Annotated in this window: 105 protein-coding genes, 1 tRNA gene and 1 riboswitch (2 of these 107 cut by a window edge); of the genes, 61 read left to right on the plus strand and 45 right to left on the minus strand. The window is 67.4% G+C overall.

Going from position 1 to position 112,678, the window contains the following annotated elements; genetic code table 11:
* From M2282_RS06230 to M2282_RS06250, 5 genes are all read left to right on the plus strand, one after another.
* Positions 1-949: the 3' portion of a cytochrome c oxidase subunit II gene (locus M2282_RS06230; RefSeq protein ID WP_280807908.1), read on the plus strand. It extends 110 nt beyond the left edge of the window; only the last 949 of its 1,059 coding nucleotides appear in the window; its start codon lies beyond the left edge, outside the window; it ends in the stop codon at positions 947-949.
* Positions 946-2,871: a cytochrome c oxidase subunit I gene (gene ctaD, locus M2282_RS06235; RefSeq protein ID WP_280807909.1), complete on the plus strand. Its 1,926-nt coding sequence runs from the start codon at positions 946-948 to the stop codon at positions 2,869-2,871. Before M2282_RS06230 ends, ctaD begins: the two co-directional genes overlap by 4 nt.
* The gene (locus M2282_RS06240) at positions 2,868-3,482 is read left to right on the plus strand and encodes a cytochrome c oxidase subunit 3 (protein WP_280807910.1); all 615 of its coding nucleotides are present in this window, start codon (positions 2,868-2,870) and stop codon (positions 3,480-3,482) included. Before ctaD ends, M2282_RS06240 begins: the two co-directional genes overlap by 4 nt.
* Before the next feature lie 93 nt (positions 3,483-3,575).
* Positions 3,576-4,463, plus strand: a complete 888-nt coding sequence (locus M2282_RS06245; protein WP_280807911.1) for a cytochrome c oxidase assembly protein — start codon at positions 3,576-3,578, stop codon at positions 4,461-4,463.
* Complete coding sequence (locus M2282_RS06250) at positions 4,460-5,749, plus strand: cytochrome c (protein WP_280807912.1); 1,290 nt, start codon at positions 4,460-4,462, stop codon at positions 5,747-5,749. The genes M2282_RS06245 and M2282_RS06250 overlap by 4 nt, the downstream gene beginning before the upstream one ends.
* 154 nt (positions 5,750-5,903) lie before the next feature.
* On the opposite strand, the gene M2282_RS06255 is transcribed toward M2282_RS06250, so the two are convergent.
* The 7 genes from M2282_RS06255 to M2282_RS06285 form a co-directional block, all read right to left on the minus strand.
* Positions 5,904-6,809 (minus strand): dihydrodipicolinate synthase family protein, encoded by a 906-nt coding sequence (locus M2282_RS06255; RefSeq protein WP_280807913.1) that lies wholly within the window; start codon positions 6,807-6,809, stop codon positions 5,904-5,906.
* The gene (locus M2282_RS06260; protein ID WP_280807914.1) at positions 6,802-7,776 is read right to left on the minus strand and encodes an aldose 1-epimerase; all 975 of its coding nucleotides are present in this window, start codon (positions 7,774-7,776) and stop codon (positions 6,802-6,804) included. Before M2282_RS06260 ends, M2282_RS06255 begins: the two co-directional genes overlap by 8 nt.
* Positions 7,777-7,786: 10 nt before the next feature.
* Positions 7,787-8,989, minus strand: a complete 1,203-nt coding sequence (locus M2282_RS06265) for a mandelate racemase/muconate lactonizing enzyme family protein (protein ID WP_280807915.1) — start codon at positions 8,987-8,989, stop codon at positions 7,787-7,789.
* Between the two features lie 10 nt (positions 8,990-8,999).
* Complete coding sequence (locus M2282_RS06270) at positions 9,000-9,842, minus strand: ABC transporter permease (RefSeq protein WP_280807916.1); 843 nt, start codon at positions 9,840-9,842, stop codon at positions 9,000-9,002.
* Between the two features lie 2 nt (positions 9,843-9,844).
* Entirely contained in the window at positions 9,845-10,708 is an 864-nt protein-coding gene (locus tag M2282_RS06275; protein WP_280807917.1) for an ABC transporter permease, read from the minus strand.
* The gene (locus tag M2282_RS06280) at positions 10,705-11,805 is read right to left on the minus strand and encodes an ABC transporter ATP-binding protein (RefSeq protein WP_280807918.1); all 1,101 of its coding nucleotides are present in this window, start codon (positions 11,803-11,805) and stop codon (positions 10,705-10,707) included. Before M2282_RS06280 ends, M2282_RS06275 begins: the two co-directional genes overlap by 4 nt.
* Positions 11,806-11,892: 87 nt before the next feature.
* Complete coding sequence (locus M2282_RS06285) at positions 11,893-13,083, minus strand: extracellular solute-binding protein (RefSeq protein WP_280807919.1); 1,191 nt, start codon at positions 13,081-13,083, stop codon at positions 11,893-11,895.
* Positions 13,084-13,296: 213 nt separating this feature from the next.
* On the opposite strand from M2282_RS06285, the gene M2282_RS06290 reads away from it, so the two are divergent.
* From M2282_RS06290 to M2282_RS06310, 5 genes are all read left to right on the plus strand, one after another.
* Complete coding sequence (locus tag M2282_RS06290; protein ID WP_280807920.1) at positions 13,297-13,998, plus strand: FadR/GntR family transcriptional regulator; 702 nt, start codon at positions 13,297-13,299, stop codon at positions 13,996-13,998.
* Positions 13,999-14,173: 175 nt separating this feature from the next.
* Positions 14,174-14,464, plus strand: a complete 291-nt coding sequence (locus tag M2282_RS06295) for a DUF1330 domain-containing protein (protein ID WP_280807921.1) — start codon at positions 14,174-14,176, stop codon at positions 14,462-14,464.
* Positions 14,465-14,573: 109 nt separating this feature from the next.
* Positions 14,574-14,909: a hypothetical protein gene (locus tag M2282_RS06300; protein WP_280807922.1), complete on the plus strand. Its 336-nt coding sequence runs from the start codon at positions 14,574-14,576 to the stop codon at positions 14,907-14,909.
* A 133-nt stretch (positions 14,910-15,042) separates the two neighbouring features.
* Positions 15,043-16,185, plus strand: a complete 1,143-nt coding sequence (locus M2282_RS06305; protein ID WP_280807923.1) for a DSD1 family PLP-dependent enzyme — start codon at positions 15,043-15,045, stop codon at positions 16,183-16,185.
* An 85-nt stretch (positions 16,186-16,270) separates the two neighbouring features.
* Complete coding sequence (locus M2282_RS06310) at positions 16,271-17,539, plus strand: acyl-CoA dehydrogenase family protein (protein WP_280807924.1); 1,269 nt, start codon at positions 16,271-16,273, stop codon at positions 17,537-17,539.
* Between the two features lie 21 nt (positions 17,540-17,560).
* Here M2282_RS06310 and M2282_RS06315 read toward each other — a convergent pair whose 3' ends face one another.
* Together M2282_RS06315 and M2282_RS06320 are read right to left on the minus strand one after the other, a co-directional pair.
* Complete coding sequence (locus tag M2282_RS06315) at positions 17,561-17,875, minus strand: hypothetical protein (protein ID WP_013542063.1); 315 nt, start codon at positions 17,873-17,875, stop codon at positions 17,561-17,563.
* A gap of 292 nt (positions 17,876-18,167) precedes the next feature.
* A complete protein-coding gene (locus tag M2282_RS06320; protein ID WP_280807925.1) occupies positions 18,168-18,995 on the minus strand; it encodes a crotonase/enoyl-CoA hydratase family protein in 828 nt (275 codons plus the stop codon).
* 86 nt (positions 18,996-19,081) lie between these two features.
* Here M2282_RS06320 and M2282_RS06325 point away from each other — a divergent pair, with 86 nt between their 5' ends.
* Together M2282_RS06325 and M2282_RS06330 are read left to right on the plus strand one after the other, a co-directional pair.
* On the plus strand, positions 19,082-20,953 hold the full coding sequence (locus M2282_RS06325; RefSeq protein ID WP_280807926.1) for a PhoX family protein: 1,872 nt from the start codon (positions 19,082-19,084) through the stop codon (positions 20,951-20,953).
* A gap of 21 nt (positions 20,954-20,974) precedes the next feature.
* Positions 20,975-21,373: a DUF488 domain-containing protein gene (locus M2282_RS06330; protein WP_280807927.1), complete on the plus strand. Its 399-nt coding sequence runs from the start codon at positions 20,975-20,977 to the stop codon at positions 21,371-21,373.
* Between the two features lies 1 nt (position 21,374).
* Here the strand turns inward: M2282_RS06330 and M2282_RS06335 are convergent, their stop codons facing one another.
* Positions 21,375-21,983 carry a glutathione S-transferase gene (locus M2282_RS06335; RefSeq protein WP_280807928.1) on the minus strand — a complete coding sequence of 203 codons (609 nt, stop codon included), beginning with the start codon at positions 21,981-21,983 and terminating at the stop codon, positions 21,375-21,377.
* A gap of 111 nt (positions 21,984-22,094) precedes the next feature.
* On the opposite strand from M2282_RS06335, the gene M2282_RS06340 reads away from it, so the two are divergent.
* The gene (locus M2282_RS06340) at positions 22,095-22,553 is read left to right on the plus strand and encodes an Lrp/AsnC family transcriptional regulator (RefSeq protein ID WP_280808229.1); all 459 of its coding nucleotides are present in this window, start codon (positions 22,095-22,097) and stop codon (positions 22,551-22,553) included.
* A gap of 12 nt (positions 22,554-22,565) precedes the next feature.
* Here the strand turns inward: M2282_RS06340 and M2282_RS06345 are convergent, their stop codons facing one another.
* Both M2282_RS06345 and M2282_RS06350 read right to left on the minus strand, forming a co-directional pair.
* The gene (locus tag M2282_RS06345; protein ID WP_280807929.1) at positions 22,566-23,468 is read right to left on the minus strand and encodes an SDR family oxidoreductase; all 903 of its coding nucleotides are present in this window, start codon (positions 23,466-23,468) and stop codon (positions 22,566-22,568) included.
* Between the two features lie 117 nt (positions 23,469-23,585).
* Entirely contained in the window at positions 23,586-24,629 is a 1,044-nt protein-coding gene (locus M2282_RS06350) for an OmpA family protein (protein ID WP_280807930.1), read from the minus strand.
* 158 nt (positions 24,630-24,787) lie between these two features.
* Here M2282_RS06350 and M2282_RS06355 point away from each other — a divergent pair, with 158 nt between their 5' ends.
* The gene (locus M2282_RS06355; RefSeq protein ID WP_280807931.1) at positions 24,788-25,666 is read left to right on the plus strand and encodes a CoA transferase; all 879 of its coding nucleotides are present in this window, start codon (positions 24,788-24,790) and stop codon (positions 25,664-25,666) included.
* A gap of 5 nt (positions 25,667-25,671) precedes the next feature.
* Here the strand turns inward: M2282_RS06355 and M2282_RS06360 are convergent, their stop codons facing one another.
* Together M2282_RS06360 and M2282_RS06365 are read right to left on the minus strand one after the other, a co-directional pair.
* Positions 25,672-26,577: a hypothetical protein gene (locus M2282_RS06360; RefSeq protein ID WP_280807932.1), complete on the minus strand. Its 906-nt coding sequence runs from the start codon at positions 26,575-26,577 to the stop codon at positions 25,672-25,674.
* Between the two features lie 37 nt (positions 26,578-26,614).
* The gene (locus M2282_RS06365) at positions 26,615-27,541 is read right to left on the minus strand and encodes a DMT family transporter (protein WP_280807933.1); all 927 of its coding nucleotides are present in this window, start codon (positions 27,539-27,541) and stop codon (positions 26,615-26,617) included.
* 255 nt (positions 27,542-27,796) lie between these two features.
* Here M2282_RS06365 and M2282_RS06370 point away from each other — a divergent pair, with 255 nt between their 5' ends.
* Together M2282_RS06370 and M2282_RS06375 are read left to right on the plus strand one after the other, a co-directional pair.
* Entirely contained in the window at positions 27,797-28,495 is a 699-nt protein-coding gene (locus M2282_RS06370; protein ID WP_348541728.1) for a cold shock and DUF1294 domain-containing protein, read from the plus strand.
* Between the two features lie 26 nt (positions 28,496-28,521).
* Positions 28,522-28,902 (plus strand): tautomerase family protein, encoded by a 381-nt coding sequence (locus M2282_RS06375; protein WP_280807934.1) that lies wholly within the window; start codon positions 28,522-28,524, stop codon positions 28,900-28,902.
* A gap of 21 nt (positions 28,903-28,923) precedes the next feature.
* On the opposite strand, the gene M2282_RS06380 is transcribed toward M2282_RS06375, so the two are convergent.
* Positions 28,924-31,326 (minus strand): YgiQ family radical SAM protein, encoded by a 2,403-nt coding sequence (locus M2282_RS06380; protein WP_280807935.1) that lies wholly within the window; start codon positions 31,324-31,326, stop codon positions 28,924-28,926.
* Positions 31,327-31,481: 155 nt separating this feature from the next.
* Here M2282_RS06380 and M2282_RS06385 point away from each other — a divergent pair, with 155 nt between their 5' ends.
* Entirely contained in the window at positions 31,482-32,423 is a 942-nt protein-coding gene (locus M2282_RS06385; RefSeq protein ID WP_432422870.1) for a bifunctional helix-turn-helix transcriptional regulator/GNAT family N-acetyltransferase, read from the plus strand.
* Between the two features lie 3 nt (positions 32,424-32,426).
* Here the strand turns inward: M2282_RS06385 and M2282_RS06390 are convergent, their stop codons facing one another.
* The 4 genes from M2282_RS06390 to M2282_RS06405 form a co-directional block, all read right to left on the minus strand.
* On the minus strand, positions 32,427-33,209 hold the full coding sequence (locus M2282_RS06390; RefSeq protein WP_013542077.1) for a 3-hydroxybutyrate dehydrogenase: 783 nt from the start codon (positions 33,207-33,209) through the stop codon (positions 32,427-32,429).
* Between the two features lie 46 nt (positions 33,210-33,255).
* Positions 33,256-34,005, minus strand: a complete 750-nt coding sequence (locus M2282_RS06395; RefSeq protein WP_280807936.1) for an acetoacetate decarboxylase — start codon at positions 34,003-34,005, stop codon at positions 33,256-33,258.
* A gap of 74 nt (positions 34,006-34,079) precedes the next feature.
* A complete protein-coding gene (locus tag M2282_RS06400; RefSeq protein WP_280807937.1) occupies positions 34,080-35,288 on the minus strand; it encodes a patatin-like phospholipase family protein in 1,209 nt (402 codons plus the stop codon).
* A 64-nt stretch (positions 35,289-35,352) separates the two neighbouring features.
* Positions 35,353-35,802 carry a CHRD domain-containing protein gene (locus M2282_RS06405; RefSeq protein ID WP_013542080.1) on the minus strand — a complete coding sequence of 150 codons (450 nt, stop codon included), beginning with the start codon at positions 35,800-35,802 and terminating at the stop codon, positions 35,353-35,355.
* A gap of 115 nt (positions 35,803-35,917) precedes the next feature.
* Here M2282_RS06405 and M2282_RS06410 point away from each other — a divergent pair, with 115 nt between their 5' ends.
* On the plus strand, positions 35,918-36,469 hold the full coding sequence (locus M2282_RS06410; protein WP_280807938.1) for a DUF924 family protein: 552 nt from the start codon (positions 35,918-35,920) through the stop codon (positions 36,467-36,469).
* 20 nt (positions 36,470-36,489) lie between these two features.
* Here M2282_RS06410 and M2282_RS06415 read toward each other — a convergent pair whose 3' ends face one another.
* Positions 36,490-37,419 (minus strand): YihY/virulence factor BrkB family protein, encoded by a 930-nt coding sequence (locus M2282_RS06415; RefSeq protein WP_280807939.1) that lies wholly within the window; start codon positions 37,417-37,419, stop codon positions 36,490-36,492.
* Positions 37,420-37,502: 83 nt separating this feature from the next.
* Between M2282_RS06415 and M2282_RS06420 the strand changes: the two genes are divergently transcribed.
* From M2282_RS06420 to M2282_RS06435, 4 genes are read left to right on the plus strand one after another with little or no spacing between them, the layout of a single operon-like run.
* Positions 37,503-38,105 (plus strand): chromate transporter, encoded by a 603-nt coding sequence (locus M2282_RS06420; RefSeq protein ID WP_280807940.1) that lies wholly within the window; start codon positions 37,503-37,505, stop codon positions 38,103-38,105.
* Positions 38,106-38,163: 58 nt separating this feature from the next.
* The gene (locus tag M2282_RS06425; RefSeq protein ID WP_280807941.1) at positions 38,164-38,763 is read left to right on the plus strand and encodes a chromate transporter; all 600 of its coding nucleotides are present in this window, start codon (positions 38,164-38,166) and stop codon (positions 38,761-38,763) included.
* 39 nt (positions 38,764-38,802) lie between these two features.
* A complete protein-coding gene (locus M2282_RS06430; RefSeq protein WP_280807942.1) occupies positions 38,803-39,771 on the plus strand; it encodes an aldo/keto reductase in 969 nt (322 codons plus the stop codon).
* Between the two features lie 14 nt (positions 39,772-39,785).
* On the plus strand, positions 39,786-40,265 hold the full coding sequence (locus M2282_RS06435) for a DUF3237 domain-containing protein (RefSeq protein WP_280807943.1): 480 nt from the start codon (positions 39,786-39,788) through the stop codon (positions 40,263-40,265).
* On the opposite strand, the gene M2282_RS06440 is transcribed toward M2282_RS06435, so the two are convergent.
* Positions 40,262-40,783, minus strand: a complete 522-nt coding sequence (locus M2282_RS06440; protein WP_280807944.1) for a GNAT family N-acetyltransferase — start codon at positions 40,781-40,783, stop codon at positions 40,262-40,264. The two genes, M2282_RS06435 and M2282_RS06440, sit on opposite strands and share 4 nt — an antisense overlap.
* 40 nt (positions 40,784-40,823) lie before the next feature.
* Between M2282_RS06440 and M2282_RS06445 the strand changes: the two genes are divergently transcribed.
* A complete protein-coding gene (locus M2282_RS06445; protein WP_280807945.1) occupies positions 40,824-41,414 on the plus strand; it encodes a helix-turn-helix domain-containing protein in 591 nt (196 codons plus the stop codon).
* Between the two features lie 13 nt (positions 41,415-41,427).
* On the opposite strand, the gene M2282_RS06450 is transcribed toward M2282_RS06445, so the two are convergent.
* From M2282_RS06450 to cysS, 7 genes are all read right to left on the minus strand, one after another.
* Complete coding sequence (locus tag M2282_RS06450) at positions 41,428-44,220, minus strand: GAF domain-containing protein (protein ID WP_280807946.1); 2,793 nt, start codon at positions 44,218-44,220, stop codon at positions 41,428-41,430.
* A 224-nt stretch (positions 44,221-44,444) separates the two neighbouring features.
* Positions 44,445-44,537 (minus strand) — tRNA-Ser (locus M2282_RS06455).
* 26 nt (positions 44,538-44,563) lie between these two features.
* Complete coding sequence (locus M2282_RS06460; protein ID WP_280807947.1) at positions 44,564-45,832, minus strand: aspartate kinase; 1,269 nt, start codon at positions 45,830-45,832, stop codon at positions 44,564-44,566.
* A 61-nt stretch (positions 45,833-45,893) separates the two neighbouring features.
* The gene (gene tilS, locus M2282_RS06465; protein WP_280807948.1) at positions 45,894-46,865 is read right to left on the minus strand and encodes a tRNA lysidine(34) synthetase TilS; all 972 of its coding nucleotides are present in this window, start codon (positions 46,863-46,865) and stop codon (positions 45,894-45,896) included.
* A gap of 5 nt (positions 46,866-46,870) precedes the next feature.
* The gene (locus M2282_RS06470; protein ID WP_280807949.1) at positions 46,871-47,851 is read right to left on the minus strand and encodes an acetyl-CoA carboxylase carboxyltransferase subunit alpha; all 981 of its coding nucleotides are present in this window, start codon (positions 47,849-47,851) and stop codon (positions 46,871-46,873) included.
* 19 nt (positions 47,852-47,870) lie between these two features.
* On the minus strand, positions 47,871-48,521 hold the full coding sequence (locus tag M2282_RS06475; RefSeq protein ID WP_280807950.1) for a DNA-3-methyladenine glycosylase family protein: 651 nt from the start codon (positions 48,519-48,521) through the stop codon (positions 47,871-47,873).
* A gap of 17 nt (positions 48,522-48,538) precedes the next feature.
* A complete protein-coding gene (gene cysS, locus M2282_RS06480) occupies positions 48,539-49,915 on the minus strand; it encodes a cysteine--tRNA ligase (RefSeq protein WP_280807951.1) in 1,377 nt (458 codons plus the stop codon).
* A 204-nt stretch (positions 49,916-50,119) separates the two neighbouring features.
* Here cysS and M2282_RS06485 point away from each other — a divergent pair, with 204 nt between their 5' ends.
* From M2282_RS06485 to M2282_RS06505, 5 genes are all read left to right on the plus strand, one after another.
* Positions 50,120-50,710, plus strand: a complete 591-nt coding sequence (locus tag M2282_RS06485) for a tetratricopeptide repeat protein (protein WP_280807952.1) — start codon at positions 50,120-50,122, stop codon at positions 50,708-50,710.
* Between the two features lie 83 nt (positions 50,711-50,793).
* Positions 50,794-51,393 (plus strand): peptidylprolyl isomerase, encoded by a 600-nt coding sequence (locus M2282_RS06490; protein ID WP_432422871.1) that lies wholly within the window; start codon positions 50,794-50,796, stop codon positions 51,391-51,393.
* A gap of 44 nt (positions 51,394-51,437) precedes the next feature.
* Positions 51,438-51,950, plus strand: a complete 513-nt coding sequence (locus M2282_RS06495; protein WP_176657993.1) for a peptidylprolyl isomerase — start codon at positions 51,438-51,440, stop codon at positions 51,948-51,950.
* 22 nt (positions 51,951-51,972) lie between these two features.
* Complete coding sequence (locus tag M2282_RS06500) at positions 51,973-52,749, plus strand: UDP-2,3-diacylglucosamine diphosphatase (RefSeq protein WP_280807955.1); 777 nt, start codon at positions 51,973-51,975, stop codon at positions 52,747-52,749.
* A 25-nt stretch (positions 52,750-52,774) separates the two neighbouring features.
* Complete coding sequence (locus M2282_RS06505) at positions 52,775-53,566, plus strand: zinc-dependent peptidase (protein ID WP_280807956.1); 792 nt, start codon at positions 52,775-52,777, stop codon at positions 53,564-53,566.
* 59 nt (positions 53,567-53,625) lie between these two features.
* On the opposite strand, the gene M2282_RS06510 is transcribed toward M2282_RS06505, so the two are convergent.
* Positions 53,626-56,502: a DUF349 domain-containing protein gene (locus M2282_RS06510; RefSeq protein ID WP_280807957.1), complete on the minus strand. Its 2,877-nt coding sequence runs from the start codon at positions 56,500-56,502 to the stop codon at positions 53,626-53,628.
* Positions 56,503-56,692: 190 nt separating this feature from the next.
* On the minus strand, positions 56,693-60,520 hold the full coding sequence (locus M2282_RS06515) for a DUF748 domain-containing protein (protein ID WP_280807958.1): 3,828 nt from the start codon (positions 60,518-60,520) through the stop codon (positions 56,693-56,695).
* A 600-nt stretch (positions 60,521-61,120) separates the two neighbouring features.
* On the opposite strand from M2282_RS06515, the gene M2282_RS06520 reads away from it, so the two are divergent.
* The 3 genes from M2282_RS06520 (at position 61,121) to nrdR (ending at position 63,875) form a co-directional block, all read left to right on the plus strand.
* Complete coding sequence (locus tag M2282_RS06520) at positions 61,121-61,972, plus strand: lytic transglycosylase domain-containing protein (protein ID WP_280807959.1); 852 nt, start codon at positions 61,121-61,123, stop codon at positions 61,970-61,972.
* A gap of 30 nt (positions 61,973-62,002) precedes the next feature.
* Positions 62,003-62,127, plus strand: a riboswitch (ZMP/ZTP riboswitch).
* Between the two features lie 41 nt (positions 62,128-62,168).
* Positions 62,169-63,413, plus strand: coding sequence for a serine hydroxymethyltransferase (glyA, locus tag M2282_RS06525; RefSeq protein WP_280807960.1), 1,245 nt, complete (start codon positions 62,169-62,171; stop codon positions 63,411-63,413).
* 18 nt (positions 63,414-63,431) lie between these two features.
* Complete coding sequence (nrdR, locus tag M2282_RS06530) at positions 63,432-63,875, plus strand: transcriptional regulator NrdR (RefSeq protein ID WP_013541926.1); 444 nt, start codon at positions 63,432-63,434, stop codon at positions 63,873-63,875.
* Positions 63,876-63,895: 20 nt separating this feature from the next.
* On the opposite strand, the gene M2282_RS06535 is transcribed toward nrdR, so the two are convergent.
* From M2282_RS06535 to pilV, 6 genes are read right to left on the minus strand one after another with little or no spacing between them, the layout of a single operon-like run.
* On the minus strand, positions 63,896-64,468 hold the full coding sequence (locus M2282_RS06535; protein WP_280807961.1) for a GspH/FimT family pseudopilin: 573 nt from the start codon (positions 64,466-64,468) through the stop codon (positions 63,896-63,898).
* Positions 64,456-64,866, minus strand: coding sequence for a type IV pilin protein (locus tag M2282_RS06540; RefSeq protein ID WP_280807962.1), 411 nt, complete (start codon positions 64,864-64,866; stop codon positions 64,456-64,458). Before M2282_RS06540 ends, M2282_RS06535 begins: the two co-directional genes overlap by 13 nt.
* On the minus strand, positions 64,863-68,705 hold the full coding sequence (locus M2282_RS06545) for a pilus assembly protein (protein ID WP_280807963.1): 3,843 nt from the start codon (positions 68,703-68,705) through the stop codon (positions 64,863-64,865). The genes M2282_RS06540 and M2282_RS06545 overlap by 4 nt, the downstream gene beginning before the upstream one ends.
* 13 nt (positions 68,706-68,718) lie before the next feature.
* Entirely contained in the window at positions 68,719-69,372 is a 654-nt protein-coding gene (locus tag M2282_RS06550; protein WP_280807964.1) for a pilus assembly PilX family protein, read from the minus strand.
* Positions 69,369-70,349, minus strand: coding sequence for a PilW family protein (locus M2282_RS06555; protein ID WP_280807965.1), 981 nt, complete (start codon positions 70,347-70,349; stop codon positions 69,369-69,371). The genes M2282_RS06550 and M2282_RS06555 overlap by 4 nt, the downstream gene beginning before the upstream one ends.
* The gene (gene pilV / locus M2282_RS06560; RefSeq protein ID WP_280807966.1) at positions 70,330-70,923 is read right to left on the minus strand and encodes a type IV pilus modification protein PilV; all 594 of its coding nucleotides are present in this window, start codon (positions 70,921-70,923) and stop codon (positions 70,330-70,332) included. The genes M2282_RS06555 and pilV overlap by 20 nt, the downstream gene beginning before the upstream one ends.
* 187 nt (positions 70,924-71,110) lie before the next feature.
* Here pilV and ribD point away from each other — a divergent pair, with 187 nt between their 5' ends.
* From ribD to M2282_RS06625, 13 genes are all read left to right on the plus strand, one after another.
* Positions 71,111-72,238: a bifunctional diaminohydroxyphosphoribosylaminopyrimidine deaminase/5-amino-6-(5-phosphoribosylamino)uracil reductase RibD gene (ribD, locus tag M2282_RS06565; protein WP_432422872.1), complete on the plus strand. Its 1,128-nt coding sequence runs from the start codon at positions 71,111-71,113 to the stop codon at positions 72,236-72,238.
* 42 nt (positions 72,239-72,280) lie between these two features.
* Positions 72,281-72,946 carry a riboflavin synthase gene (locus tag M2282_RS06570; RefSeq protein ID WP_280807967.1) on the plus strand — a complete coding sequence of 222 codons (666 nt, stop codon included), beginning with the start codon at positions 72,281-72,283 and terminating at the stop codon, positions 72,944-72,946.
* Positions 72,943-74,100 carry a bifunctional 3,4-dihydroxy-2-butanone-4-phosphate synthase/GTP cyclohydrolase II gene (gene ribBA / locus M2282_RS06575; RefSeq protein ID WP_280807968.1) on the plus strand — a complete coding sequence of 386 codons (1,158 nt, stop codon included), beginning with the start codon at positions 72,943-72,945 and terminating at the stop codon, positions 74,098-74,100. Before M2282_RS06570 ends, ribBA begins: the two co-directional genes overlap by 4 nt.
* Before the next feature lie 6 nt (positions 74,101-74,106).
* Positions 74,107-74,568, plus strand: a complete 462-nt coding sequence (ribH, locus tag M2282_RS06580) for a 6,7-dimethyl-8-ribityllumazine synthase (RefSeq protein WP_280807969.1) — start codon at positions 74,107-74,109, stop codon at positions 74,566-74,568.
* Positions 74,565-75,101 carry a transcription antitermination factor NusB gene (gene nusB / locus M2282_RS06585; RefSeq protein ID WP_280807970.1) on the plus strand — a complete coding sequence of 179 codons (537 nt, stop codon included), beginning with the start codon at positions 74,565-74,567 and terminating at the stop codon, positions 75,099-75,101. The genes ribH and nusB overlap by 4 nt, the downstream gene beginning before the upstream one ends.
* The gene (locus M2282_RS06590) at positions 75,098-76,294 is read left to right on the plus strand and encodes a pyridoxal phosphate-dependent aminotransferase (protein WP_280807971.1); all 1,197 of its coding nucleotides are present in this window, start codon (positions 75,098-75,100) and stop codon (positions 76,292-76,294) included. Before nusB ends, M2282_RS06590 begins: the two co-directional genes overlap by 4 nt.
* A gap of 61 nt (positions 76,295-76,355) precedes the next feature.
* Positions 76,356-76,814 (plus strand): tol-pal system-associated acyl-CoA thioesterase, encoded by a 459-nt coding sequence (ybgC, locus tag M2282_RS06595; RefSeq protein ID WP_280807972.1) that lies wholly within the window; start codon positions 76,356-76,358, stop codon positions 76,812-76,814.
* On the plus strand, positions 76,811-77,533 hold the full coding sequence (gene tolQ, locus M2282_RS06600; RefSeq protein ID WP_280807973.1) for a protein TolQ: 723 nt from the start codon (positions 76,811-76,813) through the stop codon (positions 77,531-77,533). The genes ybgC and tolQ overlap by 4 nt, the downstream gene beginning before the upstream one ends.
* Before the next feature lie 14 nt (positions 77,534-77,547).
* A complete protein-coding gene (locus M2282_RS06605; RefSeq protein ID WP_280807974.1) occupies positions 77,548-77,985 on the plus strand; it encodes an ExbD/TolR family protein in 438 nt (145 codons plus the stop codon).
* Between the two features lie 3 nt (positions 77,986-77,988).
* Positions 77,989-78,906: a cell envelope integrity protein TolA gene (tolA, locus tag M2282_RS06610; protein WP_280807975.1), complete on the plus strand. Its 918-nt coding sequence runs from the start codon at positions 77,989-77,991 to the stop codon at positions 78,904-78,906.
* Between the two features lie 106 nt (positions 78,907-79,012).
* Positions 79,013-80,743, plus strand: coding sequence for a peptidoglycan D,D-transpeptidase FtsI family protein (locus M2282_RS06615; RefSeq protein WP_280807976.1), 1,731 nt, complete (start codon positions 79,013-79,015; stop codon positions 80,741-80,743).
* Between the two features lie 63 nt (positions 80,744-80,806).
* Positions 80,807-82,027 carry a SprT-like domain-containing protein gene (locus M2282_RS06620; protein ID WP_280807977.1) on the plus strand — a complete coding sequence of 407 codons (1,221 nt, stop codon included), beginning with the start codon at positions 80,807-80,809 and terminating at the stop codon, positions 82,025-82,027.
* Positions 82,024-87,270, plus strand: coding sequence for an AAA domain-containing protein (locus M2282_RS06625; protein WP_280807978.1), 5,247 nt, complete (start codon positions 82,024-82,026; stop codon positions 87,268-87,270). The genes M2282_RS06620 and M2282_RS06625 overlap by 4 nt, the downstream gene beginning before the upstream one ends.
* On the opposite strand, the gene M2282_RS06630 is transcribed toward M2282_RS06625, so the two are convergent.
* Both M2282_RS06630 and dnaE read right to left on the minus strand, forming a co-directional pair.
* The gene (locus M2282_RS06630) at positions 87,245-87,634 is read right to left on the minus strand and encodes a YgiW/YdeI family stress tolerance OB fold protein (protein ID WP_280807979.1); all 390 of its coding nucleotides are present in this window, start codon (positions 87,632-87,634) and stop codon (positions 87,245-87,247) included. The genes M2282_RS06625 and M2282_RS06630 overlap by 26 nt on opposite strands.
* A gap of 95 nt (positions 87,635-87,729) precedes the next feature.
* Positions 87,730-91,248, minus strand: coding sequence for a DNA polymerase III subunit alpha (gene dnaE, locus M2282_RS06635; protein WP_280807980.1), 3,519 nt, complete (start codon positions 91,246-91,248; stop codon positions 87,730-87,732).
* A gap of 148 nt (positions 91,249-91,396) precedes the next feature.
* On the opposite strand from dnaE, the gene M2282_RS06640 reads away from it, so the two are divergent.
* The 5 genes from M2282_RS06640 to M2282_RS06660 all read left to right on the plus strand — a co-directional run bounded on the left by M2282_RS06640 (position 91,397) and on the right by M2282_RS06660 (position 96,589).
* A complete protein-coding gene (locus M2282_RS06640; protein ID WP_280807981.1) occupies positions 91,397-92,188 on the plus strand; it encodes a sulfurtransferase in 792 nt (263 codons plus the stop codon).
* 13 nt (positions 92,189-92,201) lie between these two features.
* Positions 92,202-92,903, plus strand: a complete 702-nt coding sequence (locus M2282_RS06645) for a response regulator (RefSeq protein ID WP_280807982.1) — start codon at positions 92,202-92,204, stop codon at positions 92,901-92,903.
* Complete coding sequence (locus M2282_RS06650; protein WP_280807983.1) at positions 92,869-94,395, plus strand: sensor histidine kinase; 1,527 nt, start codon at positions 92,869-92,871, stop codon at positions 94,393-94,395. Before M2282_RS06645 ends, M2282_RS06650 begins: the two co-directional genes overlap by 35 nt.
* Positions 94,396-94,524: 129 nt before the next feature.
* Positions 94,525-95,016 (plus strand): tripartite tricarboxylate transporter TctB family protein, encoded by a 492-nt coding sequence (locus M2282_RS06655; RefSeq protein ID WP_280807984.1) that lies wholly within the window; start codon positions 94,525-94,527, stop codon positions 95,014-95,016.
* Between the two features lie 4 nt (positions 95,017-95,020).
* Complete coding sequence (locus M2282_RS06660) at positions 95,021-96,589, plus strand: tripartite tricarboxylate transporter permease (RefSeq protein ID WP_280807985.1); 1,569 nt, start codon at positions 95,021-95,023, stop codon at positions 96,587-96,589.
* Positions 96,590-96,649: 60 nt separating this feature from the next.
* Here the strand turns inward: M2282_RS06660 and M2282_RS06665 are convergent, their stop codons facing one another.
* The 5 genes from M2282_RS06665 to M2282_RS06685 all read right to left on the minus strand — a co-directional run bounded on the left by M2282_RS06665 (position 96,650) and on the right by M2282_RS06685 (position 99,892).
* Positions 96,650-97,066: a hypothetical protein gene (locus tag M2282_RS06665; protein WP_280807986.1), complete on the minus strand. Its 417-nt coding sequence runs from the start codon at positions 97,064-97,066 to the stop codon at positions 96,650-96,652.
* 95 nt (positions 97,067-97,161) lie between these two features.
* Positions 97,162-98,094 (minus strand): pirin family protein, encoded by a 933-nt coding sequence (locus M2282_RS06670; protein ID WP_280807987.1) that lies wholly within the window; start codon positions 98,092-98,094, stop codon positions 97,162-97,164.
* A gap of 25 nt (positions 98,095-98,119) precedes the next feature.
* Positions 98,120-98,671 (minus strand): flavodoxin family protein, encoded by a 552-nt coding sequence (locus M2282_RS06675; protein ID WP_280807988.1) that lies wholly within the window; start codon positions 98,669-98,671, stop codon positions 98,120-98,122.
* Positions 98,672-98,702: 31 nt separating this feature from the next.
* The gene (locus tag M2282_RS06680) at positions 98,703-99,113 is read right to left on the minus strand and encodes a DoxX family protein (protein WP_280807989.1); all 411 of its coding nucleotides are present in this window, start codon (positions 99,111-99,113) and stop codon (positions 98,703-98,705) included.
* A 77-nt stretch (positions 99,114-99,190) separates the two neighbouring features.
* The gene (locus tag M2282_RS06685; protein WP_280807990.1) at positions 99,191-99,892 is read right to left on the minus strand and encodes a pirin family protein; all 702 of its coding nucleotides are present in this window, start codon (positions 99,890-99,892) and stop codon (positions 99,191-99,193) included.
* A 161-nt stretch (positions 99,893-100,053) separates the two neighbouring features.
* On the opposite strand from M2282_RS06685, the gene M2282_RS06690 reads away from it, so the two are divergent.
* From M2282_RS06690 to trmB, 4 genes are all read left to right on the plus strand, one after another.
* Entirely contained in the window at positions 100,054-101,007 is a 954-nt protein-coding gene (locus M2282_RS06690) for a LysR substrate-binding domain-containing protein (protein WP_280807991.1), read from the plus strand.
* Positions 101,008-101,104: 97 nt separating this feature from the next.
* On the plus strand, positions 101,105-102,187 hold the full coding sequence (locus M2282_RS06695) for an NAD(P)/FAD-dependent oxidoreductase (RefSeq protein ID WP_280807992.1): 1,083 nt from the start codon (positions 101,105-101,107) through the stop codon (positions 102,185-102,187).
* A 12-nt stretch (positions 102,188-102,199) separates the two neighbouring features.
* A complete protein-coding gene (gene gluQRS / locus M2282_RS06700) occupies positions 102,200-103,114 on the plus strand; it encodes a tRNA glutamyl-Q(34) synthetase GluQRS (RefSeq protein WP_280807993.1) in 915 nt (304 codons plus the stop codon).
* Positions 103,111-103,866, plus strand: a complete 756-nt coding sequence (gene trmB / locus M2282_RS06705; protein ID WP_280807994.1) for a tRNA (guanosine(46)-N7)-methyltransferase TrmB — start codon at positions 103,111-103,113, stop codon at positions 103,864-103,866. The genes gluQRS and trmB overlap by 4 nt, the downstream gene beginning before the upstream one ends.
* A gap of 10 nt (positions 103,867-103,876) precedes the next feature.
* Here trmB and M2282_RS06710 read toward each other — a convergent pair whose 3' ends face one another.
* Positions 103,877-104,356: an energy transducer TonB gene (locus tag M2282_RS06710; protein WP_280807995.1), complete on the minus strand. Its 480-nt coding sequence runs from the start codon at positions 104,354-104,356 to the stop codon at positions 103,877-103,879.
* An 83-nt stretch (positions 104,357-104,439) separates the two neighbouring features.
* Between M2282_RS06710 and M2282_RS06715 the strand changes: the two genes are divergently transcribed.
* Complete coding sequence (locus M2282_RS06715) at positions 104,440-105,603, plus strand: ABC transporter substrate-binding protein (protein ID WP_280807996.1); 1,164 nt, start codon at positions 104,440-104,442, stop codon at positions 105,601-105,603.
* Between the two features lie 6 nt (positions 105,604-105,609).
* Here M2282_RS06715 and M2282_RS06720 read toward each other — a convergent pair whose 3' ends face one another.
* The gene (locus M2282_RS06720) at positions 105,610-106,332 is read right to left on the minus strand and encodes a Crp/Fnr family transcriptional regulator (RefSeq protein WP_280807997.1); all 723 of its coding nucleotides are present in this window, start codon (positions 106,330-106,332) and stop codon (positions 105,610-105,612) included.
* A gap of 130 nt (positions 106,333-106,462) precedes the next feature.
* Here M2282_RS06720 and M2282_RS06725 point away from each other — a divergent pair, with 130 nt between their 5' ends.
* From M2282_RS06725 to M2282_RS06755, 7 genes are all read left to right on the plus strand, one after another.
* Positions 106,463-107,053: an HD domain-containing protein gene (locus M2282_RS06725; protein WP_280807998.1), complete on the plus strand. Its 591-nt coding sequence runs from the start codon at positions 106,463-106,465 to the stop codon at positions 107,051-107,053.
* A 22-nt stretch (positions 107,054-107,075) separates the two neighbouring features.
* Positions 107,076-107,843 (plus strand): class II aldolase/adducin family protein, encoded by a 768-nt coding sequence (locus M2282_RS06730; RefSeq protein WP_280807999.1) that lies wholly within the window; start codon positions 107,076-107,078, stop codon positions 107,841-107,843.
* A gap of 97 nt (positions 107,844-107,940) precedes the next feature.
* Positions 107,941-108,819 (plus strand): bile acid:sodium symporter family protein, encoded by an 879-nt coding sequence (locus M2282_RS06735; RefSeq protein WP_280808000.1) that lies wholly within the window; start codon positions 107,941-107,943, stop codon positions 108,817-108,819.
* 7 nt (positions 108,820-108,826) lie between these two features.
* Positions 108,827-109,753, plus strand: a complete 927-nt coding sequence (locus tag M2282_RS06740) for a LysR family transcriptional regulator (RefSeq protein ID WP_280808001.1) — start codon at positions 108,827-108,829, stop codon at positions 109,751-109,753.
* 89 nt (positions 109,754-109,842) lie between these two features.
* Positions 109,843-111,270 carry an FAD-dependent tricarballylate dehydrogenase TcuA gene (gene tcuA, locus M2282_RS06745; RefSeq protein WP_280808234.1) on the plus strand — a complete coding sequence of 476 codons (1,428 nt, stop codon included), beginning with the start codon at positions 109,843-109,845 and terminating at the stop codon, positions 111,268-111,270.
* Complete coding sequence (gene tcuB, locus M2282_RS06750; protein WP_280808002.1) at positions 111,254-112,489, plus strand: tricarballylate utilization 4Fe-4S protein TcuB; 1,236 nt, start codon at positions 111,254-111,256, stop codon at positions 112,487-112,489. The genes tcuA and tcuB overlap by 17 nt, the downstream gene beginning before the upstream one ends.
* A 28-nt stretch (positions 112,490-112,517) precedes the next feature.
* Positions 112,518-112,678 carry the beginning of a class II aldolase/adducin family protein gene (locus tag M2282_RS06755; RefSeq protein ID WP_280808003.1) on the plus strand. The gene runs 628 nt beyond the window's last position, so 161 of the gene's 789 nt are visible here — the first part of the coding sequence; it begins with the start codon at positions 112,518-112,520; its stop codon lies beyond the right edge, outside the window.

Genomic DNA, 112,678 nt, shown 5'->3' on the forward strand with positions numbered 1-112,678 from the left:
TGCGCTGCGTCCCGCCGGCGCGCAGGCCGCGCGCATCCACGACCTGTGGCAGCTGACCCTTTGGATCTGCATGGGCGTCTTCGCCGCGATCCTGGTGGCGCTTCTCGTCGCCTTGGTCCGCGCTCCCCGGGCCTCGGCGAGTGCCCCACCCCAGGCATCGCACGCACTCGGCCCCGAGCGCACCGCGCGGCGCTGGACCACCTGGGCCACCGTCGGCTCCACCGGGCTGCTCGTCGCGCTGCTGGTCGCGGACATGTGGACCGATCGCGCGCTCTCGCGCCTGCCCGTGGCGGACGCGTTGCACATCGAGATGACGGCCCAGCAGTGGTGGTGGGAGGCGCGATACCTCGACGCGCAAGGCAGGCCGGAGTTCGCGGTCTCCAGCGAACTGCACGTGCCGGTCGGCAAGCCGGTGATCGTGACGCTCAAGAGCACCGACGTGATCCACACCTTCTGGGTACCGAGCCTGCACGGCAAGAAGGACATGCTGCCCGGGCGCAGCACGCAACTGATGCTGCGCGCCGACAAGACCGGCACCTACCGCGGCGAGTGCGCGGAGTTCTGCGGACTGCAGCATGCGCTGATGGCTTTCAGCGTGAGCGCCGACGCGCCCGAGGCCTATGCGCAGTGGCGCGCGGGACAGCAGTTGCCGGCGGCCGAGCCGTCGGGGCAGGACGCCATCCGCGGCCGGCAGCTTTTTCTCTCGTCCAACTGCGCACAGTGCCACAGCGTGCGCGGCACCGGGGCCATGGGCACGCTGGGCCCCGACCTCACGCATGTGGGAAGCCGTTCGCTGCTTGCGGCAGGAACGGTGGCGAACGAGCCGGCGAAACTCGCCGCCTGGATCGTCGATCCCCAGTCCCTGAAAGCGGGAAGCACCATGCCGTCGAGCAAGCTGCCGCCGGACGACGTTCGCGCGCTGGTCGCCTACCTCCGGGGCCTGCGATGAGCGCCGCCCCGCCGCTTCTGGACGGACCGCAGGCCGATGCCCAGGTGCTCCAGGCCCTGCGCGCCACCTGGAGCGATCCGCCGGGATGGCTCGGCAGCCTGCGCGCCATCGACCACAAGACCATTGCGCGGCGCTTCATCGCCGCGACCTTCGTGTTCTTCCTTCTGGGCGGCGTCCTTGCGCTGGCGATGCGGCTGCAACTCGCGCGCCCCGGCCTGCGGCTGGTGAGCCCCGAGCTCTACAACCAGCTGTTCACCATGCACGGCACCACCATGATGTTTCTCTTCGCGGTGCCGGTGATGCAGGCCGTGGCGATGTACCTGGTGCCGCTGATGATCGGTGCGCGCAGCGTGGCATTTCCACGCATGAACGCGTTCGCCTTCTGGGTGTTCGTGATGGGCGGGGCGTTTCTCTATGCGGGCTTCGCGGTCGGGTCGGGGCCGAACACGGGCTGGTTCAGCTACGTGCCGCTGGCGTCTTCCGACTACGCGCCGGGCAAGGGCGTGGACATCTGGGCCCAGATGATCACCTTCACCGAACTGTCCGCGCTGCTGGTGGCCATCGTGCTGATCACCACGATCTTCAAGATGCGCGCGCCCGGCATGACGCTGGGCCGGATGCCGCTGTTCGTGTGGGCGACGCTGGTCACGCAATTCATGGTGCTGTTCGCCATGCCGTCGGTCATGCTGGGCAGCACGGCGCTGATCCTCGACCGCCTGGTGGGCACGCATTTCTACAACCCCGCGCGCGGTGGCGACGTGCTGCTGTGGCAGCACCTGTTCTGGTTCTTCGGGCACCCGGAGGTGTACCTGATCTTCATTCCGCCGCTGGGCTTCATTTCGTCGATCATCGCGACCTTCACGCGGCGGCCCGTGTTTGGCTACACGGCCATGGTGCTGGCGTTGATCGCCACCGCGTTCCTCGCCTTCGGCCTGTGGGTGCACCACATGTTCGCCACCAACCTGCCCGAGGTGGGCAAGGCCTTCTTCACCGCCGCGAGCCTTGCCATCGCGGTGCCTTCGGCGGTGCAGATCTTCTGCTGGATCGCCACGCTGTGGAGCGGGCGCCTGGACTTCAAGACGCCGCTGTATTTCGTGCTGGCGTTCTTCGTCATCCTGATCGCGGGCGGCATGACGGGGCTGATGCTGGCCTCGGTCTCGCTCGACCTGCAGGTGCACGACACCTACTTCGTGGTGGCGCACCTGCACTATGTGCTGCTGGGCGGCGCAGTGTTCCCGCTGTTCGGCGCCCTCTACTACTGGTTTCCCAAATTCACCGGCCGCATGCTGGGCGAGACGCTCGGGCGTTGGCATTTCTGGCTGTTCTTCGTCGGCTTCAACATGGCCTTCTTTCCGATGCACCTGCTGGGACTGCACGGCATGCCCAGGCGTGTGTGGAGCTATTCGCCCGGGCTCGGCTGGGACGGCATGAACATGACTGCCACCGTGGGTGCATTCGCCATCGCGGCGAGCGTGGCGGTGTTTCTGGTGAACGTGGCAATGAGCCTGCGTCACGGGCGCGGCGCACCCGACGATCCCTGGGGCGCGGGCACGCTGGAGTGGCGCACGTCTTCCCCGCCGCCGCCGCACAACTTCGATGCGCTGCCGGTGGTTCATGGTCGCGAGCCGCTGTGGCTGCAGCCGGCGCAGCCCTCGCACGTGGCGGGTCTCGCGGCCGATGCCAGGGAGGTGCTGGTCACGAGCGCGCTGGCCGCGCAACCCGAGAGCCGTCCACTGTTTCCGAAGCCCACCGCCTGGCCGTTCCTGGGTGCGCTGGCCACCACCGTGCTGTTCATCGGCTCGATGTACACGCCATGGGCCGTCGTATGGGGCGCGTTGCCGGTCACGATCGCGCTCATCGGCTGGTTCTGGCCCGGCCGCAAGGAGACGGAGCAGGCGCTGGCCCTGGAGAAGTCCCCATGACGGCAGGCGGCGAACACCGGGGCGATGTGGTCGACGTGCGCGGCCTGCCGAGCTATGCCTTCGGCCAGGGCAGCCTGATGTGGTGGAGCACCATGGGTCTGATGCTGATCGAGGGCACGGTGTTCGCGATCGGCGTGATGATGTACTTCTACCTGCGCGGCGTCGCTTCCGCATGGCCCCTCGATGCGGCACCGCCGGCGCTGCGCTGGGGCACGCTCAACACGGCCATCCTGCTGCTGAGCCTGTGGCCCAACCAGATGGCAAAGCGCGCCGCCGAGCGGCAGGACCGTGTCCGCACACGGCGCTGGCTGGCGGTGTGCGTCGTCTTCGCGGTCGTCTTCCTGGCCGTGCGCGCGCTCGAGTTCACGACGCTCAATGTCAGTTGGCACCTCAACGCCTACGGCTCGGTGGTATGGCTGCTGTTGGGGTTGCACACCACGCACCTGATCACCGACACCATCGACACCGCGGTGCTGGCGGTGCTGCTTTTCACCGGCCCCTTCGAAGGCAAGCGCTTCGTCGACGTGTGCGAGAACGCGCTGTACTGGTACTTCGTGGTGGGAAGCTGGCTGCCGATCTATGCGGTCATCTACCTGGCGCCGCTGGCTTGAGGCTCGACGACGATGCACGCCCCCGCCTTCGCTCCCTCACGCCAACGCCTTGGCGGGTCGCCGCGCTGCGTTGCATACGCGATACGGCTGGCCATGGCGTGGGCCGCGTCGGCGTGGCCCGGCATCGCGTGCGCGCACGTGATCGATCCATCGGCACCGCCGCCCTCCTGGCTCTCGTGGAGCTTCGATCCGCTCGTGCTCTCCGCCCTGGCCGCGAGCCTGGCGCTCTACGCGCTCGGCTACCGCCAGCTTCGATGGCGCTCCCGTGCCGGCGCGCGCGTGCCGCGCGACCGCCAGGCCGCGGCCTTCCTGGGCGGTTGGGCGCTGCTGGTGGTGGCCCTGGTCTCGCCGCTGGACGCGCTGGGCGGCGCGCTGTTCTCGGCGCACATGATCCAGCATGAATTGCTGATGATCGTGGCGGCGCCGCTGCTCGTGCTGGGGCGACCGCTGGGGGCGTGGATGTGGGCGCTGCCGCCGCGCTGGCGCAAGGCAATCGGCACCGCCGTGCGCTGGCGACCCTTGAAGGCCGCCTGGCGCGGCATCACCGCGCCCGCGGGCGCGTGGCTGTTGCATGCGGCGGCGCTGTGGCTCTGGCACGTGCCTGCGTTGTTCCAGCTCGCGCTGCTGCACCCGAGCGTGCACACCTTGCAGCACACCAGTTTCCTGGCCAGCGCGCTGCTCTTCTGGTGGACCATCTTCCGCCACCCCGGCGGCGCGGCGATGTTGTCGCTGTTCACCACCATGGTCCACACCGGCGCCCTGGGTGCGCTGCTCACGCTGGCGCCGGGCCTCTGGTATCCGCTGTACGTCGAGCCCTCGGCGGCGCTCGGCTTCGACGCGCTGCAGGACCAGCAGATGGGCGGCCTGGTGATGTGGGTGCCGGGCGGCATCGCCTACCTGGTGAGTGCGCTGGCCATGGCGGCGCGCTGGCTCGACGAACGAAATGCGGCCACCGCCACACCGTCGACGGGGGCACCATGACGATGCTTCGCACCCGCTCCTGGATGGCAGCGCTTGCCGCCTGCATCCTCACCGTGCCGGCATGGGCCCTGACCGATGCCGGGCTGGTCACCGGCTCGCTCGCGCGCGGCGAATACCTGGCCCGCATCGGCGGATGCGCGAGCTGCCACACCATGCCGCGCAACGGCATTCCGTTTGCGGGTGGACGGCCGATGTCCACGCCGCTGGGCTCCATCGTCAGCACCAACATCACACCCGATCCGGTGCATGGCATCGGGCGCTACAGCTTCGACGACTTCAGGCGCGTCATGCACGAGGGCACCGCGCCGGGGTCAAAGCACCTGTATCCGGCCATGCCCTACTCCGCGTACACCAAGGCCACCGACGAAGACCTGCGGGCGTTGTTCGACTACCTGATGCGCGGCGTGGCGCCGTCCGACTACGCACCGCCGCCGACCCGGCTTGCGTTCCCGTTCGACCAACGTTGGGCGCTGCGCTTCTGGAAGGCCGCCTTCCTGCCGTCGGGCCGCTACGTCGACAAGCCGGACAAGGACGCCGAGTGGAACCGCGGTGCCTACCTGGTGCAGTCCTTCGGCCATTGCGGCTCGTGCCACACGCCCCGCGGCCTGGCCTACCAGGAGCGCGGCCAGGACGAGTCCGCACGGCACTTTCTCACCGGCATGGTCAACGACAACTGGTACGCGACGAACCTCACGGGCGCGCAGGGGGCCGGCCTCGGGCGCTCGGACGCGGCATCGATCGCCCGATTCCTTCGCACCGGCCACGCCGATGGGAAGACCGCCTTCGGATCGATGGCCGAGGAAGTGGAGCAAAGCACCCAGTACCTCACCGAGGCCGACGTGCGCGCGATCGCGAAGTACCTGAAGACCTTGCCGGCGCGACGCGCCGAAGGCGCCTACTCGCCCGACCGTCCGGCTGCGCCGGGACCGCTGCAGGGCGACCGCACCGGCGACGTGGAATCGGTGGGTGCCCGCGTCTACCGGTCTTTCTGCGCGCAGTGTCATCAGCCGGATGGCAACGGCATCGCCGGCACCTTCCCTCGCCTGGCCGGCAATGCATCGGTGCTCAGCGACGACGCCACATCGCTCATCCGCCTTGCCGTGCAAGGGGGGCGCGGTCCTCGAACGGCAACCGGACCCGCGCCGCAAATGATGCCGGGGTTCGACAACACGCTGACGGATGTGCAGATCGCGCAGGTCCTCACCTATGTGCGCCAGTCCTGGGGCAACACCGCGCGGCCGGTCACGACCAACGATGTCACCAAGCTCAAGAGCAAGCTGAAATGACTCGCGCTCGGCGGACGGGCATGGCCTGTGGCGCGGCGGAGCCGGGTTTGCGGACCTGCCTGCGAAACCATGCGCTCCGCGTCCCGAACCCGTGCCTTGGGTCCGGGCAGCGGGGGCGACGCTTCGTCGACCGGCGAGGAAGCGGCGTCACATGCTATTTCCAGCCGTCGACCAGCCGCTTGAGCTGCGTCAGGTCCGCTTCGGGCAGCGGCCAGGTGCTGGGCGGCCGGGCCGCACCGCAGTCGCGCCCGGCGTATTGCAGCGCCGCTTTCACCACGCTCACGTTCGAGCCGTTGCGCTCGTGCGTGCGCAATTCCTCGAAGGCCGCGATGCCGCCGATCAACTCCATCGCCAGCTGGTGATCCCCCTTCGCCAGCGCGGCGTGAATGCGCACGGACAGGTCGGGCCGCACGTTGATCAGCCCCGAGGTAAAGCCGCGGGCGCCCACCGCATACATCGGCGGGGCCCAGGGCTCGGCCAGTCCGCACACCCAGGCCAGGCCGCGATCGGCCACCTGCGCCATGGCCTGCACCAGGCGCAAGGGCGTAGGCGATGCCCATTTCACGCCGATGACCTGCGGAATGCGGCACAGGGCCTCGATCGCCGGCAGGCCGATCGCGTCGTCACGCAGGTAGAGCACGACAGGCAGGCCGTCCGCCGCGTCGGCAACCCGGCGCACATAAGTGACCACACCGCTGGGCGCGACGAAGGGGTCCGTCAGCTGATGCACCATCAGGGCCGCGGCGCCGGCCCTGCGTGAGGCGCGCGCCAGGGCGCAGGCATCGTGGACGCTGCGCCCCACGCCACCCAGCAAGGGCACGCGGCCACCGACATGTTCCGCCGCGGCATGCACCATGCGCTCGGCCTCGGCCATGGTCAGGGCGAAGAACTCGCTGGTGTTGCCGTTGGCCACCAGCACATGGACGCCGGCCTCGATGGCGCGGTCGACCACGGGTCCCAGGCGATCGGGCGCGATCTGGTCCGCATCGTCGAAGGGCGTCACCAGGATGCCTGAGATGCCGTCCAGGGCGGTCCTGAGCAGAGTTGTCGGTTCAGTCATGTCGTCGGTCTCGTGGAGTTGCGCGGGTGTTGTCGTCGGCCTGCCGCGACGGAGAAGAGACGGAGACGCGCAGGCTGCATGTCATCGCCTCGCCGGGCGCGAGCACCCGCCAGCCCGTGTCGGCGCGCGCCGCGGCCAGGTTGGCAGCGTCCGCGACGTGCGAGACCGGTTCCACGCAGAAGTACGTTCCCGGACCCGGTCGATGCAACACCAGATGCTGCAGCGCGGAGCTGGCGAGCAGTTCGATGGCGAGGCCATCGGCCGCCGCCATCCGCGCCTGTCCGTCCCACCCGCCGTAGTAGCGGGTGCATTCGACATCGGGCAAGGCGTTCGCCGACGCGTAGTCGTCCGCCGGGCCGGTAGGCACCGGCGTGCTTGCGAGGAATTCGGCGTCCGCCGGCCAGACGGCGCGCGCATCGAACTGCAGGCTGTGCGCGAAGCGGGCCGGCAAATAAGGATGGAAGCCGCAACCGCCTGGCATCGGCTCCCGGTCGTCGTTGGTGACCCGCAGGCTCAGCGTGAGGCCTGCAGCGTCGAGCGCCACCCCCTGCTCGGCCCGAAAAGCCCATGGCCAGCCGTGATCGCCCGGCACATGGACATAGGTCATGGTGGCGCGGTCCGTTGCATGTTGCTCGAGGTGCCATGGACGCTGCTGGCCGACGCCGTGCAGCGCGTGCCTTTCCCCCGGATGAAGCGGCAGCTGCACCCTGCCCTGCGTGCCGGCGATGCGGCCATCGCGGATGCGGTTCGAGAACGGAACCAGGGGATAGCAGCCGGCCTTGGGCCACTGGGTGGATTCGAAACCGCCGGCGCGGACGGCCTCCTCGAGCGGCACCAACCAGTCGATTCGTTCGCTCCCGGTTGCGCGGGAGCTGAAGCCGGTGACGCGTCCGCCGGCAGCCGGCGCCAGCGTGGCCGTCAGCGCCCCGTTGCGCAGCGTAGTTTCGGGCGTCACGTTCAGATGCATCGCGATCCGCTCACGATTTCGAACTGCGGATGGTGACGTCCGGCCGCTGCAGCAGCGCCGGCGACAGCGCCAGGCCCAGGCCCGCGCCGGGCGGAACCGTCGCGTAACCGGCACGGACATCGGGCAACTGCGTCACGAGCTCGCGATACCAGCCCCCCAGGTAGGCGCGCACCACTTCCTGCAGCACCACGTTGGTCGTGCTCATCGCCAGGTGGAGCGACGCCGCGAGCACGACGGGGCCGGTGCAGTCATGCGGCGCGACCGGCTTGTGAAAGGCCTTCGCCAGGGCCGCGATCTTTCTGGCTTCGGACAGCCCCCCGACCCAGCCCAGGTCCAGCATCACATAGTCCACCGCATTGTTCTTGAGCAGTTGGACGAATGGCTGGACGGTGGCCAGCGTCTCGCTGCCGCAGACCGGAATGCGGGTGCGCGAGCGGAATTCGGCGATCGTGTCCAGGTTGGACATCTGGATCGGGTCCTCGACCCAGTAGGGCTTGAACTCCTCGAGCGCCTGCGCGATCCGCACGGCCATGGGCAGGTTCCACATCGAATGGAGCTCCACCATGATGTCCATCTCGTAGCCGACGGCGCGCCGGATTTCGCGGAACGGCTCGAGCGCGGTGTCCAGGTCGCGCGCCGAAATCGACTGCCCGCCGCTGGCCTGGGCAAAGGGATCGAAGGGCCAGATCTTCATCGCCTTGTAGCCCTCGGACAGCAGGCTTTCGGCCAACGCCGCGGGGCGCTTGACGAAGGCAACCTGATCCTCGTAAGGCCCTTCCGGCGCGACGTCGGCGCTGGCCTGCGTCACCGAGCGGCGCTGTGAGGCCTTGTTGTAGGTGTAGCCCGCGCAGGTGTTGTAGACCGGGACGCGTTCGCGCACGGCGCCGCCGAGCAACTGGTAGAGCGGCTGTTGCGTGACCTGGCCGAACAGATCCCACAGCGCGATGTCGACCGCCGAAGCGGCGCGCGTTTCGGCGCCGCTGCTGGCAAAGCCGACGTAGCCGTACAGCAGGTGCTGGCTGTGGGCTTCGATGGCGAGCGGATCCTTTCCCAGCAGGTAGGGCGCGACCAGTTCATGGATCTGCGCCTGCACGGCCTGGGCGCCACGAAAGGTTTCCCCCAGGCCCACAAGGCCGGTGTCGGTATGGATCTGGACCCACAGGATGTTGGGGTACGCGGCCGCGTGGACCGTATCGACTTGCGTGATCTTCATGAGGTCGGCCTCAGGCAGTTTTTGGGTGTTCCTTGACGCGGCTGACCAGCTGCGTCGGGTTGACGAATTGCAGCGCGATCAGCAGCCATGCCAGCGTGACCGCCATGTAGACCATCGCCATGGCATCGACCGACTGCGGCGCACGAACGCCCGCCGCGAAGACCGCGTAGTACAGGGCCACCACCAGCGTCTGCGAATCCGGGCCCGCCGTCAGGAAGGTCAGCTCGAACATGCCGATGGTGCGCACCAGCACCAGCAGGGAGGCCGCCAGGATGCCCGGTGCCAGCAGCGGCAACAGCACGTGCCAGAACAGCTTGAAGGTGCTGGCGCCGAACACGCGGGCCGCCGATTCGAGGTTCGCATCGATCTGCTCGATGAACGGCGTCATCACCAGGATCATGAACGGCACGGCCGGGATCATGTTCGCCAGGATCACGCCGAAGATGGTGCCCGCGATGTGCGCCTGGTACATCACGGTCGCCAGCGGGATGCCGTAGGTGATCGGCGGGATCATCAGCGGCAGCAGGAACAGCCCCATCAGCAGGTTCTTGCCGCGGAAGTTGCGGCGCGCCAGCGCGTAGGCCGCCGGCACGCCGATCAGGATCGACAGGAACACGACGGCGGCGACGACCTCGATCGTGACCCACAGCACGCTGCCCAGCTGGAACTCCTTCCAGGCGGTCTGGTACCAGTTGAACGTGTAGCCATCGGGCAGCCAGGTGCCGAGCCAGCGGCGGGCCACCGAACTGGTGCCGACCGCGGCCACCATGAGTGCGACGTTGACGATGAAGAAGCCCATCACCAGTGCGACCAGCGACTTCCAGAGTTTCATGAGCAGGCGATGCGTGTCCATGGTCAACCTTTGCCGCCGGAGATGGGGCCCCGATAGAACATCCCGCGCGCGCCCAGGACCGCGGCAACGACGACCAGCTGCACCACGCCCATCAGCATCGCGACGGCAGAGGCCATGGAATAGTCGTAGCGCTCGAAGGCCGCCTCGTACGCCGCGATCGAGATCACGCGGGTGGCGCCGGCCGGCGATCCGAGCAGGACCGCCGACGGGAACACCGAGAAGGCCTGCACGAACGACAGCGCGAAGGCCATCGCCAGCCCCGGGACCAGCAGCGGCAGATAGATATGCCTGAACTGGCTCCACGGCGTCGCACCCAGGGTCGAGGCAGCGCGCGGCAGGTTGGGGTCGATGCCGGTGATGTACGACAGCGTGAGCAGGAACGCGAACGGGAAGCCCGAGATGACCAGCGAGATCAGGACGCCCCAGTAGTTGTGCGTCAGCCGGATCGGGCCTTCGTAGATGTGCAGCCACTGGAGCGACTGCGACAGCCAGCCCTTGGGGCCGAAGTAGCCGAGCATGCCCTCGGCGATCAGCACGGTGCCCAGCGTCAACGGAATGACCAGCAGCGTGGTGACCAGTTTCTGCAAGCGGCTGCTGCGGCGCAGCTGATAGGCGATCGGCAGCGCCACGCCGACGTTGATCACGGTGGCGGGAATGGCCAGCTTGAGCGTGGTCCATACCGTGTCGCGCAGGTTGTCGGTGGTGAAGAACTGCGTGTAGTTCGCCAGCCAGTTGCCTTCCATCGGACGGAACGACAGCTGCAGGCCGTAGAGGAACGGATAGACGAACAGCACCACCATGAACAGCGTCGCCGGCACCAGCAGCAGCAGGGACCGGTCGAACGAAGACGGGCTGGCGCTGCTCATGGCACCATGCCCGCGGCTGCATCGACGGGATACGCCAGCGCCTTGTCCGGCGCAATGGCCAGCGTGACCAGGTCGCCGACGCACAGGCGCGCCGTCGTGCGCACGATCAGCTTGAGCCCGCCGGCCACCTCGACGTCAATGATGTTGTCGTGGCCGCAGTATTCGACATTGAGCACCCGGGCGGCGAAGCTGTTGTCCACCGGTGAAGAGACGACCTCGAATTCCTCTGGCCGGATCGCCAGCATCGCCTTGCCGCCGGCGAGTGGCTGCATCGCCCGCGCGGTGAGCGCCAGGCCGCTGCCGGCGAGCTGCACCGACGCGCCGCCCTCCGAACGCACGCTCAGCGCCACCAGGTTGCGATAGCCCATGAACCGGGCCACGTCCAGGTTGGCCGGTTCCGCGTAGATGCGCTGGGGTTCGGCAATCTGCTGTGCCACGCCGTCCTTCATGACCACGACGCGATCGGCCAGCGACAGCGCCTCATCCTGGTCGTGCGTGACGTAGATCGTCGATCGTCCCAGTTCGCGGTGAATGCGCCGGATCTCGGCGCGCATCTCCAGCCTCAACTTGGCGTCGAGATTCGACAAGGGCTCGTCCATCAACACCAGGGGTGGCTCGATGACGATCGCCCGGGCGATCGCGACGCGCTGCTGCTGTCCGCCGGACAGCTGGCCGGGCAGCTTGTGCGCCTGCGAGTTCAGCTGCACCAGGTCCAGTGCCCGCTTCACGCGCTGCGCCGACTCGGCGGCCGGCACGCCGCGCATCGTCAGCCCGAACGCGACATTGCGCGCCACGCTCATGTGCGGAAAGAGCGCGTAGTTCTGGAACACCATGCCAAAGCCCCGTTTTTCAGGCGGCAGCACATCGATGCGCGTGTTGTCGAGCCAGATGCTTCCATCCGTCAAGGGCAGCAGCCCGGCCAGGCAATTGAGGGCCGTCGACTTGCCGCAGCCCGAAGGTCCGAGCAGCGCGATGAACTCGCCGCGCTTGACCGTCATGGTCAGGGCATCGAGCGCGGTGAAGCCCTGCACGCCCTTGCCCCCGGCAAAGCGGCGCGTGACGCCATCGAGGCGCAGCTCGGAAAAGTCTGAAGTCATGGAGACGCAATCCTGGAAAAGAAGCAGCCTGCAAGCGCGCGCATGTGCGCCTGCAGCACCGGTCGGGCGCGCAGTGCGCGCCGCGAATCACTTGGTCTTGCGGGTGCCGATGTCCTGGTCCCAGCGGCGGAATGCATCGACCATGGCCTTGGTCTCGAGCGGCACGGCATGAGGGAACTGTGCCAGCCACTTGTCGTAGTCAGGCCGTCCGAACTCCTTGATCACGTCCTGGCTGTCCTTGGGTGCCAGCGACAGCGGCACGTCCTTGATCGCCGGGCCCGGATAGAAATAGCCCTTGTCATAGGTCATCGCCTGCTGCTGCGGCTTGAGCAGGAAAGCCATCACGTCCAGAACCACCGCTTGCTTCTCCGGCGGCACGCCCTTGGGAATCACGATGTAGTGCGCGTCGTTGACCCACGTCATGCCCTTGAACGGCAGCACCTGGAAGTTCTTCGGCACGATGCCCAGCGCCCTGGGGTTGATGTCCCAACCCGTCACCGTCAGCGTCATGTCGCGCGAGCCCTCGCCCAGTTCCTTCATCACGGCTGCGGTCCCTGTCGGGTAATACTCGATGCAGCTGTCGAGGTCCTTCAGGTAGGCCCAGGTCTTGTCCCAACCGTTGACCGGATCGGCGGGATTCTTGTCCCCCAGCAGATAGGGCAGCCCCATCATGAAGGTGCGCCCCGGACCGGAGTTGGCCGGCCGTGCATAGATCAGCTTGTTGGGATTGGCTTTGCACCAGGCCAGCAGCTCCTGGGGCGTCGTCGGCGGCGTCTTGACCTTGTCGGGGTTGAACTCGACCAGCGGGCCGGCAGGCATGAAGACGATGGCCAGACCATGGTCCTTCGCGAGCGCGTGCATCCTGTAGGCGTTGGGAAGGTAGTTCTCCTGCAGCTTGGGGAACCTGGCCGCGTAATCGGGGAACAGCTTGACCCACAGGTTCATCTCGAGGCCGGCGGCGAGCGCGTCGGTGCCGACGATGATCATGTCGATGTCACTGCGGCCCGCGTTCTGCATCGCCTTGATCTTGGCCGGGATTTCCGGCGCGGGTGCCTTGGTGAAAGTGAACTTGGACACCAGCTTGGGGTTCTGCGCCTGGTAGGCCTCGAACGCCCCCTGCGTCAGCGCCAGGTTGCCGGCGGCGTCGATCACGTTGATGACCACCGGCGACTTCGGCAGTTCCTGCGCCTGAGCCTGGCCGATGCCGGCGCAACCCGCCGCCCCGAGAACGGCCGCAATGACGGCATGGCGATGCCGCGAGAAAGAAACCTGGCGCATTCGGAACCTCCTGATGGATGGGCTTGGCAGGCGGGATTTTGTAAGACAACTTCCAAGTTGTCACCCGGGTTTCTGCTGAGCCCGCGGACACGCGCTCACCTCTGGAGGAACAAGAACACTGCGGGACAGCCCCTCGCTGCTCCGTCGAGGCTCCGAACATCCGCTATAGTTGTCTGACAAAGATTCAAGGGTCCCGGTTCGATGGCGGAACATTTGCTGGACGTCAATGGCGGCACGCTGCCAGACCAGATCTACGCTCGGATGGTCGAAGCCATCCTGCGCGGGGACTACGTCGACTCGAAAAAGCTGCCGACGGAAGGCGAACTGGCGTCCCAATTCGGGGTCTCGCGGCCGACCGTCCGGGAAGCCCTGTCGAGGCTGCGATCGGACGGGATCATCGAATCCCGCCGCGGCTCGGGCAGCCACGTCGTGCGCTCTCCCGGCACGCCGGCATCGAGCATGCCCCCCATCAGGAACTATTCGGACATCGAACGGTATTACGCCTACCGAACGGTGGTCGAATCGGGCGCGGCGGCCGCGGCTGCGGAGTTCCGCACGGCCGACGACCTCACGACGATCAGGACCTGCCTGGAAGCGCAGACCCTGGCCATGGAGGGTGGCAACAAGGGCATCGAAGACGACGTCCGCTTCCACATGGCGATCGCGAGGGCCTCGCACAACCAGTTCTTCGTGGCCGCCGTCGAAACGAGCGTCGCGCCCATCAGGCAATTCATGGAGCTGGCGCGCAGCGTGCGATCGAAGATGACGGTCGAGCGTGCCCGGCTGGTCCAGACGGAGCACCAGCAGATCCTCGACGCCATCGAGAAGCGATCCCCGGCCGACGCCGCCGAGGCAACAAGGCTCCATATCCTCAACGCCAAGCGACGGATCTTCGACGCAGCGAAATTGCGGTAGAGCGACGGCCCGGCCGCCCACGTGTTCCATGGACCAGCCCCGCATACTCCATCCCGCCGCCCCAGGTTGACCCCACGGCCCGCGGCCTGCAGGTTGCAGGCAAGCACCGAAGGTGCCGGTCCTCGGCGTGTTTCAACGACAAGAATCATTCATTCAGCAACAAGAGAGAAATACCATGGCCAAAGCCTATTGGGTCAGCGCATACCGTGCCGTCAAGGACGCCGACAAACTCGCGGCCTACGCCAAACTGGCCGGCCCCGTGATCGCTGCCGGCGGCGGGCGTTTTCTCGCGCGTGGCCTGCCCGCGAAGGTCTACGAGCACGGTCTGTCCGAACGCACCGTGTTGATCGAGTTCGACAGCGTCGAGCAGGCCACGTCCGCCCATGACAGTCCAGCCTACCAGGCCGCGCTCGCCGCACTGGGCGATGGTGCCGAACGGGATCTGCGGATCATCGAAGGCGTCTGAGCGGCACGCAATTGCGGCAAGGTTCGCGGCGCGGACCATCGCCAAAACACTACGCGCCCTCGCGTATCCGCCCTTCACATCCGCCTCTGGAATCGACGATGCTCGGTTCATGTCCAGTGCGCGCTCACCGCTGTCTTCACGTCCCGGCTGGCGCATCGCGGCGTCGATCTACACGGTCGCCGGCGCGGTGTGCGTGCTGGGCAGCGCCGTCGTGCCGGAGAGCGATGTGGGCATGCTGGTCGCGATCGCGGGCGGCCTGCCATGGTCGCTGGGGCTCCTCACGCTCGACCTCTCGCCCGGCGTGGCGAGCACTGCGTTGCTGCTGCTCGCGGGCAGCTGGACGGTGAACGCGGCGCTGCTGTGGTGGCTGGCCCTGCGGCCACGCGATCCGGCGGCACTGCACGACGCCCAATTGCCGTCCCGCGCCGCAAAGCGGACGCGATAGTCTGCCCTTTCGCGAAAGCGCCGTCCGGCAGGGACTTCTTCGGACGGCCATCCTCGTGCGAATATTTCGATGCGATGATTTCGCAACGCATGCCCTGCATCGCGCATCCCAAAAAACAGAGGAAGACAAGTCAATGCCCAGACCCCTGCAAGCCAATGCCCCTTTGATCGGCGTTCCCGGCGGCCGCCACCTGCTGGACACGCCCGCACTGCTGATCGACCTGCCCGCCATGACCCGCAACATCGAACGCATGGCCGCCTTCGCCAAGGCACGCGGCATCGGCCTCAGGCCGCACGTCAAGACCCACAAGTCGGTCGAGATCGCGCGGCGCCAGGTGGCCGCGGGCGCCATCGGCGTGAGCTGCGTCACCATGGGCGAGGCGGAGGTCATGGTCGATGGCGGCATTCGCAGCGTGCTGATCACCTCGCCGGCCGTCACGCCGAGCAAGATCGCGCGCCTGGTCAAGCTGGCCGAGCGTGCGGCGCCCGGCGGCGTCATGGTGGTGGCCGACAACCTGGCCAATGTGGCCGATCTGGCACATGCCGCGAGCGGGCTGCTGCATCCGCTGCCCGTGCTGGTCGACTACGGCGCCGGCTACAACCGCACCGGCGCCGCGAACGAAGCGCAGGTGCTCGCGCTCGCAGCGGCCATCGCCGCCGAGCCGCGCCTGCGGCTGCGCGGCCTGCAGGCGTATGCGGGCAACCTGCAGCACATCGTCGCGCGCGAAGCGCGCAGCGCCGCGGCCGCGAGCCTGCGCGAAACCGTGGCGGGCATCGTCGCGGCGGCCCGGCGCAAGGGGTTCAATTTCGAGATCGTCACCGGTGCCGGCACCGGCACGCACGACCTCGATGCGGAGCAGAACGCCTTCACCGAACTGCAGGCCGGCTCCTATGTCTTCATGGATGCGGAATACACCCAGGTGCTGGCGGCCGGCAGCGAGCCGTCGCCCTTCGAGGTGGCGCTGTTCGTGCAGACGGCGGTGGTCAGCACCAATGCGGCGGACTGGGTCACGGTGGACGGCGGCACCAAGTGCTTCGCCACCGACAGCGGCGTGCCGCTGGTCGCGCGCGGCACCGATGCCGCGGGCCGCTACGCCTTCTTCGGCGACGAGCACGGCAAGCTGATGCCGGCTGGGGCGCGCCCCGCGCTGGGCACGCGCATCGAGTTCGTGACGCCGCATTGCGATCCGACGGTGAACCTGCATGACGTCTATCACGTGGTCGAAGGCGGCGCGCTGGTGGCGATCTGGCCGGTGGACGCACGCGGGAAGCGATAGCCCGCTGCGCGCGGCGCACTCGGCATAAGGAAACTCGGAAAGCGTATTTCCCAAGACGGGTGCGGCCGGGGCACAGTCCCGTCCGATGGCAATCCTCCAAGACACGCCGCGCCCGACGCGCGCCAACGCTGCATCGGCAGCGCCTTCCTCACCCTCGTCACAACAGCTCTTCGCGCGTTTTCGTCCCGTCTTCGATCGCATCGCCGTGCATGCGGCGCAGCGCGAGAACGAGCGCGAACTGGCCCACGAGCCGGTTGCCTGGCTCAACGCCGAGCGCTTCGGCGCCCTGCGCGTGCCCATCGAACATGGCGGCCTGGGCGCCTCGGTCGAGCAGCTGTACGACCTGCTCATCGAACTCGGCGAGGCCGACTCCAACCTGCCGCAGATCCTGCGCGCGCACTTCGGTTTCATCGAACGGCTGTTTGCGGAAATCGACCCGGCGCTGCACGGTCCGTGGCTGCGGCTTGCGGCCGACGGCGTGATCTTCGGCAACGCCACCACCGAACTCGGCGAAGGGGCGCTGGGCGCCTTGCAGACCACGCTGTCGCACGACGGCGATGCATGGCGGCTCGACGGCGACAAGTACTACAGCACCGGCACGCTCTACGCCGACTGGATCTCGGTCTCGGCCCAGCGCCTGAACGCCGACGGCAGCAGCGACCGCGTGATCGCGCTCGTGCCTTCGGAGGCCGCTGGCGTGGAGCGTGTCGATGACTGGCGCGGCTTCGGCCAGCGGTTGAGCGCATCGGGCACCACGCGCTTTCGCAACGTGCGGGTGAAGCCCGAGAACGTGCTGCTTTATGTGCGCGACCAGCCGACCCCGCTGACCGCGCATTTTCAGTTGACGCACCTGGCCACGCTGGCCGGCATCGCGCGAGCCATCGTGCGCGACGCGGTCGCCTTCGTGCAGCCGCGCAAGCGCGTCTACAGCCACGGCAGCGGCGATACGCCGCGCGAAGATCCGCTGGTGCAGCAGGTCATCGGCCAGTTGGCCAGCACCGCGTTCATCGCAGCGTCCACCGTGCAGGCCGTGGCGCGCGGGCTCGACGAGATCGACCGCTTTCGCCAGCGCGGCGAACCGGTTCCGGAGAACCTGCTGTTCGAGGTGGAACTCAACACCGCCAAGGCGCAGGCCGGCATCGTCGATGCGGTGCTGCAGGCGGGCACGCGGCTCTTCGACATCGGCGGCGCCTCGGCGCTGCAGGAAGACCGCCGGCTCGACCGCCATTGGCGCAATGCGCGCACGCTGGCGTCGCACAACCCGACGATCTACAAGGGGCGCGTGGTCGGCGATCACCTGCTCAACGGAGCGAGGCCGACGTTCTACTGGACGGTGGGAGCGATTGCGGCCTGACGGCCAAGGAAAGCTGGAGCCTCAGACGCGAGGCAATGCTGCGAGGAAGGTGGAGACAACGATCGCGGCGGCGCGATCCAGTTGCAGGATGTCGGCTACATCGAAGGCGTGCGGCGCCGTGCGGCCGCTCGCGCCGAGCGGCTTGCGGATCTCTACAAGAACTTCGGCCGCGAGCTCGCGGTCGCTTCGCGGCCCGCCGTCGGGGTGCATCACCCACTCATCGACCTGGTCGAACGGAATGCTGCGGAAAACCCCAACGATGGGGATGTACTTGTAGCGATCCTCGCCCACCAGGATGGGCACGCTGAGATTACAAAAGAACGTGGTCGTCGACATGCAGGAGCGCCGTCGCTAAGCAAAGCGTTCGATTGTTAAGGACTGTGCGTTCAGGAGCCATCCTTCCAAGGGTCTGCTGCCAGCTCGGCCGTGACCTTCTGCACACAAAGTGATTCCATTTGCCCACAACCATCCCATAAAACAACTACTTAATTCTTACACACAGATACCCAACATGTGTTAACTAGTGACTTTTCAGGCCCACCGCAGTACATGAATCTTCGGCAAGCGAGGCCCTCCGCGCTTCTTTTCCGAGCGCGATGGCGGTGGCGAGGCAACGATGGCTCGATGCTCAGGCGGTCGGACTGAAACGCGGTGTGCGTCGCTCGATGTTGGCCTTTACTGCCTCGGCCTGGTTGGCACTGCCGATGAGCGCCTTCTGCTCGACCGACTCGGCCAACAGCAGCTCCGCCGCACTTTGCGACATGGCCGCGTTGAGCAGCCGCTTGCCGGCGCGGATCGCGTCGGGGCTCTTGCGGGCGATCTCGTGCGCCATCTGCAGCGCCTCGGCCAGCGGATCGGCCGAGAGCCGCGTGGCAAAACCGATCTGCAGCGCTTCCTCGCCGGAGAAGATGCGCCCGGTGAACGTGAGTTCGCGCACCACGTCGTTGCGCGCCAGTTCGCGCATCAGCACCATGCCGGCCATGTCGGGCACCAGGCCCCACTTGATCTCCATCACCGACAGCTTGGTGTCGGGCGCGACGATGCGGATGTCCGCACCCAGCGCGACCTGAAAACCACCGCCGAAGGCCACGCCGTGCACGGCGGCAATGACCGGCACCGGTACCTCGCGCCAGACCATTGCGACCTGCTGCGCGGCGTTGGCGATGCCGTGGGTGCGCTGGACAAGGTCGGCACCCGCCGCGCCCTCGCCGAGCACGCCGCTGCCCGCGCCCTGCTGCATGCGCTCGAAAGAAGCCATGTCGAGGCCCGCGCAGAACGCCTTGCCGCGGCCGGAAATCACCACGGCGCGCACCGCCTTGTCGCCGCAGAGGGCTTCGCCGGCTTCGATCAGCGCATCGAACATCGCGGGGTCGAGTGCGTTCATCTTGTCGGCGCGTGCCAGCTGCAGTTCCACCACGCCGTCGGGGTGTCGGGTCCATTCGATGCGATCGCTCATGCGTGTCTCCTTGTGGGTTTCGGCCAGTATCGCCCGGGCTGGCCGCTGGGCGATGATGGCGGCTGTCGCCTACCCAACATCCCGCCATGCCGCTCGATCGCCGTCACTTTCTCCTTCAATCGGGTTCGGTCGCCGCCGTGGTGGCGCTGTTCGGCCAGGGATGCGCGCCGCCTTCGACCGCACGCAGCAGCAGCAACAACGCCTTCGGATTCACCGGCGTGCCGGTATCCCTGCGCGACACCGTCGTCGTGCCGCCGGAGTACGAATGGCAACTGCTCTACCCCTGGGGCACGCCCACCGGCGTCGCGGGGCAGATGCCGGCGTTCGCGCCCGACGGCTCCAACAGCGCCGCCGACCAGGCGGTACAGGCCGGCATGCACCACGACGGCATGCATTTCTTCGCGCTCGATGCGAGCGGCGAGCGCGGCCTGCTCGTGATGAACCACGAATACACCGACGAGCAATTGCTGCACGCCGACGGCATCAAGGTGTGGACCGCGGACAAGGTGCGCAAGTCGCTCCACGCGATGGGCGTCTCGGTGATCGAGGTGCGCCGCACCGCCGCCGGCTGGCAGCAGGTGCAGCCCTCGCCCTTCGCGCGCCGCATCCATGGCAACACGTCCATGCGCATCGCCGGCCCGGCCGCGGGCACGCCCTTGATGCGCACCGCCGCCAACCCGGCCGGCGACCAGGTCTTCGGCACCTTCGCCAACTGCGCGATGGGCGTCACGCCCTGGGGCACGTACCTGACCTGCGAAGAAAACTTCCACGGCTACTTCGGCGGGCCGAAGGAAGCGGCGAAAGACATGACGGATGCGCAGCGCCGCTACGGCACGGTCCCGGGTTCGCAATGGGTCGAGTACTGGCGCTTCGACGAGCGCTTCGACCTCGGCCGCCACCCGAACGAGCCGCATCGCTTCGGCTGGGTGGTGGAGATCGATCCCTTCGACCCGACATCCACGCCCGTCAAGCGCACGGCGCTGGGCCGCAAGCGCCAGGAGAGCGCCACCTGCACGCTCGCGAAGGACGGCCGCGTGGTCGTCTACATGGGCGACGACGCGCGCTTCGAATACATCTACAAATTCGTGAGCCGCGAGAAGGTGCGCCCCGGCACCGATGCCGCAGCCCGCACCGCCAACCGCCACCTGCTCGACGACGGCACGCTCTACGTCGCACGCTACGACGCCGGCGGACGCGGCCAATGGCTCGAACTCACGCACGGCCGCAACGGCCTCGACGCGGCCGGCGGCTTTGCCGACCAGGCCGAGGTACTGATCCACGCCCGCCTCGCCGGCGACATCGTCGGCGGCACGAAGATGGACCGCCCCGAATGGATCGCCGTGCATCCGCACAGCGGCGAGGTGTACGTCACCCTCACCAACAACAGCCAGCGCGGCGATGCCGGCAAGCCCGCGCCCGATGCGGCCAACCCGCGCGCCAACAACCTTTTCGGCGGCATCCTGCGCTGGCGCGAGGACGGCAACGATGCCGCCGCCACCGGCTTCGCCTGGGACCACTTCGCGCTCGCCGGCGACCCCGCACAGGCGGGCAGCGGCGCGCGCTACCCCTCCGCCGACGCCGACATGTTCGGCAGCCCCGACGGCCTGCATTTCGATAGTGGCGGACTGCTCTGGATCCAGACCGACATGAGCGGCCAGGTGATCGGCAAGCCCGCCTACGCATCGCTGGGCAACAACCAGATGCTGTGCGCCGATCCGGCCACCGGACGGATCAAGCGCTTTCTGACCGGGCCCAGCGGCAGCGAGATCACCGGCTGCGTGGTCACGCCGGACCGGCGCACGCTGTTCGTGAACATCCAGCATCCGGGCGAGGCACGCGACGACGGCAGCGCCATGCCCAACAGCGCGTGGCCCGACGGCACGGCGCCGGGCAGCGCGCGGCCGCGCTCGGCAACGTTGGCGATCCGGCGGCGCGACGGCGGCATCGTCGGCAGCTGACAGGAAGAAAGGAGACCCATCATGAGCATCCGCATCGTTCGCCTGGGCACACCGCGCGCACCCGGCGAGGGCCTGCACGTCGGCACCGTGCGCCGCCCTCCGCGCGGCGTTCCGAAGACCGAGTTCGCCTCGCAGGACTGGTACGACGTGTGGTACCCCAACCTCGCGCCGTCCGCCGAGACGATGAAGCTGGGCCAGGAGGCGCAGGCAACGCAAGAGCCCGCGCAATGGAACGCCTTTGCGCGCAAGTACAAGGCAGAGATGGCCGAGTCCGACGCGAGCCGCAGCCTCGACCTGCTCGCCGCGCTCTCGCATGGCACGGCGCTGTCGGTGGGTTGCTACTGCGAAGACGAATCGCGCTGCCACCGCTCGCTGCTGCGCGGCCTGCTGGCCGAGCGCGGCGCGGACATCGCGGGCTGAATCACACCTGGGGCGAGGCCAGGAACGCCGGCAGGGTTTCTGCGCGCGCGGAGTAAGCCGCCAGTGCCGGAAAGCTGCCCGGCGCAATGGCCTCGGGCAGCATCAGCTGCGTGAAGGCCCAGGCGACCGCCGACGAAACACCGCCCTGGGTCATCGTCGATTCATCGGCAGGCGGCGGCAACCCAGCCACCTCCCGCTCCAGTGCCGAATACGCCGCTGCAAGCTGCCCCTGCACCCGGTCCAGCCAGGGCTGGTGCAGCTTTTCGGCCGGGCGCAGTTGGTGTTCGTAGACGATCTGCACCGTCTTCTCGCAGGCCGCGAGCGCGAGGCCCGTCATGCGCAGCGCGCGCAGCCGGCTCGCCCCATCGGCAGGCATCAGGCTGCGGCCTGCGAGCGCTTCTGCGTAGTCGACGATCAAGGTCGAATCCATCAGCACCGTGCCGTCGTCGCACACCAGCGTGGGCGCCTTGACCACCGGGTTGATCGCTCGGAACTGCTCGAAAGTGCTGAAGACCGAGACCGGTCGGTGCACGAACGGCGTGCCGAGCAGCCGCAGCGAGATGGCGACGCGGCGCACATAGGGTGAGTCGAGCATGCCGACGAGTTGCATTGGTTCTCCTGAAGGTGTGCGCCACGATATCGATCGCCGTGCCCGCGCCGAATGGCAACCCATCGAAAATCGGGGCTGCAAACCGATCAACCATCGGTCATGAAACACACCATGAACATCGACAAGAAGGACCGCCTGATCCTCGAAGCCCTGCAGACCGATGCGCGCCAGAGCTTGGCGGCGCTGGGCAAGCGCATCGGGCTCTCGCAGCCCGCGATGAGCGAGCGCGTGCGCAAGCTGGAAGATGCCGGCGTCATCGAAGGCTATGGCGCCCGCGTCAACCTGCGGGCACTGGGCGTGGGGCTGCAGGCCATCATCCGCATCGAGACCACGCATGCGGGCATCGCCAAGTACCTGAAGCTGTTCGACGCCATGCCCGAGGTGCTGAGCGCCGACCGCGTGACCGGCGCAGACTGCTTCATCGTGCGCTGCGCGATCGCCGAGCCGGCCGACCTGCAGCGCGTGGTCGATGCGCTGGCGGTAGACGGCGCGGTGACGACCTCGCTGGTGCTGTCGAGCCCCGTGAACAAGCACGTCACCGTGCACGCGGCGAAAGCACCGAAGAAGTAGGCGACGGCGCGTTCAGCGCTGCGCCTTGTCCTTCTGGTTCTGCGCCTCGATGCGTTCGCGTGCGTCCTTCCAGTCGGTGTCGCTCCACTGGCGCAGTTCGTAGAAATTGCCGCCGTTGGCCAGCGCGTTGCCGCCGTCCATCATGATGCTCTGGCCCGTGAGCCAGTCGCACTGGCCGGGCGCCATCAGGAAGGCGGCGATGTTCTGCAACTCGCTCATGCGGCCGGTGCGGCCCATCGGGCTCATCTCCTTGGTGCGCGCGCCGGGCTCCTCGCCGGGGTTCAGGCGCTTGCTCATGCCTTCGGTGGGAATCTCGCCGGGGCCCACGGCATTCAGGCGGATGCCATGCCGCGCCCATTCCACCGCAAGCGACTTGGTCATGACCTCGATGCCGGCCTTGCTCATGGCCGAAGGCACGACGTAGGGGCTGCCGTTGTCCACCCAGGTGACGATGATGCTCATCACGCTGCGAAAAGGGTCGCCCTGCTTCCACTTGCCCGACTTGGCCTCGGCCACCCAACGCTTGCCCACGGCCTGCGTCACATAGAAGCTGCCGTGGAAGACGATGTTCGCGATCGCGTCGAAGGCGCGCGGCGAGAGGCTCTCGGTCGGCGCCACGAAGTTGCCCGCCGCGTTGTTGATGAGGCCGGTGAGGCCGCCGCTCTGGAACAGGCTCTCGACCATCTCGTCCACGCTCTGCGCGATGCGGATGTCCACGCCGAAGGTGTCGATGCGCCGGCCGGGGAACTGCAGGCGCCACTCCGCTGCTGTCTCCTCGCAGACCGACTGGCGCCGGCCGCAGATGGCGATGTCGGCGCCCAGGCTCAGGAATCGCTCGGCCATCGCACGGCCGAGGCCGGTGCCGCCGCCGGTCACGAGGATGCGCTGGCCGCTCATCAGGGAAGCTTCGAACATAAGGGGTCTCCTTGGGTCTTGCGGCAGCGGCAAGGACGAGCGCTGCCATCGCGCATGCTACGCGCGCCACCGGCCCAGCGGCTTGCGGAATCTGGCTCCGTCGGCCGGGCAGCGACGCTACTGCAACACCAGTTCGACCCGCCGGTTCTTCGCCTTGCCTGCATCGCTGGCATTCGAAGCCACGGGCGCGAGGCTCGCCACGCCGTTGGCGGTGAGGCGGTCGCGCGCAATGCCGTAGTCCCGGGCGAGCGCGGCGGACACGGCATCGGCGCGGCGCTTGCTGAGGTCGATGTTGGCCGGCAGCGCACCCACGTTGTCGGTGTGGCCCACCACATGCAGCTTGAGCGCGGCCTGTTGCTTGAGCAGCGCACCGATCTGGTCGAGCGAGGCCTTGCTCTCGGGCTTGATGTCGGCCTTGCCGGTGTCGAACAGGATGCCGTAGACGGCGACCTTGCCATTGGCGTCCAGGCTCTTGCCGAGCTCGGAGGCCGAGAGCGTTTCCATCTTCTGCTCGCGCGCCTTGGGCTCGACCTTGACGACCAGCACGCTGATGCGCTTCTTGAATTCCTTCTCGTCGCAGTACACCGAGACGTCGCCGGGCTTCCAGGCCATGAGCGCGATGGAAGCGCCGCTCGCCTTGTTGTCGAGCACGGCATAGCGGAAATCGGAGACGAAGTGGCCCGCGCCGCAGGCTGCGGGCGAGTTGTCGCCGGTCTTGGTCCACCAGGTGTCGGGCAACACCAGCGCCGAGAGGCTGGTCTTGTCGATGTCGCGGCTGTCGCCGCAGGCTTCGCCCGCGCACTCGAACACCGTCTCGAAGCCCGCGCCCTTCTGCTCCTGCTGGTAGTTGCGCAGCACCTCCAGCGCGCTGCGGTCGGGTGGCGTGATGTATTGCAAGGCGGTGCGCTGGCCCGCGCGGTCGAGGGAGCGCGCGGCGGTCACCTTCTCGTCCTTGTAGACGGCCTTGCCTGCCGGCAGCTTGACCTCGTCGTAGGCCACGTCGTCGCGGTACACGAGCACCGCACCCGAAAAGCGCTTGAGCCCGGCCGGGTCGCTCAGGCCCTTCAGGTCCTGCTTGGGCACCGATGTGTCGGCCTGTGCAACATTGACAAGTGCGCCCAGCAGCGCGGCGGCAAGAAAGACATGGCGTGCGGCGTGCATGGCGCTCCCTGGCGTCGAGTGAGAATGGCCGCGACGATAACCCGGCGCGCGAAGGCCGCCGGCGGCCGTTTTCGAGGCGGGTGCGGCGTGCAGCCCTTGCCGTGCCTGCAAGGCCCGCTACGCATTCGATAGCAACCAGTTCTTTGGATATACACCCTATGCCAAGCCCCGGCGCCTCTTTTTTCCTGCCCCTCGAAGGCGTGCGTGTCCTGAGCCTTGCGCTCAACCTGCCCGGCCCCGCCGCGCTGCTGCGCTGCCGCCGGATGGGCGCCAGTTGCCTGAAGCTGGAGCCGCCGGGCGGCGACCCGATGGCGCTCTACAACCAGCCCGCGTATACCGCGCTTCATGAAGGCATCGCCATCGAAACCGCAGACCTCAAGACCGAAGCGGGACATCAGCAGTTGCACGCCGCACTCGCGAAGACCGACGTGCTGCTCACCTCGTTCCGCCCCTCCGCGCTGCGCAAGCTCGGCCTCGACTGGCCCGCGCTGCAGGCGCGCCATCCGTCGCTGTCGCAAGTGGCCATCGTCGGTGCGCCGGGCGAGCGTGCCGAAGAGCCGGGCCACGACCTCACCTACGTCGCCGAGAGCGGCCTCGTGACCGGCACCGAACTGCCTCCCACGCTCTATGCCGACATGGGCGGCGCACTGCTCGCCAGCGAGGCGGTGCTGACGGCCGTGCTGCGCCGCGCCCACGGCAACACCGTCGGCGGCATCTACCTCGAAGTCGCCCTGAACGCCTCGGCCGACTGGCTGGCCCTGCCGCGCACCTGGGGCCTGACGCAGCCCTCGGGCGCGGTCGGCGGTGCCCATGCGGGCTATCGCGTCTACCCGTGTGCCGACGGCCGGGTCGCGGTCGCCGCGCTGGAGCCGCATTTCGCGAACCGCCTGTGCGAAGTCGCCGGCGTGACGCCGCCAGACATGATGGCAACGGCCACCCACGAAGCGCTGGCCGCATGGCTCGTGACCCGAACGCGCGCCGAGCTCGACACCATGAGCCGCGAGCGCGATGTGCCGCTGCTCACGCTGGCCGGCTGAAGGGTTCAGCGGCCGGCGCCGTCGCGCTGCCGGTCTTCGCGCTTGAGCGCGAGGTAGGTGTCCAGGTCGACCTCGTGCAGCTGCCGCGGGTACTGCTCGGCCGCCGCGAACCAGTGGCGCTGGCGGCGCTCGGCGGCGTCCTTCGCATCGCTCGAGAGGTAGGCGTCGAGCGTGAGGAAGTAGCGCATCGCATTGCGCTCCACCAGCCCGCGCAGGCCGCGGATGTATTCGGGCTTGCCGTCGGGCGCCTTGCCCGTCACCGTGAAGCCGACCTTGTCTCGGCCGAAGGTCGCCAGATACGCCTGGGTGGCGATCCGCACCATCATGTTGTGGTCGTAGCCGTAGCTGAAATGCACGAAGCTCTTCTGCGCATCGAGCGCAATCGCCTCGAGCGTGACGCGGTAGTTGCTCGTGCCGAACGGCCCGCTCGCGGCCGAGAGCTCGACCGACAGGTGCTCGGGCGTCGCGCTCGCCACGCGGTAGACGAAGGGCAGCTCGAAGGCCTGCTCGACCGGCTTGTCGTAGCGCCGCACGACGTAGAGCGTCAGCGTCTCGCGCCCTTGGGCCGTGCCGGTCTTGCAGCGCCGGTTGTTGATGTGCAGCGTGAGCAGTTCGCACCAGTGGGCCGAGCCCTTGAACGCGGCGGTGACCTCCGACAGCGGGTGGTCGATCACGGCGTAGATGTCGCCATCGAGCCCGCCGGGCGTCTCGCTCGAATCGAGTTGCACGGGACGGCCGAAGCTGCTGTGGTCGAGCTTGTCGCTCAGGCGCTGGTGGGTGTCGCGCAGCGCCTGGGCCGGCGCGGCCGCTTCGGTCGGCGCTGCGAAACAGGCCTGCAGCGAAGCCGCGAAAAGGACGGCGCCGCACAGGGTGCGTGTCCACGATGCCGGCAGGTGGGGCGAACTGCTCATGGGGCCACACCATACAACGGAGTGACCACCATTGGCTTCAGTCCGCACCGGTTTCGGGTGCGGTCTTCGCACCGCGCCGCATGAGCAGCAACATGGCCACTGCGAGCAGCACGGCGCCCAGCCACTGTCGCGGCGCCATCGGCTGGGCGAACAGCAGCGCCGCCAGCAATGCAGCCACGAGCGGCTCGATCAGCGTGCCGACCACCGCCGCTGTCGGCGACAGGCGCCGTGCGCCCCAGGCGAAGGCCAGGTAGGCCACCGAGGTCGTGACCACGCCGGTGTAGGCCGCGCCCAGCCATTGGGCCGCGCCGCTCGGCCAGGTGATGCCGCTCGGCCATGCCACCGCAAGCATGCACAGCGCCGCCACGCTCATGCCCCAGGCGGACGCGGTGACGGCCGGCACGCGCACCGGCATGCGCGCGTTGCCGAGCACGACCAGCGCGTAGCAGAAGGCCGAGCCGAATGACCAGGCGAGCCCGGCGACGTGCCCGGCAGGCAGCGGGCCCCATCCGTCGGCAGGCATCACGAGCAGTGCCACGCCGGCGAGTGCTAGCCCGAGACCGCCGAGCAGACGCAGGCCGAAGGGCTCGTAGCCGCGCGCGACCGAAACCAGCGCAACGATCACCGGCGCGCAGCAGATCGAGATCACCGTCGGCAATGCGGCGCCCAGATGCGCGATGCCGGCGAACCAGCAGCTCACATTGAGTGCCATCGCGGCGCCGGTGCCGATGACCTGGAACTGCTCCTGCCGCGTCAGATCGCGCCAGCGCGCGTCGGCGGACCGCGGCGTGCGTTGCGCACGCCAGTGCAGCCACCACAACAGCGGCACCCCGAGCACGAAGCGCGCGAGCGACAGGCTCTGCGGCGCGATGCCGCCGTCGATGAGAAATTGCGCCACCAGCGCGCCACCGCCCCACAGCGCACCGGCCAGCAACACACCGCCCCAGGCCAGGGCGGCAGACATTCTTGCGTTCATTGTTGAAAGTTCTCCATGACGCCCACCGCTCTTTGCTGTCGAGGGCGGGCACGACCATCCGGCCGTCACCCGGCCTTGCAGAAGGCGGACGACGGCGACCACTTGCGGGTCTGAGCGCGGCACGAGGCGCGCGTCAGAGGCAGGTCGATGGAGGGGGAGAGTGGTGCAGGTGCATGAGCGGCAGATGATAGGAGCCGGGGTGCGGTGAGGGCAAGGGAAAGCACAAGGGAGAATCGCGGCCATGTGCCCTCCCCCAGCCCGCCACGAAACATGAAACGCCAAGGTCGACTCATCCGCTGGGAGGCCGAGCGCGGCTTCGGTTTCATCCGCAGCCCCGAAGTGTCGGCCGATGTGTTCGTGCACCTGCGCGACTTCAGCGACCGGCGAGTGTTGCCACAGGTGGGCATGGAACTGAGCTTCGAAGAGATCCATGTCGGCGGCAAAGGGCCGCGCGCCGTCGCGGTACAGGCGGCATCGACCGGGGCCTCGCGGCCCGTGCCGAAACACGCGCCCATCAACAGCCATCGCCGTTCTGCGCCGAGGCGCGCGAATCCGCGTCGCGCGAGCGCATCCGATGTCCCGGCCTCGTGGGGTCTGCTTTTCCTGCTGGTCTATGGAGTGCTGCTGGGTGCCGCCGTCTGGTCAGGCCGCTTGCCGCTGCTGGTTCTCGGCGTGGTGCCGGGACTCAGCCTGCTGGCCTTCTTCGCCTATGCCCTCGACAAGAACGCCGCACAGACCGGCCGCTGGCGCACGAAGGAAAGCACGCTGCACCTGTTCGCGCTGGCGGGCGGCTGGCCGGGTGCCTGGGCCGCGCAAAGGCTGCTGCGCCACAAGTCCAGCAAACAGAGCTTTCTGATCATCTACCGCGCCACCGTCACACTCCACTGCGCGGCGCTGCTGGCCTGGGTGTTCTGGCTGCGGGGCATTCCTGTCCTAGACTGAAACGGTCCCAACCAGGAGAACCGCCCATGCCATTCGTTCGAATCGAACTGTCGGATGCCTCGCCCGAGACACTGGGTCCCGCCATCGGCGACCTGATCTATCAGGCGATGACCGAAACCATCAACGTGCCGAAGGACGACAAGTTCCAGGTCATCACGCGGCATGCCGCGCATGACCTGGTCCATCCGAAGAGCTATCTGGGCGTCGAGTATTCGGCGGGCTTCGTGCTGATCCAGATCACGCTGAACCAGGGACGCACGATCGAGATGAAGAAGGCCTTCTACAAGCGCGTGGCCGACGACCTGCACGAGAAGCTGGGCATCCGGCGCGAAGACGTGTTCATCAACCTCGTCGAGGTGGTGAAGGAGAACTGGTCGTTCGGAAACGGCGAGATGCAGTACGCGTAGCGGTCGCCCGCCACCCGTCGATCAACGTACCTTGCGTGACGAAGGCTTGCTGACCGGCTTGCTGCTGCCGTTGTCCCGCGGCGGCAGGCCCGTGTGCTGCGTGAGGATGCGGCCTTTGGAGGGCTTCACCGGCGCGAGCCTGACCGGCGCCGAAGCCTTGGCCTTGACCGCAACAGCCGGCGCGGAGGTCGAGTTCTTGCGGCGCGCGCTCGTGTAGCCGCCGTCGGTCAGCGGCTGCCACGTCGGGATGAGGTGGTGCTTGCCGTTGCCGATCAGGTCGGCGCGGCCCATGCTCTTCAGGGCTTCGCGCAGCAGCGGCCAGTTGTTGGCATCGTGATACCGAAGGAACGCCTTGTGCAGGCGGCGACGCTTGTCGCCTCGCACGATGTCCACCGTCTCGCTCTCGCGCGTGATCTTGCGCAGCGGGTTCTTGTTGGTGTGGTACATCGTCGTGGCCGTGGCCATCGGGCTCGGATAGAAGGTCTGCACCTGGTCGGCGCGGAAGCCGTTCTTCTTGAGCCAGATCGCGAGGTTCATCATGTCCTCGTCGCTGGTGCCCGGATGCGCGGCGATGAAGTACGGAATCAGGTACTGCTTCTTGCCCGCCTCGGCCGAGAACTTCTCGAACATCTGCTTGAACTTGTCGTAGCTGCCGATGCCCGGCTTCATCATCTTGGTGAGCGGGCCCTGCTCGGTGTGCTCGGGCGCGATCTTCAGATAGCCGCCGACGTGGTGCTGCACCAGTTCCTTCACGTACTCGGGCGACTGCACGGCCAGGTCGTAGCGCAGGCCCGAGCCGATCAGGATCTTCTTGATGCCGCGCAGCGCACGCGCGCGGCGGTAGATCTTGATGAGCGGGTCGTGGTTGGTGCCCAGGTTCGGGCAGATGCCGGGGTACACGCAGCTGGGCTTGCGGCACGCCGATTCGATCTCGGGGCTCTTGCAGCCGAGGCGGTACATGTTGGCCGTCGGGCCGCCGAGGTCGGAGATGGTGCCGGTGAAGCCGCTCACCGAATCGCGGATGGCCTCGACCTCCTTGATGATCGATTCCTCGGAGCGGCTCTGGATGATGCGGCCCTCGTGCTCGGTGATCGAGCAGAAGGTGCAGCCGCCGAAGCAGCCGCGCATGATGTTCACGCTGAAGCGGATCATTTCCCACGCGGGGATCTTGGTGGCGCCGTCGTGGCTGCCGTTCTCGTCGGCGTAGCGCGGATGCGGGCTGCGCGCATACGGCAGGTCGAACACCAGGTCCATCTCGGCCGTGGTGAGCGGGATGGGCGGCGGGTTGATCCACACGTCGCGCGCCGTGGTGCCCTCGCCATGCGCCTGCACCAGTGCGCGGGCGTTGCCGGGGTTGGTTTCCAGGTGCAGCACGCGGTTGGCGTGGGCGTAGAGCACCGGATCGCTGCGCACCTGTTCGTACGAAGGCAGGCGGATCACCGAGCGGTCGCGCGGCGGAACGCTGATCTTGCCGCGGCTTTGCAGCGCGGGGTTGGGCATGAAGGTCAGCGGCTTGATGGCCGGGTTCACCACCACCGACTGAAGCACCGGCGAACCGGCGGCTTCCGCGGCCTTGGCCACGTCCTTCGCCTCGTCTTCCTTCGCGCAGGTGGCGCCGTTGGCCTTGGCCTGGTCCGACACCATCAGGTACGGATTGACGTGCGCCTCGACGCGGCCCGGCTCGTCCACGCTGGTGGAGTTGATCTCGAACCAGCCCTCGGGCGTTTCGCGCCGCACATAGGCCGTTCCGCGCACGTCGGTGATCTGCTGCACCGGCTCCTTGGCGGCCAGGCGGTGCGCGATCTCGACGATGGCGCGCTCGGCGTTGCCGTACAGCAGCAGGTCGCACTTCGAGTCGACGACGATGGAGCGGCGCACCTTGTCCGACCAGTAGTCGTAGTGCGCGATGCGGCGAAGCGAACCCTCGATGCCGCCGAGGATGATCGGCACGTCGTTCCAGGCTTCCTTGCAGCGCTGCGAATACACGATGGCCGCGCGGTCCGGGCGCGAGCCGCCGACGTCGCCGGGGGTGTAGGCGTCGTCGCTGCGGATCTTTCGGTCCGCCGTGTAGCGGTTGATCATCGAATCCATGTTGCCGGCGGTCACGCCGAAGAACAGGTTCGGTTTGCCCAGTACCTTGAAGGGCTCGGCGCTCTGCCAGTCGGGCTGGGCAATGATGCCCACGCGGAAGCCCTGCGCCTCGAGCATGCGGCCGATCACCGACATGCCGAAGCTCGGATGGTCGACGTAGGCATCGCCCGTGACCACGATGATGTCGCAGCTGTCCCAGCCGAGTGCATCCATTTCCTTGCGCGTGGTCGGCAGGAACTTGGCCGTGCCGAAACGGGCCGCCCAGTACTTGCGGTAGCTGTTCAGCGGCTTGGCGGCACGCGCGAAAAAGGAGACGTCGACGGGGGCGTTCATCGTGGGAGTGGACAGCGCTGAGGCGGCGCTGTTGTGGGCAACCCTCGATTTTAGGGTTTTCGAGCATGCCTGTCGCGACAAACATCCAGTGACCGGCGCCTTTCACGGCCTTCAATTGGTTGCCCAAGTCAATTAATTGAATGAAAATGGCAACCATGTCCACGCCCTCGCCCACCGTCGATGCCGCCGCCGTCAAGGCCATCCGGCAGTTCAACCGCTTCTACACGCGCCAGATCGGCGCCCTCGATCCGTACCTTGGCAGCGACATGTCGCTGACCGATGTGCGCGTCCTGTACGAGCTGGCGCACCGCGAAATGGCGGTCGCCAGCGAGATCGGCCGCGACCTCGGGCTCGATGCCGGCTACATGAGCCGCATCCTGCGCCGCTTCGAATCCAAAGGCTGGCTCACACGCGCACCCCACCCGCGAGACGCGCGCCAGAGCGTGCTGCGCCTGACCGAGGCCGGCCATGCCGCATTCGCGCCGCTGCAACAAAAATCGCGCGACGAGGCCGCCGCCCTGCTCGCGCCACTGGTCCCGGCCCAGCGGGAGCAACTGGTGCGTGCCATGGGCACGATGCAGTCGCTGCTCGACCCCGGGGCCGCGCCCGCCAAGCCCCAGGCCGCCATCCTGCGCGACCCAGCGCCCGGCGACATCGGCTGGGTCGTGCAGCAGCACGGCGAGATCTATGCGCGCGAGTACGGCTGGGACAGCAGCTTCGAGGCGCTGGTGGCGCAGATCGCGGCGGAGTTCCTGCTCAAGTTCCAGCCTGAGTGGGAGCGCTGCTGGATTGCAGAACTCAACGGCGAGCGCATGGGCTCGGTCTTCGTGGTGCGCAAGTCGGCCGGCGTGGCGCAACTGCGCCTGCTGATCCTGTCACCGGCCGCGCGCGGGCTCGGCTTGGGCGGCAAGCTGGTCGATGAGTGCATCGCCTTTGCGCGCCGCAAGGGCTACAAGAAGATGGTGCTGTGGACCAACAGCGATCTCCTGGCCGCGCGCGCCATTTATGCCAGGCGCGGCTTCCAACTCACCAGCTCGGAGCCGCACGAGAGCTATGGGAAGCAGCTCGTGGGCGAGACGTGGGAATTGAAGCTGTAGCGCCTACTGCATGAACCAGCCGTGGCTCACCACGAGCGACTGGCCGGTCAACGCATTGGTCGGGAAGCCCGCGAACAGCAAAGCCACGCGCGCGACGTCCTCGGTCGTGGTGAATTCGCCATCCACCGTTTCCTTGAGCATCACGTTCTTGATGACTTCCTCTTCGCTGATGCCCAGCGTCTTGGCCTGCTCGGGAATCTGCTTTTCCACGAGCGGCGTGCGCACGAAGCCCGGGCAGATCACGTTGGCGCGCACGCCGTGCTTGGCGCCTTCCTTCGCGACCGTCTTGGCCAGGCCGATGAGGCCGTGCTTGGCGGTGACGTAGGGCGCCTTCAGCAGCGACGCCTCCTTGGAGTGCACCGAGCCCATGTAGATCACGCTGCCGCCGCGGCCTTGTGCGTACATGTGCTTCAGGCACGCCTTGGTGGTGAGGAAGGCGCCGTCCAGGTGAATGGCGAGCATCTTCTTCCAGTCGGCGAAGCTGAACTCCTCGACCGGGTGCACGATCTGGATGCCGGCGTTGCTGATGAGGATGTCGATGCCTCCGAAGGCCTTGGCGCCCTCTTCGACCGAGGCGTTGACCTGGTCTTCGTTGGTGACGTCCACGGCCACGCCAATGGCCTCAGCGCCCGTGGCCTTGAGCTCGGCGGCCGTCGCATCTGCTGCTTCCTTGTTGAGGTCGGCAATGATGATCTTTGCGCCTTCCTGTGCGAAGAGGATCGCGATTTCCTTGCCGATGCCGCTGGCCGAGCCGGTGATGTAGGCGACCTTGTCCTTGAGTTGCATGGTGAATGTTCCTTCGGGGTTGGGATGAAAAGAAGACAAGCAGGAATCAGGCGAGGTAGTCGTGCTCGACGGTACCAAGTGCGAGCGTCATGTCGGCGATGTAATGCACCGCCGATTCGACCTTCAGCACCGGCAGATCGGCCACCGGCGCCAGCGCATGCGGATGCAGTTCGAGCGACGCCGGCGCGGTCCACGCGCCGTGCAGCGTGACATCGACCATGTGATAGCGCACCAGCTCGCAGATGCGGGCCGTGCCGTCGACGTGCGGAATGATCTTGAGCAAAAAATTCGGCTGCGCGATGCCCGCAAGAATCGGCGCGTGGTCGAGCGCGCGGTGCTTGAAGCCCATCGTGGCCTTGGCCACGCGCACCTTGCCGTAGTCGAGCGTGCCGACGATCACGTCGGTCTCGTAGTCGAGCACCAGCGATGCGAGCTTCTTCGGAAATCCCCAGAGTTCGCGGCCGCCGGCAATCGGCGGATGGTCGTTCAGGTACATCGCATGCACATACGCGCCCTGCTCCATGCCCTTGGCGGTGCGCAGCTGCACCGGAATGACCTGGCCCGACTCGGTGTAGTCGCCGAAGCCGGTGGAATCGGGCATGCGGATGAATTCGTACTTCACCAGCGGCTCGACCACTTCGAGCGGCTCGGGCACCACGGCGCGCAGCGCGTCCATGTCGGTGCGGTAGGTGACGATGAGAAATTCGCGGCGCACGAACCGGTACGGTCCGGGCGGAAAGGCGGGACTGGTGAGCGGCATGGCGAACGCCTGCCGCCGTACATCTTCAATGTTCACGGACATTTCCTCCTGGTGAAGTGGCCGGCTCTCAGTCTGGCGCTGGTTTCTTAGTCGAAGCTGAATCGTCTCCTTCAGCGAGAGAGGCCCGGTCGCTTGACCCGGCCGGAGCCATGGTCGCCCAGGTCGAAGGTGGTCACGCCGTTGACGGTGGCGTCGGCGCGCAGCGTCTCCGGATGCGCCAGCGTCACGCGCATGTCGCGCGCGCCCGACTCCCAATGCTCCTCGACCGCAGCGCGCGAGAACTCGTAGTCCTTCGACTCGAGCTCGTAGGGCTTGTCGCGGTAGATCAGGTGAAAGATGTCGATGGGCTCGTGCGTGAGTTGCGACTGCACCGCGAGCACGCTCGGGTCCTTGCGCAGGTTGGCCGGCAGCTTGGTGATCAGGTCGGCAATGGCCTGCTGCAGGTTCATGTTGGCGGCCAGCGCGTCGGTGTTCATGCGGGTGCGGCTCGAATAGGTGATGTCCTTCTGCCGCTCCATCACGCCCGCCATGTTGTGCGGCATTTCGCCACGCGCATTGAACAGGTCGACCTGCAGCACCACCAGGGGTTCGTTACGCGGATGGATGTCCAGCACGTACTGCAGCGGTGTGTTCGAGACGATGCCCCCGTCCCAGTAATCGTCGCCATCGATGTGCACCGGCGCAAAGCCCGGCGGCAGCGCGCCGCTGGCCATGATGTGCTCGGGGCCGATGCGCTGGCGCGTGTTGTCGAAGTACACCGAGTTGCCGGTGCGCACATTGACCGCGCCCACGCTGAAGCGGGCTTCGCAAGCGTTGATGCGGTCGAAATCGATGAGGCGCTCGAGCGTGGCCTTGAGCGGCGAGGTGTCGTAGTAGCTCAGGAGTGGCGCCGCACCGCCCATCAGCAGGGCCGGCGAATAGCGCGGCTCGAAGAATCCCGGAATGCCGACCAGCGAGGCCATCGCCGCGCTGTACTGGTTCTGCGTGGCCCGGTCTCCGAACCACGACGGCAGGCGCTGCGAAGGCCCCGAAGACACGAGGTGCCAGAACTCGCGCAGCCGGTCGACCCGGTGCTCGGGCGCGTTGCCCGCGATCAGCGCCGCATTGATGGCGCCGATCGATACGCCGGCAATCCAGTGCGGCTGCAGCTCGGTCTCGCTGAGCGCGGCGTACACGCCTGCCTGGTAGGCGCCAAGCGCGCCGCCGCCTTGAAGCACCAGGGCCTTGCGGGCCTGGCGCATGTCTTCGCGGCGCGACGCGAAAGGATTGAGGGATTGGGGGGATGCTGCACGGGGCTTCTTCTTGGGGGACGTCGTCATGCATTCATTTGACACCACGCCCCTCGACGGCAACCTGACCGGGGACCGAAGTCCCCGGAGAAGATCACATCTTCGGCAGCATCTGCCCGCGGATCTCGCCACCCGGGTTGGCGGCGGTGTGGATGTTCGCGTACCACTTGCCCGCCACCAGATCGGCGGCCTGTGCCGGCGTGAGCGTGGCCTGGCCTTCGATCGGGCTGGCCGCATTGGCGAACGGCAGCACCACGCCGGCATTTGCACCAGCGGCGGCAGGACCGTGGAAATGCGCCGCGGTGGCCGGGCCGCTGAGGCCCGTGTAGGTGATCTTGTACTTGAGGACGTTGGTGTCCCGGTTGAGCCAGGCTTCGGCCATGCCGCTGCCGCGCGTCATGTTGGGCGGGACTTCGCTGGCCGCGTTCATCGCGCCGCTGAAGCTGGCGGTGTTCGACTTGGACATCATCCCGCAGCCGACCAAGGCCGCACTGGCCACGCCGGTGATGAGGGCTGCGCGCAAAAAGGTGCCGTATCTGGTCATGAGCTTGTCTCCTGAAGTTGTGAAGCCTCCACAGCATAGGCAGCGCCCGAGCCCGGCCGTGTCGGCCACCGCCCCGACTTTGCGGGCCCGCAGTAGAGTGAAAGAGAATGCAACGATGACCTCCCAAGCCCTCCCCGCCCCTCGCGAAGTGGTCGATTTCTGGCGCGAAGCCGGTCCATCGCGCTGGTTCGCCAAGAGCGACGCATTCGACAGCGAATTTCTCTCGCGCTTCTCGCAAGCCCACCATGCCGCAGCCCGTGGCGAACTCGCCCACTGGACGCAGGATGCCGAAGGCACGCTGGCCCTTCTGATACTGCTCGACCAGTTGCCGCGCAACGCCTGGCGCAACAGCCCGCACATGCTCGCCACCGACGGCCTGGCGCTGGCCGTGGCGAAGAAGGCACTCGATGCGGGCTTCGACCAGCAGTTCGAAAAGGAATTGCGCCCCTTCTTCTACCTGCCCTTCATGCACTCCGAGGTGCTGGCAGAACAGGAGCGCTCGGTCGAACTCAATGCGGCTCTCGACGACAACACGCAGCGCTTCGCCGTGCTGCACCGGGACATCATTGCGCGCTTCGGCCGATTTCCGCACCGCAACCGGATGCTGGGGCGCAGCACCACCGCGGAAGAACAGAAGTTTCTCGACGGCGGCGGCTTCGCCGGCTGACGTTCGCCAGCAGCGTCGTTTCAGGCGTCGTTCTGCGCCAGGGGCACGTCGCGCGTCGGCGAAGGGTTCGCATCGGGCAGGCCGGCCTTTTCCTTGTCCTTCATCGAGCCGTAGGTGCGCGCATAGACCCAGGTGAACTCGGCGCCCAGCAAAAAGATCTGCGCCGAGTAGTACACCCACACCAGCACCACCACCAGCGAGCCCGCGGCACCATACCCCGAGGCCACGCTGCTCTTGCCGATGTAGAGGCCGATCAGGTGCTTGCCCACAGTGAAGAGCAGCGCCGTCACGGCCGCGCCCACCCACACGTCGCGCCATTGCACTTTCGCACGCGGCATGATCTTGTAGATCATCGCGAAGATCACCGTCACCATCGCGAAGCTGAAGACGAAGTTCACCACCTGCGCCAGGCTCTCCCACGCGCCGAACACCGGCGACCACCACTTGCCCAGCGCCGCCAGCGCCGCGCTGGCCACCAGCGACACCATGAGCAAAAAGCCGATGCCCATGATCATGCTGAACGACAGCAGCCGCACCCGCAGCAGGTTGAAGATGCCCGAGCTCTTGGCGCGGGCCGGCGCACGCCAGATGCGGTCGAGCGCATCCTGCAGTTCGCCGAAGACCGTGGTCGCGCCGACCACCAGCAGGCCGATGCCGACCACCGTGGCCACGATGCCCTCGGTCGGCTTGTTCACCGCCTGCAGCATGCCCTGCACCGCCGCCGCGCCCTGCGCGCCCATCAGGCCCGAGAGCTGCGCGAAGATCTCGCCGCGCGCGGCCTCCTGGCCGAAGACCAGGCCCGCCACCGCGATCACGATCAGCAGCAGCGGCGCGATGGAAAACACCGTGTAGTACGCGAGCGCCGCACCCATGCTGGGTGCGTAGTCGTTCGACCATGACGCGAAGGCCCGTTTGCAGAGATCGAGGAGCGCGCGGAGTTGCATGAGCATGGAGTGTCCCTGTTGAATCGGCCGGGGTCATGTCGGCGCGATGCCCGGCAGCTTGCAGGCCTGCCTACGATAATCGCATCCACATGCACCCGCCCCTCTCCGATGCGGCAGCGCCGCAAGACGCCTCGCAAGCCGCGCCTCAGCCCCAGTCGCCACGCGACCTTTTTGTTTCATTCACCTGGCTCGCGCTGCAGGGCTTCGGCGGCGTCCTCGCCATCGTCCAGCGCGAGATGGTCGAGAAGAAGAAGTGGCTCACGCCCGAGCAGTTCCTCGAAGACTGGGCCGTGGCCCAGGTAATGCCCGGCCCCAACGTGATCAACCTCGCCCTGATGATCGGCGACCGCTACTTCGGCCTGCGCGGCGCCCTCGCCGCCGTGGCGGGCATGTTGACCATTCCCCTCGTCGTGATCCTCGCGCTGGCCGTGCTCTATGCGCACTACGCCGGCAACCCGCAGGTGGCGGCAGCGCTAAGGGGCATGGGGGCGGTGTCGGGCGGGCTGATCGCCGCCACGGGCATCAAGCTGATTCCGCAGTTGCGCAAGCACCCGCTGGGCTTTCCGGTTTGCCTCGCCTTCATGGCGCTGGTGTTCGCGGCGATCGCGGTGTTCAAGGTGCCGCTCGGCTGGGTGCTGCTGGTGGTCGGCGGCGTGGCCTGCATCTGGACCTGGCGAAAGATCTCCCCATGAGCGCGCGCCGGGCCGCCCCAAGCAAGCTCGCACCGCAGCCGAAGGCGGAGGTTTTGGAATGACCATCGCGATGCAATGGCACGACTGGCTCGCCCTCTTCGGCCAGTACCTGCTGCTCTCGCTGCTGTCGATCAGCGGCGCCATCACCACGGTGCCCGACATGCACCGCTACCTCGTCACCCAGCACGCCTGGCTCACCGATGCGCAGTTCAGCTCCTCGGTCGCCATCGCCCAGGCGGCGCCCGGGCCCAACGTGCTGTTCGTCGCGCTGATGGGCTGGAACGTCGGGCTCAACGCGGGCGGCGGCATCGGCGCCGGGCCGATGGCCTGGCTGCTCGGCTTCTTCGGGCTGATGGTGACCATGGTCGGCATCATGGTGCCCAGCACCACCCTCACCTACTTCGCCACCCGCTGGGGCCATCGCAACCGCACCCGCCGCGAGGTGCGCGCCTTCAAGCAGGGCATGGCACCGGTGGTGGTGGGCCTCCTGATCGCCACCGGCTGGGTGCTGGCCGCGGGTAACCATGCCGGCAACGCGCCTGCCTGGCACCTGTGGCTGCTGACCGGCGCGGCCGCGCTTATCGTCTGGCGCACGCGCATCCATCTGCTCTGGCTGCTGGGCGCCGGCGCGCTGCTCGGCGTCCTGGGCTTCGTCTGATCCTTCCCATTTTTTTGTTCTTCTTCAGGAAACTTCTTCATGTCGCAACTTCGCCCGCTCGGCCGCTCCGGCCTCCTGGTTTCGCCGCTCGCCTTCGGTTGCAACGTGTTCGGCTGGACGGTCGACGAGGCCACGTCATTCAAGCTGCTCGACGCCTGGCTGGACGCGGGCTTCAACTTCGTGGACACGGCCGACGTCTACTCGGCCTGGGTGCCGGGCCACACCGGCGGCGAGTCGGAAACCATCATCGGCAAGTGGCTCAAGCAGAGCGGCAAGCGCAACCGCGTGGTGCTGGCCACCAAGGTCGGCAAGCCGATGGGCGAAGGCAAGGTGGGCCTGGCCCCCAAGTACATCCGCGAGGCGGTCGAGGCCTCGCTCAAGCGCCTGCAGACGGACTACATCGACCTCTACCAGTCGCATGACGACGACGCCAACACGCCGCTCGAAGAATCGCTCGGCGCCTTCGATGCGCTCATCAAGGAAGGCAAGGTGCGCGCCATCGGCGCCTCCAACTACACGGCGCCGCGGCTGGCCGAGGCGCTGGACGTGTCTGAGCGCTTGGGGCTTGCGCGCTACGAGAGCCTGCAGCCGCTCTACAACCTGTACGACCGCGCGGTGTTCGAGGACGAACTGGAGCCGCTGTGCGTCAAGCGCGAAGTGGGCGTCATCAACTTCTACGCGCTCGCGGCCGGCTTCCTCACCGGCAAGTACCGCACGGAGGCCGACGCGGCCAAGAGCGCGCGCGGCGCCAACACGACGAAGAAGTACCTCAACGAGCGCGGCCTGCGCATCCTCGACGCGCTCGACAAGGTGGCGCAGCAGTACAACGCCAAGCCCGGCCAGGTCGCCATCGCATGGCAGATCGCACGGCCGGGCGTGACGGCGCCTATTGCCAGCGCCACCTCGATCGCGCAACTCGAGGAACTGGTAGTGGCCACGCAGCTGAAGCTCGACGCGGGCACCATCGAGATGCTCGACCGCGCGAGCGCCGAGACGGCCGCCGTCTGAGCCGTGTTTCAACGATGAGCAACGTCTTCGATTCAATCGCCGCGCCCGCGCTCGACCACTTCGCCGACCTGCGCGTCGAGGTGGGCGTGCCGCAGGTGCTGGGCCAAGGCGCGCGCGGACTGCGGCGCGTGGTGCCGATCACAGGCGGCGAGGCGTCGGGCCACGGCTGGCGCGCACGCGTGCTGCCGGGCGGCAGCGATTTCCAGCTGATCGTGACCGACACGCTCTCCGAACTCGATGCGCGCTACGGCCTGGAGACCGATGCGGGCGACCTGATCTACGTGCAGAACCATGCGGTGCGCTCGGCCGCACCAGAGGTGATGGCCAGGCTGCTGCGCGGCGAGCCGGTCGATCCGGCAGAGGTCTACTTCCGCTGCAATCCGCGCTTCGAGACGTCCTCTGCCGCACTGCGGTGGATCAACGAGCGCATGTTCGTCGGTGCCGGCGTCAGGCGCCCGGCCGAAGTCGTGATGCGCTTCTTCGCACTCGTTTAGCCGTCGACCGGGTTCAGCGGCGTCGCAAGAATCCGCTGGTAGAACGCCACGTCGAGCCAGCGGCCGAACTTGAAGCCGGCCTGCCGCACCGTGCCTGAATGCTCGAAGCCCAGCTTCTCGTGCAGGCGGATGCTGCCCGCATTGGCGGCATCGATGGCGCCGACCATCACGTGCACGTCGCGCGCGATCGCCTCGGCAATGATCGCCTCCATGAGCGTGCGGCCCAGCCCCGCGCCGCGATGGCCGGCCTCGACATACACCGAGTGCTCGACCGTGTACTTGTAGGCGGGAAAGGCGCGAAAGGCGCCGTAGCTCGCAAAGCCGAGCAGCTTGCCGCTGTCGTCTTCCGCACCGATCACCGGGAACCCGTTGGCGCGCTTGGTGGCGAACCACGCGACCATGTTCTCGGGCGTGCGCGGCTTGTAGTCGTACAGGGCGGTGGAAGTGACGATGGCGTGGTTGAGGATGGCGAGGATGGCGCTGGAATGGGCTTCCTCGGTGCAGGTGATGAGGCGCATGGTGTTTCTCTCGTTCAATATAGGAGAATATTAATCTCATATGAGAAACACATCAGCACCCTCGGGCGAGCCCGCCGGCAACATCGACGCACTCATCGCCACCCGGCTGCTGGCGCTGCGGCAGGCCAAGGGGCTCAGCCTGGCCGAATTGGCCGGGCTGTCGGGTGTGAGCAAGGCCATGATCTCGAAGGTGGAGCGCGCGCAGAGCAGCCCTACCGCCGTGCTTCTGGGCCGGCTGGCCGCAGGCCTCGGCGTGTCGCTGGCGCAGCTCCTCACCGAAGAAAAGGAAGGCCCCCAAAGGCTGCGCACGAAGGCGATGCAGGAAGTCTGGCGCGACCCCGAGGCGGGCTACCTGCGCCGCCAGGTCGCCGAGCGCGGTGCAGGCAACGGCGTGGAACTGGTCGAGGTCGAGCTGCCGCGTTCGGCGCAGGTCGGCTATCCGCGATGGAGCGGCAAGCCCTATCGCCAATGCCTCTGGATGCTCGAAGGCGCACTGCGGGTGGACTACGGCGACGACCGCTTCGAGCTGGCGCCAGGAGATTGCCTGGATTTCGGCGTGGACCGGCCGCTGGTCTTCAAGGCGCTGGGGCGCACGGCCTGTCGCTACCTGCTGGTCGCCTGTCCGGACTAGGGCCCCTTCACCCTCACCCCTCGAGAATCTCCCGGACCTTCCTGGCCAGCGCCTCCAGCGTGTACGGCTTGCCGATCATCTCGACCCCGGCGTCGAGCACGCCGTTGCGCCCCACGGCGTTGCGCGGGTAGCCGGTGGTGAACAGGATCTTTACCGCAGGCCAGCGTCGGCGCACTTCCTCTGCGAGCTTGGCGCCGTTGACCTCGGGCATCACGACATCGGTAAAGAGGAGCGCGATCCCGGGATGAGCTTCCAGCTGGCGCAGGGCCGCTGCGGCGCCATCCGCGTGGAGAACGCGATAGCCCAGTTCCGTGAACGCGTCGATGCTGAACTGGCGCACGGCTGGCTCGTCCTCCACCACCAGTACCACTTCCTGGCGCTCGCCGAGCGGCACTTCGCCGGCGCGCTGCACGCGGGCCTCGTCCTCCGCGGCGCCGGCAAACCGCGGCAGGTAGACCTTGACCGTGGTGCCGCGACCGACTTCGGAAAAGATCTTCACGTGGCCGCCCGTCTGCTTGACGAAGCCGTACACCTGGCTCAGGCCGAGGCCGGTGCCTTTGCCGACCCCCTTGGTGGTGAAGAAAGGATCGAAGGCCTTGGCAATGACCTCTTCGTTCATGCCGACGCCGGTGTCGGTCACGGCGATCATCACGTACTGTCCCAAAGGCACGCCCAGGCGGGAATCGGGGTCATGGCCGTCGAGGTGAGCGTTATGGGTTGCGATGGTCATGCGCCCGCCGTCGGCCATGGCGTCGCGCGCGTTCACCGCAAGGTTGAGGATCACGTTCTCGAGCTGGTTCGGGTCTGCGTGGGTGCACCACAGCGCGCCGTCGAGCACGGTTTCCAGCAGCACGTCGGCGCCCAGCGCGCGGCGCAGCAGGTCGCACATCCCCGCCACCAGCTTGTTCGCGTCGATCGGCTCGGGGCGCAGCGGCTGCTGGCGCGAGAAGGCAAGCAGCCGCTGGGTCAGCACGGCGGCGCGCCGGGCGCCGTCCATGGCGGCTTCCGTGTATCGCTGGGCGCGTGGATCGGCATCGCCCACGCGGCGCTTGAGCAGCTCGAGCGAGCCCATGATCACGGCCAGCATGTTGTTGAAATCGTGCGCGATGCCGCCTGTGAGCTGGCCGACGGCCTCCATTTTCTGGGACTGGTGCAGCCGCTCGTGCGCCAGTTCGAGCTCGGCGGTGCGGGCCTTCACGCGCTCCTCGAGTTGCGTGTTCGCCTGATGCACCGCATCGAACAGCCGCGCGTTGTCGATGGCGATGGCCGTCTGCGCAGCCAGGCCGGTCATCACGCGTTCCGAGCGTTCGGTGAACATGCCCGGCCGCACATGACCAAAGAACAGCCCGCCGATGACTTCGCCGGAACGCGACACCACGGGCACCGCCAGATAGCTGCGCACCGGCAGATGCCCCTTGGGCATTCCCTTGTTGGGGGGATTCTGTCCGTAGCGCGGGTCCTCGAGGATGTCGGGCGAGCGGATCACGCCTTCACCGCGGAACGTGGGTGCGAAGACGGACGTGGCGCGAGGAAGGCCGAGTTTCTCGAAGGCACCCCGGTCAGCACCCGAGAGCGAATAGAGCGTGTAGCGTTCGCCGGCCTCGTCCACGACGTTGTAGAAGAAGGCGCCGAAGCTCGCGCCCGTGAGTTCCACGCCCGCGTCGACCACGCGTTGCACAAGCTTCTCGAGGTCGAGCTCGGCGGCGATCTGCGCGCCGATACCGTTGAGGGTCTCCAGCGCTTGTGTTTCCATGGCGAGTCGGTCGCGGCTGTCGCGGAGCCGCGTTTCCACGCGCGCGCGTTCAGCCGCGTCCCAGGTGCGTTCCGCAGTGAGGCAGGCCAGATCGATGTCGTTCGGCGACCAGGCACGCGGCGACGGCTCGTGCAGATAGAAAATCGCGCGCAATCCACCACTGCGCAGCAACGGCACCACGACGAGCGCGCGCGTATCGATGCTTTCCCAGGTGTCGGCATCGCCGTCGCCAGCACGTGCATCGGTTCGGAAATCTTCAATCACGAGCGTGCGACCGGCCTTCAGCTCGGCGATCACCCCGGGGCCGAAGCCATCGAGCAGGCGCGACTCTCCGGCCAGGCTCGGCATGCTGCCGGCACACCAGTCGCGCGCGACGGTGACTGTCTGCCGTGCGGCATCGACCTCGGCATACCCTGCACGCCCCACGCCCAGGTGACGGCCCAGGAGTTCCGCGGCGGCACTGGCCACGGCGACGGGGTCGATAAGGTCGCGCACGGTGTCGCTCAGCGTCAACAGGAAGCGCTCGCGCTCCTGGAGCGCCTTTCGCTCGGTCGTCTCCACGACGATCGCCAACACCCCGGCAGGACGGCCGCTTTCGTCGAGGACCGGGGAGTAGTCGAGGTCCATCCATGCCGGCTCCGGCTTTCCGTGACGGTGCAGGACAAGTTCCTGGTCCTTGAAGCTCAGCGTGCCACCGGCCAAGCCGGTTTTCATGACATGGTCGTTGAAGTCCGCCACTTCGGGCCACCCTTCGCGCACCTTGGAGCCCAGCAGTTTCGGATGGCGTTCGCCCGCGAACTTCGAATAGGCATCGTTGTAGATCATGAAGCCGGCCTCGCCCCACAGCATCACGATCGGCACCGGCGAGCGCAATAGCAGGCTGGTCGCGGTCCTGAGGCTCTGAGGCCAACTGTCGATCGGTCCCAGCGACGTCTGTTGCCAGGGAAAAGCTTGCACCAGCCGGCCCAGCTCTCCGCCGCCCTCGAGAAATGCTGGATGCACCTCCTGCCCCCCGGCGCTGGATCGCCCTGCGTTGCCGGAACCAACCATCATCGCCTGCTCCTTTTATAGCCAAGCCGCAGTCCGCCGCCTGACCGTGCGGGGATGCAAGGAATATAGCCTCGTGCAAGCCATCGGCGCTCGACGTGCCTGAGCCTGGAGTGGCTTTGCGGACATGACAAAGCAGGGCGGAAGCAAGACACATGGCGAATGTGCGGCTCACGACATGACAGGCAGCAAAAAGCCCCTGCAGTCTTGCAACTGCAGGGGCTCTTGTTTGGCGGAACCGGAGGGATTCGAACCCTCGATGAGGCTCTACACCCCATACTCCCTTAGCAGGGGAGCACCTTCGGCCACTCGGTCACAGTTCCTGAAAGAAGCCGAGATTATGCCACCGTCAGACAGCCGGTTGGTCCAGATCGAAGGCTTTATGCAGCGCCCGGACGGCCAATTCCATATATTTTTCGTCGATCACGACCGAGGTCTTGATCTCGCTGGTCGAAATCATCTGGATGTTGATGCCCTCTTCGCTCAGCACTCGGAACATCTTGCTGGCCACGCCGACGTGGCTGCGCATGCCGATGCCCACGATGCTGACCTTGCAGATCTTGGTGTCGCCCACGATCTCGGTCGCGCCCAGCGAGGGCATGACCTTCGACTGCAGCAGGTCGATGGTCTTGGCGTATTCGTTGCGGTGAACCGTGAAGCTGAAGTCGGTCTTGCCGTCCTTGCTCAGGTTCTGGATGATCACGTCGACCTCGATGTTGGCGTCCGCCACGGCACCGAGGATGTGATACGCGATGCCCGGCTTGTCGGGCACTCCGAGCACCGAGATCTTGGCTTCGTCGCGGTTGAATGCGATGCCGGATACGACGGCTTGTTCCATGTTTTCGTCTTCCTCGAAAGTGATCAGCGTGCCGGACTTGGCCTCTTCATTGATGTCGATGTCCCATGCGGTGAAGCTCGAAAGCACACGCAGCGGCACCTTGTACTTGCCGGCGAATTCCACCGAGCGGATCTGCAGCACCTTGGAGCCGAGGCTCGCCATCTCGAGCATCTCTTCGAAGCTCACGGTGGTCAGGCGCCGCGCATCGGGTTCGACGCGCGGGTCGGTCGTGTACACGCCGTCCACGTCGGTGTAGATGAGGCACTCGTGCGCCTTCATCGCCGCCGCGATGGCCACCGCCGAGGTGTCGCTGCCGCCGCGGCCCAGCGTGGTGATGTTGCCCGCGTCGTCCACGCCCTGGAAGCCGGTGATGACCACCACCTTGCCGGCATTCAGGTCGGCCATCACGCGCAGGTCGTCGATGCTCTCGATGCGGGCCTTGGTGTGCGAGCTGTCGGTGCGCACCGGCACCTGCCAGCCCGCGTAGCTCACCGACTCCATGCCCTCGGCCTGCAGCGCAATGGCCAGCAGCGCGGACGAAGCCTGCTCGCCGGTCGATGCCAGCATGTCGAGTTCGCGGTTGTGGGCTTCGCCCGGTTTGCTCGGCGCCAGTTCCTTGGCGAGGCCGAGCAGGCGATTGGTCTCGCCGCTCATGGCACTCGGAACCACGATCATCTGGTGGCCGGCGCGCGCCCACTTGGCGACGCGCTTGGCGACGTTTCGGATGCGCTCGGTCGAGCCCATCGACGTACCGCCGTATTTGTGAACGATCAATGCCATGGGTGAAATCAGAGAAAAAGAAAGGGCCGCTGTCTAGGCGGCGCCCTGCAAGCTGTGGGAGCTAAGTCTTCGGCGAGGGCGGGGCATTGTACCAATGCAGCCTGTCCCCCCTCCGCTCGGCGAAACCGCCGGCCACTTTGAGGTGGATGCGGTGGCCGCGCGTGGTGCAGGCGCGGACCTGGTCGAGCAACTGGTCGAGCTGCGCGGCGCTGGGGGCGCAGCCGTGCGACTGCATCAGCCAGTGGCGCAGCACGTTGGCCTGGCGGGCTCGCGAAAGCGCCTGCAGCGCCTCGATGGCGGGTGGCTCCCCTACCGCTTCCAGGTCTTGTACCGCGAGTTCAGCCAGCAGTTGCTGCGCCTGCGCCGCATGGCTGGCGCTGCGAGCGAAAGTGGCGCGGAACTGCGGAAAGGCCTGCGCCAGCGCGGGCAGCAGCACCGCGCGAATCCGGTTGCGGGTGTAGCGGGCGTCGCCGTTGCTCGGGTCTTCGATCCAGGGAAGATCGCGCGTCGCGAGCCACTCGCGGATGTCGGCCGAAGGCACCGCAAGCAGCGGCCTGTAGAGGTCCAGGCCATTGCGCACAGCATGTGCAGGCATCGCCGCCAGCCCCGGAAGACCGGCACCGCGCGACAGCGCCAGCAAAAGGGTTTCGACCTGGTCGTCCGCGTGATGCCCAAGCGCGATGGATTGGATCGGAGGACGCCCCGCATCCATGCGCGCCATGACTGCAATAGCCTCGTAGCGAGCGCGCCGTGCCGTGTCTTCAGGACTGTCGCCCGGCGAATGGCGTGCATCGATCCGGTGAACGAGGAGCGGCACGCCGAGCAGCTCGCACACCTCGCCGCAATGCCTCTCGAAATCATCGGCCGCAGCCTGCAGCCCGTGATGCACATGAAAAGCCACCACTTGCCCCGGCCAGCGCGCGACGCATGCGGCCAGCAAGGCGGTGGAGTCCGCACCGCCACTGAAGCCCACCGCCAGCGGCCAGTGCGCCGGCTCGAACGCGGCGATGGCGCGTTCGAAGGCTTCGCTCATGGGGATCAGCGGCCGGTGTCGGCCTTGGTGTCGTTGAAACGGCCGTAGCTCTGCAGGCGCTCGTAGCGGCGGTCCAGCAGTTCCTTGGTCTTCAGGTCGCTGACCTGGCGGAACGCATCGTTGAGCGCTCGCTTCAAGAATGCGGCCATCTGGCGGTGGTCGCGATGCGCGCCGCCGACCGGCTCGTTCACGATCTTGTCGACCAGGCCCAGCGCCTTCAGGCGATGCGCCGTGATGCCGAGCGCATCGGCCGCTTCCTGCGCCTTTTCGCTGGTCTTCCAGAGAATGGAAGCGCAGCCTTCGGGGCTGATCACCGAATAGATCGAGTACTGCAGCATCACCAGCTGGTCGCCCACCGAGATGGCCAGCGCACCGCCGGAGCCCCCCTCGCCGATGATCGTGACGATGATCGGCACCTCGAGCTGCGCCATCTCGAAGATATTGCGGCCGATGGCTTCGGACTGGCCGCGCTCTTCGGCATCGATGCCGGGGTATGCGCCGGGCGTGTCCACGAAGGTGAACACCGGCAGTTTGAATTTTTCTGCCGTCTTCATGAGGCGCAGGGCCTTGCGGTAGCCCTCGGGCTTGCTCATGCCGAAGTTGCGCGCAGTGCGCTCCTTCGTGTCGCGGCCCTTCTGGTGGCCCAGCACCATGCACGGCACGCCGTTGAAGCGCGCGAGGCCGCCCACGATCGACAGGTCGTCCGAGAAATGCCGGTCGCCGTGCAGTTCGACGAAGTCGGTGAAGATTTCGTTGACGTAGTCCAACGTGTAAGGGCGCTCCGGATGCCGGGCGATCTTGGTGATCTGCCACGGCGTCAGGTCGCTGTAGATGTCCTTGGTGAGCTGCTGGCTTTTCTTGCCGAGCTGGTCGATTTCTTCCGAGATGTCGACCGCCGATTCGGTCTGTACATAGCGCAGTTCTTCAATCTTTGTTTCGAGTTCCGCAATGGGTTGCTCGAAATCGAGGAAGGTTCGTTTCGCCAACGTCTTCTCCTGTTTTATTTCAATACGCGACCGGCACGGGGTCCAGCGACCGCCAAATATACCAAGTCGCCACGCTGCAATAGGGTGCCCAGGCCACGGCGACGTCCCGGGCATCGCTGCGGCTGACCGGGTCGCCCGAAAAGTAGTTCACGCTGATGCCGTTGAGCAGCCCCACGTCGTCCACAGGCAGCACATTCGGCCGCATCAGGTGGAAGATGAGGAACATCTCGGCCGTCCAGCGGCCGATGCCGCGGATGGCCACGAGTTCTTCGATGATGAGTTCATCGGACATGTCCTTCCACGAATCGACGTGCACCACGCCCGAGTCGAAATGAAGGGCCAGGTCGACCAGGTACTCGATCTTGCGGGCCGAAAGCCCCGCCCCGCGCATGTCGTCGACCTTGAGCTTGAGCACATTCGCCGGCGTCAGCTTGCGCGGCAGCACCGCGAACTTGTCCCAAACGGTCTGCGCGGCCTTCACCGAGATCTGCTGGCCCACGACGCTGCGCGCCAGCGTGGTGAAGGCGTCGCCGCGCGATTCGAGACAGGCGGTGCCGAACTTCGGGATCAACCGCTTCATCACGCGGTCTTTTTTGGCCAGGTGTTTGCAGGCTTCCTCCCAATAGTCCGGCGTGTAGATCTGGACGGTCGGGTTTTTGGAAGCGGGCATGGGGTTGGTGGTTCCGTTCACTTCGCGACGGTCCATGTCGTGCCGGCGGGCGAATCCTTGAGCACGATGCCCTGGTCCAGCAACGCCTGCCGAAGCCGATCGGCCTCGGCGAAATTCTTCGCGGCCTTGGCAGCGGCACGCGCATCGATCTGCGCCTGGATCGCCGCATCGTCGAGCGTCGCGCCCGCGCGCAGGAAGCTCTTCGGATCGCTCTGCAGGATCTGCACGCAACCACCCAGCGCCTTCAGCAGCCCGGCCTGCGTGGCCGACTGCGTGCGGTTGACCTCGCCCGCCAGGTCGAACAGCACGGCCACGGCTTCGGGCGTGGCGAAGTCTTCGTCCATCGCGGCCTTGAAGCGCGCGGCGTACGGGTCGGTCCAGTCGATCTTCACCTCGGCCGGCGCCACCAGGTCGAGCGCCGTGTACAGGCGCTTGAGCGAATTGCGGGCGTCGTCCAGGTGCACGTCGCTGTAGTTGAGCGGCCGGCGGTAGTGCGCGCGCAGCACGAAGAAGCGGATGGTCTCGGCGTCGTACTTCTTGAGCACGTCGCGGATCAGGAAGAAGTTGCCCAGGCTCTTGGACATCTTCTCGTTGTCGGTCACGATGAAGCCGTTGTGCATCCAGTAGTTGGACAGCGGCTTGCCGTTGGCGCCTTCGCTCTGCGCGATTTCGTTCTCGTGGTGCGGGAACTGCAGGTCTTCGCCGCCGCCGTGGATGTCCAGCGTTTCGCCCAGCAGCGCGCAGGCCATGGCCGAGCACTCGATGTGCCAGCCCGGACGGCCGGCGCCGAATTCGCTCGCCCACTTGACCTCTTCGGGTTCGCTTGCCTTCGCACTCTTCCAGAGCACCGGATCGAGCGGATCGTCCTTGCCATCGAGCACGGCCACGCGTTCGCCTGCATGCAGCTCGTCGATCGACTTGCCGCTCAACTTGCCATAGCCGGGGAACTTGCGGATGGCGTAGTTCACGTCGCCGTTCTCGGCGCGATAGGCCAGGCCCTTCTTCTCGAGCGTGCCGATCATCGAGAGCATCTGCGGGATGTAGTCGGTGGCGCGCGGCTCATGCGTGGGGCGCTCGATGCCCAGCGCATCGGCGTCTTCGTGCAGCGCGTCGATCATGCGATCGGTCAGCGCGCGGATGCTCTCGCCGTTTTCCACCGCACGGCGAATGATCTTGTCGTCGATGTCGGTGATGTTGCGCACATAGTTCACTTCGAAGCCGCTGGCCTTGAGCCAGCGCTGCACCACGTCGAAGGCGATCATCGAGCGGGCATGGCCCAGGTGGCAATAGTCGTAGACCGTCATGCCGCAAACGTACATGCGCACCTTGCCAGGTTGCAATGGGGAGAATTCCTCCAATTCACGCGACAGCGTGTTGTAGATGCGCAGACTCATGAGATTCGGAAAGCGTCGCTTCGCGCACGTGCGGCACGGGCGAACGACGGGGTATTTCAGGGGTGACGGGGACAGTGGCCACGAGGGGTTGGACATGGCCCCTCGGCTACAATGCCACGCAGTATAAACGGCTGCCGTCAGGCTGCTGCCGCGTATCTCCCGGGTGTTCTCCAGGCCCGCATTTCCCAATCCTGCCGAGGCTTCATGAAGCACGCCGTGTTCTCAAAACTCTCCATCGCCTTCGCACTCCTGTTCAGCCTGTGGGGCTCCGCCGCGCATGCCAACGATTACGACGATGTGAACCTTCTGCTGCGCCAGGGCAAGCCGACCGAAGCACTGGCCAAGGCCGACACCTACATCGCCGGCAAGCCGCGCGATCCGCAGATGCGCTTTCTGCGCGGCGTGATCCTCACCGAGCAGAACAAGCAGGCCGAGGCCATCATCGCCTTCACCCAGCTCACGCAGGATTTCCCCGAGTTGCCCGAGCCCTACAACAACCTCGCGGCGCTCTACGCATCGCAGAGCAAGTTCGACCAGGCACGCGCCGCACTCGAATCGGCGATCAAGCTCAACCCCAACTACGCCACCGCGCACGAGAACCTCGGCGACGTGTACGCGCGCCTCGCGGCACAGGAATACGTGCGCGCGCAGCAGTTCGCCAGCACCAACGCCAGCGTGGCGCCCAAGCTCCTGCTGATCCGCCAGATCTTCTCGTCCAAGGCCGAGGCCGAAGCCGCGGCACTGCCGGCGGCGCCCGTGGTCATCCGCAAGCCGGTCGGCAAGTCCAGCAAGTAAATTGCCCGCTGGCACGGGCCCTCGCGGCATCAGCCTTCGCTGCGCAGCCCGCGTCCTTCACTCTTTGCAAACGGAGCATCCTCTTGACGATCCACGCCTTTCCCAGATCCGGCAGATTCAGCCGCCGCAATGCCTTCATCCTGGCAGCGGCCATCGGCTTCGCCGCCACCGGCTACGCACAGCAGGCCGCACCGCGCGTGAAGCTCGCCACCTCGGCCGGCGACATCGTGGTCGAGCTCGATGCGTCCAAGGCGCCCAAGTCGGTCGAGAACTTCCTGCAGTACGTCAAGGACAAGCACTACGACGGCACGGTGTTCCACCGCGTGATCGACGGCTTCATGATCCAGGGCGGCGGCTTCACCGCCGACATGAAGCAAAAGCCCACGCGCGCGCCGATTCCGCTCGAAGCGGACAACGGCCTGAAGAACGACAAGTACACGATCGCCATGGCCCGCACCGGCAACCCGAACTCGGCCACCTCGCAGTTCTTCATCAACGTGAAGAACAACGACTCGCTCAATGCGCCCAACCCCGACGGCTACGGCTACACGGTGTTCGGCAAGGTCGTGGCCGGCACCGACGTGGTCGACAAGATCCGCGCCGTGCAGACCGGCAACAAGGGCGGCATGCAGAACGTGCCCCTCGAGACCATCACCATCCAGTCCGCCACCCTGGCGAAGTAATCCCCCGGTTTTTTTCCCGAGTTTCCGAAGAAGGAGTCACCCTCATGAGCAACCCCCAAGTCGAACTGCACATCAAGAACTACGGCGTGATCACGCTCGAACTCGATGCCGAGAAGGCACCGAAGTCGGCCGAGAACTTCATCGCCTACGTGAAGAAGGGCCACTACGACAACACCGTGTTCCACCGCGTGATCCCCGGCTTCATGGTGCAAGGCGGCGGCTTCGAGCCCGGCATGAAGCAAAAGCCCACCGGCGCAGAAATCGAGAACGAGGCCAACAACGGCCTGAAGAACGCCAACTACACCGTCGCCATGGCCCGCACCAGCGCGCCGCACTCGGCCACCGCGCAGTTCTTCATCAACGTGGCCGACAACGGTTTCCTGAACCACACGGCACCCTCGGCCCAGGGCTGGGGCTATGCGGTGTTCGGCAAGGTCATCAACGGCACCGACGTGGTCGACAAGATCAAGGCCGTGAAGACGGGCCGCAAGGGCTTCCACGACGACGTGCCGCTCGAAGACGTGGTGATCGAAAAGGCCGTCGTCATTTCGGAATGACCGACAACAGGCACGGCGCGGCATGAGCAACGTGGCGAACCCGGCTTTCACCGAGCTGGTGGCGCCACCTGCATGGCGCACCGTCGACCTGATCTCCGACCTGCACCTGCAGGCCGGCGAGCCCGCCACCTTCGAGGCCTGGCGGGGCTACCTCGAGACCACGCCGGCCGATGCGCTGGTCATCCTTGGCGACCTGTTCGAGGTCTGGGTGGGCGACGATGCCGCCGCCTCTCCCGGCTTCGAGGCGCAATGCGCCGAACTGCTGCGCCGCACCGCCGAGCGCCTGCCGGTGTTCTTTATGCACGGCAACCGCGACTTTCTCGTCGGTCCCGCGCTCGCGGCGCAATGCGGTTTCACGCTGCTCGACGATCCGACGGTGCTGGTGCTGCATGGTCAGCGCTGGCTGCTGAGCCACGGCGACATCCTCTGCCTCGACGACACCGAGTACCTCAAGTTTCGCGCGCAGGTGCGCACGCCCGAATGGCAGGCCGCGTTCCTGGCGCGTCCGCTCGAGGAGCGTCGCGCGCTCGCGCGCGCGATGCGCACGCAAAGCGAAGACCGCAAGCGCAATCCCTCGACGATCTGGGCCGATGTAGACACCGACGCCGCGCGCCAATGGCTGCAGCAGACGAACGCGCACACGCTGGTGCACGGCCACACGCACCGCCCCGCCGAGCACGACCTGGGCCATGGCCTGCGCCGCATCGTGCTGAGCGACTGGGACGCCGCGGCCCATCCGCCCCGCGCGCAGCTGCTGTGCCTGTCCACAGCCGGCGCACAGCGCGTCGACCTGCGCTAGCGGCGCCCGAACCGCGGAACCGCCGATGTTCAAGTGGCTGCGCCGTCTGCGCGCCCTGCCCCCGATCCCCGATGCCGCCTGGCACGCCACGCTGGCGCGCTACACCTTCCTGGCCGATCGCCCCGCGGCAGACCTGGAGCGGCTGCGCGCGCTCACGGCCGAGTTCCTGCGCGACAAGGAATTCCACGGCACCCAGGGCTTCGTCATCACCGACGAGGTCGCGCTGTCTATCGCGGCGCAGGCGGTACTGCCCGTGTTGCACCTGAAGGGCCATCTCGACTGGTACGACGATTTCGTCGGCATCGTGGTGCACCCGTCCGAGGTGGTGGCGCGGCGCAAGGTCGTCGACGAGGCGCTGGTCGTGCACGAGTACGACGAGGTGGTCGCCGGCGAAGCCATGGACCGCGGCCCGGTCATGCTCAGCTGGCAGGACGTGCTCGCAAGCAGCGTCACCAGCGAAGGCGGCTACAACGTGGTGATCCACGAGTTCGCCCACAAGATCGACATGCGCGGCGGCGACGCCGATGGATGTCCGCCCTTGCCATCCGGCTTCGCGGACAAGCGCAGCGCCCGCGAATCGCGTGCCGCGTGGCTTGCCGTGCTGCAACCGGCCTACGACGATTTCCGCGAGAAAACCATCATGGCCGAGCGCTTCGGCGCCGAGCCACCGTGGCTCGACGACTATGGCGCGACCTCGATCAGCGAGTTCTTCGCAGTCGCCTGCGAGGCCTACTTCGTGAACCGACCGAACTTCGCCCGGGACTTCGCGGCGGTGACGGTTCTCTTCGATGAGTTCTTCTTGAGCAGGCAGGCCTGATCGGAAAAGAAAAAAGACGCCCCGCGGGCGTCTCTTTCCATGGCTGTCCAGCGCGCGCCTTACTTGCGCAGCAGCGCCTTCAACGCGTTCTGCAGGCGACGTGCGCTCGCAGCGTCGTGCGCCGCAGCCAGCACCTTGCCGGCATCCTGGCCCCAGGTCTGCACCGGCGCCGGATCACCCCGCTTGGTCAGCAGCTTGAGCTGCAAGGCGCGGCGCGCGTCGAGCTGCTCGGCCGGAGTCGGCACTTCGGCGGCCATTTCCAGGCGCAGCAGGGCTTCGGCGGCATCGTTGGCGGCGGCCGTCGGCGCGCTGCCGATGGCTTGCGACCAGTTCGTGCGCACGGCCGGCGTGACCGCGCGACCCAGTTCCTGCACGCTCGGCAAGCGTGCGGCATCGCGCTGCTCCCAGGCGCCGAGCACCTGCGTCAGCGCTTCGCCGTGGGCTTGCGCGGCGAGCTTGCGCAGCGCCATGTCCGCACGTTCGAGCGCCTCTCGCTGGGCGCGGAAAGCGGCATCGCCCAGGCGCGGGCCGCGGTCTTCGAAGCGCGGGGGACGGTCGCCGAAACGACCGGCCGGTGCACCGCGATCGCCACCGCGATCACCCCGTGCATCGGAGCGCGGACCGCCACGGTCGCCGGGACGACCCGGGCCACCGGGACCTGGCCGGCCACCGTCGCGGCGGTCGCCGAACTTGCCGCCGGCGCGGCCTGCGGGCGCCGCGTCCGTCTTCTTGCTGCTGGGACGGTCGTCCCCGCGCATGGCCACGACCGGCTTGGGCGCCGGCTTCGGCGCGGCGGCCGGTGCCGGGCTTTCGACAGCGGCGGCTTCGCCGGCGTCGTGGGCTGCGCCGTCGGCACGTGCGGAGGCATCGGCGCCATCGGCCGGTGCCACGAGATCGGGCGCATCAGCCCGCGCCGCTTCAGCAGGCGCGGCCGGCGATGCTTCCGCATCGCTCGGGCTCGGAGCCTGCTCGGCGCTTTCGGAGAATTCAGCGGCGGCCTGTCCGGGTGCCACGACTTCGGTCGCGCCGACCGACGGACCATCGTTGGTCACCACAGCCGGTTCGGCCTTGGGTGCGGGCGGCGGCGCTTCGCCGCGCAGCGCGCCTTCGAGGCGGGCGATGGCCGCGCGGATCTTCTGCACGTCGCCGCCGGCATTGGCCGCATCGAGCGCCTTGGAGGCCTCGAGCACATGGCGGTCGTGCTCGCTCATCGCGGACGATGCCTTTTCGCGCTCGGCGGTCTTGCGGTTGAAGGCTTCATCGATGGGCGCGCGGAATGCGTCCCACAGCTTCTGTTCGTGGCGGCGGTCGAGCGGCACGCTCTGCGCCTCGTGCTGCCAGCGCTGCTGCAGCGCCTTGACGGCGTCGATGCGCAGCATGGGCTGGCCGCCGAGCTCGGCGGCCTCGGCGATCATGGCCTGGCGGCGTTCGATGCTGGCCTTCTGCGCCGTCTCGAATGGTGCGCGCGCGGCGCCGAAGGCTTCGTTCCACTGCGGCTGCAGTTCGGCAAACACCTTCTCGCCCACGTGGCCGCCATCGCGCCAGCGGTCGGCGAACTGGTGCAGCGCGCGGTTGTGCGCCTTCAGGTCGGTGGCGCCGGCATGCTCGGCGGCCCAGGCCTTGACCTCTTCGATGAGCGCCACGCGGTGCGCGCGGTGCTCGGCCGCATCGGCACGCACCTTCTCGAGCCAGGCCTCGACCACCTTGTGGGCTTCGTTGCAGGCTTCGTCGAAGCGCTTCCACAGCGCATGGTTCGGCACGCCGCCCTGGTCGGCCTGCTTCCACTGATCGCGCAGCGCGCGCAGCGTTTCCTGCATCTTGCGCCCACCGAGGGCCTGGCCTTCAGGGCGCTTGAGCAGGCCTTCGGCCTTGGCGACGAGGTCTTCGCGGACCTTGTCGGCGCTCCAGCGCTGCCAGCCTTCGAGTTCGCCGGCCGCGACCAGCGCGGCATGCACGCGGGCTTCGAGCGGTGCTTCGACCAGCTTGCCGTGCTCCTTGAGCACCGCACGCAGCGCGGCAGCCGCACCGGCGCTGGCCTTGCCGTGGCCTTCGGCGGTTTCCTGTTCGAGCTTGGCGAGGGCGGCCTGCACCGCGTCTTGCGCGGCGGCGCGCACGGCCGGATCGATCTTGGGTGCGGGAGGCCGCGCGGGCGCTGCGGCCTTGGGCGCGAGCACCTCGCCGCGCGCGCTTCGCAGTTCGTCGGCCCACACGGGCACCGGCGGCAGCGGCGCTGCCGCATCGGCCGCGGCGGCGATGGCCTGTGCCAGCGCGCTGTGGAATGCATCGGACACGACCAGCAGTTGCGACTTCGACGCCTCGAGCTGCGGCGCGAACTTGGCGTCCAAGCTGTTCCAGTTGATGTCGGCGGTGATGTCGCCGGCCTGCTGCTGCCAGTGCGTGACGTCGTTGCGCAGCGACTCCTCGGCGGCCTGGGCGTCCTGCCAGCCCTTGGTGGAGAGCACTTCGAAACGCTGCGCCAGCAGCACGGCGGCTTCGCGGTGCACCTGGGCGCGGTGTTGCAGGTCTTCGATGCCCTTCACGCGTTCGGCCAGCCTGGCCTTGAGGCCGGCCAGCGGTTCGCGCGAGAGCGGCGCGCCGGCCTTGGCGGCATCGCGCTGCCAGGCGAGCGCGTCGGCGATGTTGAGCTTGGATTGGCCCAGCAGCGCCTCGGCCTTCTGCGCCCATTCGGCGGCCATGGCTTCCTGGCCCTTGGCGCGCTTGAGCTCATCGAGCTTCTCGCGCAGCAGGCGCGCCGCGCCCTTGTCGCGACCGCTCAGCTCCTTGAAGACTTCCTGCATTTGCTCGGACGCGGGGTTGCCCGCGAGCCAGTCGCGGATGCGCGCGGCGCGCTCGCCGGAGGTCGGCGCGGTGAAGGCGCCGCCGGTGAGCGTATCGAGGGCCTGAAGGTCGTGTGGCTTGGAAGAAGTAGAGGTCACTGCGCGAAATCGTTGTCTTGGTATGGAAAGCGAAGGCGCCGGCAAAGGCCGGCGCACATCGACATTTTCACCCACTTGCGGTGGACCGCCCAATTCCGTTGCGGAACGGCGGCCAATGCAGGTTGCGGGCTGGGAGATTGAAGGTGACTACATATATAGCAAGCCGATGGAAAAAACCAAGTGGCCGTTCTCACTTCATGGTCAGTTTGAGCTCGGCGCCCGGCTTCCAGTCCGCACCGCTGGCGGTGGTGCGCACCGCGCCAAGGAAGAGCCGCTCGCTCGTCAGCTTTTGCGCCAGCAAGTAGTCGCGCACCGCGGCGCCGCGCTCCACGGCCAGTTGGCGCATCGCCTCCTCGTCGACCGGCACGCTGGCGAACAGCAGGTTTTCCATCTCCTTGACAGGCAAGTCCTTGGCCAGGCCGACAAGATTGCGCGGCTTGGTGATGTCGGCGCGCTTGTAGACCGCAGTCAGCAGCTCGGGATATTCGGCGTCGGTGACCGGCGCCACATCGGTACCGGTCTGGCCGCCGCGCACCGCGACCCGGCGCTTCTCGGCCTGGGTGAGCTGGCGCACGCGCTGGCGCTGGTAGGCGTCGCGTTCCTTCTCGAGGCTGGAGGTGCCCACGACCGTCATCTCCAGCGTCGGCCGCTCGGTCAGCGCCTTGGCGACCTTGTCAAGGCCTTCCTTGGCCGCGGCGCTGAGCACCGAGCTGCCCGGCTCGAAGCTGATGGCGCTCGATTCACCGCTGCCGCCGCCCAGGCCGCCCGTGAGCAGGCTGAACGGCGCCGTCACCGCCTTGACGATCAGGTTGACCACGGCCTTCCAGATGAGCGGCCCGACGCTGAACTGCGGATCGTTGAGCGAGCCGCTGAGCGGCAGGTCGACGTCGATCACGCCGTTGCGGTCGGCCAGCAGGGCCACCGCCAGTTTCACCGGCAGGCTGTTGGGCGCGCCGGCGACTTCCTCGCCGAATTGCAACTGGTTGAGCACCAGCTTGTTGGTGGCGGTGAGCTGGCCATCGGGCGCGACCTTGTAGTTCACGTCCATGCTCATCTTGCCGCGCTCGATGCCGTGGCCGGCGTAGCGCACCGAGTACGGCGACAGCGGCGCCAGGTCGAGGTCGCGCATCTTGGCGGTGATGTCGAGTTCGAGCGGCTTGGCCAGCGGGTTGAGCTTGCCGGTGATCTCCAGCGCAGCGGTCTGCTGCGCCTTGCCGCGCAGTTCGAGGTCGGCCAATGCCGGCCGGCCGCCCTGCCCGCTCGGGGGGTTCGACGAGAAGGAGCTGAGCTTGCCGGTCAGCTCGCTCAGGTCGGCCGAATAGTTGGGCTTCACGAACAGGTCGGTGAAGTCGATCTTGCCGTTCACCAGGCTCATCGGACCGAAGTTGATGACGGGCTTGGGGCCCGTGTCGGCAGGAGCCTGCGCCGTGGCGACGGGCGCCGCAGCCGGCTGGGCCGGTTCCGGGCTGCCGCCGACCATGGCTTCGGCCGATACCGGTGCGCCGTCCGAGCGCTGCGCAGGGGGCGCGCCGCGGGTGGTGGTGGTGGTGCCGCCCGGGCCCTTCTGGGTCTTGGCATCCGCGGTTGCCGCCGTCGCGGCCGCGCCTTCGGCCTCGCCCTTCTTCGTCAGGTTGAGCAGGTTGAGCCGGCCGGTCGGGTCGACGATCACGCGGGCGAAGAAGTCGGTCAGCGTTGTCTCGCGCACGTCCACCTTCGGCGGCGCGTTGGGCGCCAGGCTGACCTGCAGGCCGCGCAGGCTCAGCGTCTTCCAGCTCAGGAGCTGGTTGGTGTTGCGGTCGAAACCGGGCGACTGGGTCAGCGAGACGCTGTTGGCGCGGAAATCGTCCAGCGCGGTGTCGCCGGTCAGCTTCACGGTCATGCCAGCCGGTGCCGCCGCGTAATTGACCGTGCCGCGATAGCTCGCGAAGGCGCGGCGGATGTCGACGTTGAGCGCGTCCGCGTAGTAGGCCTTGAAGGCGTGCGCGGGGAACGAGATCACCTCGAGCCGGCCCTCGGCGGCCAGCGGCTTGAGCACCACGTTGCCCTTGTAGTCGAACTTGCCCGGCTCGGAGCGCCCGGAGCCGATGCGACCCGAGACCTGCAGCGGCGACACGGTGTTCGTCTCGGGCGCAATCTTCTGGGCGTTCAGCTTGAAGGCCGTGACCTCGACCGTCACCGGCAGCGCGCCGGCCTTGTCTGAATAAGAGAGGCTGCCGTTGTCGACCGCCATGCTGGCGATGGTCAGAGCCCAGGGCCTGGTGTTGGCATCGGCCTTGGCCGATCCGGCGCCGGCCGGCTTGGGCGCGGCCACCTTGGCTTCGGCGGCACCGTCCTTCGCGTCACCGCTGCCGGCCGGTGTGCGCAGCCAGCGCTCGAACATCCAGCGCTTTTCGCTGTCGCGCTCGACGCGCACCTTGGGATTGGTGGCGGTGAACGAAGCGATGTTCAGCGTGTGCTTCGTCATGTCGACTTCGGCGTCGACCAGCTCGAAGCGGCCGACGCTGGCCAGCGCGGTCTTGGTCTGGGTCAGTGCCAGGCCGTCGGCGGCCAGACGGCGTGCCTTGAACTTGAGGTTGGGCTGGTCCCAGGCGATGTCGATCTGGCCGCTGAGCTTGCCGTCGAGCGTCGGCTCCAGGCTCTGCGCCAGATAGGGGGCGGCCAGCGACAGCGGCAGCGCGTCGACCTCGGTCTGCACGTCCGCCACCTTGTCAGTGGCGCTGCCCTTGAACTTGAGCGAGGCGCCGGCAATGGCGGTGCTGCCGTTGAACTGGGCCGGCTTCTCCATCGGCCAGGTGACGGCCGTGACGTCGAGCCCCAGGTTGGTCAAGTCGACAGCCGCCGCGGGCTTGACGGTCTCGTCGCGCCAGCCGATGCGCCCGCCGCTGAGCGCCAGCTTGTCGACCTGCACCTTCAGCTTGGGCTTTTCCGCCGCCTTGCCGGGCGGCGCGCTGGCTGCGGCGGCGGGAAGCGGGGCCACCTTTTCCGCGGCGCCCGTGGCCGGGTCGGTGGCCATGAGGTTGAGCTGGCCCGAGGCATCGCGCGCCACCACGAGCTGGGGGTTGGCCAGCGCGATTTCGCTCAAATGGAACACCGACTCGAGCGGCCGCACATCGGCCAGCGCGAGCTTGAGCGAATCGAAGCCTAGCAGGTCGCGGCCCCTGGCGTCGCTCAGCTTGGCGCCGTGCGCCTCCACCGTGCCGTAGATCTTGAGGCCGGTGGTGGTCGCCTGCTGGAAGTCGATCTTCAGGTCGGCATCGAGGCTGCCGGCCTGCAGCTTCACCGGCAGGCCGCCGGGGATATAGCCGAGGTAAGGCACCAGGTCGAGGCCCTTGAACTGCACATGGGCGTCGGTCTTGCGGCTTGCCGAAAAGGGCGTGGTGAAGGCGGCCGAATCGAAGTTGCTGCCGTTGAGCACGAAGGCCAGCTTGGGCTCGGTCTTGACCTCGCGCTGCGACGCCAGGTTGCTCAGGAAAGGCACGTTGAGCACGAAGTTGCGCAGCTCATGCCGGCGCTTGACCGTCTGGTCGTCGAAATCGACCGCGCCGTCCTTGATCGAGATGTTGTAGATCGCAAAGCGCGCCGGCTCGGCCTTGGGGTCGGGCGGCGGGCCGGAAGCCAGCTTGGCCAGGATGTCGTCGATGTCGTACTTGCCGTCGGCCTGGTGCGTGAGCAGGATCGCGGGCGACTCGACCGAGACCGCGTCGATCACGGGCGCCAGGCGGAACAGCGATTGCAGTTCGGCATCGGCGTAGATGCGCTTGATGGCCAGTTGCGGCTGCTTGCCGTCGGCGGTGGCAATGCGCAGGTCGTGCAGCGCGAGTTCGAGAGTCCAGGGCTTGAAGTCGATCTTGCCCACCGTGACCTGCCGGCCCAGTTTTTCGCTCGCGATCTTTTGGAGCTGGCTCTTGGCAATCGGCGGCACTGCCAGCCATGCAACGACCCACAGGGCCAACAGGACCAGCAAGGCGACGATCCCACGTCGCACCCATTTGTTTTGTTTGAGCGAAGCTAAATCCATCGCGGGAGTGTGCCGCAAACAGGCGTCGCCGCAGAAACAAGAAAGCCCGGCAATGCGACTGAGCGTCTCATTGCCGGGCTTGATGGCGGGCCTAACACCCAAGCCATCGATTCGCACGACCGGAAGTCAATGGTTCCTGCCGTGCTGGCAGCAAGAGATTGCCGCCGTGGATCCTCCGTCGTTCGAGCCCTTGACTTGCACCGCGGGCTGCCTGACTTCGGAAAACGCCTGAAAAAACCAGGCCCGTTCAGATTAGGTGCCGCACCCTCGCATTGCAAATTCAATCTTCCGAGGGGTTTCCCTTAGGCGGAACGCCTCTGGCGGCCGTCGTTTTTTAAACATCTATTAGCATAAGAAACAAAATCCTTATGCTTGACCGAGTATTTAGCCGCGCTAGAATCCGCCCTGCTCCGACTGCCAGACGCAGAGGGGCCACCCTGAATCCGCTGCCGAGAACTTCCTCGGCTTGATCAGGTCGCCGCGCTCCTTACCCTACACCCTCCACGCGCGGAGCCTGATTCGTACCAATCCAAGCGCCGCTGCCTTCATCCATCGCCTCTCTGGGCGCTGCGATCAGGTGCCGCACAGAAAGGAAGAGCGATGAACAAGGCGTTTGATGCCACAGCCCGCGGGCTACGGACCTTTGTGTCCGATGTGGCAGACGGCTTTTTTGAAATCACCCACAACGGGTTCGCGCTGGTCGGCTTGGCCATCGTGTTCGCGGCCCTCGCCCTCGTGGCACGGCCCGATCTGCGCCAGACCGGCGAGGAACAGCTCATGGGCTGGCTGCAGTCGCGCAAACCCGCGCCCGAAGTCACCGACCTGGAGCCGACCGCCATCGAGCGCACCACGGCTGCCAGCCCTGGCGACCTGCCCAAGCAGCAGGCCGCCGTGGCTTATTGGCTCAGCAAGAAGTACAGCGTGGCTGCCGAGCCGCTGAGCGTGCTCGTTGCCGAGGCCTACAACATCGGCAAGCGCACCAAGCTCGACCCGACGCTGATCCTGGCCATCATGGCCGTGGAGTCCAGTTTCAATCCTTTCGCGCAGAGCCATGTCGGCGCCCAGGGCCTGATGCAGGTCATGACCCGCGTGCACGGCGACAAGTACGAAAGCGCGGGCGGCACGCTCACCGCCTTCGACCCGGTGACGAACATGCGCGTCGGCGTGAAGGTGCTGCAGGAATGCATCGCCCGCGCCGGCTCGCTCGAGGGCGGCCTGCGCTACTACGTGGGTGCGGCCAACCTGGAAGACGACGGCGGCTACGCCAGCAAGGTGATGGCCGAGCACGAGCGCCTGCTGCAGGTCGCCAACGGCCGCGCACCGTTGGTGCTGCCGCCCCGCACCACCGTTCGCGCACAGCCGATTCCCGTCGTGACGCCGGCACCGGCGCCGATCAAGGCCGAAGAAGGCTCCGAACCCGCCAAGGTCGCCCTGCTTTCCGCCGTTTCCTGAAGCTCGCCTGGCCGGGTGTGAGCTACACTCGGCCCCGTACGCGACTGGCGATAGGCGCAGCACCCGAACAAGGTGCCACGCGCTGACGTGGAATACCACTGGGAAGCGTGCCGCCTGACACAACAGGCGTTCAGCCGTTCGCCTGGGCAGCCCTTGTTTGGTTGAAGAACAAGGACCTCGTCTTCAAAGGACTGCCATGTACCAACGCAATATCCTGGTCGAACAGACCGATCCCGAGATCTGGGCCGCGATTCAAGCCGAAAACGCGCGCCAGGAACACCACATCGAGCTGATCGCCAGCGAGAACTACGCCTCGCCTGCCGTCATGGCCGCCCAGGGTTCGCAGCTCACCAACAAGTACGCCGAAGGCTACCCGGGCAAGCGCTACTACGGCGGCTGCGAGCACGTGGACGTGGCCGAGCAACTGGCCATCGACCGCGTCAAGCAGATCTTCGGTGCCGATGCCGCCAACGTGCAGCCGCATTGCGGCGCCTCGGCCAACGAAGCCGTGATGCTCGCCTTCCTGAAGCCCGGCGACACCATCATGGGCATGAGCCTGGCCGAAGGCGGCCACCTGACCCACGGCATGCCCTTGAACATGAGCGGCAAGTGGTTCAACGTGGTGAGCTACGGCCTGGACGCCAACGAAGCCATCGACTACGACGCGATGGAACGCAAGGCGCATGAGCACATGCCCAAGCTGATCATCGCGGGCGCCTCGGCCTACTCGCTGCACATCGACTTCGAGCGCTTCGCCAAGGTGGCCAAGGACGTGGGCGCGATCTTCATGGTCGACATCGCCCACTACGCCGGCCTCGTGGCCGCGGGCGTGTACCCCAACCCGGTGCCGCACGCCGACATCGTCACCTCGACCACCCACAAGAGCCTGCGCGGCCCGCGCGGCGGCATCATCCTGATGAAGTCGCAGCACGAAAAAGCGATCAACAGCGCGATCTTCCCGGGCCTGCAAGGCGGCCCGCTGATGCACGTGATCGCCGCCAAGGCCGTCGCGTTCAAGGAAGCGATGGCGCCGGAGTTCAAGGCCTACCAGCAACAGGTGGTCAAGAACGCCCAGATCGTCGCCGACACCCTCACCCAGCGCGGCCTGCGCATCGTGAGCGGACGCACCGAAAGCCACGTGATGCTGGTCGACCTGCGCTCCAAGGGCATCACCGGCAAGGAAGCCGAAGCCGTGCTGGGCAGCGCCCACATGACGATCAACAAGAACGCGATCCCCAACGACCCCGAAAAGCCGATGGTCACCAGCGGCGTGCGCATCGGCACCCCCGCCATGACCACCCGCGGCTTCAAGGACGAAGAGGCCCGCATCACCGCGAACCTGGTCGCCGACGTGCTCGAGAACCCGCGCGACGCGGCGAACATCGACGCGGTGCGCGCCAAGGTGCACGCGCTGACGAGCCGCTTCCCGGTCTATCGCTGATCTGCACGGCCTGACCGCATGAAATGCCCTTTTTGCGGTCATCTCGAAACGCAGGTCGTCGAGACCCGCGTTTCGGAAGACGCCGACTTCGTGCGCAGGCGCCGCCAATGCAGCGCCTGCGACAAGCGCTTCACCACCTACGAGCGGCCGGACGTCAACTTCCCGGTGGTCGTGAAGAAGGACGGCAGCCGTGCCGACTTCGACTCCAGCAAGGTGCGCGCCTCGATGATGCTGGCGCTGCGCAAGCGCCCCGTGAGCATCGAGCAGATCGACACCGCCCTCCTGCGCATCGAGCAGAAGCTCCTGGCCAGCGGCCTGCGCGAAATCGATTCGACCAAGGTCGGTGAACTCGTGATGCGCGAACTCAAGCGTCTGGACAAGGTGGCCTATGTGCGCTTTGCCTCGGTGTATCGCAGCTTCGAGGATGTGGACGAGTTCAGGCAGCTGCTGCGGGACATCTGAACCTGCGCAAGGGTGCTCAGTCAGGTGCCGCCTTCTTCCTTCTCGCCCCTGCCGCATGCCCCCAGGCCGCAATCGCCGCTCACATCCGGATTGCAGACTTTCGCCCGGCCCGATGCCGAGACGATGATCGACGCCCTGCGCCCCGTCTCGGCCTTCAGCGTGAGGCAGCCCGCGCTGAAACTCGCCTTAGCGGTCTGGCGCGAAAAGCCGTTGCCGTCGTAGCGCAGGCCTTGCGCAAAGCCGCCGCCGAGCGTCGTGTCGATGCTCACACCTTGCGGCAATCGATCGAAGCGCCGCAGCGTCCGGTACACATCGTTGGTCCAGGTTCGAACGACCCAGCCCTCGGACCAGTCGCCGCCCGCGAGCGCGATCACTTCCACGCCCTGCGCGCGCTGGATGGCCTCCATGCGCGCGAAGCTCAATGCCGCTCCGAAGCCCTGCGCGGCAGTTGCGAGACGCTGGTTGAGCAGCATGTCGCGAAAGCTCGGCACACCGATGGCGCCCAGCACCGCCAGGATGGCCACGACGACCATCAGTTCAACCAATGTGAACCCGGACGATGTCCGGGCTTCGACGCACTTCATTGCCAGCATCTGTGCGGCTGCGCTCCATCGCAGCCTTTGCCGCCGGTGCTGTCCACCCAGAGGTTGCCTGCCTGCGGGTCGGAGAAGCCCGCCTTCAGCGTGGCCGTCAGGCGGATGCAGCTGTCGAGGCTTTCCCTCCCCTGGCAATTGCCGCTCTTGAGGGTGTATTTGCCGCCCGCGCCACCCTCTCCCGAGTCACCCTCGTAGGGCTTGTAGCGCCCCACCCGGGTATAGAGGCGTTCCTGCTCCTGCATCTGCTGCATCAGCGCGGAGCGCCCCTCGCTGCGCCATCCCTTGCGCACGAAATCCATGTACGAGGGATAGGAGATCGCGGCGAGGATCGAGACGATCGCGAGCACGATCATCACCTCGACCAGCGTGAACCCGCGAAGCACCCGGGCCCTCATGGTTTCTCCCTCCGGTAGTCGACGACCTGGCGCCAGTTCAGGCGCCCGCCGGTCTGGACCACCTTGCCGTCACCCACAGGCTGCGCGGTCGAGATGCCGGCGCCCCGACCACCCTGACCGCTGCGTGCGCCGATGTTGACGATGCCCACGCGCCTGGTTTCCGGCCGGCGTCCGAATGCATCGGCCGCGCCGAAACCGGCGACGCCCAGTTGCACCACATGCGGCGCGCCGAGCATGCCAACGCTCGACGACGTGCAGGCACCGCCCTGCGAAAGCCCCGTCATCGCATTCACTGCGCAGCTGCGGCCGCCGCCGTCCACACTGCATGTGCTGGAATCGGGAATCAGCGTATTGAAGAACAACCGGCCGTCGCTCAGCACCGGCTTGAAGACCAGCCGCTCGCCCTGTCCGGGCCCCGCCGGCAGGTCGAAGTACCAGCCGCGCCGCGCGCCCGTCTTGCCGTCGAATGCGCCGTAGACGAAGGCGTTGCCGCCGATCGGCGGAAATCCGCCCTCGGCCCCGGGCTCGGCCTTGCGAGGCTGGAGCTGCGTGCGCGCCTCGCCCGCAGGAATGGCCACGCCGTTGTCGTACACGCCGTAGACGGTCTGCACCCCACGGCTCGAACGGCCGAGATCTTCGGCGCTCACGAACTTTCCCGTGCCGAAGAGCACGATCGCGCCGCCCGCCGGCCCCAGGCCGACCTCCGGCGCGACGGTGATCGGCTGCCGCTTCGCATCCACGCCATCGCCCGCCATGGCGACCATCAGGGGCTCGCGATTCAGCGCCAATGTCTTGGCGCCCCACGGTGCGTTGCCCGTGAAATCGAACTTCCACAGATTGCCCAGCGTGTCGCCTGCATAGAGGAAGCGCGTGGAGCCGTCCGGTGCTGCGTAGTCGCCCGGGGTGCTCAAGGCATTGACGAGGGTTGTGTCTGCCGGGGCTGGCAGGACGATCTTGTAGTAGTTGGCGTTCTGCTTCCAGGCTTCCCCTGGGGCCTTGTCCAGCGAGAGCAGGAACAGTGCCGCCTTCTTGTCGGGATTGGCGTTGTTGAAGCCCGACGGAACGACGGCGAACCAGCCATAGGTCGCCGCCCGGTTTCTCGTGGCCGCCGCGGTGCGGAACTTCATGATGCGTGGCGCCTGGGTCACGTGGCCCATGTCGTCGTCGTAGGCGCCGTTGAACTCCCACAGCACCTTGTCGGCCGAGAACGCTGCGGGGTCGGTCACGTCGAGCGCGAAAACCCCACTCGCTCCGCCGCCGCTGCCGGAAACCAGCACGGTCTTCCATGCACCGCTCGCCATCCGGGCCTCGCCGGTGGCGGGCGTCCCGTCGACGTAGCTGCGGTGGACGTAGTCGGGCGAGGTGTAGGCAGCCAGCCGCGCGAACATGATGCGCGGCACGTAGGCGAAGAGTTCGTTCCCGGTGCGGGCGTCGAAGGCGTGCAGCATGCCGTCGTTGGCGCCGACGTACACCGCATGCGCCCGGCCGCGGTGCGTGGCCATGAAGCTGCCGTAGCCCGCCTCCCGGATCGCGGGGTTGGGCGGCCCCACATGCACCGGGTTCGAATTGGTCACGTCGCCCATGACCGAGTCGCGCACGCGGAAGATGCCCTGCGGCGCGGACAGCTCCCTGCGCCGGTCCCCGCGCAGATAGGCCAGCCGTTCGGCACCCAGACCGTCGGAGGCTTCGGGCTGGACATATGGCGTCGCGTTCAGCCAGCCGCGCAGCCCGCTGTCGAGCGCCTCCCATTGGAACGGCGTGCCGATGCCGGCGGTCGAGAGCGTGAAGATGCGCCTGCTCGCGACATCGCGCGCGGCCACGGGCGGCGTTGCGTTGCTGTTGCCGGTCAGCAGTTCACCGGCATCCCAGTCGGGCTTGTCGGCGCGCTGCACCGAGCCGGTCGCCGCATCGACGCCGAGCGGATACGACAGCAGCGTGCCCGACCAGCGCCGCCCGTCGAACTGCGGCACATAGAGGTTCGCCCCGGCCTTCGCGATCGCGTCCGACGAAATGGCCCCGCCCACCGCGACGCCGCCCGTAGGTGCCGAGGCGCGCAGAAAGGCCCAGCGGATGGCTGCGCTCATCTGCAGCGGTTCGCCAGCCAGGAAGTAGTTGGCGGGCTTGGGCTGGCTGTCGGCATCGAGGCCTTCGGCCCACTCCGAACCGCCACCCGATGCACGGAACGGGTTGCCGTCGTCGTTGCTGTCGGCAAAGCCGCCGTACTTCGCAGCCAGGTAGAAGACGCTGCCGCGTTGCTTCTGCCCGATGCCCATTGCACCGCCGTGCGCCATGTCGATGGCGAAGGTCTGCACGCGCAGGCCGGGATGGTCGCTGCGGATCTTCTGCGTGCGGGCCCAGTAGGCGAGCCCGGCCATTGCGAACGCCCCCTTGTCGGCCCCGGTTTCCATGGCCGCGATGTGGGTCGACGTCAACGGCGCGCCGCCCTTGTAGTTGAACGCCCGCGGCCCCTCGTTGCCATGGGTGGTGAGGCCCGCCTTTCCCGAAGGATGGGTGTAGGAAAGCGCCTCCCTGTTCTCGAAGGCGCCGACCAGGCCCGTCCAGTAGGCGGTGTCGGGCTCGAGGGCTGCGTTGTTGAAGCTGCGGTCGAAGTCGCCGCCGGAGTCCGCCCTGGACATGCCGGGCAATGAGCGGTCGTAGTGGGTCTCGGCATCGCCGATCACCAGGATGCTGTTTCGTTGGCAGCTGGCGGCGATGGGATCCGCGTTGCTCCGGCGGCTCCCTGTGCCGGCCACGGCATCGGGCGTGGGCGCCTTGCCCTGCAGGTAGCGCAGCGATTCGTAGTAGAGCTCGCCCACCGGATCGAACAGGCTGTAGGCACCCTGCCCGGTGCTGCTGCGCCCGAAGCGGTTGATGGCGTTGACGACGCTCCCACCTTCCATCGCGTCGGCCTTGAACACCCCGGTGGTCGCATCCCACTCCGCCTGCGGGTTGTCCACCGTGTCGAAGCCCTCGTTGACCTTCTTCGGTCCGACGTGCTTCATCGGTGCGATCAGGACACCGCCGTAGCGCGAAGGGTCGTCGCCCGGCAGGTAGCCGAAGACGGAAAACTTCATCTGCCCGGCGTGGCGCTGGATCGCACCCACGGGTTTGAAGTTGCCGTCCGGGTACCTCGCGCAAAGTGTGGGCCGCGCAGCCGCTTCGGCCGCCGTGCACACCTCGACGCGCGCAAGGAAACGCCTGCCGCCCGGGTCCGCACAAGTGCCAGCTGCGGCAGGTCCTGCAGAAAAGCGGTCGAGGCAGTTGCTGAAATGCAGCGTGTCGGTTGCGAGCATCCCGCCGCCCGCACCTGTGACGAGCGGCGTGAGTCTGTCCAGGTTGCCGGTCACGGCCTTGGCCGGAAAGTGGGCGCTGCGATGAAAGTCTTCCGGCAGCATTGCGCGCTGCAGCACCGTACGGCCCGGTTCGTCGACCACGCGGTCGCCGCCCGTCAAGGCGAGGCGCACGCCGTCGAGGGAAGACGACACCGCCCAGTTCAGCAGATTGCCGCTCCACTGCTTCGTGCAGGCGGCTTCTCCACTGTCCCGCTTCGTTGCCGTGGCCACTCGCTTGAAATGGCCGTCCCCCGCCGCGTAGCTGTAGCAAGCCATCGGGTCCCAGTAGCCGCCGTAGCTCTTCTTCGCGTCGAAGTTGTCGCGGTAGGCCGCGCCTGCGTTCGCCCGCTTCAGCGAAAGATCGATCACCAGCCCGGGCTCGGTGCGCGATGCCAGTGAAAACATCGGCTCGCTCGGAAGTACCGCATCGGGCGGATTGGCCGCCATCGCGGCATGGGCGCAGGCGGCGGCGCAGGCCACCAGCGCGCAAATTCGGAGGAAGCGCATGCAGGTCCAGTCTTCAGGAAGGGCAGCCAGGGCTGGCGGCCGGTTTGTACAAGGTGGTCTGCAGGACGACCTGTGTCTCTTCGCGCATGCCATAGCCGACGGCGGTGACGCGAAACATGTAGCTGGCGCCCTCGGCGCTTGCGCTCTGCAGCATGTCGGCCTGCCAGCCGCCGCGGCTGCGAACGGCTTCCACGATGTAGCGCGGCGCGCGGGCCGGCAGCGCGCCAGCGCGGCGACCGGTGGCGGCGTTGCCGCTGAAGTAGGTCTGGCCTGTGAAACTGCCGTAGGCGACCGACTTGCCCCCGGCGGCCGAGAGATCGGCGGTGCTCCACGCCGGCTCGGCGCCCGGTTCGACAGGCGCACACAGCCCCTGCCGGTCGCCGGCGCCACCGCATCCCTCGACGAAGGCCGTCACGTCCCGGCGACTGAAAAGACAAAGGCGCTGCCGTGCGTCCTCGTTGGGCCCGAGCACATCGGTTTCGGCGTCGACCAGCGCGGCCTCGGCCGCCTGGAATGCCACCTCGGTATCACGGTCGTTGCGGGCGCTGCGTTCGGTGACCAGCGAGACCTGCGCCGCGGCGACACCCAGCACGGTGGACACGACCAGAAGCAGCAGCACGACGATCAGCGAGAAGCCCCGCTGCGGCGAACGACGGCACGGGCTCACGATGCCGGGCCCTTCATCGCGTTGCGCAGCATGACCGTGAAGGTCATCACGCGCCGCAGCCTGCCATCGGGCGGCGGCCTGAAATTCAGCGCCGAGAAATCGGTGCCCAGCGGATAGAACACCTCTTCCGCCTCATGGCGCCCACCCCGGGCGTGCGCACTGCGCGCGACCATGCCGATGCGCAATCCGACCACCTTTCGCCATTCGTCGGCGACCTTGTCCGCGGAGGCGGCGATGGCTTCGAGCTGTGCGGCGTCGAGCCAGTGCTCGGGAACGCCGTCGCCATCGGCGTCATGGCCGTAGACGACCTTGAACACCTCGATGCCCCGCGCCAGCGGTTGGGCCCTGAACGCGCCGCCTTTTGCGCTGCGGTATTTGCAGTAGAGCTCGGGCTCCTTGTCCGCGGCCTCGGCGACATAGAAAAAGCTCCAGGCGCGGTCCTCGGAGGTGGGCGTGTCCGCTGCCGGTCCGGGCTGGGCGAAGCCCATGCAATCGATCATCGTGCCGTCGGGCTCGGTGCCCTTGCCACCAGCACGGCTGCGGCCGAAGAAGCGGACGCGAAGCGAATCGCTCGCGTTGATGCCGCGGCTGCCATGCGCCCCGTGGCTCTCGCCGATGCCGCTGACGCGGGTGTCGCTCGCGCCCACGATGTCGAGGTCAGCGGGGTCGTTCGACGGCACCTTCATGGGTGTGCTGCCTGCGATGCCTTCGAAGCCCTGGTGATCGGGCGCGTAGTCGGAATAGCCCGCCTGCCGCACGACGCTCCTGACGACGAAGCTCGCGAACCTCAGCGACTCCTCTGTTGCCTGCGCGTCGGCATCGGCCGCAAACAGCCGCTGGCTGGCAATGAACGCAGCGGTGGCGGCAAGCACCACCACCAGCGCAACGGCGGTTGCGACCATCAGTTCGACCAGCGTCACGCCGCGCTGGCGCAGGTGGACCGTGCGGCCCGCGAACTCAGGAACCGGCTTGACCATCGTGCACCTGCCCTGCGACCAGTTGCATCACCAGGCGCGGCGCCGAGGAGGGTTGCGCCTTCGCGCCAATGCCGGCACGAGGCGTCCAGCCGAGCTTCACGACCACGGTGCGGCCCGTCTTGCTGCACGCCCATGTGTATTCGTCCGCCGCCGCATTCCAGGGGGCTTCGTCGAAGCACACGCTGAGGCGCGCATCGGGCAATGCCCTGGCGATACGGCGCTTCCACTCGCTCATGTCCCATGCCGCGAGGTCTGCCGTGCTGCAGGCTGCGTCGCGTCCCACGCACGCCGTGACAGCAGAAGCAGCGCCAGAAGCGGCATCGGCACGCCAGTCCTCGACAAGGTAGGCGTTGCCGGCGTCGTTGCGCGCGGCAACGCCCTTGTTCATGCGCGCCTTCTCCGACAATTCGCGCGCCAGATTGAGCGCAGCCGTGAATGTTGCCGACTCGTTGCTGGTGCGCACCGACGCCAGCAGCATGCCGACCGTGCCGAGCAGGCCCACGCTCAGGACGACGATGGAAACCAATACCTCCACGAGCGAAAAGCCCGCGGCCCGATGCTTCGTTGAAGCCATGTTCGATGTCCTCCCTGATCTGCTGCAACTTGTGTTGCTTCTTTATTCCCGCCATCGAGCTTCGAGCGTAGAGGCCGCTTGGAATGGCGCGCGCGCCGTTCATCCGCATTGGCATGCCGCTCGTATGATCGAACGGCACCGGTGTTAAATTTTTCCCGGCCTCACCCGCCCTATCCCTTCCCGTCCCATGCTCCCCCACGAACAAGATGCGCAGCACATGGCGACGGCCTTGCGCCTGGCCTCCGACGCGCTGTTGCTGACCGATCCGAACCCGCGCGTCGGCTGCGTGCTGTGCGATGCCGATGGGCGCGTGCTGGGCCAGGGGCACACGCAGAAGGCCGGCGGTCCGCATGCCGAGGTGATGGCGTTGCGCGACGCGGCGGCGCAGGGGCACTCGGTCGAAGGCGCGACGGCTTACGTCACGCTGGAGCCCTGCTCGCACCACGGCCGCACCGGGCCTTGCTGCGATGCGCTGATTGCGGCGGGTATCGGGCGGGTCGTGGCGTCGTTGGCCGACCCGAACCCGCTGGTCGCAGGCCAGGGCTTCGAGCGGCTGCGTGCGGCGGGTGTCGAGGTCGAGGTCGGCCCCGGCGCCGCTGAATCGCGCGAACTCAACATCGGTTTCTTCAGCCGCATGGTCCGCAAGAACCCGTGGGTGCGGCTCAAGGTGGCGGCCTCGCTCGACGGCAAGACGGGCCTCGAAAACGGCGTGAGCCAATGGATCACCTCCGCGCCCGCCCGCACCGACGGCCATGCCTGGCGCGCCCGCGCGAGCGCCGTGCTGACCGGCGTCGGCACGGTGCTCGAAGACAACCCGCGCCTCGATGTGCGCCTGGTCGAAACACCTCGCCAGCCGCACCTCGTCGTGGTCGACAGCCGCCTTCAAACGCCGCCCGACGCTCACATATTCATAGCAGGCCGCCCCGTGTGGATCTACGCAGCCGTCCGGGACGAGGCCAAGGCCGCCGCGCTGGAAGCCCGCGGCGCCACCGTCACCTGCCTGGCCAATGGCGATGGCAAGGTCGATCTGGGTGCCATGCTGAAAGACTTGGCAGCGCGCGGCGTCAACGAATTGCACGTCGAATCGGGCCACAAGCTCAATGGATCGATGCTGCGCGAAAGCTGCGTCGACGAGCTGCTGATGTACGTGGCCCCCAAGCTGATCGGCACCGGCCTCGACATCGCAAGCCACCTCCATGCGGGCGGTCCGCTCACCTCGCTGTCGGGCGTTCTTCCCCTGGAATTCAGGTCCGTGGATATGCTCGGCCCCGACCTGCGCGTGCTGGCCCGGGTGGCGAGAAGAGACAGGTTCTAGCGTTTAGCCCGAACCCTTCACGTTCTCTGCGAAAATGTGCGGATGTTCACCGGAATCATCACCGGCGTGGGGCGCATCGCCGCCATCCACGACCTCGGCACCTCCTCCTCCTACGGCAAAAGACTCAGCATTGCGGTGCCTGACGGCTATCTCGACGACGTCGGGCTGGGCGACAGCATCGCGCTGAACGGCGCCTGCATGACCGTCACCACGCTCGCCCCAGAGCGACAGCAGTTCACCATCGACATCTCCGCCGAATCCCTTGACAAGACTGCGGGCCTCACCGACGAAGGCAGCCGCATCAACCTCGAGAAGGCGCTGCGCGCCAGCGACCGCCTCGGCGGCCACATCGTCTCGGGCCATGTGGACGGCATCGGCACGGTGAGCTTCTTCGAGCCGGTCGGCGAAAGCTGGGAGCTGCGCGTGGTCGCGCCGCCCGCCCTCGCCCGCTTTCTTGCCTACAAGGGCTCGATCACCATCAACGGCGTGAGCCTCACCGTCAACAGCGTGAAAGACATCGACGGCGGCGCCGAGATCAGCATCAACCTGATCCCGCACACCGTGGACAACACCTCCCTCGGCGGCCTGAAAGCCGCCTCGAAGGTCAATCTCGAAATCGATACCGTGGCGCGCTACGTGGAGCGCATGCTCCAGGCCGGCGTGCTGGTCCCGCAGACCGCCACGTATTCCAAGGACACCGCCGAATGAATGCCTCCGTCACGCCGATCGGTGCCGCCCCCAGCGCCGCGCGCGCCCCCGCACCGATCTCTTCCGTAGAGGAAATCGTGGCCGATCTGGCCGCGGGCCGCATGGTGATCCTGGTCGACGAGGAAGACCGCGAGAACGAAGGCGACATCGTCATCGCGGCCGACCACATCACGCCGGAATCCATCAACTTCATGGCCCGCCATGCGCGCGGCCTCATCTGCCTCACGCTCTCGCGCGAAATGTGCGAGCGGCTGCAGCTGCCGCCGATGGTCCAGCGCAACGGCGCCAAGCATTCGACGGCCTTCACGGTGTCGATCGAGGCGGCCGAAGGCGTCACCACCGGCATCTCGGCCGCCGACCGCGCCCGCACCGTGCAGGCGGCCGTCGCGCCCAACGCCGTGGCGGCCGACCTGGTGCAGCCGGGCCACATCTTCCCGCTGCAGGCGGTGGACGGCGGCGTGCTGATGCGCGCCGGCCATACCGAAGCCGGCTGCGACCTCGCCGCCATGGCCGGCTGCTCGCCCGCCTCGGTGATCTGCGAAGTGATGAACGAAGACGGCACGATGGCGCGCCTGCCCGACCTGCAGATCTTCGCGGCCGAGCACGGCCTCAAGATCGGCACCATCGCCGCACTCATCGAGCACCGGAGCCGCGTCGAATCGCTGGTCGAGAAGGTCGGCTGCCGCGAGATTCAAACGGCCTGGGGCGCCTTCACCGCCCACGCCTTCATCGACAAGCCCAGCCGCGGCGTGCACCTGGCGCTGGTGCGCGGCAAGTGGGCGCCCGAAGACACGGTGTCGGTGCGCGTGCACGAGCCGCTCTCGGTGCTCGATGCGCTCGAAATCAACCGCTCGCTGCATTCCTGGAGCCTGGACGCCAGCCTCTCGCACATCGCGACCGAGGGCAAGGGCGTGGCCGTGCTCCTGAACTGCGGCGAAACCGCCGGCGAGCTGCTCGCGCAATTCGACGGCACCGCACGTCCGGCGCAAGCGCCCGAGCGCGGCCGCATGGACCTGCGCAGCTACGGCATCGGCGCGCAGATCCTGCGCGAATGCGGCGTCCACAAGATGAACCTGCTGGGCACGCCGCGTCGCATGCCGAGCATGGCAGCGGGCTACGGCCTCGAAATCGCCGGCTACCTCACGAAAGACTGAACGACCATGCAAGGTTCAAACAAGGGCGAGACCAAGCTCAACGGCAAGGGACTGCGCATCGGCATCGTGCAGGCGCGCTTCAACGCCGACATCACCGACGCGCTGGCTGCGGCCTGCCTCGCCGAACTCGAAGCGCTGGGCGTAGCTGCAGCCGACATCCATCATGTGCAGGTTCCCGGCGCCCTCGAAGTGCCCGTGGCGCTGCAGGCGCTGGCCGAGCGCGGCGGTTACCACGCGCTCGTGGCGCTGGGCTGCATCATCCGTGGCGAGACCTACCACTTCGAACTGGTGGCCAACGAATCGGGCGCGAGCGTGAGCCGCATCGCGCTGGACTACCGCCTTCCCATCGCCAACGCGATCCTCACCACCGAAAACCTCGAGCAGGCCGTCGCACGGCAGACCGACAAGGGCCGCGATGCAGCCCAGGTCGCCGTCGAGATGGCGCAACTGCTGGCCACCCTTTCATGACCGAAGACACCACCAAGGCAGGCGGCGCCAAGCCCCGCCAGTCGCGCACGGGGCTCACCAGCACCGGCGCACGCAAGGCTTCGGCCAAGTCCAACCGCAGCCGCGCACGCGAGTTCGCGCTGCAGGCGCTCTACCAGCACCTGGTGGGCCGCAACGACCCGACCGACATCGACCACTTCACGCGCGACCTCGCGGGCTTCCACAAGGCCGACGCCGCGCACTACGACGCGCTGCTGCACGGCTCGATCGACAACGCCGGGCAGCTCGATGCGCTGATCCTCCCGCTGCTCGATCGCAAGTTCGAGGAAATCTCACCCATCGAGCACGCGGTGATGTGGATCGGCGTGTACGAATTCCAGAACTGCCCCGATGTGCCGTGGCGCGTGGTGCTCAACGAGTGCATCGAGCTCGCCAAGGAATTCGGCGGCACCGACGGCCACAAGTATGTGAACGCGGTACTCAACGGCCTGGCGCCTCAGTTGCGACCGCTTGAAGTGGAAGCCGATCGGGCTTCGGGCAAGGCCAAGGCATGAGGATTTCGACGCGCGCGCAGCGCATCGAGCCCTTTTATGTGATGGAGGTGGCGAAGGCCGCCGGAGTGCTGGCTCGCGAGGTGGCGCACACCGACCGGCCGATGATCTTCCTGAACATCGGCGAGCCCGATTTCACCGCGCCGCCGCTGGTGCAGGAAGCCGCCCTTCGCGCCGTGCGCGCCGGTGCCACGCAGTACACCCAGGCCACCGGCCTCGACCATTTGCGTGAGCGCATCAGCGGCTGGTACCGGGAGCGCTTCAACGTCGACGTGCCCGCCCGTCGCATCGTGGTGACGGCCGGCGCCTCGGCCGCGTTGCAGCTGGCCTGCCTCGCGCTGATCGAATCGGGCGACGAGATTCTGCTGCCTGACCCGAGCTACCCCTGCAACCGCCACTTCGTCAGTGCCGCGGACGGCAAGGCGGTGCTCGTCCCGACCACCGCCGAAGAGCGCTTCCAGCTCACCGCCGCCAAGGTCGAGGCCGCCTGGACCGACAAGACGCGCGGCGTGCTGCTCGCCTCGCCGTCCAACCCGACCGGCACCTCGATCGCGCCCGACGAGCTGCGTCGCATCCACGAGGTCGTGTCCGCGCGCGGCGGCATCACGCTGATCGACGAGATCTACCTGGGCCTGTCCTACGACGACGCCTTCGGGCAGACGGCGCTGGCCATCGACGACAACGTCATCAGCATCAACAGCTTCAGCAAGTACTTCAACATGACCGGCTGGCGCCTGGGCTGGCTGGTGGTGCCCGAAGCGCTGGTGCCGGTGGTCGAGCGCCTCGCGCAGAATCTCTTCATCTGCGCGAGCACGGTGTCGCAGTACGCGGCGCTCGCCTGCTTCGAGGCCGAGAGCATCGCCGAGTACGAGCGCCGCCGCGCCGAGTTCAAGGCGCGCCGCGACTGGTTCATTCCGCAGCTCAATGCGCTGGGCCTGAACGTGCCCGTAGTGCCCGATGGCGCCTTCTACGCCTGGGCCGATTGCACGAGTTTTGCCGAGAAGCTCGGCATTTCGGGCAGCTGGGACTTCGCCTTCGAGACCATGAAGCGCGCTCACGTTGCGGTCACACCCGGCCGCGACTTCGGCACAGCAGAGACGGCGAAGTTCGTGCGCTTCTCCACCGCGAGCTCGATGGAGCATCTGAAGGAAGCCGTCGAGCGCTTGCGGGCGATGGCCGAGAACCGGGTGCAATGAGCGCAGTGCCGGGCCGCCCCAAGCAAGCTCGCGCCGCAGTGCGAAGCACGGAGGCATGCCGATGAGCTACGCGTTTCCGATCCGCGTGTATTGGGAAGACACCGATGCCGGCGGCATCGTGTTCTATGCCAACTACCTGAAGTTCATGGAGCGTGGGCGCACCGAGTGGCTGCGCTCCATGGGCGTCGAGCAGCGCAGGCTGCGCGAGGAAACCGGCGGCCAGTTCGTGGTGAGCGAAACGCAGCTCAAATACCATCGGCCCTCGCGCCTGGACGACGAACTGCTGGTGACCGCCGAGGCTCAACAATTGGGCAGCGCGTCATTGATAATCAAACAGCAAGTGCTATCAAAAACAGAGCAAGAGCGAACCGGCGCGCCGGAACCGGTCTTGCTGTGCGAAGGCACGATCCGCATCGGGTGGGTGGACGCCGCCACATTGCGCCCCGCACGCATACCGCCCCAGGTTTCGGGAACCCTCGAGCGCCACGGCGGCTCCATGACTCAACCTTTCAAGCCATGAACCAAGATCTTTCCATCATCAACCTCCTGCTCCACGCCAGTTTCGTGGTGCAAATGGTCGTGCTGCTGCTCGTGATCGTCTCGATTGCCAGCTGGGCCGCGATCATCCGCAAGTACTTCGCGCTGCGGCGCATGCGCACCCTCAACGACGACTTCGAGCGCGAGTTCTGGTCGGGCACCAGCCTCAACGAGCTGTTCGCCTCTGCCGCGCAGAACGCCAAGTTCGCAGGGCCCATGGAGCGCATCTTCGCCTCCGGCATGCGCGAATACCAGAAGCTGCGCGAGCGCCATGTGAGCGACCCCGCCACGCTGCTGGACGGCGCCCGCCGCGCGATGCGCGCGAGCTTCCAGCGCGAGCTCGATGCGGCCGAACAGAATCTCTCGTTCCTCGCCACCGTCGGTTCGGTGTCGCCTTACGTGGGCCTCTTCGGCACGGTCTGGGGGATCATGCACGCCTTCACCGGCCTCGCAGCCCTCGCGCAGGTGACGCTGGCCACCGTGGCGCCCGGCATCGCCGAAGCGCTGGTGGCCACGGCCATCGGCCTCTTCGCGGCGATTCCCGCGGTGGTCGGCTACAACCGCTTCGCCCGCGAGATCGACAAGATCGCCATCGCCCTCGAGACCTACATCGAGGAGTTCTCCAACATCCTGCAGCGCAACCTCTCGGCCAATCCGGGCGCGAGCACGGCTGCAGGGTCGGTGGCTCCGGCCAACCGTTGAACGGGTAGCAGCGCATGCCCGCCGTTTCATCCCGGGGCCGAGGACGCCGCACGATCAACGAGATCAACATGGTCCCGTTCATCGACGTGATGCTGGTGCTGCTGATCATCTTCATGGTCACCGCGCCGCTCATCACGCCGAGCGTGATCAACCTGCCCTCGGTCGACCGCGCCAACAAGCAGCCCGACAAGCCCATCGAGATCGTCATCAAGAGCGACGACGAAGTGCAGATCAAGAAAGACCCGTCCACCGGCACCGGCGGCACCTCGATCCCCATGACGCAGATCGGCGCAGCGGCCAAGCAGGCGCAGGGCGGCGATGCCCAGCGCCCGGTGGTCATCAGCGCCGACAAGACGGTGAAGTACGAAACCGTCGTGAAGGCGATGAACCAACTCAAGCGCAGCGGTATCGAGCGCGTGGGCCTGTCGGTCACGACCACGGGCGGCAAATAAGGCATGTCGCTCGCACTGGACCGCCCCGAGTTCGCGCCGCCCCCTCAGCGCGGCACGCCGCGCGCCGTGGTGCTCGCCCTCATCGCGCATGCGCTGCTGATCGCGGCGCTGACGTGGGGGGTGCGCTGGCGCAGCGACGCCGACGAAGGCGCCGTCGATGCGGAGCTGTGGTCGTCCACGGTGCAGCAGGCCGCGCCGCGCCTGTCCGCACCGGAGGCGCCGACGCCCGCTCCCGCACCGCCTCCGCCTGCTCCCACGCCGCCGCCGCCTCCTGCAGCCAAGGCCCCCGAGCCCGCGCCTGCACCCAAGGCCCCTGACATTGCCCTGGAGCGCGAGAAGAAGCTCAAGGAGCAGAAGGAACAGAAAGAGCGCGAGCTGGAGCAACAGCAACAGCAAAAGAAGAAAGAGCTCGAAGCCAAACAGCGCGCCGAAGACGAGGCCCAGCGCAAGAAGGAACAGCAGCAGAAGCTCGCCGACCAGAAGAAGCAGCAGGAAGCGGAGGCCAAGCAAGCCGAAGCCAAGAAGGCCGAGGCCGCCGCCAAGCAGGCCGCCGCCGACCGTGCTGCCACGCTCAAGCGCATGCAGGGTCTGGCGGGCGCGAGCGGTGCCGACGATTCGAAGGGCACGGCACTGCGGTCTTCGGGTCCGTCGAGCGGCTATGCCGGACGCATCGCCGCCGCGGTGCGCCCCAACATCACCTTCCCCGATGCCGACACGGTGAACGGCAATCCCGCCGCCGAATTCGAGGTGAACCTCGCACCGGACGGCACCATCGTCGGCGTGAAGCTCACGCGCTCCAGCGGCCTGCCCTCCTGGGACGAAGCGGCCGAGCGCGGCCTGCGCAAGACCGACAAGCTGCCGCGCGACACCGACGGGCGCATCTTCCCGTCGCTGATCGTGTCGCTCCGGCCCAAGCGCTGATTTGCACCGGTTCCGGGCGCCCTTTCTCGGGCCGCCCGGAACTCCGCTGTTGCCGCGCTGTCTACCCGCGCACAACAACAGCCGGGCTCCGCGCCCGCACAAGAAGATGAATCCCAACGGCCGAATCCGCTACGGCAGCAGTCCGCTCTTGGCGAGCCCGACACCCGTCTGGCGCAGCAAGCTCATCGTGGCCAGCATCGCCTTCGGCTTCGTGCTGCTGGCCGGCCGGGCCGCCTACGTGCAGGTCTTCAACCACGACTTCTTCCAGCACCAGGGCGAGGTGCGCTACCAGCGCACGCTGGAGCTGCCCGCGAACCGCGGGCGCATCCTCGACCGCAACGGGCTGATCCTCGCCTCCGACATCCCGGCGCCCAGCATCTGGGCCATTCCCGAGGACATCGAGCGCGACGACCCCGCGGTGCAGGCCAAGCTCAGGCAGGCCGCCAAGCTGCTCGGCATGCCGCAGAAGGAGTTCGACAAGAAGCTCGAGGACGAGGACAAGACCTTCGTCTGGATCAAGCGCCAGGTCGACACCGCCGTCGGCAAGCAGGTCGCCGAACTCGGCATCAAGGGCCTCTATTTGCGCAGGGACTACCGGCGCCAGTACCCCGAGGGCGAGGCGGCCGCGCACCTGGCGGGCTTCACCAACGTGGAGGACATCGGGCAGGAAGGCGTCGAACTCGCCTTCAACAGCGAGCTGGCCGGCAAGGCGGGCTCCCGCCACGTCATCAAGGACCGCCTCGGCCACATCGTCGAGGACACCGAGGACCAGGTGCCGCCCACCGACGGCCATGACATCCAGCTGAGCATCGACGACCGGGTGCAGTTCGTGGCCTACGAGAAGATCCGCGATGCCGTGGTCGCCAACAAGGCCCGGGCCGGCAGCGTGGTGGTGGTCGATGCCGAAACGGGCGAGCTGCTCGCCATGGCCAACTACCCGAGCTACGACCCGAACGACCGCCGCAATCTCACCGGCGAACAGCTGCGCAACCGCGCGATGACCGACGTGTTCGAGCCCGGCTCGACGATGAAGCCGATCACCATCGCCACCGCGCTGCAGCTCGGGCGCGTGACGCCGCAGACGATCATCGACACCAACCCCGGCCGCATCACCGTCACGGGCGCGACGATCCACGACGACGAGAACTTCGGCGTGCTCACGGTGCAGGGCGTGATCCAGAAATCGAGCAACGTGGGCGCCACCAAGATCTCGCAGCGCATGACGGCGCAGGAAATGTGGGACTCGTTCACCGCACTCGGCCTGGGCCAGAAGCCGCAGACGCCCTTCCCCGGCGCGGTGACCGGGCGCTTGCGGCCCTGGAAATCGTGGCGGCCGATCGAGCAGGCCACCATGTCGTACGGCTACGGCCTCTCGGCATCGCTGTTCCAGATCGCACACGCCTACACGGCCTTCGCGCACAACGGCGAGGTCATTCCGGTGGGCCTTTTGAAGAGCACCAGCACCGAACCGCCCGGTGTGCAGGTGTTCTCTCCGCAGGTCGCGAGCGAGGTGCGCAAGATGATGCACATGGCGGCCGCGCCCGGGGGCACCGCGCCGCTCGCGCAGACCGAGGGCTACTCGGTCGGCGGCAAGACCGGCACCGCGCACAAGCAGGTCGGCAAGGGCTATGCGAGCAACAAGTACCGCGCCTGGTACACCGGCATGTCGCCTATCGACAAGCCCCGCATCATCGTCGCGGTGATGATCGACGAGCCCGGCGCGGGCAAGTACTTCGGGGGCCTGGTCGCGGCACCGGTGTTCAGCCAGGTGGTGCAGCAGACGCTGCGCATCCTGAACGTGCTGCCCGACCTGCCGGTGGCCTCCATGGCGCACTGATGGCTCATTGATTCACCTCGCTCGTTTAGGATCGTCTGCAACTCATTGCATGGCGCTCCTGACATGGTCGACACCCCTCCTGCCGTTCGCCTCGAAGACCTGACCCCGCTCCCCTACCAGCAAGCTCTGGCCGCCCATCTCCAGGCGAACGAGCCCGAGGTGTGGCGATGGGCCGCTTCCGCCGAGGCGCGCGAGGAGCATGCCGCCGCGGTCCGCGCGGACCTGCTGCGCAATTCGTACCGGCTCGATGCCGATGCCCACCCCGAGCTGCATGCGCATTGCAATGCGGCAGCGCAGCGCCTGGGCATCACGGCGCGCATCGCGCTCTACCAGGCGGGCGACGGCACGATGAACGCCACCCTCTTCTTCCTGCCCGGCGAGGCGCACATCGTGCTCTCGGGACCGCTCCTCGAACGATTGCAAGGCCCCGAACTGCAGGCCGTGCTCGGCCATGAACTGGCGCACTACCTGCTGTGGGAGCGCGACGGCGGCAAGTACCACGTGGTCGACCGCATCCTGCAGGCCGCGGCCGCCGACTCCCGCGCAGACGCGAGTCACCTGCACGCGGCGCGGCGCTACGGCCTCTACACCGAGGCTTTTGCAGACCGCGGCGCCTGCATCGCCTGCGAATCGCTCGAACCGGCGGTCACCGCGCTGGTCAAGGTGCAGACGGGCCTTGCGCAGGTCAACGCGGCGAGCTACCTGCGGCAGGCCGACGAGATCTGCGCAGCGCCCGAGCTCCAGACGCGCGGCACCAGCCACCCCGAGGTGTTCGTGCGGGCGCGCGCGCTGCGCCTTTGGACCGAGCGCCAGCCCGAGGCTGATGAGTGGCTGGCCGGCGCGCTCGAAGGTCCGCTGGACCTCGCCACGCTCGACCTGCTCGGGCAGCAGCGCGCCGACGCGCTGACGCGCGAGACCATCGCCCAGTTGCTGCAGCGGCCCTTCCTTCAGTCCGATTCGCTGCTGGCCCATGCACGTCGCTTCTTCCCGAACTTCGCGCCACCCGCCAGTCCGATGCCACCACCCGGGCCTGTGCCCGCGGGCGTGCACGACTACCTCGCCAGCGTGCTGGTCGATTTCGTCGCGGCCGACCCGGACCTGGACGACATCACACTCGCCGCCGCGCTCGGCCTTGCCGAAGCAATGGGCTGCGCCGCGCAGCTCGAAGAGCGCGTGGTGAAGGACATGCGCTTTCCCAAGCGCAGCCTCACCCGCGTGAAGCGCGATGCCGCGACCTTGCTCGAAAAGGCCGCCGCACAACACCTGCAAGGCGCATCCGCATGACCGCTCCCGTCGCTCCCCTTCTGCAACTGCTGGACACCGCCGACGCCCACGGCGGCCTGCAGACCGACGACGTGCTGAGCCTCGTGCTGCCGCTGCTGCGCGAAGTGTCCGCACTGCACGAGCAAGGCAAGGTCGCCGCGCTCGGCACCGCCTTCGCCTACCGCGTCGACGACACGCCCGCCCTGGTGCTCGTGCAGCCCGAAGGCATCGAACCGCGCCAGAACCGCGAAGCCATCGCACCGCTCGAAGCACCCGCCGCCTCGGTGCTGCGCGTGGTCGGCGAGCATCGCGTGACGCTCGACGCCGACGAAGGCGTCTCGGTCGAGAACCTCGCGCTCATGGCCGACGCCGCGCCCGACGCCCTGCCGACGCGCCCCGTCTACCTGCCCGGCTACACCGCCTGGGAACTGCGCTTTGCGCACCACGACGCGCTGACCGACATCCTCTGCCTCGGCCAGGTGCTCGCGAGCCTCTCCTGCGGGCTCGATTTCACCGACAACGAGGAGCTGGCCCGCTTCGTCGCGAGCCGCGGCAACCTGTTCGCGCTCAACCGCCGCCTGCACCCGGTGGTGGGCGCGGTGATCGGCGAGATGACCGCGCTCGACCGCCACGAACGCGCACGCGACCTGCCTTCGGTGATCCGCCGCCTCGAAACCTACCGCGACCAGCCGCTGGACCTCGGCCTCGACCGCATCGCGCCCGCGAAGGACGGTGCAGGCCAGCGCCGCCAGGCGATCCGTGTGCACCTGCGCGACCGCCTCTTCGACCTCTCGCGCCGCAACCGCCTGCTGCACTTCAAGCCCAGCCAGACGCATGTGAACCTCACGGTGGCGAGCGTGCCGCTGGTGGTGGACATCAAGAACATCCGCGTCGACCAGCTCTGCGTGTGGGACGGCCGCTTCGCGAGCGATATCGCCACCTGCGACCCCGTGCCGCTCGCGCGCTGGCTGCGCTTCGAAGACCAGCCGTATCTGCCAGGCGCGCTCGACCGCATCCTGCAGGAGGCGCGGCGCGACCGCTCCGAATACGGCTTCTCGCAGCTGTCGCTGGTCATCGCCTTCCTGCGCTGGCACAACCTGAAGGAAGGAGAGGCCGAGCGGGCCGAACGCATCGCCTCGCCGCTCCTGATGCTGTCGGTCGAGCTCACGCGCAAGAAGGGCGTGAAGGACCAGTACCTGCTCGAAGCGGCCTCCAGCGAAGCGCAGGTCAACCCGACGCTCAGGCACCACCTGCGCCAGCTCTACGGCATCGTGCTGCCCGAGACCATCGACCTGCGCGAAACCACCATCGAGCAGTTCCACGCCCAGCTGGCCGCGCAGATCGCGACGACGGAGCCCGGCGTGCAGCTGCGGCTTGTGAAGCAGCCCGAGATCGAGCTGATCCACCAGCGCGCCCGCCAGCGGCTCGAACAGTTCAAGCGGCGCACCCGCGTGCGCAACCCCGGCGCGCAGCCGGTGACCGCGCAGGACTTCAGCTATGCGAAGGACGACTTCCGCCCGCTGGGCCTGCAGCTCTATCACGCGAGGGTGCGGCCGGTTCCTCTGCCGCTGCGTGGTGCGGTCGGCGCACGGCCGATGCCTCGCACACCGCAAATGGCCTCGACCGCCGCGCGGACCGAGCAGCAGACCTATTCGCTGCACGAGAGCACCGGCAATCCGTACCAGTGGGACGTCGACCTGACCTCGGTGACGCTCGGCAACTTCAACCACCGCAAGATGTCGCTGGTGCGCGACTACTCGGCGCTGAGCGAAACCGAGATCGCGAGCGATGCCTTCGACCGCGTGTTCTCGCTGCAGCCGCGCCAGGTCGATGCCGAGACGCCGGCCGCGCTGCCGCTGGCCGACCAGTGGCCCGTGGTGCAGGCCGATGCCACGCAGACCGCTGCGGTGGCGCTCGCGCGCACCGGCACCAGCTACATCATCCAGGGACCGCCGGGCACGGGGAAATCGCAGACCATCACCAACCTCATTGCCGACTACGTGGGCCGAGGGCAGCGCGTGCTCTTCGTCTGCGAGAAGCGCGCGGCCATCGACGTGGTGTTCCACCGCCTGCGGCAGCAGGGGCTGGACGAGCTGTGCTGCATGATCCACGACTCGCAAGGCGACAAGAAGGCCTTCGTGCAGAACCTCAAGAAGACCTACGAGCATTGGCTCACGGCCCCCGAGGAGCTGGATGCCGAGACCCGCGAGCGCACGCAACTCGTCGACACCATGGACGCCGACCTGAAAGCGCTCGAACGCTTCGACGCCGCCATGCGCGAGGTGCCCGAGCACTTGGCCGTGACGGTGCGCACGCTGATGGCGCGGCTGATCGCGCTCAAGCCGCACGATCCCGCTTTGACACCGTTGCAGGCCGAGGCTCTGCCCGCTTTCGCGGCCTGGCGCCGGCATGAGGACCTGGTCGCGCGCCTGCACCTCGCCGTCACCGAAAGCCTCGGCGTGCCGCATCTGTCGGCGCATGCCTTCGCGCAACTCGCGCCCGTGCTGCTGCGGCAGGAGCGGCCGCTGGCGCGGCTGGTCGAACTCAGCGACCGCGCGGCTGAACAGATCGGGCCGCATCGCGATGCGTTGATCGAAGCCTGGTCGCCGCTGGTGGAAGCCCGCACGCTCTGGGGCGACGCACTGGCCGTGGTGACCGACGCGCGACGTGTTTCTGCGCTCGCCGCACGTGGGCATCTTTCGCTGCTCGACACCGCACACCCCACCAGCCTCGCGTTCAGCGAAGCGATGGCGCAGCGCCGCGCATTGCAGCAAGTGCTGAACGAAGCCTTGGCACGCACAAGCAATTGGAAAGACAAGTTCTCGCCGGGCGACACCGAAGCCGGCCTCGCCCAGGCCAAGGCACAACAGGGCTCCCTGCTGCGCTGGCTCCAGCCCTCGTGGTGGCGCCTGTCGGGCGAACTCAAGCGCCGCTACAACTTCGCGAAGCACGCGGTGCGCCCGCAGCCCAGCCAGGTGCTCGAAGAACTGCTGGCCGAGCACACGGCCCGCGCCGCTGTCGGCAAGCAGGCCGCACAGATCAAGGCCACCTACGGCTGCACCGACCCCGACGACTTCGTGCAGCAGCTCGATGCCCTGCGCCGCGGCGATGCGACCGGCAACAACGTGCGCGCAGCCTTCCACGCGCACCTGCGCACCGAGCCCGGCGCGAGCCGCGACGTCGAACGGCAGGCCGCGCTCGGTGAGCGCACCGACGCGCTCGATGCCCTGTGGCACGACCTGCTGGACGACCCCACCGCGCAGCCGCTGGCCTCGCTCGAAGCACTGGCCCGCACGCTGCGCGAACAGGCCGACACCCTGCCGACCGTGCTGCCCCACCTGCAGGAACTGGCCGATGCCGACCCGGCCCTGGCCAAGGCCCTGCGCACGCTGCCGCTCCCGCCCGAAGCCATCGAATACGCCGTCGCGCGCGAAGGCCTGGAGCGCGTCTACCGCACCGAGCGCTGGCTGCCGCGCTTCGACAGCGCCGCGCTCGCGCGCCATGCGCAACGCCTGGCCGAAGGAGAGCGCAAGCTGCTCGACCACAATGCCCGCACGCTAGCCGCCGCGGTGCGCCAGCGCTTTCGCGACCATGTGCAGAAAAGTGCCCTCCCCGCGAGCCAGCTCGACGCTGGCGGCAAGCTCTTCAAGAAGAGCTACAACGCGGGCCGGCGCGAGCTCGAACACGAGTTCGGCAAGACCATGCGCTACAAGGCAATCCGCGAACTCGCCTCGGGCGAGACCGGCCAGGTGGTGCGCGACATGAAGCCGATCTGGCTCATGAGCCCGCTCTCGGTGTCCGACACGCTGCCGCTCGCGGCCGACCTGTTCGACGTGGTGATCTTCGACGAGGCGAGCCAGATCCCGGTCGAAGAAGCCGTGCCCGCGCTCTACCGCGCGCCGCAGATCATCGTGGTGGGCGACGAGATGCAGTTGCCGCCGACGAGCTTCTTCTCCTCGGGCCGCGACCCCGAGGACGACACTGTCTCGGTCGAGGATGAGAGCGAAGGTGGTGGCGACCGCATCGCCGTGGTGCTCGATGCCGACAGCCTCTTGAACCAGGGCGCGCGCAACCTGCCGGCCACGCTGCTGGCCTGGCACTACCGCAGCCGCTACGAGTCGCTGATCGGCTTTTCGAATGCGGCCTTCTACGCGGGTAATCTCTTCACCATTCCAGACCGCAGCCTTCCGGCAGATGCGCGCGAAGAGATCCTCGTGCAGTCGCGCAACCCGACCGAGGAATCGGTGGCCGCGAACGTCGACGCCCTGCTCTCGCGCGCCATCAGCTTCCACCGCGTGACCGATGCGGTGTATGAGAACCGCATCAACGACGGCGAGGCACGCCACATCGCGCAGCTGGTGCGCGAGCTGCTCAAGCGCGAGACCGGGCGCAGCCTGGGCATCGTCGCGTTCTCCGAAGCGCAGCAGACCGAGATCGAGGCCGAGCTCGATGCGCTGGGCGCCATCGACAACGACTTCGCCGCGCGGCTGGAGGCCGAGTACGTGCGCGAGGAAGACGACCAGTTCTGCGGGCTCTTCATCAAGAACCTGGAAAACGTGCAGGGCGACGAGCGCGACATCATCATCCTGAGCATCTGCTACGGCCCGAACCCCGAGGGGCGGATGCTGATGAACTTCGGCCCGATCAACCAGCGCGGCGGCGAGAAGCGGCTCAATGTGATCTTCAGCCGGGCGCGGCACCACATGGCAGTCGTCTCGACCATTCGCCACGAGGCGATCACCAACGACCACAACGAAGGCGCCGCGGCGCTCAAGCAGTTCCTGCGCTATGCGGAGTGCCTGTCGCGCGGAGATTCGGCGACCGCGCGGCGCGTGCTCGAAAGCATGAACCCGCTCACGCGCGGCAGCAGCGCACAGCATGTTCGCGCCGACGAGGTGACGGCGCAACTCGCGGCCGCGCTGCGTGCGCGCGGCCATGCGGTCGATGAGCAGGTGGGGCAATCGCGCTTTCGCTGCGACCTGGCGCTGCGTGCACCGGAGGCCGAGCACTATGCGCTGGGCATCCTCGTGGACACGGCCACGCACTACGAGAACCGCAACGTGCTCGAGCGCTATGTCTCGCGTCCGCGGGTGCTCGATGCGTTCGGATGGCAGGTGGTGCAGGTGCTGGCCAAGGACTGGCTGCACGCGCCGGAGGCCGTGCTCGAGCAGATCGAGTTGGCGCTCCGGAAAAAGGGCAACAAGGGCGGTGTGGCTGTCGAGCCCGCCGCCCCTGAAGTCAGCGCGCCAGGCTCAGCCGCTTGACGTCGAGTTCGGCCTTGTTGCCGACGAGGTCCTTGTCGAACTCGCCCGTGATCTCGACGCGCATCTTGTCGTCGATCTTCACGCCGGCCGGGAAGTGCTTGGCATCGATCTCCACCTTCATGCGGCCGCTGTCGTCGGCGAAGGTGTAGTGCTCGCCGCCATCGTGCGAGACGATGAAGCCGCGCAGCGTGGCGTGCTGGTCGTCCTTGCCGGTGTCCAGCAGTTGCTTGACCGTCATCGCCGGCACGCTGCTGGGGCCGGCGTACTGGGCGAGGGCCGCGGACATCGCCAGCGACATGCCGAGGGCGAGCGCGGCGGTCTTCAAAGTCTTGGTGGTCTTGGTCTTGGTCTTGGTATGGGTCATGGCAATCGTTCCTCCGTGATCAGCCTGGTTGTGAAGAAACAGATGGACGTCGTACGCGCCCGAATGTTCCACGACCCTCGAAAGCCAAGGGCCATTCACTCGTAGACGATCAGCGCCTTGCCCGCCTCCGCCTGCGCCGTCCAGCTCGCGAGCGCGGCATCGGTCGGGAAGAACTTGGCGCGCTCGCCCAGTTGCAGCTCGACCTGTGCGCCGCCGCGCGCCATCGACAGGCGCACCGGCAACCCCTGCACGAGGTCGCCGACTTCCGTCTGTTCGGTGCGGGGCGGAAAGTCCTTCACCAGCCGCGCGATGTCCGGCGCCTTGCCGTTGACTGCCACGCGCAGGAACTTGCCGAAGCGGCAGCGTGCCGTCGCAAGGTCCCACACCTGCTGCACCTGGAAGCGCGCCTCGAAACCGCCGCGTGCGGGCTGCAGCCGGCCGCTCACGATGACGAGTTCGTCGTCCTTGAGCGTATTGCGGTTGGCGTTGATCAGCGCCTCGTCGGCCGTGGCGTCGATGGACTCCGACTTGTCGTCGAGCTTGAAGATCGCGAGCCGTCCGCGCTGGCCGTTGATCACGCGGAAGTCGCTCACGATGCCCGCGATGACCTGCTGGTCGCGGCTGTCGAGCAGGTCGCCGATTTCGCGCTTGCAGAAGCGCCGCACCTCGTGCGAGACCTCGTCGAACAGATGGCCTGAAAGGTAGAAGCCGACGGCCGTTTTCTCGTACGTCAAACGCTCCTTCACGCCCCAGGGCGTGGCGTCGACGAGGTCGGGCTCGGCAGTTGCGGAACCATGTTCGGCATCCCCGAAGATATCGACCTGCGCCGCATTGGCGGCCGTGGCGCTCGCGAATTCGAAAGCCCGGTCCACCGACGCGATCAGCGCCGCGCGGTTCTGCTGGATCGCATCGAACGCGCCGGCCTTGATCAGCGCCTCGACCGTGCGCTTGTTGATGCGCTGGCGATCGATGCGCACGCAGAAATCGAACAGGCTCTTGAACGGCCCGCCCTCCTCGCGCGCCCGCACCACGGCTTCGACCGCGAGCTGGCCCGTGCCCTTGACGGCGCCCAGGCCGTAGCGGATCACCTTGTCGGTGACCGGCTCGAAGCGGTAGTTGCCGCGGTTCACGTCCGGCGGCTCGAAGGTGATGCCGAAGTTCTTCTGGGCGTCTTCGAACAGCAGCTTGAGCTTGTCCGTGTCGTCCATTTCCACGGTCATGTTGGCGCAGAAGAATTCGGCCGTGTAGTGGACCTTGAGCCAACCCGTGTGATACGCCAGCAGCGAGTAGGCAGCGGCGTGCGACTTGTTGAAACCGTAGCCCGCGAACTTCTCCATCAAGTCGAAGATTTCGTCGGCCTTGTCCTGCGGAATGCCGTGCGTGGCGAGCGCGCCCGCGCGGAACTTCTCGCGGTGCTCGGCCATCTCCTCGAGCTTCTTCTTGCCCATGGCGCGGCGCAGCAGGTCGGCGCCGCCGAGCGAGTAGCCGCCCAGGATCTGCGCGGTCTGCATCACCTGCTCCTGGTAGACCATGATCCCGTAGGTCTCGGAGAGCATCTCGGCCACGGCCGGGTGCGGGTACTCCACCTCTTCGCGGCCGTGCTTGCGCGCCACGAAGCTGGGAATCAGGTCCATCGGGCCGGGACGGTACAGCGCGTTGAGCGCGATCAGGTCTTCCAGGCGCGTCGGCCGCGCGTCCTTCAGCATGCCCTGCATGCCGCGCGATTCAAACTGGAACACCGCCTCGGTCTTGCCTTCGGAGAAGAGCCGATAGGTGGCCGCGTCCTTCAGCGGAATGTTCTCGAACGCGAAGTTCTCCTGGCCCTTGTGGCGCGCGACGATGAAGTCCTTGGCGATCTCCAGGATGGTGAGCGTGGCCAAGCCCAGGAAGTCGAACTTCACGAGGCCGATGGCTTCGACGTCGTCCTTGTCGTACTGGCTCACGGCCGAATCGCTGCCGGGCTGCTGGTAGAGCGGGCAGAAGTCGGTGAGCTTGCCCGGCGCAATGAGCACGCCGCCCGCGTGCATGCCGATGTTGCGGGTCATGCCTTCGAGCTTCTGCGCGAGCTCGACCAGCATGCGCACTTCTTCTTCCTTCTCGATGCGCTGCGCGAGCTGCGGCTCCATCTCGATGGCGTAGTTGTTCTTGTCGCCCTCGATCTTTTTCTCGGGCGGGTACTGCAGCGTGACCGACATGCCCGGCTTGTTCGGAATCAGCTTGCTGATGCCGTCGCAGAACATGTAGCTCATGTCCAGCACGCGGCCCACGTCGCGGATGGCCGCGCGCGCGGCCATGGTGCCGAAGGTGGCGATCTGGCTCACGGCGTTGCGGCCGTACTTGTCCTTCACGTAGTCGATCACGCGGTCGCGGTTGCCCTGGCAGAAGTCGATGTCGAAGTCGGGCATCGAGACGCGTTCGGGGTTCAGGAAACGTTCGAACAGCAGTTTGTATTCGAGCGGGTCGAGGTCGGTGATCTTGAGCGCATAGGCCACCAGCGAGCCGGCACCCGAGCCCCGGCCCGGGCCCACGGGGCAGCCGTTTTCCTTGGCCCACTTGATGAAGTCGCCCACGATCAGGAAGTAGCCGGGGAAGCCCATGTTCAGGATCGTGTTGATCTCGAACTCCAGGCGTTCCACGTAGCGCGGCCGTTCGGCATTGCGCTTGGCCTCGTCGGGGTACAGGTGCTTGAGCCGCACCTCCAGGCCTTCGAACGATTCCTGGCGGAAGAACTCGCCGATCGGCATGCGCACGCCTTCGCTCACAAAGGGCGTCGGGAAATCCGGCAGCTGCGGCTTGCCCAGCACCAGCGTGAGGTTGCAGCGCTTGGCGATCTCGACCGTGTTGGCCAGCGCGCTCGGCACATCGGCGAACAGGGCCTGCATCTCGGCGGACGACTTGAAGTACTGCTCTTCGGTGAACTTGCGCACGCGGCGCGGGTTGCCGAGGATTTCGCCTTCGGAGATGCACACGCGCGCCTCGTGCGCTTCGTAGTCCTGCCGTTCAGCGAACTGCACCGGGTGCGTGGCGACCACGGGCAGCTTGAGGCGCGCGGCGAGCTTCACGGCGGCGACCACGTGCGGCTCGTCTTCCGGACGGCCCGCGCGTTGCAGCTCGATGTAGAAGCGGTGCGGGAACATGCCCGCGAGCTTCAGCGCCAGTTCGGCGGCACGCTCCTCCTGCCCCTGCAGCAGCGGTGTGCCCAGCGGCCCCGCCTGCGCACCCGACAGCGCGATCAGCCCGCCCGAGAGTTCTTCGAGCCATTCGAGCTTGCAGGCCGCCTGCGACTGGCCGCGGCCCACGTTCTGCGTCCAGGCCCGCGCCAGCAGCTCGGACAGGCTCAGGTAGCCCTCCATGTTCTGCACCAGCAGCACGAGGCGGGTGAGCACGCCGGGCTCCTTGCCCAGCCCTTCGATGAAGATTTCAGCGCCGATGACGGGCTTGACGCCCTTGCCTCTCCCGGCCTTGTAGAACTTGACCGCCCCGAACAGGTTGTTCAGGTCGGTGATGGCCAGTGCGGGCTGCTTGTCGGCAGCGGCCGCCTTGATGACTTCGTCGATCCGGTTGGTGCCGTCGACGACGGAAAATTCGGTGTGCAGGCGCAGGTGAACAAACATCCCGCCATTGTAGAAACCGGTAGTCCACGATGTGGGTTGGCAATCCCTAAATTGGGCCCCCCGGCTTGCCACTTCGTGTGCTTCGCCACCCCCCGAGGGGGAGGCCCGGTGCCTTGGGGCGGCCCGGCGGCACCTAGAATCGCGCCCCGTGCAAGAGATTCTGAATATCGCGGCCTACAAATTCGTGGCCATAGACGACAGCCCCGTGCTGCGTGAAGACCTGCGCGCCCGCGCGCAGGCCCTGGGCCTCATGGGCACCATCCTGCTGGCGCCCGAGGGTATCAACCTGTTTCTGGCGGGCACCGCCGATGCCGTCCATGCGTTCCTGGCCGGTCTGCGTGCCGATGCGCGCTTCGCCGACCTCGAAACCAAGGAAAGCTGGTCCGCCGCGCAGCCCTTCCGGCGCATGCTGGTGAAGCTCAAGCGCGAGATCATCCGCATGGACCACCCCGCCATCCAGCCCTCCGCGGGCCGGGCGCCCGGCGTGGACGCCCACACCCTCAAGCGCTGGCTCGACCAAGGCCACGACGACGAAGGCCGCGAGATCGCATTGCTCGACACGCGCAACGACTTCGAGGTCGACGAAGGCACATTCGACGGCGCCATCGACTGGCGCATCACCAAGTTCACCGAATTCCCGCCCGCGCTGAAGGCGCACCGCGAGGAGTTCAAGGGCAAGACCGTGGTGAGCTTCTGCACCGGCGGCATCCGCTGTGAGAAGGCCGCGATCCTGATGCGCGAGGAAGGCGTCGAGCATGTGCTGCAGCTCGAAGGCGGCATCCTGAAATATTTCGAGGAAGTCGGCGGCGCGCACTACCACGGCGACTGCTTCGTGTTCGATGGCCGGCGCGCCCTGGCGCCCGACCTGAGCGCGCGCGCGGCCGATGCCAGCGCACGCGCCTCGGAAGACATCGACCTGGGCCGCGGCCTGAAGAAATAACCGGCAACTCCTCATGCGCATCCTCCTGGTGGAAGACGAACTGGACATGGCCTCGTGGCTCATCCGGGCGTTGACCCAGAGCGGCTTCGTCGCCGACCACGCGCCCGATGCGCGCACCGCCGAGGCCTTCATGGCCGGCACCGAGTACGACGCGATCGTTCTGGACCTGCGCCTGCCCGACAAGCACGGGCTGAGCGTGCTGGCCGACATGCGCGATGCCGACGACCGCACCCCCGTGCTCATCCTCACCGCGCAAGGCGCGCTGCAGGACCGGGTGCGCGGCCTCAACCTCGGCGCGGACGATTTCCTCACCAAGCCCTTCGAGCTGGTCGAGCTCGAGGCGCGCCTGGCGGCGCTGGTGCGGCGCAGCCGCGGCAAGCAGCATCCGCGGCTGCAGTGCGCCTCGCTCTCGTACGACAGCGAGAGCCACGCCTTCACGCTGCGCGGCACGCTGCTGTCGCTCACGCCGCGGGAACAAGCGGCGCTCACCGCGCTCCTGATGCGCAGCGGTGCGCCGGTCGGCAAGTCGCAGCTCTTCGCCAAGGTGTTCACCAACGACAGCACCGCGGGCCCCGACGCCATCGAGGTGGTCCTGCACCGATTGCGGCGCAAGCTCGCGGACAGCGACGTGCGCATCGTCACCGTGCGCGGACTGGGCTACATGCTGGAGAGCATCGCCGATGGACCCGCAGGCGCCCCAACCGCCGCGGCCTGAGCCGCAGCGCTTCGGCATCCGCGCGCGCCTGCTCGCGCTGCTGTTGCCGGGCATCGTCGCGCTGCTGGCGCTGGACAGCTGGAACGACTACCGCACGCTCACCGATTCGCTGGTCGTTGCCTACGACCAGAGCCTGCTCGAACCGGTGCAGGCACTGGCCAACGGCATCGTGGTCGCGAGCGATGGCAGCGTGCGGGTGCAGGAGGCCTTCTCGGTGCAGGCTATGTTCGAGTCCACGCACCTGCGCTACAAGTACCTGCATGTCGGCGTGCAGCGCATCCCCAAGGGCGAGACGCTGGACCCCAACGCGCCCGAGGACACGCTCATGGGCGTGCCCGGCCTGCCCCGCCCTGCGGAAACGCTGCCCGACGGCACGCCGGTGTTCTACGACGCGGTGCACGAGCAGCACCCGGTGCGCGTGGCCGCGCTGCGCCAGACGGTCTACGACAACACGCGGCCCGGCACCGCATACAGCGTGCTCATCCAGGCCGCCGAAGGCACCGGCCCGCGGCTGCAGGCGCAGAACGAATCGCTCAGGCAGGAGCTGCTGCGCGACGCGCGCATGGTGCTGGTGATGGCCGTGCTGGTGTGGCTCGGCGTGGCCTGGACGCTGCGCCCGCTGGAGCGCCTGCGCCGGTCGCTGCGCGAACGCCCGCGCGACGACCTGAAGCCGCTGGACGCGAGCGGCGTGCCGCAGGAGGTGGTGCCGCTGGTGGACGCGGTCAACCACCACATCGCGGACCACCGGCGCATGGTGGCGGAGCAGTCGCAATTTCTGGCCGATGCCTCGCACCAGCTGCGCACGCCGTTGAGCATCCTGTCGATCCAGGCGGGCTACGCGGTGCGCGAGACCGACCCCGAGCGCATGCGCGAATCGCTGCATGCCATCGTCGCGCAGCTGGCGCGCACGCGGCGCCTGAGCGAGCAATTGCTGGCGCTCGCGCATGCCACCACCGAAGACGAGGTCGCGGGCGCCGAGGCGGCGGTGGTCGACCTCAGCGACATCGCGCGCGCCGTGGTGCTGCAATACCTGCCGCTTGCACGCGAGCACGACCAGGACCTGGGCTGGGTCGATGCACGCGGCGAATCGGAGGCGCAGGACGAGCCGCCGCCGCTGCCCGTGAAGGCCAACGGTGCCGAGCTGCACGAGGTGCTCGCGAACCTCGTGCACAACGCCATCAAGTACACGCCGCGTGGCGGCAACATCACGGTGACCGTGCGGCGCGAAGCCTCGCATGCGCTGGCCGAAGTGTGCGACAGCGGCCCGGGCATCGCGCCCGAGCGGCGCGACAGCGTCTTCGAGCGCTTTCATCGCGACCCGTCCGCCCACACCGCCGCGCAGGGCGCGGGCCTGGGCCTCACTATCGCGCGCAGCTATGCGCGGCGCAACGGCGGCGAGATCGAACTCGACAGCGCCGACATGCCGGAGAGCGCCAACGGCGGCGGCCTCCGCGCCATCCTGAAGCTGCCGCTGGCGACCGCTTCCACCTAGGGTTTTCGCGGGTAGTGCCGTAAGCAATTACACGTATTTTGAGGGTCGCAAGGCCTCCGGCGCCGGCATCGAAAGGGGATTGAAAGCCTCGATTCCTAGACTCCGCTCCTTCCAAATCGAAGGGGCCCTATGCAGCAACCGCTCGCATCCAGATTCAAAAAAGACTACTACGGCGGCGCGTTGCTCGTGGTCATTGGCCTGGCGGCCGTCTATGCCGGCGTGGGTTACCGCGTCGGCGAACTCGCGCACATGGGGCCGGGCTTTTTCCCGGTGGCGCTCGGCGGCCTGCTCGCACTCACGGGCCTCCTGATCGCGATCTCCGCGCGCGGCGACAAGCCCTCGGGCGGCGAAGAGGCTGCATCGCACGGCCACCCGGGCGGCATGCCCGATCTGCGCGGCTGCATCTGCATCATCCTGGGCATCCTCGCGTTCCTGCTGTTCGGCGAATACGGCGGCCTGCTGCCGGCGACCTTCGCAATCGTGTTCATCTCGGCGCTCGGCGACCGCGACAACACGCTGACCGAGGCGGTGCTGCTCTCGCTGGCGATGTCGTTCATCGCGGTGGTGGTGTTCTGGTGGGCGCTGAAGCTTCAGCTGCCGTTGTTCCAATGGGGAGGCTGAAATCATGATCGGTCAATCGCTCCACGACCTCTGGTTCGGCTTTGGTGTCGCGTTCCAGGGCTCCAATCTTCTGTGGTCGTTCTTCGGCGTGCTGGTGGGCAACCTGATCGGCGTGCTGCCGGGCATGGGCGCGCTGCAGGCCATCTCGATCCTCTTGCCGCTCACCTACGCGATGCACCCGGTGCCCGCGATCCTGATGCTGGCGGGCATCTTCTACGGCTCGCAGTACGGCGGTGCCATCGGCGCCATCCTGATGAACATGCCCTCGCACCCGCCGCATGCGGTGACCTGTCTTGACGGGTACCCGATGACCAAGCAGGGCAAGGGCGGCGTCGCGCTCGGGGTGACGATGATCGCCTCGTTCTTCGCGGCGTCGGTCGGCATCATCGTGATGATCTTCGCCTCGCCGCTGCTGGTGCAGATCGCCTTCAAGTTCGGCCCGACCGAGATCTTCTCGATCATGCTGCTGGGCCTGCTCGCGGGCTCGACCATGTCGCGCGGCTCGCCGCTCAAGGGCGTGGCGATGACGATCTTCGGCCTCTTGTGCGGCGTGGTCGGCACCGACGTGAACAGCGGCAGCTTCCGCTTCGCGTTCGGCCTGCCCGAGCTGAGCGACGGCCTGGAGCTGGTGGCCATCTCGATGGGCCTCTTCGGCGTGGCCGACTTCCTGCTCAACGTGAACCGCATGAAGGCCATCGGCGACACGGGCACGTTGAAGCTGAGCGACATGCGCCCGAGCAAGGAAGAACTCAAGCGCGCCTTCCCCGCGATGATCCGCGGCACCATCGTCGGCACGGTGTTCGGCGCCATGCCCGGCACCGGCCCGACCATCACCACCTTCATTGCCTACGCGCTGGAGCGCAAAGTGTCGAAGACGCCCGACAAGTTCGGCACCGGCATGATCGAAGGCGTGGCCGGGCCCGAGGCCTCGGCCCACTCGAAGACGCAGGTCGACTTCATCCCGACGATGAGCCTGGGCATTCCGGGCGATGCGGTGATGGCGCTGATCCTCGGTGCGCTGCTGATCCAGGGCATCCAGCCCGGCCCGCAGCTCATCACCGAGCATCCGGACATCTTCTGGGGCCTGATCGCTTCGTTCTGGATCGGCAACGTGATCCTCGTGATCCTGAACGTGCCGATGATCGGCGTGTGGGTCAAGCTCTTGAAGGTGCCCTACAAGTACCTGTTCCCGGCCGCGATGTTCTTCATTGCGACGGGTGTGTACAGCACGCAGAACAGCCTGTTCCAGATCTGGGAAGTGCTGGTGTTCGGCATCGTCGGCGCGCTGCTCATGACGCTGGAGTTCTCGGTCGCGCCGATCCTCCTGGGCTTCGTGCTCGGGCCGATGGTGGAAGAGAACTTCCGCCGCGCGCTGCTGCTCTCGCGCGGCGACATGTCGGTGTTCGTGACGCGGCCGATCAGCGGCACCTTCATCGGCCTGTGCGCACTGCTGCTGGCCGGCGTGGGCTACTCGGCGTGGCGCGCCCGCGCGGGGCGCAAGTCGATGATCGAACTGCCGAAGGCGCCCGACGGTGCGTCGCCGTCCGAAACCGTCGCGATTGGCAACGAATAAGCCTGACGGATGCGCAAATGCGAAGGGCCCGATCAGTCGGGCCCTTTTTCGTTGAAGCTGCTACTTGAGCTTCTGCGCGAACGGCAGCATGCGTTCGCCGTCCGCATCGGTGAACACCACCGCCGGCGTGAGGCCGACGTAGCGCCCACCTTCATGCGGCCGGGCCTCCACGAGTTGCAGGCCGACGAGCTTGCCGCTCTTCACGTAGCGGGTCTCGATGTAGATGCCGGTCTGGCCCTTCTTGTTGATCGGCAGCGCGGCAACGGCGGCGTAGTCGTCGGTCTTGAGCAGGTGGGTGATGCGGGCCTTCAGGTGGTAGTCGTACCAGGCTTCCTCGAAGACCATCGACTCGCCGGTCTGCACATGCTTGAGCATGACCAGCAGCTGTCGCTTGAAGAGCTTCAGCTCCTTCATCAGGAACTCGAAAAGATCGCCGTATTCGCCCGGTGCAACCTCGGGGGTCCGGAAAACTGCCATGTGCCTTGCTCCCTTTCTGGGATGTCGTTGGGACGGCGATCCCCTCGATCGCCGTTTGCGGGGCGCAGCTTACTACCCGCGTGTGAACGACTGGCTCAGACCGGCGTGGTGCCCGTGTCGGGCTCACGCACGCCGAAGGGCTTGCCCGGCAGCGGAATGAATTCAGTCTCGCCGGGCACATGGCCCATGCGCTGCGCGGCCCAGTCGGCACCGGCTTCGAGGATGCGCTCGCGCCGGCTCGAAACGAAATTCCAGGTGATGTAGCGCGGGCCGTCGAGCGGCTCGCCGCCGATCACCATCAGGCGCACTGCCGTGTCGGAGGTCAGCACCGCGCCCTGCCCGTCGGGCAGCACCGCCATCGTGTGCGCGGGAATCGCTTCGCCGTTGACGCGCGCATCGGCATCGACGGCGTAGATCGCCAGCTCGGGCGCGAGCGCAGGCAGTTCGAAACGGCCGCCCGCGGGCAGCGCGATGTCGAGATAGAGCGTTTGCGCCAGTGTCTTCACCGGCGAGCGCTGGCCGAAAGCCTCGCCCACCAGCACGCGCACTTGGGCGCCCTGCGCCATCACTTCGGGAATGGCGCTGGCCGCCGTGTGCTCGAAGCTCGGCTCGACCTCTTCATGCGCCTGCGGCAACGCGGCCCAGAGCTGCAGGCCGTGGTTCACGTAGGTGTCGGCCTTCAGGCGCTCGGGCTTGCGCTCGGAGTGAACGATGCCGCGCCCGGCGGTCATCCAGTTGATGGCACCAGGCAGGATCTCCTGCACGCTGCCGAGGCTGTCGCGATGCATCATCGCGCCCTCGAAAAGATAGGTGACCGTCGCCAGGCCGATGTGCGGATGCGGCCGCACGTCGTGCTCGGCGCCGGGCTGCTCGGTGGCAGGCCCGAAATGGTCGAAGAACACGAAGGGCCCCACCGAGCGGCGCTGCGCCGCGGGCAGGAGGCGCCTCACCTTGAAGCCACCACCCAGGTCCTTGTCGTGCGGTTGAAGCAGTTGGGGCAACTGGGCCTGGGCGGTGGGGTCGGTCATCGGGGGCTCCGTGGGTGGCTGGGTTTTATCCGCGCGATCTTGCCACCGCGGCAATACGCTCACCGAATGCGCGGGCTGTGTCGAAGTCGCCCTTGAACATCTCCGCCGGGCTCGCGTCCGACGGCGATTGCGTCAGCAAGCCGCCATAGCCGCCCACGTAGTTCATCGAGTCGCGCGTGGCCGCCTTGTTGTTCGTCGGAAGGATGCCCATGCTGACCCAGATGCCGCTGTGCTGCATCGCGAGCGTCCAGAGGTAGGTCATGGTGGCGACCTTGTCGCCGTTCATGGTGGCGCTGTTGGTGAAGCCCGCGAAGAGCTTGTCTTTCCAGCCCTGCGTGTACCAGACCTTCGACGACGCGTCGGCGAACTTCTTGAACTGCCAGCTCACACCACCCATGTAGGTCGGCGAGCCGAAGACGATGGCGTCGGCCGCGGCCAGGGTTTCCCAGCCGCCTTCGGGCAGGTTGCCGTCGGCGTCGATGGCGAGCAACTGCGCGCCGGCCGACTCCGCCACGGCTTGCGCGATGCGTTGGGTGTGGCCGTAGCCGGAATGGAAGACGACAACAATGTTGGCCATGTTCGGGTGCTCCTTGTGTCGGGGTTAGGGATCAGCGCTTGTCCAGGCTGAAGCGGCCGGGGCCGAAGGCTGCGAAAGCGAGCAGGCCGCCGGCAATGGCCATGTTCTTGAAGAACTGGATATTTTGCGTCGCGTCGGCCCAGAACTTGTGGAAGAACAGGGCCGTGGCGACCGTGAAGATCGCCATGATCAGGGCCGTCCAGCGCGTCTTGAAGCCCACCAGCAATGCAATGCCCAGGCCCAGTTCGACGACGATCGCGATCACTGCGCCTACCTCGGGCAGCGGCAGGCCCGCCACCTTGGTGATGTAGCCGACGGTGCCCGCAAAGCCCATCAGCTTGCCGAAGCCGGCCGGGATGAACAGCGTGGCAATCAGGATGCGGCCGATCAGCGCCAAGGCGTCCTGGGCTGCATTGAAGGGATGGGTGGTGTTGTTTGCCATGGTTGAAAACTCCTCGGGTTGTTGAATGAAATACAGGGGACAGAAAAAAAGCCGGGCGACAAGCGCCCGGCCATGGATCAAGCAGTCAGGTCGAACACCAGCACTTCGGCATCCTTGCCGCCGCCGAGCGTCAGTTGCGATTCGCCTTCGAGCATCGCGGCGTCGCCGCCCACGAGCTTCTGGCCGTTCACTTCGAGCTCGCCGCGCACCAGGTGCACATAGCTCTTGCGTGCCGGGTCGAGCGCCAGGCTGGCCTTCTCGTCGCCGTCGAGCAGCCCCGCGAAGAGGCGCGCATCGGCATTCACCTTCACCGAGCCCTCGCTACCGTCGGGCGACGCCACCAGGCGCAGCTTGCCGCGCTTCTCGGCATCGCTGAACTGCTTCTGCTCGTAGCCCGGCGCAATGCCGCGCACGTTGGGCTCGATCCAGATCTGCAGGAAGTGCGTGGTCTCGTCCTTCTTGTGGTTGAACTCGCTGTGCATCACGCCGCGGCCGGCGCTCATGCGCTGCACGTCGCCCGGCGGAATGGATTCGATGTTCCCCATGCTGTCCTTGTGCGCCAGTTCGCCCGAGAGCACGTAGCTGATGATCTCCATGTCCTTGTGGCCATGGGTGCCGAAGCCGGCGCCCGCGGCCACGCGGTCTTCGTTGATCACCCGCAGGTTGCCGAAGCCCATGTGGGCCGGGTCGTAGTAACCGGCGAAGGAAAAGCTGTGGAACGAGCGCAGCCAGCCATGGTCGGCATAACCGCGTTCCTGTGATTTACGGACTTGCAACATCGTCAAACTCCTTTGGCCGTTCCCCCGGGGGGATGTTCGGGCCTTCTTCGTATGCCGCGCCGGATGCGCAGCGGATGAGAAGAACTTTAGGCCCGCACCCCCTGGGTAAAAGCGCCGGGTTTTGATGGCATCATTCAAATTTTTTGATCAATGGAGCCGCCATGCCCAGCGCCAGAGACGTACTGACCCCCGACGCGCTCGCCATGCTGCAGACCGTGGCCGCCACCGGCAGCTTTGCCGCCGCCGCACGCGAGCTCAACCTGGTGCCCAGCGCGCTGAGCTACCGGGTGCGCCAGATCGAGGACGCGCTCGACGTGCTGCTGTTCGACCGCAGCGCGCGCCAGGCGCGCATCACCGAGGCCGGCGCCGAACTGCTGCGCGAGTCGACGCGCCTGCTCAACGAGATCGACGCGGTGGCCAATCGCGTCAAGCGCGTGGCCACCGGCTGGGAGCCGATGCTGACCATCGCGGTCGACAGCGTGATCGCTCGCGACCCGCTGCTCGACCTGGCCACGGCCTTCTTCGCGCTCGATCCGCCCACGCGGCTCAAGCTGCGCGACGAGACGCTGCTGGGCACCATCGAGGCATTGACCAGCGGCGAGGCCGATCTCGCCATCGGCGCCGTGCTGGATGCCGCGAGCCTCGCCTTCACGGCCACCGGCATCCGCAGCCGGCCCATCGGCGAGCTGCGCTTCGTGTATGCGGTGGCGCCGCACCATCCGCTCGCGCGCCTGCCCGAGCCCCTGACCGATGCGGTGCTGCGCCAGCACCGCGCGGTCGCGGCGGCCGACTCGGTGCGCAGCGGGCCGAGCATGACGGTGAACCTCGTGGGCGGGCAGGACGTGCTCACCGTGCCGAGCATGCAGGCCAAGCTCGCGGCGCAATTGCATGGGCTGGGCGGCGGCTTCCTGCCCGAGCCGATGGCGCGGCCGTACATCGAAGCGGGACACCTCATCGAACGCCAGACCGAGCGCACGCCGCCGCTGGGCACCATGCATTGCGCATGGCGCGTGCGCAGCGCGGGCGGGCCGGGGCGTGCGCTCGAATGGTGGCTCGCGCAGTTCGAGCACGAGGCCACGCGGCGTGCGCTGCTCGAGCGGCATCGGGGGCGCTGAGGAAAGCCCTGAGGCGCGCTCTCCCGAGCACCCATGCAGACCGATGTAGAGTGCGGACACATTCATCGTCTCCCCTGTCAAAAGAAAAGAGTCCTTCATGACCACTCGCGCAACTGCAAAGCAGACCGACCGCCACCGAACACCCTCCACCCCCCGCCACTACGCCGTCGTCGGCGCCGGCATCGCCGGTGTGGCTTGCGCACGCACGCTGGTGCAGGCCGGCCACAAGGTCACGCTGTTCGAACGCGAGGCCGCACCCGGCGGCCGCATGGCGAGCATCGACACGGCCTTCGGCCGCTTCGACAGCGGCGCGCAGTACTTCACCGTGCGCGATCCGCGCTTTGCACTGGCGCTCGAAGCCACGCCCAACCTCTGCCGCCCCTGGAGCGCCAACCTCGTGCGCGTGCTCGACGCCCACGGCCGCGTGGCCGAGGCCGCGTTGCCCGGCCGCGAATCGCACTGGGTCGCGCAGCCCGGCATGGACGCACTGGTGGCCCACTGGGCCGCACCGCTGGCCGGCAACCTCATCGCCAGCACGCAGGTCACGCAGATCGAACCCGATGCGCTCGACCCCAGGCGCTGGCAGCTGCGCACCGCCGGCGAAGACGATTCGCAGCATGTGTACTCGGGCTTCGACGCCGTGCTGCTCGCCGTGCCGCCTTCGCGCACCCGCATGCTGCTGGGCGACGGCAAGCTGTCGGCCTCCATCAGCCAGAAGATCGAGCCGGTGCGCATCGCGCCCTGCTGGACGCTGATGATCGCCTTCCCCCAGGCCAACCAGGCCAACATGTCGCACCTCGGCCCGCAGTGGAACGCGGCGCGCAGCACCCACCACCGCGTGGCGTGGCTGGCGCGCGAATCGTCCAAGCCCGGCCGCGAACGCATCGAGCGCTGGACGCTACAGGCCAGCGCCGCGTGGTCGCAGGAGCATCTGCGCGACGACGCACCGCGCGTCGAGGCCAAGCTCTTGCGCGCCTTCGCCGAGATCACCGGCATCCACGCCGTGCCCTCGCATGCGCAAACCCGCTGCTGGACCGAAGCGCAGACGCAGGTGCCCGTGGGCAAGACGCACCTCTGGGATGCCAAGGCCCGCATCGGCGTGGCCGGCGACTGGTGCACGGGGCATCGGGTGGAAGACGCTTTCCTCTCGGGCCTTTCGCTGGCGCTTGCGGTGATCTGACACTTCAGCGGGATGCGTGAGACCGGCCGTTTCGCGCCCTCGCCCACCGGCCCGCTGCACGCCGGCTCGCTGGTGGCCGCGCTCGCGAGCTGGCTCGACGTGCGTGCACGCGGCGCGCAGGCGCGCTGGCTGATCCGCATCGAGGACGCCGACACCGAGCGGTGCCTGCCCGGCATGGGCGAGCACATGCTGCGGCAGCTCGCCGACTGCCACCTGCTCCCCGACGAAACGCCCGTGTGGCAGACGCAGCGCACGGCGCGCTATGAAGCGGCGCTGCAGAAGCTGCAAGCCCTCGGCCTCGCCTACCCCTGCGGGTGTTCGCGCAAGGACATCGACACCGCGCTCGCACGGCTCGGCCAGCGGCACGAGCGGCATGGGGAGCGCGTGTACCCGGGCACCTGCCGCGACGGCCTGCACGGCAAGCCTGCGCGGGCCTGGCGCTTCGCCACCGAGAAGTTCGAATCGGCACAGCACGGCGAACTCCGCTGGACCGACCGCCGCCTGGGCGAACAGCACCAGGACGTCAGCCGCGAGGTCGGCGACTTCGTGCTGCGCCGTGCCGATGGCCCATGGGCCTATCAACTCGCCGTGGTCGTCGACGATGCCGAACAGGGCGTGACCGACGTGGTGCGCGGCGAAGACCTGGCCGACAACACCGCGCGCCAGATCCTGCTGCAGCGCGCGCTCGGCCTGCCGACGCCCAGCTACCTGCACACGCCGCTGGTGCGCGGCGCCGATGGCGACAAGCTCTCCAAGCAGAACGGCGCCACGGCCATCGACACATCGACGCCCGAAGCCGCGCTGGCGGCGCTCGATGCGGCCGCGCGCGTGCTCGGGCTGCATGCCACCGCAGCCACCTCCTGCGGGGCCGCACTGGCCGGCTGGGTGCCCGAATGGCGCGCTCTCTACAATTCGCGGCCGTTATGACCTTTCCCGACACCGTGCCCCACGACCTCCCGCCCAGCGACGACAACACAGACGACAGCGCAGGTGCCGACAAGCCGCATCCGCTGCACCGCCGTCTCAAGAGCTTCGTGAAGCGCGCGGGCCGCACCACCGATGGCCAGGCGCGCGCCTTTGCCGAACTGGGGCCGCTGTTCCTCATTCCCTACACGCCCGAGCCGCTGGACCTGACCGCGGCCTTCGGCGGCCGCGTTGCCCCGACGGTGCTGGAGATCGGGTTCGGCATGGGCGAGGCCACCGCGCACATCGCCACGGTGCTGCCCGAGACGAACTTCTTCTGCTGCGAGGTGCACGAACCCGGCGTGGGTGCGCTGCTCAAGCGCATCGGCGAGCAGTCGATTTCGAACATCCGCATCTGCGCGCATGACGCGGTCGACGTGCTCGACCACATGCTGCAGCCCGGCACGCTGGCCGGCGTGCATGTGTTCTTCCCGGACCCGTGGCACAAGAAGCGCCACAACAAGCGCCGACTGATCCAACCCGAATTCGTAACCAAGCTGGCGCAGCACCTGCGCCCCGGCGGCTACATCCATTGCGCGACCGACTGGCAGCCCTACGCCGAGCAGATGCTCGAGGTGCTCGCGGCCGAGCCGCTGCTGCGCAACACGGCCGAAGGCTATGCGCCCAAGCCCGACTACCGGCCGCTGACCAAGTTCGAGAACCGCGGCATCAAGCTGGGCCACGGTGTGTGGGACCTGGTGTTCGAGCGGGCCTGAAGAAGACCTGCTATTCGCCCTGGAAGCGAAACGGCAGCCGCATCCGGGTGCGCACCGGACGCCCGTCGGCCGACCGCGCCGGCTCGAAGCGCCACCCCTTGAGCGCGTCGAGCACCGCCTTCGACAGCAGCGGGTGCGGCGACCTCTCGATGCGGACGTCCTCGGGCGTGCCTGCTTCACCCACGTAGAAAACGGCGATCACCTGGCCCTCCACGCCCTCGTCCGCCAAGGCGGCCGGATAGTCGGGCATGTGCCGCTGGAGGATCTGCGCGCTCGTCTGGACGGCCGGCGTGGCCGGCGGCACGGCAAGTGGCTCTGGCCGCCTCGGCCCGGCAGGCGGTGCCTCGATCACCGGGGGCGGCGGCAATTCGGGAGGAGGCACCGGCACCTGTGCTGGCTCGGCGATGTCAACGACATCGCGTTGCGGCACGGCGCACCCCACGAGCGCGGCGCACACCGCCGCGCCTCCCCAAAGAAAAGCAGTTTTCATAGGGAATTCTGTAGCACCCACGCCTACCGCCTTGGCCCCGTTATTGCTACACTTTTTTACTAATTGTTAGCAAAGGGTGTCCGATGAACAAGTCGCGCAGGAAATGGCTGGGCCAGGCATGTGGTGCGCTGCTGCTGGGAGGCGGCTTCGGCATCCCCCACGCGTTCGCGCAGGCCACCCGCACGGGCGGCGCGCCGCGCGTCGTGCTGCTGGGGCAATCGGTGCCGTTGACCGGCGGCGCCGCTGAAATCGGCAGCGCCTTCGCGGCTGGCAGCCGGCTCGCGGTGAGCGACTTCAACACCCGCAACGCCACCACCGGCCTCCAGCTGAAGCTGGTCCAGCTCGACGACGGCTACGAAGCCGCCCGCGCCAGCGCCAACGCGCGCACCCTGCTCGGCGCCCAGAAGGCCGACCTGCTCTTCGGCTTCGTCGGCACCGCCAGCAGCGAGGCCGGCGCGAACGTCGCCACGCAGCAGGGCAGCCTGCTCTTTGCGCCGTTCGCGGCCTCCGACAACCTGCGCGGCGCCGAGCATCCCAATGTGTTCCATGTGCGGCCCGGCATGATCGACGAGGCCCTCAAGATCGTGCGCCAGTGCGCCACCGTGGGGCAGACGCGCGTGGCCTTCGTGGGCGACGACGACGCCATGGGCCGCGCCGGCCTCGCCGCCGTGCAGCAGGCGATCACCGAACTCAAGCTCACGCCGCTGGTCGCGACCGCGCTGGTGCCGGCGGGCGGCGACAAGCTCGACGCCATGCTGAAGACCGTGCAAGAGAAATCGCCGCAGGCCATCGTGCTGGTATCGCTCTCGGGCACCACGGCCAGCGCGATCCGCAAGCTCCGCAAGAGCGGCTACACGGGCAACTTCATGGCCTTCTCGATCGTCGGCATCGATCCGCTCTACGCGGAACTGGGCAAGGACATCGGCGGCATCGTGATCTCGCAGGTGGTGCCCTCGCCGCGGCCGTCGGCCATTCCGATCGTCAAGGAGTACCTCGCTGCGGTCGACAACTCCGACCAGACCGCGTCGTACGAAGGGCTCGAAGGCTTCATCGCGGCCAAGGCCGTGGGCGAAGCAGTGCGGCGCGCGGGCCGCGGCTTCAACACCGCGACGCTGCAGCGCACGATGACCGCGATGACCGATTACGACGTGGGCGGCTTTCGCATCAACCTGCGCCCGGGCCTGCGGGACAACGTGCGCAGCATCGACCTGATCAGCATCTCGGCGGACGGGCGCGTCCTGCGCTAAACGGCTTCAACCCGTGCTGACCAGCCGCTGCAGCGCATCGAGCGACAGCAGTTCAATGCGCCCGTAGCCCAGCGCGATCACGCCCTCGCCGGCCAGCGCGTTGAGTTCCTTCGAGAGCGTCTGGCGCGTCACGCCGAGCATCATCGCGAGCGCTTCCTGCGGCAGCATCAGTGTGTGCCGCAGGTGCACCGATTGCGTGGCATCGCCGCGCGCGAGCACCAGCAGCCGGTGCGCCACCCGCGCGCGCAGGCTGCGCAAGGTGGCGTCTTCCGTGAGCCCGTAGAGCATGCGCACGCGCGCCGCCAGCATTGCGGCGATGGCGTTGGAGAACACCACGTCGCGCATCTGCCGCGCGAAGGCTTCGGGCGACACCACCAGCAGGTCGAGTGCCTCGAGCGCGGTGGCGTCGTGCGTGCGCGGCGAACCGTCGATCAGCGTGATCTCGCCGAACCAGTTGCCCGGCTCCAGCACCGCAAGAATGGCCTCGCGTCCGTCCTGGCGCAGCGACGAGATCTTGATCGTGCCTGCCACCAGCCCGTAGAAGCCGCCGCCCGACGCATGGATCGGGTCGCCCTGGCGGAACACCATGGTGCCGCGCCGCACATGGAGGAGTTCGGCCGCGCCCACCAGCGCATCGCGCTGCGCGCGCGGCATGCTGGTGAACCAGGGGTTGCCCTCGAGCGCGGCACGGTGCGGGGCGGAGAGACGCGGCTTGGTGGAAGGAGGCATCGGAAAAGGCTTGGTGCCTGCGGGCACAGGGGTTTACCAGCACCCTGCATTGTCAAATTCTTGACAGTTGAGCGTCAAGTGCAGGTCTACAGTGACCGCCACCGCACAGACGAACAACGGAGACGACACGATGAGCGCACGCGCAAGTTTCAAGAGCATGCAGGAAAGCACGCGCGAAGACTGGCAACTGATCGGCGGCGAGTTCATGCAGTTCGCGGGCGGCCTGCCCGCGCGCGTGATCAAGCACCTGCAGATCCTGGAAGGCGACTACGGCGGCTTTCCGGTCGACCGCTACACCCACTCGCTGCAGACCGCCACCCGGGCCCTCCGCGACGGCCGAGACGAGGAGTACGTGGTGTGCGCGCTGCTGCACGACATCGGCGACACGCTCGGCAGCTTCAACCACCCCGACATCGCCGCCGCGATCCTGAAGCCCTTCGTGAGCGAAGCCAACCACTGGATGGTGCAGCACCACGGCATCTTCCAGGGCCACTACTTCTTCCACCACATCGGGCTGGACCGCGACATGCGCGAGAACTTCAAGGACAACCCGCACTACGAGCGCACGGCCGAGTTCTGCGCGCTCTACGACAACCCCGCATTCGACCCCAAGGCCGAGACCTTGCCGATCAGTGAATTCGAGCCCATGCTGCGCCGGTTGATGGCGCAACCCAAGCAGAGCATCTACAAGACCGTGCTGAAAGAGCCGGCCACGGCCTGACCCCAGACAAAGGACCCCCACCATGAACGCAAACTCTCAATGCGAAATCCAGAAGCTCGTCTCCGCCGAAGAGTGGCAGTTGCGCGTCGACCTCGCCGCCTGCTATCGCCTCGTGGCGCTCTACGGCTGGAGCGACCTGGTGTTCACGCACATCAGCGCGCGCGTGCCCGGGCCCGAGCATCACTTCCTCATCAACCCCTACGGGCTGATGTTCGACGAGATCACCGCGTCCAGCCTGGTGAAGGTCGACCAGCAGTGCAACAAGATCATCGAGTCGCCCTACCCGGTGAACCCGGCCGGCTTCGTGATCCACAGCGCGGTGCATGCCGCGCGTGAAGACATCCAGTGCGTGCTGCACACCCACACCAAGGCGGGCATCGCGGTGAGCGCGCAGAAGAACGGCGTGCTGCCCATCAGCCAGCAATCGACCTTCGTGCTGGCCTCGCTGGCGTACCACGACTACGAAGGCGTGGCCTTCCGCGACGACGAGAAGCCGCGCCTGCAGGCCGACATGGGCCACGCCAACTTCCTCATGCTGCGCAACCACGGCCTGCTCACCTGCGGCAAGACCATTGCCGACGCCTTCCTTTCGATGTACACCTTCGAGAACACCTGCCAGATCCAGATCGCGGCGCAATCGGGCGGCAGCGAACTCACGCATGTGAACCCGAAGATCATCGATGGCGTGGGCCAGGCGATGAAAGTGCAAAGCGGGGGCCTCGGCGGCATGTTCGTCTGGCCTTCGCTGATCCGCAAACTCGACCGCATCGACGACAGCTACAAACAATAAGACGCGTCGACCCCCGGTTTTCCACGGCTGCCAGCGCCCGCGCGACGGGTGCCGGCAGCCATTTTTTTAAGAAGAACGAAAGAGGAGACAAAAACCCATGGATGCCACGCTCATCGTGACCCGGTTCCTGTTCGGCGCGCTCGCGCTGGTGATGTTCGGGCTGGGGCTGTCGCTCTCGCTCGCCGACTTCCGGCGGCTCTTCAAGCATCCGAAGGCGGTGACCATCGCGCTGGTGCTGCAGGTCATCGGCCTGCCGCTCGCGTGCTACGCGATCATCGTGGGCTTCGGGCTCTCGCCGGTGTTCGCCATCGGGCTCATGCTGCTGGCGGCCTCGCCAGGCGGTATTTCGGCGAACCTGTTCTCGCACCTCTTCGGCGGCAACGTGGCGATGAACATCTCGCTCACGGCCGTGAACACGCTGCTGTCGATCGTCACGCTGCCGCTGATCGCCAACTGGGCGATCAATCATTTCGCGCAGAGCGGCCAGGTGGTGCCGCTGCAGACGCGCAAGCTCGTGGAGGTGATCGCGATCGTGCTGGTGCCGGTGGCCATCGGCATGTTCGTGGCCTCGCGCAAGCCCGGCTTCGCCGCGCGCATGGAGAAGCCGACCAAGATCTTCAGCGGCGTGGTGCTCGCGGTGGTCACGGTGCTCGCGATCGCGAACGAGTGGAAGACCATCACCGCCACCTTCGCCGAGATCGGCCTCCCGGTGCTGCTGTTCAACCTCGTGAGCCTGCTCGCGGGCTACTACCTGAGCCGCGCCGCAGGCCTCGACAAACCGCTGGCCACCGCCATCAGCTACGAGATCGGCATCCACAACTCGACGCTCGCCATCTTCATCGCGGTGAGCGTGCTGGGGAGCTTTCCGCTCGCGCTGCCGGCTGCCATCTACTCGGTGGTGATGTACATCACCGCCCCGCTGTTCGGATGGTTGCTGCTGCGGCGCGGCCAGCCGGCCGCCGTGCCTGCGCGATGATGCGCGCATGGAACTGAGGCAACTGCGCTACTTCGTCAAGGTCTGCGAGCTGCGCAGCATGGGCCGCGCGGCCGTCGAGCTGGGCGTGGTCACCTCGGCGCTGAGCCAGCAGATCAGCCGGCTCGAAAGCGAACTGGCCACGCGCCTCCTGCAGCGCAGCTCGACCGGCGTCACGCCCACCGATGCGGGCCTCGCCTTCCTGCAGCAGGCGCAACTCACGCTGCGCCATGCCGACGATGCGGTGCGCGCGGCGCAGCAGGCGCGCCTGTCGGGCCATGTGAGCGTGGGCCTCGCGCCCACCACCGCCACCGTGCTCGGCGTGCCGCTGATGCGCGCGATGCAGGAGCGCTACCCCGAGGTGCGGCTGCACATGGTCGAGGCGCTCTCGGGCCATCTCACGACGATGCTGCATGCGCGCCAGCTCGACCTGGCGGTGCTGTTCCAGACGGACACGCCGCGGCGCTGGAGCGTGTCGCCGCTGCTCGCCGAAAAGCTCTTCGTGGTCGCCTCGCCCACGCTGGCCGAACGCCCCAAGGGCACCAAGGTGCGCCTCTCGCAATTGGCCGATGTGCCGTTGATCCTGCCGAGCGGCAGCCACGGCCTGCGCGCCACGTTGATGGCCGCCTTCCTGCGCGCGGGTGTCACGCCGCGCATCGTGGCCGAGGTCGATGGCCTGGCATTGCTGATGGACGCGGTGCGCGCTGGCTATGGCGCCACGGTGCAGCCCGGTGCGGCCACGGCACGGCACGACCGCGACGACCTCGAACTCACCCAGATCAGCGACGCCCACGTCGGCCGCCGCAACCTGCTCGTGAGCCTGTCGGACGACGAGCTCTCGCCCGCCGCGCTGGCCGCGCGCGTGGTGGTCGCAGACACCGCGCGCGCCCTCGTTCGCGAAGGCCGCTGGACGGGCGCAAGTCTTCTCGAAAACTGAACACCCATTGCCTCTTTCGGCCTTTCGCGTGAAGGCCATGCTCTCTAAAGTCTCCTGGATTCCAAGGAGACCCGCGAGTGATGGATGTACTGGCAGACGTAGTGGTTGTTGGTGGCGGCAATGCCGCGCTGTGCGCCGCGCTGATGGCGCGCGAGGCCGGCGCTTCGGTGCTGCTGCTGGAGGCCTCGCCCAAGGAATGGCGCGGCGGCAATTCGCAGCACACCCGCAACCTGCGCTGCATGCACGACGCGCCGCAGGACGTGCTGGTCGATGCGTACCCTGAAGAGGAGTACTGGCAAGACCTGCTGAAGGTGACCGGCGGCCTCACCGACGAACACCTCGCGCGCCTGGTGATCCGCGCCTCCTCGAACTGCCGCGACTGGATGCGCAGCCACGGCGTGCACTTCCAGCCGCCGCTGTCGGGCGCGCTGCATGTGGCGCGCACCAACGCCTTCTTCATGGGTGGCGGCAAGGCGCTGGTGAACGCGTATTTCCGCAGCGCCGAGAAGCTGGGCGTGCAGATCCGCTACGACACGCCCGTGGCCTCGGTCGAGCTCGACGGCGACCGCTTCCTGGCCGTGCGCACCGAGGCCGGCGAGCGCATCGAAGCGAAGAGCTGCGTGCTCGCGTCCGGCGGTTTCGAATCGAACCGCGAATGGCTGCGCGAAGCCTGGGGCCAGAACGAGCGCGGCGAATGGCCGGCCGACAACTTCCTCATCCGCGGCACGCGCTTCAACCAGGGCGTGCTGCTCAAGTACATGATCGCCGCGGGCGCCGACAGCATCGGCGATCCGTCGCAGGGCCACATGGTGGCCATCGATGCGCGCGCGCCGCTCTACGACGGTGGCATCTGCACGCGCATCGACTGCGTGTCGCTCGGCGTGGTGGTCAACCGCGACGCGCAGCGCTTCTACGACGAAGGCGAAGACTTCTGGCCCAAGCGCTACGCGATCTGGGGCCGCCTCGTGGCGCAGCAGCCGGGGCAGATCGCGTGGTCTGTCATCGACCAGAAGGCGGTCGGCCGCTTCATGCCGCCGGTGTTCACCGGCACGGAGGCCCATACGCTCGGCGAACTGGCACAGAAGATCGGCCTGGACGAAGCCACGTTCGTGCGCACCGTGCAGGACTACAACGCCGCCTGCCGCGTCGGCCGCTTCGACCACACGGCCCTTGACGACTGCCATACCGAAGGCATCGCGCCCGCCAAGACGCACTGGGCCCGCCCGTTGGACACCGCGCCCTTCTACGCCTACCCCGTGCGCCCCGGCATCACCTTCACGTACCTCGGCCTGAAAGTGGACGAGACCGCGGCCGTGCGCTTCGGCGGACGCCCGAGCCCCAACCTGTTCGTGGCGGGCGAAATGATGGCCGGCAACGTGCTGGGCAAGGGCTACACGGCGGGCGTCGGCATGAGCATCGGCACGGCCTTCGGCCGCATCGCCGGCACGCAGGCAGCGAAGGCTGCCAAGAACCATTCGAAGAATTCCCCGGAGACCGCCCTTGCAGCAGCTCACTGATCTCGTCGCACGCGCCCGTGTCGATGCCGACGGCATCGGCAGCGCACCGCCCTCGCAGCGCGTGATCCCGATCCAACCCGCCCTTCCGTTGACCGCCAGCGAGGGCGAGGTCGCGCGCATCCTGCAGATCTGCAACGCCTGCCGCTACTGCGAAGGTTTTTGCGCCGTCTTCCCCGCGATGACGCGGCGGCTCGAATTCGGCAAGGCCGACACGCACTACCTCGCCAACCTCTGCCACAACTGCGGCTCATGCCTGCATGCCTGCCAGTACGCACCGCCGCACGAGTTCGCGGTGAACGTGCCGCAGGCGATGGCGCAGGTGCGCATGCAGACGTACCACGACTACGCGTGGCCGCCTGCGATGGGCGCGCTCTACAAGAAGGCGGGCCTCACCGTCGCGCTGGCTCTCGCGGGCGGACTCGCGCTGTTCCTCGTGTTGGCCGTTGCGATGTCGGGCTCGCTGCTGCACGAGCCGCTGGCCGGCAACTTCTACGCGATCTTTCCGCACAACTTCCTCGCGCTGGTGTTCGGCGCGGTGTTCCTCTTCGTGATGTTCGCGCTCGCCATGGGCGTGCGCCGCTTCTGGCGCGAGGTGTCGCCCGCCAACGATCCGAGCAATGCGCCGTCGATGCCCGGCGTTCGCGGTCCGGCGAGCGCCGAGGCCGCGCACGATGCGCTGCGCCTGAAGTACCTGGGCGGGGGCCACGGCGAAGGCTGCAACAACGAGGACGACCGCTTCACCCTCTGGCGCCGGCGCTTCCACCACTTCACCTTCTACGGCTTCATGCTGTGCTTCGCCTCGACCTGCGTGGCGACGCTCTACCACTACCTGTTCGCCCTGCACGCGCCCTATGCGCTCACGAGCCTGCCGGTGCTGCTGGGCACCGCGGGCGGCATCGGCCTCGTGGTCGGCCCCATCGGCTTGCTATGGCTGAACCTGCGGCGCAACGCAGCGCACGGTGACGTGGCGCAACGGCCGATGGACCGCGGCTTCATCGCGCTGCTGCTGCTCACCAGCCTCACCGGCCTGGCGCTCCTCGCATGGCGCGACACCAGCTTCATGGCGCTGCTGCTCGCGGTGCACCTGGGCGTGGTGATGGCGCTCTTCCTCACGCTGCCCTACGGCAAGTTCGCGCACGGCATCTTCCGCTCGGCGGCGCTCTTGAAGTTCGCGATCGAGAAACGCCTGCCCAGCCGCCTGCAGCTGGGCGCCGATTGAACCCACCCGATATTGAAAGGACCCCACGATGACGAACCCTGGCGTGCTCCATATCCCTTCCATGAAAGACAAGTGCTCCGCCGCCGAATGGCAGGCCCGCATCGACCTCGCCGCCTGCTACCGGCTGGTCGACCTCTACGGCATGTCGGACATGATGGCCAACCACATCTCCTCGCACGTGCCGGGCGA

The organism is Variovorax boronicumulans (genome assembly GCF_029892485.1).
Lineage (GTDB): Bacteria > Pseudomonadota > Gammaproteobacteria > Burkholderiales > Burkholderiaceae_C > Variovorax > Variovorax boronicumulans_B.

Excerpts from the sequence above, each read along its gene's own strand:
- ctaD (WP_280807909.1), top strand. The coding sequence starts at position 946 with ATGAGCGCCGCCCCGCCGCTTCTGGACGGACCGCAGGCCGATGCCCAG.
- M2282_RS06240 (WP_280807910.1), top strand. The coding sequence starts at position 2,868 with ATGACGGCAGGCGGCGAACACCGGGGCGATGTGGTCGACGTGCGCGGC.
- M2282_RS06245 (WP_280807911.1), top strand. The coding sequence starts at position 3,576 with ATGGCGTGGGCCGCGTCGGCGTGGCCCGGCATCGCGTGCGCGCACGTG.
- M2282_RS06250 (WP_280807912.1), top strand. The coding sequence starts at position 4,460 with ATGACGATGCTTCGCACCCGCTCCTGGATGGCAGCGCTTGCCGCCTGC.
- M2282_RS06255 (WP_280807913.1), bottom strand. The coding sequence starts at position 6,809 with ATGACTGAACCGACAACTCTGCTCAGGACCGCCCTGGACGGCATCTCA.
- M2282_RS06260 (WP_280807914.1), bottom strand. The coding sequence starts at position 7,776 with ATGCATCTGAACGTGACGCCCGAAACTACGCTGCGCAACGGGGCGCTG.
- M2282_RS06265 (WP_280807915.1), bottom strand. The coding sequence starts at position 8,989 with ATGAAGATCACGCAAGTCGATACGGTCCACGCGGCCGCGTACCCCAAC.
- M2282_RS06270 (WP_280807916.1), bottom strand. The coding sequence starts at position 9,842 with ATGGACACGCATCGCCTGCTCATGAAACTCTGGAAGTCGCTGGTCGCA.
- M2282_RS06275 (WP_280807917.1), bottom strand. The coding sequence starts at position 10,708 with ATGAGCAGCGCCAGCCCGTCTTCGTTCGACCGGTCCCTGCTGCTGCTG.
- M2282_RS06280 (WP_280807918.1), bottom strand. The coding sequence starts at position 11,805 with ATGACTTCAGACTTTTCCGAGCTGCGCCTCGATGGCGTCACGCGCCGC.
- M2282_RS06285 (WP_280807919.1), bottom strand. The coding sequence starts at position 13,083 with ATGCGCCAGGTTTCTTTCTCGCGGCATCGCCATGCCGTCATTGCGGCC.
- M2282_RS06295 (WP_280807921.1), top strand. The coding sequence starts at position 14,174 with ATGGCCAAAGCCTATTGGGTCAGCGCATACCGTGCCGTCAAGGACGCC.
- M2282_RS06300 (WP_280807922.1), top strand. The coding sequence starts at position 14,574 with ATGTCCAGTGCGCGCTCACCGCTGTCTTCACGTCCCGGCTGGCGCATC.
- M2282_RS06305 (WP_280807923.1), top strand. The coding sequence starts at position 15,043 with ATGCCCAGACCCCTGCAAGCCAATGCCCCTTTGATCGGCGTTCCCGGC.
- M2282_RS06310 (WP_280807924.1), top strand. The coding sequence starts at position 16,271 with ATGGCAATCCTCCAAGACACGCCGCGCCCGACGCGCGCCAACGCTGCA.
- M2282_RS06315 (WP_013542063.1), bottom strand. The coding sequence starts at position 17,875 with ATGTCGACGACCACGTTCTTTTGTAATCTCAGCGTGCCCATCCTGGTG.
- M2282_RS06320 (WP_280807925.1), bottom strand. The coding sequence starts at position 18,995 with ATGAGCGATCGCATCGAATGGACCCGACACCCCGACGGCGTGGTGGAA.
- M2282_RS06325 (WP_280807926.1), top strand. The coding sequence starts at position 19,082 with ATGCCGCTCGATCGCCGTCACTTTCTCCTTCAATCGGGTTCGGTCGCC.
- M2282_RS06330 (WP_280807927.1), top strand. The coding sequence starts at position 20,975 with ATGAGCATCCGCATCGTTCGCCTGGGCACACCGCGCGCACCCGGCGAG.
- M2282_RS06335 (WP_280807928.1), bottom strand. The coding sequence starts at position 21,983 with ATGCAACTCGTCGGCATGCTCGACTCACCCTATGTGCGCCGCGTCGCC.
- M2282_RS06340 (WP_280808229.1), top strand. The coding sequence starts at position 22,095 with ATGAACATCGACAAGAAGGACCGCCTGATCCTCGAAGCCCTGCAGACC.
- M2282_RS06345 (WP_280807929.1), bottom strand. The coding sequence starts at position 23,468 with ATGTTCGAAGCTTCCCTGATGAGCGGCCAGCGCATCCTCGTGACCGGC.
- M2282_RS06350 (WP_280807930.1), bottom strand. The coding sequence starts at position 24,629 with ATGCACGCCGCACGCCATGTCTTTCTTGCCGCCGCGCTGCTGGGCGCA.
- M2282_RS06355 (WP_280807931.1), top strand. The coding sequence starts at position 24,788 with ATGCCAAGCCCCGGCGCCTCTTTTTTCCTGCCCCTCGAAGGCGTGCGT.
- M2282_RS06360 (WP_280807932.1), bottom strand. The coding sequence starts at position 26,577 with ATGAGCAGTTCGCCCCACCTGCCGGCATCGTGGACACGCACCCTGTGC.
- M2282_RS06365 (WP_280807933.1), bottom strand. The coding sequence starts at position 27,541 with ATGTCTGCCGCCCTGGCCTGGGGCGGTGTGTTGCTGGCCGGTGCGCTG.
- M2282_RS06375 (WP_280807934.1), top strand. The coding sequence starts at position 28,522 with ATGCCATTCGTTCGAATCGAACTGTCGGATGCCTCGCCCGAGACACTG.
- M2282_RS06380 (WP_280807935.1), bottom strand. The coding sequence starts at position 31,326 with ATGAACGCCCCCGTCGACGTCTCCTTTTTCGCGCGTGCCGCCAAGCCG.
- M2282_RS06385 (WP_432422870.1), top strand. The coding sequence starts at position 31,482 with ATGTCCACGCCCTCGCCCACCGTCGATGCCGCCGCCGTCAAGGCCATC.
- M2282_RS06390 (WP_013542077.1), bottom strand. The coding sequence starts at position 33,209 with ATGCAACTCAAGGACAAGGTCGCCTACATCACCGGCTCGGCCAGCGGC.
- M2282_RS06400 (WP_280807937.1), bottom strand. The coding sequence starts at position 35,288 with ATGACGACGTCCCCCAAGAAGAAGCCCCGTGCAGCATCCCCCCAATCC.
- M2282_RS06405 (WP_013542080.1), bottom strand. The coding sequence starts at position 35,802 with ATGACCAGATACGGCACCTTTTTGCGCGCAGCCCTCATCACCGGCGTG.
- M2282_RS06410 (WP_280807938.1), top strand. The coding sequence starts at position 35,918 with ATGACCTCCCAAGCCCTCCCCGCCCCTCGCGAAGTGGTCGATTTCTGG.
- M2282_RS06415 (WP_280807939.1), bottom strand. The coding sequence starts at position 37,419 with ATGCTCATGCAACTCCGCGCGCTCCTCGATCTCTGCAAACGGGCCTTC.
- M2282_RS06420 (WP_280807940.1), top strand. The coding sequence starts at position 37,503 with ATGCACCCGCCCCTCTCCGATGCGGCAGCGCCGCAAGACGCCTCGCAA.
- M2282_RS06425 (WP_280807941.1), top strand. The coding sequence starts at position 38,164 with ATGACCATCGCGATGCAATGGCACGACTGGCTCGCCCTCTTCGGCCAG.
- M2282_RS06430 (WP_280807942.1), top strand. The coding sequence starts at position 38,803 with ATGTCGCAACTTCGCCCGCTCGGCCGCTCCGGCCTCCTGGTTTCGCCG.
- M2282_RS06435 (WP_280807943.1), top strand. The coding sequence starts at position 39,786 with ATGAGCAACGTCTTCGATTCAATCGCCGCGCCCGCGCTCGACCACTTC.
- M2282_RS06440 (WP_280807944.1), bottom strand. The coding sequence starts at position 40,783 with ATGCGCCTCATCACCTGCACCGAGGAAGCCCATTCCAGCGCCATCCTC.
- M2282_RS06445 (WP_280807945.1), top strand. The coding sequence starts at position 40,824 with ATGAGAAACACATCAGCACCCTCGGGCGAGCCCGCCGGCAACATCGAC.
- M2282_RS06450 (WP_280807946.1), bottom strand. The coding sequence starts at position 44,220 with ATGATGGTTGGTTCCGGCAACGCAGGGCGATCCAGCGCCGGGGGGCAG.
- M2282_RS06460 (WP_280807947.1), bottom strand. The coding sequence starts at position 45,832 with ATGGCATTGATCGTTCACAAATACGGCGGTACGTCGATGGGCTCGACC.
- tilS (WP_280807948.1), bottom strand. The coding sequence starts at position 46,865 with ATGAGCGAAGCCTTCGAACGCGCCATCGCCGCGTTCGAGCCGGCGCAC.
- M2282_RS06475 (WP_280807950.1), bottom strand. The coding sequence starts at position 48,521 with ATGCCCGCTTCCAAAAACCCGACCGTCCAGATCTACACGCCGGACTAT.
- cysS (WP_280807951.1), bottom strand. The coding sequence starts at position 49,915 with ATGAGTCTGCGCATCTACAACACGCTGTCGCGTGAATTGGAGGAATTC.
- M2282_RS06485 (WP_280807952.1), top strand. The coding sequence starts at position 50,120 with ATGAAGCACGCCGTGTTCTCAAAACTCTCCATCGCCTTCGCACTCCTG.
- M2282_RS06495 (WP_176657993.1), top strand. The coding sequence starts at position 51,438 with ATGAGCAACCCCCAAGTCGAACTGCACATCAAGAACTACGGCGTGATC.
- M2282_RS06500 (WP_280807955.1), top strand. The coding sequence starts at position 51,973 with ATGAGCAACGTGGCGAACCCGGCTTTCACCGAGCTGGTGGCGCCACCT.
- M2282_RS06505 (WP_280807956.1), top strand. The coding sequence starts at position 52,775 with ATGTTCAAGTGGCTGCGCCGTCTGCGCGCCCTGCCCCCGATCCCCGAT.
- M2282_RS06515 (WP_280807958.1), bottom strand. The coding sequence starts at position 60,520 with ATGGATTTAGCTTCGCTCAAACAAAACAAATGGGTGCGACGTGGGATC.
- M2282_RS06520 (WP_280807959.1), top strand. The coding sequence starts at position 61,121 with ATGAACAAGGCGTTTGATGCCACAGCCCGCGGGCTACGGACCTTTGTG.
- glyA (WP_280807960.1), top strand. The coding sequence starts at position 62,169 with ATGTACCAACGCAATATCCTGGTCGAACAGACCGATCCCGAGATCTGG.
- nrdR (WP_013541926.1), top strand. The coding sequence starts at position 63,432 with ATGAAATGCCCTTTTTGCGGTCATCTCGAAACGCAGGTCGTCGAGACC.
- M2282_RS06535 (WP_280807961.1), bottom strand. The coding sequence starts at position 64,468 with ATGCTGGCAATGAAGTGCGTCGAAGCCCGGACATCGTCCGGGTTCACA.
- M2282_RS06540 (WP_280807962.1), bottom strand. The coding sequence starts at position 64,866 with ATGAGGGCCCGGGTGCTTCGCGGGTTCACGCTGGTCGAGGTGATGATC.
- M2282_RS06545 (WP_280807963.1), bottom strand. The coding sequence starts at position 68,705 with ATGCGCTTCCTCCGAATTTGCGCGCTGGTGGCCTGCGCCGCCGCCTGC.
- M2282_RS06555 (WP_280807965.1), bottom strand. The coding sequence starts at position 70,349 with ATGGTCAAGCCGGTTCCTGAGTTCGCGGGCCGCACGGTCCACCTGCGC.
- pilV (WP_280807966.1), bottom strand. The coding sequence starts at position 70,923 with ATGGCTTCAACGAAGCATCGGGCCGCGGGCTTTTCGCTCGTGGAGGTA.
- ribD (WP_432422872.1), top strand. The coding sequence starts at position 71,111 with ATGCTCCCCCACGAACAAGATGCGCAGCACATGGCGACGGCCTTGCGC.
- M2282_RS06570 (WP_280807967.1), top strand. The coding sequence starts at position 72,281 with ATGTTCACCGGAATCATCACCGGCGTGGGGCGCATCGCCGCCATCCAC.
- ribBA (WP_280807968.1), top strand. The coding sequence starts at position 72,943 with ATGAATGCCTCCGTCACGCCGATCGGTGCCGCCCCCAGCGCCGCGCGC.
- ribH (WP_280807969.1), top strand. The coding sequence starts at position 74,107 with ATGCAAGGTTCAAACAAGGGCGAGACCAAGCTCAACGGCAAGGGACTG.
- nusB (WP_280807970.1), top strand. The coding sequence starts at position 74,565 with ATGACCGAAGACACCACCAAGGCAGGCGGCGCCAAGCCCCGCCAGTCG.
- M2282_RS06590 (WP_280807971.1), top strand. The coding sequence starts at position 75,098 with ATGAGGATTTCGACGCGCGCGCAGCGCATCGAGCCCTTTTATGTGATG.
- ybgC (WP_280807972.1), top strand. The coding sequence starts at position 76,356 with ATGAGCTACGCGTTTCCGATCCGCGTGTATTGGGAAGACACCGATGCC.
- tolQ (WP_280807973.1), top strand. The coding sequence starts at position 76,811 with ATGAACCAAGATCTTTCCATCATCAACCTCCTGCTCCACGCCAGTTTC.
- M2282_RS06605 (WP_280807974.1), top strand. The coding sequence starts at position 77,548 with ATGCCCGCCGTTTCATCCCGGGGCCGAGGACGCCGCACGATCAACGAG.
- tolA (WP_280807975.1), top strand. The coding sequence starts at position 77,989 with ATGTCGCTCGCACTGGACCGCCCCGAGTTCGCGCCGCCCCCTCAGCGC.
- M2282_RS06615 (WP_280807976.1), top strand. The coding sequence starts at position 79,013 with ATGAATCCCAACGGCCGAATCCGCTACGGCAGCAGTCCGCTCTTGGCG.
- M2282_RS06620 (WP_280807977.1), top strand. The coding sequence starts at position 80,807 with ATGGTCGACACCCCTCCTGCCGTTCGCCTCGAAGACCTGACCCCGCTC.
- M2282_RS06625 (WP_280807978.1), top strand. The coding sequence starts at position 82,024 with ATGACCGCTCCCGTCGCTCCCCTTCTGCAACTGCTGGACACCGCCGAC.
- M2282_RS06630 (WP_280807979.1), bottom strand. The coding sequence starts at position 87,634 with ATGACCCATACCAAGACCAAGACCAAGACCACCAAGACTTTGAAGACC.
- dnaE (WP_280807980.1), bottom strand. The coding sequence starts at position 91,248 with ATGTTTGTTCACCTGCGCCTGCACACCGAATTTTCCGTCGTCGACGGC.
- M2282_RS06645 (WP_280807982.1), top strand. The coding sequence starts at position 92,202 with ATGCGCATCCTCCTGGTGGAAGACGAACTGGACATGGCCTCGTGGCTC.
- M2282_RS06650 (WP_280807983.1), top strand. The coding sequence starts at position 92,869 with ATGGACCCGCAGGCGCCCCAACCGCCGCGGCCTGAGCCGCAGCGCTTC.
- M2282_RS06655 (WP_280807984.1), top strand. The coding sequence starts at position 94,525 with ATGCAGCAACCGCTCGCATCCAGATTCAAAAAAGACTACTACGGCGGC.
- M2282_RS06660 (WP_280807985.1), top strand. The coding sequence starts at position 95,021 with ATGATCGGTCAATCGCTCCACGACCTCTGGTTCGGCTTTGGTGTCGCG.
- M2282_RS06665 (WP_280807986.1), bottom strand. The coding sequence starts at position 97,066 with ATGGCAGTTTTCCGGACCCCCGAGGTTGCACCGGGCGAATACGGCGAT.
- M2282_RS06670 (WP_280807987.1), bottom strand. The coding sequence starts at position 98,094 with ATGACCGACCCCACCGCCCAGGCCCAGTTGCCCCAACTGCTTCAACCG.
- M2282_RS06675 (WP_280807988.1), bottom strand. The coding sequence starts at position 98,671 with ATGGCCAACATTGTTGTCGTCTTCCATTCCGGCTACGGCCACACCCAA.
- M2282_RS06680 (WP_280807989.1), bottom strand. The coding sequence starts at position 99,113 with ATGGCAAACAACACCACCCATCCCTTCAATGCAGCCCAGGACGCCTTG.
- M2282_RS06685 (WP_280807990.1), bottom strand. The coding sequence starts at position 99,892 with ATGTTGCAAGTCCGTAAATCACAGGAACGCGGTTATGCCGACCATGGC.
- M2282_RS06690 (WP_280807991.1), top strand. The coding sequence starts at position 100,054 with ATGCCCAGCGCCAGAGACGTACTGACCCCCGACGCGCTCGCCATGCTG.
- M2282_RS06695 (WP_280807992.1), top strand. The coding sequence starts at position 101,105 with ATGACCACTCGCGCAACTGCAAAGCAGACCGACCGCCACCGAACACCC.
- gluQRS (WP_280807993.1), top strand. The coding sequence starts at position 102,200 with ATGCGTGAGACCGGCCGTTTCGCGCCCTCGCCCACCGGCCCGCTGCAC.
- trmB (WP_280807994.1), top strand. The coding sequence starts at position 103,111 with ATGACCTTTCCCGACACCGTGCCCCACGACCTCCCGCCCAGCGACGAC.
- M2282_RS06710 (WP_280807995.1), bottom strand. The coding sequence starts at position 104,356 with ATGAAAACTGCTTTTCTTTGGGGAGGCGCGGCGGTGTGCGCCGCGCTC.
- M2282_RS06715 (WP_280807996.1), top strand. The coding sequence starts at position 104,440 with ATGAACAAGTCGCGCAGGAAATGGCTGGGCCAGGCATGTGGTGCGCTG.
- M2282_RS06720 (WP_280807997.1), bottom strand. The coding sequence starts at position 106,332 with ATGCCTCCTTCCACCAAGCCGCGTCTCTCCGCCCCGCACCGTGCCGCG.
- M2282_RS06725 (WP_280807998.1), top strand. The coding sequence starts at position 106,463 with ATGAGCGCACGCGCAAGTTTCAAGAGCATGCAGGAAAGCACGCGCGAA.
- M2282_RS06730 (WP_280807999.1), top strand. The coding sequence starts at position 107,076 with ATGAACGCAAACTCTCAATGCGAAATCCAGAAGCTCGTCTCCGCCGAA.
- M2282_RS06735 (WP_280808000.1), top strand. The coding sequence starts at position 107,941 with ATGGATGCCACGCTCATCGTGACCCGGTTCCTGTTCGGCGCGCTCGCG.
- M2282_RS06740 (WP_280808001.1), top strand. The coding sequence starts at position 108,827 with ATGGAACTGAGGCAACTGCGCTACTTCGTCAAGGTCTGCGAGCTGCGC.